The sequence below is a fragment of the Weissella paramesenteroides genome (assembly GCF_036327715.1).
Classification (GTDB): domain Bacteria; phylum Bacillota; class Bacilli; order Lactobacillales; family Lactobacillaceae; genus Weissella; species Weissella paramesenteroides.
Window position 1 is genome coordinate 978,321 of sequence record NZ_CP130559.1, and the last position, 115,343, is coordinate 1,093,663.

The 115,343-nt window shown below is 36.7% G+C and carries 109 protein-coding genes, 1 other RNA gene and 1 riboswitch (2 of these 111 cut by a window edge); of the genes, 21 read left to right on the top strand and 89 right to left on the bottom strand.

Features of this window, described 5'->3' with window-relative positions; genetic code table 11:
• On the top strand, positions 1–1,164 hold the 3' portion of the coding sequence (locus QRX23_RS04775; protein ID WP_330156104.1) for a glycoside hydrolase family 13 protein. The gene continues 522 nt to the left of window position 1, outside the view; 1,164 of the gene's 1,686 nt are visible here — the last part of the coding sequence; its start codon lies off the left edge, out of view; it ends in the stop codon at positions 1,162–1,164.
• Positions 1,165–1,215: 51 nt separating this feature from the next.
• Here QRX23_RS04775 and QRX23_RS04780 read toward each other — a convergent pair whose 3' ends face one another.
• From QRX23_RS04780 to QRX23_RS04820, 9 genes are all read right to left on the bottom strand, one after another.
• Positions 1,216–2,010 carry a TraX family protein gene (locus QRX23_RS04780; RefSeq protein ID WP_330156105.1) on the bottom strand — a complete coding sequence of 265 codons (795 nt, stop codon included), beginning with the start codon at positions 2,008–2,010 and terminating at the stop codon, positions 1,216–1,218.
• A 132-nt stretch (positions 2,011–2,142) separates the two neighbouring features.
• Positions 2,143–3,414, bottom strand: coding sequence for an OFA family MFS transporter (locus QRX23_RS04785; protein WP_330156106.1), 1,272 nt, complete (start codon positions 3,412–3,414; stop codon positions 2,143–2,145).
• A gap of 211 nt (positions 3,415–3,625) precedes the next feature.
• Entirely contained in the window at positions 3,626–3,925 is a 300-nt protein-coding gene (locus QRX23_RS04790; RefSeq protein WP_002827191.1) for an MTH1187 family thiamine-binding protein, read from the bottom strand.
• Positions 3,926–3,982: 57 nt separating this feature from the next.
• Positions 3,983–4,603, bottom strand: a complete 621-nt coding sequence (locus QRX23_RS04795) for a TenA family protein (RefSeq protein ID WP_330156107.1) — start codon at positions 4,601–4,603, stop codon at positions 3,983–3,985.
• Positions 4,600–5,424: a bifunctional hydroxymethylpyrimidine kinase/phosphomethylpyrimidine kinase gene (gene thiD / locus QRX23_RS04800; protein WP_330156108.1), complete on the bottom strand. Its 825-nt coding sequence runs from the start codon at positions 5,422–5,424 to the stop codon at positions 4,600–4,602. Before thiD ends, QRX23_RS04795 begins: the two co-directional genes overlap by 4 nt.
• A 69-nt stretch (positions 5,425–5,493) precedes the next feature.
• A riboswitch (TPP riboswitch) is annotated at positions 5,494–5,593 on the bottom strand.
• A gap of 46 nt (positions 5,594–5,639) precedes the next feature.
• On the bottom strand, positions 5,640–7,058 hold the full coding sequence (locus QRX23_RS04805) for a Sapep family Mn(2+)-dependent dipeptidase (protein ID WP_330156109.1): 1,419 nt from the start codon (positions 7,056–7,058) through the stop codon (positions 5,640–5,642).
• A gap of 148 nt (positions 7,059–7,206) precedes the next feature.
• Entirely contained in the window at positions 7,207–7,356 is a 150-nt protein-coding gene (locus tag QRX23_RS04810; RefSeq protein WP_002827186.1) for a hypothetical protein, read from the bottom strand.
• Positions 7,357–7,474: 118 nt separating this feature from the next.
• A complete protein-coding gene (locus QRX23_RS04815) occupies positions 7,475–8,425 on the bottom strand; it encodes an AEC family transporter (protein WP_002827185.1) in 951 nt (316 codons plus the stop codon).
• A gap of 73 nt (positions 8,426–8,498) precedes the next feature.
• Positions 8,499–9,404 (bottom strand): ADP-ribosylglycohydrolase family protein, encoded by a 906-nt coding sequence (locus tag QRX23_RS04820; RefSeq protein WP_330154874.1) that lies wholly within the window; start codon positions 9,402–9,404, stop codon positions 8,499–8,501.
• Positions 9,405–9,511: 107 nt separating this feature from the next.
• Here QRX23_RS04820 and QRX23_RS04825 point away from each other — a divergent pair, with 107 nt between their 5' ends.
• A complete protein-coding gene (locus QRX23_RS04825; RefSeq protein ID WP_002827181.1) occupies positions 9,512–9,937 on the top strand; it encodes a DUF2507 domain-containing protein in 426 nt (141 codons plus the stop codon).
• Between the two features lie 137 nt (positions 9,938–10,074).
• Here QRX23_RS04825 and trmB read toward each other — a convergent pair whose 3' ends face one another.
• The 3 genes from trmB to QRX23_RS04840 are packed head-to-tail and all read right to left on the bottom strand — an operon-like array spanning position 10,075 to position 12,534.
• Complete coding sequence (trmB, locus tag QRX23_RS04830) at positions 10,075–10,737, bottom strand: tRNA (guanosine(46)-N7)-methyltransferase TrmB (RefSeq protein WP_150222465.1); 663 nt, start codon at positions 10,735–10,737, stop codon at positions 10,075–10,077.
• Positions 10,721–11,830 (bottom strand): ABC transporter permease, encoded by a 1,110-nt coding sequence (locus QRX23_RS04835; RefSeq protein ID WP_330154875.1) that lies wholly within the window; start codon positions 11,828–11,830, stop codon positions 10,721–10,723. Before QRX23_RS04835 ends, trmB begins: the two co-directional genes overlap by 17 nt.
• A gap of 5 nt (positions 11,831–11,835) precedes the next feature.
• The gene (locus QRX23_RS04840) at positions 11,836–12,534 is read right to left on the bottom strand and encodes an ABC transporter ATP-binding protein (protein WP_164222940.1); all 699 of its coding nucleotides are present in this window, start codon (positions 12,532–12,534) and stop codon (positions 11,836–11,838) included.
• Between the two features lie 120 nt (positions 12,535–12,654).
• On the opposite strand from QRX23_RS04840, the gene QRX23_RS04845 reads away from it, so the two are divergent.
• The 3 genes from QRX23_RS04845 (at position 12,655) to QRX23_RS04855 (ending at position 15,028) form a co-directional block, all read left to right on the top strand.
• Positions 12,655–13,080, top strand: a complete 426-nt coding sequence (locus QRX23_RS04845) for an HIT family protein (protein ID WP_002827175.1) — start codon at positions 12,655–12,657, stop codon at positions 13,078–13,080.
• A gap of 3 nt (positions 13,081–13,083) precedes the next feature.
• The gene (locus QRX23_RS04850; protein WP_002827174.1) at positions 13,084–13,338 is read left to right on the top strand and encodes a hypothetical protein; all 255 of its coding nucleotides are present in this window, start codon (positions 13,084–13,086) and stop codon (positions 13,336–13,338) included.
• Between the two features lie 223 nt (positions 13,339–13,561).
• The gene (locus QRX23_RS04855) at positions 13,562–15,028 is read left to right on the top strand and encodes a peptide MFS transporter (protein ID WP_330154878.1); all 1,467 of its coding nucleotides are present in this window, start codon (positions 13,562–13,564) and stop codon (positions 15,026–15,028) included.
• A gap of 59 nt (positions 15,029–15,087) precedes the next feature.
• Here QRX23_RS04855 and uvrB read toward each other — a convergent pair whose 3' ends face one another.
• The 9 genes from uvrB to QRX23_RS04900 form a co-directional block, all read right to left on the bottom strand.
• Positions 15,088–17,103, bottom strand: a complete 2,016-nt coding sequence (uvrB, locus tag QRX23_RS04860) for an excinuclease ABC subunit UvrB (protein WP_330154879.1) — start codon at positions 17,101–17,103, stop codon at positions 15,088–15,090.
• A gap of 115 nt (positions 17,104–17,218) precedes the next feature.
• Positions 17,219–17,854, bottom strand: coding sequence for a YfbR-like 5'-deoxynucleotidase (locus QRX23_RS04865; RefSeq protein ID WP_040760127.1), 636 nt, complete (start codon positions 17,852–17,854; stop codon positions 17,219–17,221).
• Positions 17,855–17,956: 102 nt separating this feature from the next.
• Positions 17,957–19,150 (bottom strand): CamS family sex pheromone protein, encoded by a 1,194-nt coding sequence (locus QRX23_RS04870; protein ID WP_330154880.1) that lies wholly within the window; start codon positions 19,148–19,150, stop codon positions 17,957–17,959.
• A 40-nt stretch (positions 19,151–19,190) separates the two neighbouring features.
• Complete coding sequence (gene ligA, locus QRX23_RS04875) at positions 19,191–21,218, bottom strand: NAD-dependent DNA ligase LigA (protein ID WP_330154881.1); 2,028 nt, start codon at positions 21,216–21,218, stop codon at positions 19,191–19,193.
• Between the two features lie 14 nt (positions 21,219–21,232).
• Positions 21,233–23,512 carry a DNA helicase PcrA gene (gene pcrA / locus QRX23_RS04880; RefSeq protein WP_330154882.1) on the bottom strand — a complete coding sequence of 760 codons (2,280 nt, stop codon included), beginning with the start codon at positions 23,510–23,512 and terminating at the stop codon, positions 21,233–21,235.
• A 35-nt stretch (positions 23,513–23,547) separates the two neighbouring features.
• On the bottom strand, positions 23,548–24,681 hold the full coding sequence (locus QRX23_RS04885) for a THUMP domain-containing class I SAM-dependent RNA methyltransferase (RefSeq protein ID WP_150176458.1): 1,134 nt from the start codon (positions 24,679–24,681) through the stop codon (positions 23,548–23,550).
• Positions 24,682–24,784: 103 nt separating this feature from the next.
• Positions 24,785–25,158, bottom strand: an RNA gene (rnpB, locus tag QRX23_RS04890) — RNase P RNA component class B.
• 24 nt (positions 25,159–25,182) lie between these two features.
• Positions 25,183–25,599 (bottom strand): cell division regulator GpsB, encoded by a 417-nt coding sequence (gene gpsB, locus QRX23_RS04895; protein ID WP_330154883.1) that lies wholly within the window; start codon positions 25,597–25,599, stop codon positions 25,183–25,185.
• Between the two features lie 87 nt (positions 25,600–25,686).
• Positions 25,687–26,256, bottom strand: coding sequence for a DUF1273 domain-containing protein (locus tag QRX23_RS04900; protein ID WP_150222453.1), 570 nt, complete (start codon positions 26,254–26,256; stop codon positions 25,687–25,689).
• Positions 26,257–26,371: 115 nt separating this feature from the next.
• Between QRX23_RS04900 and recU the strand changes: the two genes are divergently transcribed.
• Together recU and QRX23_RS04910 are read left to right on the top strand one after the other, a co-directional pair.
• On the top strand, positions 26,372–26,998 hold the full coding sequence (gene recU, locus QRX23_RS04905) for a Holliday junction resolvase RecU (RefSeq protein WP_131473576.1): 627 nt from the start codon (positions 26,372–26,374) through the stop codon (positions 26,996–26,998).
• Positions 26,995–29,304 (top strand): PBP1A family penicillin-binding protein, encoded by a 2,310-nt coding sequence (locus QRX23_RS04910; RefSeq protein WP_150222451.1) that lies wholly within the window; start codon positions 26,995–26,997, stop codon positions 29,302–29,304. The genes recU and QRX23_RS04910 overlap by 4 nt, the downstream gene beginning before the upstream one ends.
• Before the next feature lie 171 nt (positions 29,305–29,475).
• Here QRX23_RS04910 and QRX23_RS04915 read toward each other — a convergent pair whose 3' ends face one another.
• The gene (locus QRX23_RS04915) at positions 29,476–30,216 is read right to left on the bottom strand and encodes a DnaD domain-containing protein (RefSeq protein ID WP_150222449.1); all 741 of its coding nucleotides are present in this window, start codon (positions 30,214–30,216) and stop codon (positions 29,476–29,478) included.
• Between the two features lie 763 nt (positions 30,217–30,979).
• On the opposite strand from QRX23_RS04915, the gene QRX23_RS04920 reads away from it, so the two are divergent.
• Entirely contained in the window at positions 30,980–31,726 is a 747-nt protein-coding gene (locus QRX23_RS04920) for a hypothetical protein (protein ID WP_150222446.1), read from the top strand.
• Between the two features lie 14 nt (positions 31,727–31,740).
• Positions 31,741–32,064, top strand: a complete 324-nt coding sequence (locus tag QRX23_RS04925) for a DUF4236 domain-containing protein (protein WP_150222444.1) — start codon at positions 31,741–31,743, stop codon at positions 32,062–32,064.
• A gap of 182 nt (positions 32,065–32,246) precedes the next feature.
• Here QRX23_RS04925 and asnS read toward each other — a convergent pair whose 3' ends face one another.
• From asnS to QRX23_RS04940, 3 genes are all read right to left on the bottom strand, one after another.
• A complete protein-coding gene (gene asnS, locus QRX23_RS04930; protein ID WP_150222442.1) occupies positions 32,247–33,542 on the bottom strand; it encodes an asparagine--tRNA ligase in 1,296 nt (431 codons plus the stop codon).
• A gap of 30 nt (positions 33,543–33,572) precedes the next feature.
• A complete protein-coding gene (locus QRX23_RS04935) occupies positions 33,573–34,085 on the bottom strand; it encodes a cell wall elongation regulator TseB-like domain-containing protein (protein ID WP_238698480.1) in 513 nt (170 codons plus the stop codon).
• A gap of 83 nt (positions 34,086–34,168) precedes the next feature.
• Complete coding sequence (locus QRX23_RS04940; RefSeq protein ID WP_330154884.1) at positions 34,169–37,000, bottom strand: helicase C-terminal domain-containing protein; 2,832 nt, start codon at positions 36,998–37,000, stop codon at positions 34,169–34,171.
• Between the two features lie 260 nt (positions 37,001–37,260).
• On the opposite strand from QRX23_RS04940, the gene mvk reads away from it, so the two are divergent.
• The 5 genes from mvk to QRX23_RS04965 all read left to right on the top strand — a co-directional run bounded on the left by mvk (position 37,261) and on the right by QRX23_RS04965 (position 41,967).
• Positions 37,261–38,199 carry a mevalonate kinase gene (mvk, locus tag QRX23_RS04945; RefSeq protein WP_002827145.1) on the top strand — a complete coding sequence of 313 codons (939 nt, stop codon included), beginning with the start codon at positions 37,261–37,263 and terminating at the stop codon, positions 38,197–38,199.
• Positions 38,200–38,216: 17 nt separating this feature from the next.
• Positions 38,217–39,197, top strand: a complete 981-nt coding sequence (gene mvaD / locus QRX23_RS04950) for a diphosphomevalonate decarboxylase (protein ID WP_330154885.1) — start codon at positions 38,217–38,219, stop codon at positions 39,195–39,197.
• Entirely contained in the window at positions 39,194–40,261 is a 1,068-nt protein-coding gene (locus QRX23_RS04955; protein ID WP_150222434.1) for a phosphomevalonate kinase, read from the top strand. The genes mvaD and QRX23_RS04955 overlap by 4 nt, the downstream gene beginning before the upstream one ends.
• A 5-nt stretch (positions 40,262–40,266) precedes the next feature.
• Positions 40,267–41,307 carry a type 2 isopentenyl-diphosphate Delta-isomerase gene (gene fni, locus QRX23_RS04960; protein ID WP_330154886.1) on the top strand — a complete coding sequence of 347 codons (1,041 nt, stop codon included), beginning with the start codon at positions 40,267–40,269 and terminating at the stop codon, positions 41,305–41,307.
• Positions 41,308–41,415: 108 nt separating this feature from the next.
• Positions 41,416–41,967, top strand: coding sequence for a TetR/AcrR family transcriptional regulator (locus QRX23_RS04965; protein ID WP_002827141.1), 552 nt, complete (start codon positions 41,416–41,418; stop codon positions 41,965–41,967).
• 54 nt (positions 41,968–42,021) lie between these two features.
• Here the strand turns inward: QRX23_RS04965 and yidC are convergent, their stop codons facing one another.
• From yidC to QRX23_RS05040, 15 genes are all read right to left on the bottom strand, one after another.
• Entirely contained in the window at positions 42,022–42,972 is a 951-nt protein-coding gene (yidC, locus tag QRX23_RS04970; protein ID WP_330154887.1) for a membrane protein insertase YidC, read from the bottom strand.
• Positions 42,973–43,064: 92 nt separating this feature from the next.
• The gene (locus tag QRX23_RS04975) at positions 43,065–44,066 is read right to left on the bottom strand and encodes a nucleoid-associated protein (RefSeq protein WP_330154888.1); all 1,002 of its coding nucleotides are present in this window, start codon (positions 44,064–44,066) and stop codon (positions 43,065–43,067) included.
• A gap of 82 nt (positions 44,067–44,148) precedes the next feature.
• Positions 44,149–45,627: a HAMP domain-containing sensor histidine kinase gene (locus tag QRX23_RS04980; RefSeq protein WP_330154889.1), complete on the bottom strand. Its 1,479-nt coding sequence runs from the start codon at positions 45,625–45,627 to the stop codon at positions 44,149–44,151.
• Between the two features lie 15 nt (positions 45,628–45,642).
• On the bottom strand, positions 45,643–46,332 hold the full coding sequence (locus tag QRX23_RS04985) for a response regulator transcription factor (RefSeq protein ID WP_002827135.1): 690 nt from the start codon (positions 46,330–46,332) through the stop codon (positions 45,643–45,645).
• A gap of 92 nt (positions 46,333–46,424) precedes the next feature.
• Complete coding sequence (locus tag QRX23_RS04990) at positions 46,425–47,231, bottom strand: YibE/F family protein (protein WP_238698533.1); 807 nt, start codon at positions 47,229–47,231, stop codon at positions 46,425–46,427.
• Positions 47,198–48,313 (bottom strand): YibE/F family protein, encoded by a 1,116-nt coding sequence (locus QRX23_RS04995; RefSeq protein WP_330154890.1) that lies wholly within the window; start codon positions 48,311–48,313, stop codon positions 47,198–47,200. The genes QRX23_RS04990 and QRX23_RS04995 overlap by 34 nt, the downstream gene beginning before the upstream one ends.
• Positions 48,313–49,293 (bottom strand): primosomal protein DnaI, encoded by a 981-nt coding sequence (gene dnaI, locus QRX23_RS05000; RefSeq protein ID WP_150222423.1) that lies wholly within the window; start codon positions 49,291–49,293, stop codon positions 48,313–48,315. Before dnaI ends, QRX23_RS04995 begins: the two co-directional genes overlap by 1 nt.
• Before the next feature lie 2 nt (positions 49,294–49,295).
• A complete protein-coding gene (locus QRX23_RS05005) occupies positions 49,296–50,633 on the bottom strand; it encodes a replication initiation and membrane attachment family protein (protein WP_330154891.1) in 1,338 nt (445 codons plus the stop codon).
• A gap of 18 nt (positions 50,634–50,651) precedes the next feature.
• A complete protein-coding gene (gene coaE / locus QRX23_RS05010; protein ID WP_150222419.1) occupies positions 50,652–51,251 on the bottom strand; it encodes a dephospho-CoA kinase in 600 nt (199 codons plus the stop codon).
• Positions 51,251–52,087 (bottom strand): bifunctional DNA-formamidopyrimidine glycosylase/DNA-(apurinic or apyrimidinic site) lyase, encoded by an 837-nt coding sequence (mutM, locus tag QRX23_RS05015; RefSeq protein ID WP_002827125.1) that lies wholly within the window; start codon positions 52,085–52,087, stop codon positions 51,251–51,253. The genes coaE and mutM overlap by 1 nt, the downstream gene beginning before the upstream one ends.
• Before the next feature lie 299 nt (positions 52,088–52,386).
• Positions 52,387–52,743: a DUF1304 domain-containing protein gene (locus QRX23_RS05020; protein ID WP_330154892.1), complete on the bottom strand. Its 357-nt coding sequence runs from the start codon at positions 52,741–52,743 to the stop codon at positions 52,387–52,389.
• Positions 52,744–52,776: 33 nt separating this feature from the next.
• Complete coding sequence (locus QRX23_RS05025) at positions 52,777–53,712, bottom strand: NADP-dependent oxidoreductase (protein WP_330154893.1); 936 nt, start codon at positions 53,710–53,712, stop codon at positions 52,777–52,779.
• Between the two features lie 10 nt (positions 53,713–53,722).
• Positions 53,723–55,066, bottom strand: coding sequence for a dihydrolipoyl dehydrogenase family protein (locus QRX23_RS05030; RefSeq protein ID WP_330154894.1), 1,344 nt, complete (start codon positions 55,064–55,066; stop codon positions 53,723–53,725).
• Positions 55,059–55,529, bottom strand: a complete 471-nt coding sequence (locus tag QRX23_RS05035) for a transcriptional regulator, SarA/Rot family (protein ID WP_140836836.1) — start codon at positions 55,527–55,529, stop codon at positions 55,059–55,061. Before QRX23_RS05035 ends, QRX23_RS05030 begins: the two co-directional genes overlap by 8 nt.
• A 187-nt stretch (positions 55,530–55,716) precedes the next feature.
• The gene (locus QRX23_RS05040; RefSeq protein ID WP_330154895.1) at positions 55,717–56,232 is read right to left on the bottom strand and encodes a lytic exoenzyme target recognition domain-containing protein; all 516 of its coding nucleotides are present in this window, start codon (positions 56,230–56,232) and stop codon (positions 55,717–55,719) included.
• A 474-nt stretch (positions 56,233–56,706) separates the two neighbouring features.
• Here QRX23_RS05040 and QRX23_RS05045 point away from each other — a divergent pair, with 474 nt between their 5' ends.
• From QRX23_RS05045 to QRX23_RS05065, 5 genes are all read left to right on the top strand, one after another.
• Complete coding sequence (locus QRX23_RS05045; RefSeq protein ID WP_330154896.1) at positions 56,707–56,865, top strand: hypothetical protein; 159 nt, start codon at positions 56,707–56,709, stop codon at positions 56,863–56,865.
• A gap of 5 nt (positions 56,866–56,870) precedes the next feature.
• A complete protein-coding gene (locus tag QRX23_RS05050; RefSeq protein ID WP_330154897.1) occupies positions 56,871–57,098 on the top strand; it encodes an MmcQ/YjbR family DNA-binding protein in 228 nt (75 codons plus the stop codon).
• A gap of 86 nt (positions 57,099–57,184) precedes the next feature.
• Complete coding sequence (locus QRX23_RS05055) at positions 57,185–57,355, top strand: PH domain-containing protein (RefSeq protein ID WP_408068643.1); 171 nt, start codon at positions 57,185–57,187, stop codon at positions 57,353–57,355.
• A 56-nt stretch (positions 57,356–57,411) separates the two neighbouring features.
• Positions 57,412–57,738 carry a YjgN family protein gene (locus QRX23_RS05060; RefSeq protein ID WP_330154898.1) on the top strand — a complete coding sequence of 109 codons (327 nt, stop codon included), beginning with the start codon at positions 57,412–57,414 and terminating at the stop codon, positions 57,736–57,738.
• A 54-nt stretch (positions 57,739–57,792) separates the two neighbouring features.
• Positions 57,793–58,155, top strand: coding sequence for a TIGR02328 family protein (locus QRX23_RS05065; protein ID WP_330154899.1), 363 nt, complete (start codon positions 57,793–57,795; stop codon positions 58,153–58,155).
• 282 nt (positions 58,156–58,437) lie between these two features.
• Here QRX23_RS05065 and QRX23_RS05070 read toward each other — a convergent pair whose 3' ends face one another.
• Complete coding sequence (locus QRX23_RS05070) at positions 58,438–58,683, bottom strand: GlsB/YeaQ/YmgE family stress response membrane protein (RefSeq protein WP_330154900.1); 246 nt, start codon at positions 58,681–58,683, stop codon at positions 58,438–58,440.
• A gap of 52 nt (positions 58,684–58,735) precedes the next feature.
• A complete protein-coding gene (locus QRX23_RS05075; protein WP_002827100.1) occupies positions 58,736–58,870 on the bottom strand; it encodes a hypothetical protein in 135 nt (44 codons plus the stop codon).
• Between the two features lie 509 nt (positions 58,871–59,379).
• Here QRX23_RS05075 and QRX23_RS05080 point away from each other — a divergent pair.
• On the top strand, positions 59,380–59,724 hold the full coding sequence (locus QRX23_RS05080) for a hypothetical protein (protein WP_002827097.1): 345 nt from the start codon (positions 59,380–59,382) through the stop codon (positions 59,722–59,724).
• Positions 59,725–60,275: 551 nt separating this feature from the next.
• Here QRX23_RS05080 and pnuC read toward each other — a convergent pair.
• The 22 genes from pnuC to QRX23_RS05190 form a co-directional block, all read right to left on the bottom strand.
• Positions 60,276–60,929, bottom strand: a complete 654-nt coding sequence (gene pnuC / locus QRX23_RS05085; RefSeq protein WP_081443719.1) for a nicotinamide riboside transporter PnuC — start codon at positions 60,927–60,929, stop codon at positions 60,276–60,278.
• Between the two features lie 256 nt (positions 60,930–61,185).
• A complete protein-coding gene (locus QRX23_RS05090) occupies positions 61,186–62,151 on the bottom strand; it encodes a beta-galactosidase small subunit (protein ID WP_330154902.1) in 966 nt (321 codons plus the stop codon).
• On the bottom strand, positions 62,132–64,021 hold the full coding sequence (locus QRX23_RS05095) for a glycoside hydrolase family 2 TIM barrel-domain containing protein (protein WP_330154903.1): 1,890 nt from the start codon (positions 64,019–64,021) through the stop codon (positions 62,132–62,134). Before QRX23_RS05095 ends, QRX23_RS05090 begins: the two co-directional genes overlap by 20 nt.
• A gap of 168 nt (positions 64,022–64,189) precedes the next feature.
• The gene (gene polA / locus QRX23_RS05100) at positions 64,190–66,889 is read right to left on the bottom strand and encodes a DNA polymerase I (RefSeq protein ID WP_330154904.1); all 2,700 of its coding nucleotides are present in this window, start codon (positions 66,887–66,889) and stop codon (positions 64,190–64,192) included.
• A 131-nt stretch (positions 66,890–67,020) separates the two neighbouring features.
• Positions 67,021–67,740 (bottom strand): Bax inhibitor-1/YccA family protein, encoded by a 720-nt coding sequence (locus tag QRX23_RS05105; protein WP_330154905.1) that lies wholly within the window; start codon positions 67,738–67,740, stop codon positions 67,021–67,023.
• A gap of 111 nt (positions 67,741–67,851) precedes the next feature.
• The gene (murC, locus tag QRX23_RS05110) at positions 67,852–69,192 is read right to left on the bottom strand and encodes a UDP-N-acetylmuramate--L-alanine ligase (protein ID WP_330154906.1); all 1,341 of its coding nucleotides are present in this window, start codon (positions 69,190–69,192) and stop codon (positions 67,852–67,854) included.
• Positions 69,193–69,298: 106 nt separating this feature from the next.
• Positions 69,299–69,655: a hypothetical protein gene (locus tag QRX23_RS05115; protein ID WP_140837735.1), complete on the bottom strand. Its 357-nt coding sequence runs from the start codon at positions 69,653–69,655 to the stop codon at positions 69,299–69,301.
• A gap of 15 nt (positions 69,656–69,670) precedes the next feature.
• Positions 69,671–70,309 (bottom strand): YtpR family tRNA-binding protein, encoded by a 639-nt coding sequence (gene ytpR, locus QRX23_RS05120; protein ID WP_330154907.1) that lies wholly within the window; start codon positions 70,307–70,309, stop codon positions 69,671–69,673.
• Positions 70,310–70,351: 42 nt separating this feature from the next.
• Positions 70,352–71,425, bottom strand: coding sequence for a glutamyl aminopeptidase (pepA, locus tag QRX23_RS05125; protein ID WP_330154908.1), 1,074 nt, complete (start codon positions 71,423–71,425; stop codon positions 70,352–70,354).
• Between the two features lie 29 nt (positions 71,426–71,454).
• Complete coding sequence (udk, locus tag QRX23_RS05130; protein WP_330154909.1) at positions 71,455–72,090, bottom strand: uridine kinase; 636 nt, start codon at positions 72,088–72,090, stop codon at positions 71,455–71,457.
• Between the two features lie 33 nt (positions 72,091–72,123).
• Positions 72,124–73,500: a sensor histidine kinase gene (locus QRX23_RS05135; protein ID WP_330154910.1), complete on the bottom strand. Its 1,377-nt coding sequence runs from the start codon at positions 73,498–73,500 to the stop codon at positions 72,124–72,126.
• Positions 73,501–73,508: 8 nt separating this feature from the next.
• Complete coding sequence (locus tag QRX23_RS05140) at positions 73,509–74,228, bottom strand: response regulator transcription factor (RefSeq protein ID WP_150190967.1); 720 nt, start codon at positions 74,226–74,228, stop codon at positions 73,509–73,511.
• A 115-nt stretch (positions 74,229–74,343) separates the two neighbouring features.
• Positions 74,344–75,573 (bottom strand): MFS transporter, encoded by a 1,230-nt coding sequence (locus QRX23_RS05145; protein WP_330154911.1) that lies wholly within the window; start codon positions 75,571–75,573, stop codon positions 74,344–74,346.
• Positions 75,574–75,591: 18 nt separating this feature from the next.
• Positions 75,592–76,533 carry a DMT family transporter gene (locus QRX23_RS05150; protein ID WP_330154912.1) on the bottom strand — a complete coding sequence of 314 codons (942 nt, stop codon included), beginning with the start codon at positions 76,531–76,533 and terminating at the stop codon, positions 75,592–75,594.
• A gap of 101 nt (positions 76,534–76,634) precedes the next feature.
• Positions 76,635–77,771, bottom strand: coding sequence for an RNA polymerase sigma factor RpoD (gene rpoD / locus QRX23_RS05155; protein WP_002827077.1), 1,137 nt, complete (start codon positions 77,769–77,771; stop codon positions 76,635–76,637).
• 10 nt (positions 77,772–77,781) lie between these two features.
• On the bottom strand, positions 77,782–79,647 hold the full coding sequence (gene dnaG / locus QRX23_RS05160; RefSeq protein WP_330154914.1) for a DNA primase: 1,866 nt from the start codon (positions 79,645–79,647) through the stop codon (positions 77,782–77,784).
• Positions 79,648–79,861: 214 nt separating this feature from the next.
• Positions 79,862–80,260 carry a VOC family protein gene (locus tag QRX23_RS05165; RefSeq protein ID WP_330154915.1) on the bottom strand — a complete coding sequence of 133 codons (399 nt, stop codon included), beginning with the start codon at positions 80,258–80,260 and terminating at the stop codon, positions 79,862–79,864.
• Between the two features lie 364 nt (positions 80,261–80,624).
• Positions 80,625–81,608, bottom strand: a complete 984-nt coding sequence (locus QRX23_RS05170) for a S66 family peptidase (RefSeq protein ID WP_330154916.1) — start codon at positions 81,606–81,608, stop codon at positions 80,625–80,627.
• 141 nt (positions 81,609–81,749) lie between these two features.
• Complete coding sequence (locus QRX23_RS05175; protein WP_330154917.1) at positions 81,750–83,480, bottom strand: ABC transporter permease/substrate binding protein; 1,731 nt, start codon at positions 83,478–83,480, stop codon at positions 81,750–81,752.
• Positions 83,481–83,852: 372 nt separating this feature from the next.
• Entirely contained in the window at positions 83,853–84,236 is a 384-nt protein-coding gene (locus QRX23_RS05180; protein WP_330154918.1) for a VOC family protein, read from the bottom strand.
• A gap of 21 nt (positions 84,237–84,257) precedes the next feature.
• On the bottom strand, positions 84,258–84,992 hold the full coding sequence (locus QRX23_RS05185) for a fructose permease (protein ID WP_330154919.1): 735 nt from the start codon (positions 84,990–84,992) through the stop codon (positions 84,258–84,260).
• A 2-nt stretch (positions 84,993–84,994) separates the two neighbouring features.
• Positions 84,995–86,011 (bottom strand): zinc-dependent alcohol dehydrogenase family protein, encoded by a 1,017-nt coding sequence (locus QRX23_RS05190; RefSeq protein ID WP_330156124.1) that lies wholly within the window; start codon positions 86,009–86,011, stop codon positions 84,995–84,997.
• 370 nt (positions 86,012–86,381) lie between these two features.
• On the opposite strand from QRX23_RS05190, the gene QRX23_RS05195 reads away from it, so the two are divergent.
• A complete protein-coding gene (locus QRX23_RS05195; protein ID WP_330154920.1) occupies positions 86,382–87,140 on the top strand; it encodes an SDR family oxidoreductase in 759 nt (252 codons plus the stop codon).
• A gap of 136 nt (positions 87,141–87,276) precedes the next feature.
• On the opposite strand, the gene QRX23_RS05200 is transcribed toward QRX23_RS05195, so the two are convergent.
• From QRX23_RS05200 to rsmD, 25 genes are all read right to left on the bottom strand, one after another.
• Positions 87,277–88,683 carry a flavocytochrome c gene (locus QRX23_RS05200; protein ID WP_330154921.1) on the bottom strand — a complete coding sequence of 469 codons (1,407 nt, stop codon included), beginning with the start codon at positions 88,681–88,683 and terminating at the stop codon, positions 87,277–87,279.
• 176 nt (positions 88,684–88,859) lie between these two features.
• The gene (locus QRX23_RS05205; protein ID WP_002827061.1) at positions 88,860–89,288 is read right to left on the bottom strand and encodes a universal stress protein; all 429 of its coding nucleotides are present in this window, start codon (positions 89,286–89,288) and stop codon (positions 88,860–88,862) included.
• An 18-nt stretch (positions 89,289–89,306) separates the two neighbouring features.
• On the bottom strand, positions 89,307–90,719 hold the full coding sequence (locus tag QRX23_RS05210; RefSeq protein ID WP_330154922.1) for an amino acid permease: 1,413 nt from the start codon (positions 90,717–90,719) through the stop codon (positions 89,307–89,309).
• Between the two features lie 575 nt (positions 90,720–91,294).
• On the bottom strand, positions 91,295–91,972 hold the full coding sequence (gene pgmB / locus QRX23_RS05215; protein ID WP_330154923.1) for a beta-phosphoglucomutase: 678 nt from the start codon (positions 91,970–91,972) through the stop codon (positions 91,295–91,297).
• Between the two features lie 6 nt (positions 91,973–91,978).
• Positions 91,979–94,285, bottom strand: coding sequence for a glycoside hydrolase family 65 protein (locus QRX23_RS05220; protein ID WP_330154924.1), 2,307 nt, complete (start codon positions 94,283–94,285; stop codon positions 91,979–91,981).
• Positions 94,286–94,306: 21 nt separating this feature from the next.
• Positions 94,307–95,818 (bottom strand): PTS transporter subunit EIIC, encoded by a 1,512-nt coding sequence (locus QRX23_RS05225; protein ID WP_330154925.1) that lies wholly within the window; start codon positions 95,816–95,818, stop codon positions 94,307–94,309.
• Positions 95,819–95,834: 16 nt separating this feature from the next.
• The gene (locus tag QRX23_RS05230; RefSeq protein WP_330154926.1) at positions 95,835–96,323 is read right to left on the bottom strand and encodes a PTS sugar transporter subunit IIA; all 489 of its coding nucleotides are present in this window, start codon (positions 96,321–96,323) and stop codon (positions 95,835–95,837) included.
• 15 nt (positions 96,324–96,338) lie between these two features.
• Positions 96,339–97,043 (bottom strand): trehalose operon repressor, encoded by a 705-nt coding sequence (gene treR / locus QRX23_RS05235; RefSeq protein WP_330154927.1) that lies wholly within the window; start codon positions 97,041–97,043, stop codon positions 96,339–96,341.
• A 335-nt stretch (positions 97,044–97,378) separates the two neighbouring features.
• A complete protein-coding gene (gene larC, locus QRX23_RS05240) occupies positions 97,379–98,686 on the bottom strand; it encodes a nickel pincer cofactor biosynthesis protein LarC (protein WP_330154928.1) in 1,308 nt (435 codons plus the stop codon).
• Positions 98,679–99,368 (bottom strand): nickel pincer cofactor biosynthesis protein LarB, encoded by a 690-nt coding sequence (gene larB / locus QRX23_RS05245; protein WP_330154929.1) that lies wholly within the window; start codon positions 99,366–99,368, stop codon positions 98,679–98,681. The genes larC and larB overlap by 8 nt, the downstream gene beginning before the upstream one ends.
• Positions 99,369–99,490: 122 nt before the next feature.
• Positions 99,491–100,336 (bottom strand): ATP-dependent sacrificial sulfur transferase LarE, encoded by an 846-nt coding sequence (larE, locus tag QRX23_RS05250; RefSeq protein WP_408068644.1) that lies wholly within the window; start codon positions 100,334–100,336, stop codon positions 99,491–99,493.
• Between the two features lie 49 nt (positions 100,337–100,385).
• Positions 100,386–101,669 (bottom strand): nickel-dependent lactate racemase, encoded by a 1,284-nt coding sequence (gene larA, locus QRX23_RS05255; protein WP_330154930.1) that lies wholly within the window; start codon positions 101,667–101,669, stop codon positions 100,386–100,388.
• A 32-nt stretch (positions 101,670–101,701) separates the two neighbouring features.
• Positions 101,702–102,715, bottom strand: coding sequence for a HoxN/HupN/NixA family nickel/cobalt transporter (locus tag QRX23_RS05260; RefSeq protein ID WP_330154931.1), 1,014 nt, complete (start codon positions 102,713–102,715; stop codon positions 101,702–101,704).
• 279 nt (positions 102,716–102,994) lie between these two features.
• Positions 102,995–103,798: a type I methionyl aminopeptidase gene (gene map / locus QRX23_RS05265; protein ID WP_330154932.1), complete on the bottom strand. Its 804-nt coding sequence runs from the start codon at positions 103,796–103,798 to the stop codon at positions 102,995–102,997.
• A gap of 19 nt (positions 103,799–103,817) precedes the next feature.
• On the bottom strand, positions 103,818–104,453 hold the full coding sequence (locus QRX23_RS05270) for an NAD-dependent epimerase/dehydratase family protein (protein WP_330154933.1): 636 nt from the start codon (positions 104,451–104,453) through the stop codon (positions 103,818–103,820).
• Positions 104,454–104,566: 113 nt separating this feature from the next.
• Positions 104,567–106,198, bottom strand: coding sequence for a peptide ABC transporter substrate-binding protein (locus QRX23_RS05275; protein ID WP_330154934.1), 1,632 nt, complete (start codon positions 106,196–106,198; stop codon positions 104,567–104,569).
• A 187-nt stretch (positions 106,199–106,385) separates the two neighbouring features.
• Positions 106,386–107,183, bottom strand: coding sequence for an alpha/beta fold hydrolase (locus QRX23_RS05280; protein WP_330154935.1), 798 nt, complete (start codon positions 107,181–107,183; stop codon positions 106,386–106,388).
• Between the two features lie 34 nt (positions 107,184–107,217).
• Positions 107,218–108,624 (bottom strand): dihydrolipoyl dehydrogenase, encoded by a 1,407-nt coding sequence (gene lpdA, locus QRX23_RS05285; RefSeq protein ID WP_330154936.1) that lies wholly within the window; start codon positions 108,622–108,624, stop codon positions 107,218–107,220.
• 3 nt (positions 108,625–108,627) lie between these two features.
• Entirely contained in the window at positions 108,628–109,926 is a 1,299-nt protein-coding gene (locus QRX23_RS05290) for a 2-oxo acid dehydrogenase subunit E2 (RefSeq protein WP_330154937.1), read from the bottom strand.
• Positions 109,919–110,899 carry an alpha-ketoacid dehydrogenase subunit beta gene (locus QRX23_RS05295; protein ID WP_002827039.1) on the bottom strand — a complete coding sequence of 327 codons (981 nt, stop codon included), beginning with the start codon at positions 110,897–110,899 and terminating at the stop codon, positions 109,919–109,921. The genes QRX23_RS05290 and QRX23_RS05295 overlap by 8 nt, the downstream gene beginning before the upstream one ends.
• Positions 110,900–110,901: 2 nt before the next feature.
• Positions 110,902–112,038 (bottom strand): thiamine pyrophosphate-dependent enzyme, encoded by a 1,137-nt coding sequence (locus QRX23_RS05300; RefSeq protein ID WP_040760057.1) that lies wholly within the window; start codon positions 112,036–112,038, stop codon positions 110,902–110,904.
• Positions 112,039–112,054: 16 nt separating this feature from the next.
• Complete coding sequence (locus QRX23_RS05305; RefSeq protein ID WP_002827036.1) at positions 112,055–113,053, bottom strand: lipoate--protein ligase; 999 nt, start codon at positions 113,051–113,053, stop codon at positions 112,055–112,057.
• Between the two features lie 268 nt (positions 113,054–113,321).
• Positions 113,322–114,380: a SepM family pheromone-processing serine protease gene (locus QRX23_RS05310; protein WP_330154938.1), complete on the bottom strand. Its 1,059-nt coding sequence runs from the start codon at positions 114,378–114,380 to the stop codon at positions 113,322–113,324.
• A 1-nt stretch (position 114,381) separates the two neighbouring features.
• Positions 114,382–114,858: a pantetheine-phosphate adenylyltransferase gene (gene coaD, locus QRX23_RS05315; protein WP_330154939.1), complete on the bottom strand. Its 477-nt coding sequence runs from the start codon at positions 114,856–114,858 to the stop codon at positions 114,382–114,384.
• A gap of 3 nt (positions 114,859–114,861) precedes the next feature.
• Positions 114,862–115,343, bottom strand: partial view of a 16S rRNA (guanine(966)-N(2))-methyltransferase RsmD gene (gene rsmD, locus QRX23_RS05320; protein WP_330154940.1) — the 3' portion only. 73 nt of this gene lie beyond the right edge of the window; only the last 482 of its 555 coding nucleotides appear in the window; the start codon falls outside the window, past its right edge — the gene reads right to left on this strand; its stop codon occupies positions 114,862–114,864.

Consider the following 115,343-nt stretch of genomic DNA (forward strand, 5'->3'; position numbering starts at 1 on the left):
TGGGCAAATCCAAAGATGCGTGAGACTATTTGGAATATGATGAACTGGTGGGTTGATAAAGGAATTGATGGTTTCCGTATGGATGTTATTTCATTGATTTCTAAGCCAGATGGATTACCTGATGGCAAGGTGCCTGAAGGAGATATCTACGGTAATTCAAATCGTGCTGTTGCCAATGGTCCTCATGTTCATGAGTATCTACAAGAAATGCGTAATAAGGTATTAAATAATGCTGACATAATGACGGTTGGTGAAGCCTCAGGTGTTGATATTGAAAATGCTAAGGAATATGCATCAAACGATGGCAAAGAATTGAACATGGTATTTCAATTTGAACATGTTGAATTAGATGGTAATCCTGACCCTGCTTTAGGAAAGTGGTATGACCAACGTGTTTCTCTACCTAAATTGAAAGAAAACCTAAGTAAGTGGCAATATGAACTAGATGGTAAAGCGTGGAATTCACTATATTGGAATAACCATGATCAACCACGTGCAGTTAGTCGCTATGGTAGTGACAAACCCGAGTTCCGTGTTGTATCTGCTAAAATGGTTGGTACCCTCCTACACTTCATGCAAGGAACACCTTATATTTATCAAGGTGAAGAAATCGGTATGACGAATGCTTATAACTTAGGCTGGGATGATTTCAATGATATTGAAATCTTGAATGCGCGTGAGTATTTGGTTAATAAAGATCACTTAATCGATGATGATACATTGTTGCGCTATGTCCACTACAAGGGACGTGATAATGCACGTACCCCTATGCAATGGACTGCTGGTAAGAATGCTGGCTTTACAGATGGTACCCCTTGGTTAAAGATGAATGACAATTTTGGTGAAATTAATGTTGAGGAAGCATTAGCTGATAAAGATTCCGTATTTTATTACTATCAAAAGTTGATTCAATTACGCCATGAATTACCTATTATCACAACTGGTCATTACCAACTCTTGGATCCAGAGGATGAGGAAGTATACACATACAAGCGTATTGGTGATGATGAAGAGTTATTAGTTATTAATAACTTTACTGAATCAGAACAATCTCGTGACTATGGTGTTCCTGCTAATGCAGAGATCCTAATTAGTAATTATCCAGATGATCAAGGCACAACATTGCGTCCATTTGAAGCAAAAGTCTATCGTTACAAAAATTAATAGCACAAAAAAGCATATCATTAAAATGATGTGCTTTTTTTGTGTTTAATTTTAATATAGCCAAGCGGCAAGTGCATATAAGAAAATGAGATGCGCTGGATAGAAGATATAAAAGAAGTACTTCATACCCCGTCCCTTTGTTCCGTTATATAAAGCAATTGGAATGATGGCGAAAATCATCATCCATTGTGTAGAACCAAAGAAACCGTAGATAGCGGCGACAACAACGATACTTAATAATTGTGCCCATCGAACGTTTCGGAATATATACATGATTGGAATAAGCAAAACCATGGCACCATTTTCTGCAAGCATAATTGCTGGATTAATGGCTAATAAAGCTTGCATGATCAATTTTTGAGCTAACGAAATTGAACCATTTGATGCAAGTAAGGGCATCATGATTATTGATAACAAGAATGGCAACAAAAATAAGAGCACACCCAACGAGATATGTTTACCAGCATGACCACCCTTTACTTTCTCAAATTGATCGATGGCAGCCATAAAAATGGTTCCAATAAACAAATCACGAAATATGTTATTGATCAATTGAACTTGTTCAAAACCAATAATTTGTTGTGTTAAGTTCATTAATATTGCCATTACCACCATACTAATATACAAACGAAGCATATAAGTTTTCTTACTATGTGTATGGGCAAAGCCGACAACGGCTGTAAAGAAAAATAAAGTTGCTACTGGACGACCAAACCAATCTAGCCATGCTGGTGCGCCAAATGGTGCAAAGTTTTGGTGAAAATGGTCAATGACCATTAAAACTAATCCAATAACCTTAATATCAAAGGTTGTCAGTTGTAGAAAATGTCCTTGCTTTGTTTTCATAGAAATACCTCTCCGTAAATATGTATTTGATTTATACAAATTATCATAAATGATATTATACAGAAAATAGTATTAAAAAAGCTACCGATTTCATCAAAATCGATAGCTAGAAATTTTATATTTGTAAAAAAATTAGTTTTTGTAAACTGGCTTCTTAATAAATACCCAAATCAATAATGAAACGATCAACATTACCATATAGATATTAAAGACAACGGATAAGTTACCACCAGCAAGTGACAAAATAATGGCACCTGCTAAACTTCCGAAACCAAATCCTTGGTAAATTAGAGAGTAGTTTTGACTATGATTCTTCAAACCGAAGTAGTCACCAACCATGGTTGGATAAACTGTAATCGTACCACCAAAGAAGAAACCAACAGCAATCATTGCGGCATAAAATACCGGAACACTTAGATGACTGCTAAATGCCAAAGTAGCTACGGCAATAAAGGTTACAACGTATGAAAGAATAAACATTGGCTTACGACCAAACTTATCTGAAAGTGATCCAATCAAGAAACGACCAATAGTATTAGCAATTGCAACTACGGCAACGATATTTGTAGCTTGTGCAATATCTAATCCGGCCAAATTTGTACCCAAGTTAGATGAAATTCCAGTCAAGTAAACAGACAAAGAAATTGTTAGCAAGGCAATGAATAGCAAGTATGCTTGTGGCTTACGTAGCATTTCACGAGTCGTGAACTCATGGTGAGTTGGATCGTCGACAACATCCTCACCCTTTGCTTCTGGTGCATCATGAATGAATAATGCACCACCTACGATTAGAAGCATTGATAAGAATCCCCAAGCCATTAAAGCATGTGGCAAGTTGTGAACGATATTCGTTCCTAGAAAAGCTGAGTCAATATATTTGAAAACAAATGATCCTAATCCATAGAAGGCAACTGAAATACCAGAAATTAGACCTGTTTTCTCAGGGAACCATTTGATGGCATTTGATAGCGTTGACATGTAAGCAATACCATCGGCAGCACCTAACATAACACCTGCTGACAAATAGTATAGCCACAATTGATCTGCAGAACTAACGCGTGATGCGATAAAGACTGAAATACCAAATAAGATACCGGCTGAGATCGTGACTTTACGAACACCAAATTTCTTGACTAATGAGCCAACAAAAATCGTTGATAATGATAAGGCTAATGCACCAATTGAAAAAATCAATGAAATAGATCCTAAATGTGGCTGGACAGCCGCAGGTTTACCTGTAGCTGGATCTAATACCAATTGATGAAACATCTTTAAAATTGGTGTGTTAAAAATACTCCATGCGTAAAAGGTTCCCACACCCAATTGCACAAGAGCAGTACCAAAAATTACCAACCAACGATTGACAACTTTTGGTTGACTCTCTGACGATAATGCAGTTTGCATAATAATATCTCCTTAAAAAACCTAAATTAAACATACACGTTGTGAAAACGCTTACGGTATTTAAATATAGTCCCATTTAAAGGATTTGTCTACACAAATCATTATAAAAATCGGGAATTTATTTATTTCAGATTCTTTTTGAAAGAAAAAAGGATAAGTACACCTTATTTAGTGCCCTATCCTTTGTAAATTGATATTAATACAAAAACGATTATCCCTCTAATTTATGGCTAAGTTTCTGTAGTTTTGTTTCAATTGTGTTTGTGTGACCAGGTCGAATATCGGCATTTAGAGAAACATATGCACGGATACCTTTATCTGTTAACGTTTGAATGGCCTTTTGCACAGTATTCATAACATCTGACCACTCCCCCTCAATTTCAGTACCCATGGCGGTTGTTTTGTAAGTAAGTCCAGATTCTTCGATTACCCCAATAATATCGTTTACATAGCTACTTAGTTCATCACCAACACCAAAAGGTGCTATCGCAACTGAAATTAACGTATTCATTTTAAATCCCTCTCTTCAATACATAGTCTATATTTATTATAACATTTAATACAGTACTTAGTGTCGTGCTGCTTGCTCCCAAAAAGTAAGTTCATATTGGTAAGATGTTAAATATGTTGATAAATAAGCCTGCTGTGTTTCAAAAGATAGTTTCTGCCAGTCAGGTACCTGTTGATCAACTACTTGCCAGCTCCATTGTGTGAATGCTTTATAATCGGGACTAGTGTAATAAGCTAGCCAAGGTTCATAAGTATTATTAGGGAACTTATTAATAAAATGGGTGCCTATTAAATGGTACGACTCCGTACATGGTAATAAAGCCAACATTGCATTTGTGGCATCACCTTGCATAATCGCCTTTTCCATGTGCTCTAGATAGGCTAAATTATGTTGGTCAGGTGGTATATTTAGCATTGCCTGACTTGCTAGCAAGGCATTGTGAGCAGTTTGTTCGTCTGTAGACACAGGCTTTGAAGCTTGCTGCAATGGTGTTAATTTTTCTGTCGTTAAGTCAAATAGTTTACCGAAATAGTCGGTATAATAGGTATCTTGTGCAACATAATAGTCTCGCTGTGTTTGCGACAAATTATCTGAGCCTATGCCTTGTACAAAAGATGAGTGATAGATATCATTCCGTATTGATGCAGATTGTTGTAATAGAAATTCATGGAAGGTCATTTGTTATCCTCCGTCCCCATTGTGATAGCCACCCAATGGTTTAATGGACCATGACCATGACCAACATTGATTGTTTGCCGAATGGCTTCGTAAGTGAATTTTTTAGCAACAGGCATAATATCCTTCAAATCATACCCTTTTGCTAGATTTGCAGTTATAAATGATGATAAGGTATCACCAGTTCCGTGCGTACGCTTGGTTTTGATACCAGGCATTGTGAGCCATTCTGATGAACCGTCAGCATATAGAATGTAGTCGGCAAACTCATTTTTTGAATCAGCACGATGGCCACCTTTTATTAAGACGTTTTTAACGCCCATATTTTGGATTGTCCTAGCTGCATGAATAATGTCTTGATCAGTTTTCAATGAACGACCAACGAGTACCTCAGCTTCCGGTAGATTTGGTGTTATCAAGAATGCGAGTGGTATAAGTTCTGCTTTTAAAGTATCGATCGCTGCGTCACTTAATAAGTGCGCGCCACCCTTTGCTACCATTACTGGGTCGATAATTAGTTTTCCCAGGTTATGTGATTGCCATCCTTGTGCAACCGCATGAACACGAATCTCATCCAGTAATGCACCAGTTTTGGCCGCTTTGATATCTAAATCATCAACGATACTTTTAAATTCCTCTAAAATAAACTTTGCAGGAATCGGATATTGGTCCTGCACACCATAAGTATTTTGAGCGGTTAGCCCGACTACAATCGTCGCAGCATAAACTCCTTGATTATGAAATGTTTTTAAATCCGCGTTGATACCAGCCCCACCACTGGCATCAGTTGAAGCAATTGTTATAACTTGTGGTATATCTATCATGATTCCTCCCGCATTCATGGCAATTTAAAAAGCACAGAAAACCAGGAAATTGGTTTTCTGTGCTATAAATCGCATTGACCATTACTTTCCTTCGTTAGTACTAACTAAACAGGTTCAAAGGGTCCGTTAATTAACGTCTCAGCCATAAAAGGCTCCCCTAGTAAATATTAAATTACATGCTAATTATCACATTTATTTTTTTATAGGTCAACACATTATAGATTATCTGATAGGGCTAGTATTTCTGCTACGATAAGATCGATACCAGTTTGGTAGTTCGCCAAATTAAAGGATTCGTTTGCCCCATGAGCTGTTGATGGTTCATCTGTTGGAATGATACCAAATCCAACGCCACTTGACATTAGACGTCCGAAGGAAGCCCCACCATTAACGCCTTGATCGGGTAATTTACCAGTAACAGATTGAAAGGCATCTGCTAATAATTTAACAAGTTTGTTATCTTTACCTACATAGTGCGGCACAAGCCCTGCCGGATCACGAACGATGTTAGTTAGCCAAGGCTCATCAGTCAATATTTGATCAACGGTTTCGGCTTCATCAAAAGCTAGTGAATGACGGAAGTTTAGGTTAATATGACCAGTTGTATTGTTAATGAAGTCAGTAATGCCAACATTTTGACTGGTTTTTCCGAGCTTTGGTTCTGACTTGCCATACCCAGAGTGCTCACCATAGGGATCCTTATGCAATTTCTGTCCAACAAATTGTAGGAAGTTAGCTGCGTTACCTTTAAAGTCATACTGTGTCAAAAAATTAGCAAGATAGGTTGCGGCATTTTTACCAGTTTCTGGGCGAGCAGCATGAGTTGCAACTCCCTGTACTGTCAGAACGGTTTGTTCACCGTTCTGGCTTAAAGTTCCCGAAATATTCTCTTCTTGACAGTATTGGTCAAAGTTATTTTGTAGATCATTGACAGGAATGCCAGAAAAAGTAGCTGTAGCAAATCCAGGTAAAACATTAGTTGCTGAACCACTTTTAAAGTTGATTAACTTAATTGGGGCATCTTCAGGATTTGTGGCATCAAAATATAAATCTAGCTGACTAATACCCTTTTCACCGTATGATAGATTTGCTGCACCATCGGGTGAAAAGCCATATTGCAGGTCCCCTTCCTCTGCAAAATACTGGTGCATATCTGCCCATTCACTTTCTTCATCAGTACCAATGATAAATCTAATTTGGTGTTTCAATGGCAATTGGGCATCTTTAATTGCTTTAATTGCGTAGTAAGTTAACATAACGGCTGCCTTCATATCATCTGCCCCACGTGCATAAATATGATTATCATCTTTAATGACTGGAGTGAATGGTTCAGTTTGCCATTGGTCAATATCGTTTACAGGCACAACATCGACATGTACAATGACACCAATTGGCTGTTCATCATCTTCAGGTCCAATATAGATGTATCCTGCTCGATTACCAACCGTTCCTACTTTCCGAAAGCCATCACGCTTGGCAATTGCCATCATAAAATCAAGAGCTGCTTTTGGACCAGGACCATAAGGAGCGTCTGTTGTGGCTTGTGCGTCATTTCTTACAGAAGGAATTTTAAGTAATTCTGTCAAATCGCTTAACCAAGCATCATGATATGTTGTTGTATTAATTATATTCATTAATTAAATCTCCCAAATAATTCATCATATTATCATAATCTTAGCAATTATTGAAATAATATGCAATAAAAATAATTAAAAACGAATAAATAAACAAAAAAAGGAACACAGTGAGCACTGTGTTCCTTTTTGTATCAAATTGTGCAAGCTAAATCAAATGACGTCGAAAAATTTCTTGATATAGCGCTGTTATTGTCGTGTTTGCAAGTCGTTTTGGCCGCTTTGCTACTAAAATTTGACTGACACCAGCCTCCTTCAATGTTTGCTTAGCCCAGGCTTTTGTACCAAATAATGCCATTGTTATGCCTCCCTTTGTCAACTTAAACCATGAAATGAATGGTTATATAAAATATAACCATTACAAGGTAACCGTAGTACGAACAAGGCAGGTAACGCAAGGAAAAACTCTTACGATGTTATTGAATAACAAACATCAGTACTGGAATGACTAGTAACATTAATAAGGTTGTTTGTGTAATACTAATAGACGCAAATTTATAATCTGCTTTATATTCGAGTGCCATGACTGCCGCGTTGGTCATGGCGGGCATGGCGGACTGAATAATAAATACTTGTTTTAGTAATGTAGGCAAATCAAATGGCATCATAATGAGAGCCATCGTGAGTGGTGCTAAAACAAAACGACTTAATGATAAGGTCACAGTTTCTTTATTTGGTAGCAAGTCTTTACGAGAAGTCTTCGCAATGGCAAAACCAATAAATACTAGTGCCAAAGGAACATTGGTATCTCCTAATTCTGTTAAATCAGTGACCAAAAATGCTGGTAGTTTTACATTAATAAAAACTAGTATTAATGAGATGAGTAGCGCAATCATTGGTGGATTAAAGACACCAGCTAGCGTTTTTTTCAGATTAAAATGGTTATTGTCGTGATTACCATCAATTGAAATCATATAAACACCTATTGTCCAAAATACGGTCGTGTTAGCCATATAGTAGATCAAAACATATGGTAAACTATTCATACCAAATAATGCCATATTGACTGGTAGGCCAACGGTTATTGTATTTGAATTAAAAAGTAGCGACTGAAAAAGGCCTTTGTGTTTTGGGTCAACGTGAATAATGCGCGCAATAAAAAATGATAAAACTAACAGTAGCATCATACTGCTTAAAGGAAATAAAATATTTGTTCCCATTGCCAGTAATGTTTTAGGTGTAAAGTCTTGAGGTATATGAACAATTAAATAAGCTGGTAATGCAACTTTTGAAATAAAGCCAGATAAAAATCGACTTATTTTACCATCAGAATCATCAAAAATGTTTCCCCTAATTAAAATAAATCCGATTGCTACTAACCCTAAAATCATTAAAACGCCAGTTATACTATGGGTTAATGCTGCCATTTAATTATAAATTCCTTCTTTCTGAAAAAAATAAAAAAAAGATGGCTGGTTAGCCATCTTTTATGCAACAGTATTAATTAAAATTATGGCTTTTATTTGCTATGTGAAGTACATCCATCACTATTGCTAATTCTTTATCATTAGTACTATATCTTTCAAGAAATTCTTGATGATATAAAATGCCAGCTAGTGAACCAACAAGAGGCATAATACGTTCTGATTCGCCTGGTAAAGTTTGAGTAAGTGATATTGCATTTTCAAAACTTGTACTATTTAGTATGACCCAAATCGTTGTTGCCAATGTATCAACCACATATCCTGATGTATGCAATGATTCTATGGATTCACTTTTTAAATCAGGTTTATTTAGTGCTTGAAATGCTGGTAAAAATTGTGCAAAAATTTGATGCTGTGAATAGTATTCATAAGAACCACTCACTGCTTGATCAACCGCTTCAATAAGCGGCATATTTTGTAATATGTTATTTACTAACATTGCATATAAACCACTAGCGATTAATGACTGGGGATGATTATGAGTCAAACCAGTAATTTGATGTAACATTAGCATTGCCGGCTCATGAGAGACAAAATCTTCACCATATTGTGATCGTAAATACAGTATGACTGGCATAATATGCATTAGAGCGCCATTTCCATTGTCGGATAGTTCACGACCACCTGAATTAAATGGATCACTTGTTCGCTCGTACTTATCCAATGCGAAGGTTGTTGTGCTACCAACCGTCAGGGGCTTTTTAGAATGTTTGGTGTATTCACCAGCTTGATACCAACTTAGGTATCGATCCATCATGTCAGTTAAATTATAACCGTATGACAGACTACTTATTGTTGCTAAAGTTAAAGCGGAGTCTCCACTCCATGATGTTCGCTGACTGTCAACTTGCCGTTGTGCGATTAAATCACCAGTAACTAAACCTAGCGTACTGTTATTTAGGGGACTATACGGTAAAACCATGTAAAACTCCATCCTTTCAAGAATATTATTGTAACACTCATGTAAACTGTTGGCAAATTAAGCATGAATACACTATAATTATTTTTGAACATTCAAAGGAGCAAACAATGACAGAATCAACAGTAAACCAGAACTTTGATATTTTTTCACTCGTATTATTACGTGATCATTTATTGCCTGAATTATTACAAGATGATCAATCAGAGATTACATACTGGGCTGGTAAGTCAATCGCAAATGAGTTCCAATTAACTGGGGCTAATGAAATTCAGAATTTCTTTATGTCGGCTGGGTTTGGTTACCTTTCAAACACTTCCCAAAAATCATTTGAGCAAAAATGGTTACTAAACGGTCCTGTTGTTGACGAAAGATTGCTTAAACATCCAGATGCAAGTTTTGCATTTGAAGCTGGATTTTTGGCACAAGAAATCCAACAATTAACAAATTGTGGTGCAGAAGCACAGTGGGAAGCTGGCAAAAATTCAGTAACTATTACTGTTATCACTGAAGAATCTATTGAAATGCCAGATTAATAAGTAAGTCAAAAAAGGAAAGCGAGACAAAAGTCGTTTATGCTATCAAACTTTCATGCTGATAATTAATACATTTTTAGCAAAAAGAAGTTGGAACAAATTTTTTGTTCCAACTTCTTCTTTTTATATAGTAGCAATTAGTTAAATGAACCTACAAACTTGTAAATTGGATAACCTTGTGAGGCAAACTTGTGTTCATATTCTGTTTCAACATTGTCGATCATCTTATCTTCATCTTCATGAAGGTTTAAAGATATACCGGCTGGATTGAAGCGAATACCAAAGTTAGCAAAAGAATAAAGTGAATATTCAAATAAACCACGATTATCAGTCTTGAACTCAAGCTCACCACCCGCAGGTAGAACGGCCTGATAACTTTTAAGGAATGACTTATAAGTTAAGCGACGAGATTCATGACGGGTTTTTGGCCAAGGATCAGAGAAATTTAGAAATAGTTTACTAACTTCACCTTTAGCAAAGTATGTGTCTACACCAGCACCATCACCATAGATAAATTTTAGATTTGGTAGTTCATCTTCATCTTCATCTGCCTTGCGACCGGCAACAGCGACTGCTGCTTCTTGAATTTCCATACCAATGAAATTGATATCAGGATATTTCTTAGCCATGCCAATAATAAATTGACCTTTACCAGTTCCAATTTCAATTTGCAAAGGTTGTTCTTTTGTAAAAATGCTTTGCCAATTGCCCTTTAATGAAACAGCACGGTCTTGGTTGATAACGAGATCCGCATGATTTTCTAACCATGGTTGTGCCCATTTTTTATTTCGTAAACGCACGAGTGTTTCTCCTTTGTGTGCTTTTATTGATTTTTTGTTCCGTATACCAGAATACCAAAATGCCCCCTATTACGACAAGACAAATTAGATTTTGTAACAACAAATTAATGCTAGGATCAGCGATAAAGCCAATAATCACCCATATTAATTGGGTCGTTATTAACCATGGTAGCATCGCTAACTGAAATGCTCGTAAACGTTGTTGATTTGAGATTGGATACAAGAAATTAAAGACGATATGTTGATGTACATTGCTTAGTGGTATTAACTGCAACACTAGCAGGTAAAACAATATAACTAGTAGTATTGTTTGTAGCCAACCAGTGGTAAACCATGCAGCTAATCCGCCAAAAATAGTTAGTCGAAACCATAACTTAATGTATTGTGTACGACGTATAAACGCTGTTACATATAGCTTGATAATTGGATTGTTATTATGCCTATCCCAAAAACTAATAAGCGTATCAGCCCAGGATTGTCGCTTTATCCGCGGTGTAATTCCGGGTACGTCAATGAATAAGTTGAAAAATGATAGTACAATAAATTGATGATTTTCTTCGGTTGTAACTAATTGTCGCCAATTAATTAATTTTGAATTGGCGGCATCTACAAATAACCGCTGCTTTTGTGCAATATGTTTAGTTAGTAACATTTTTAAGGCAACTAACACAATCGTAGTAGCTAAAACTAACGGGATAGAATTTGTTAATAATCGAAAAATCATGGGCCATAATGCCAACAACACAATGCCCTCAACAATGCCATTAATAATCATGCTATATGTCGTTGCTTGCTTTATTAATTTTCGTAATGATGTTTCATCACTTAATAGTGCTGTTGGATCAGCTGGTTTGATAAAATTAGTTGGATTTTTGAAAAAGATAAATGTCATTATGATGATAATGGTGATTAGTAATCTTGTCCAAATGTTGATAGGCGCAGTTTGCCATAATGATTGATACGCCAGTCCCCCAGCTCCTGCTAAAATAAATAATGCTAAGACAGCATGATCATTAAATACATATCTGAGATACTTGAGGTATTGATGCCATCGATTAGCAACACGATCTTTGAATAGATGATTTAATTTCATTGACCTTAATCCTCATTTACATTTAATTCAGGTACGAGCTTTGAAAAATCAGTTGCAGGTCCTTCTGCAGCGATTTGTCCATCCTTTAAGTAAACAAATTGATCTGCATGACTTGCAATGGTATTTAGAACATGAGTTGTTAAAAGAAAACTAGTACCTTCTTTTTTTCTACTATCAATCAGGGTTAGTAAGTCATTAACAGCAATAACATCTAAACCTAAGAATGGTTCGTCAATGATAAACAACTTTGCCTCTGTAATGAAGGCCATGACGATCATTACTTTTTGACGCATACCCTTTGAAAAATGCGTAGGAAACCATGTTAATTTATCTTCTAATCGGAAAATTTTCAACAACTGTTCAGCTCGTTGCCAAGCAACTTTTTCATCTAGCTGATAAGCAGCGATAGTTAATGCTAAATGCTCTTTTAGAGTTAATTCTTCATAAACGATTGGTTGTTCAGGAATATAAGCAAGTTGCGCTTTATACGCAACAGGATTTTCTCCTAATGTTAAATTATTTAATGTAATACTACCTTGCTTGGGATTTAATAGACCAATAATATGATTGATCGTTGTTGATTTTCCAGAGCCGTTCAAACCGACTAACGCAGTTAATGTACCATCAGGGATAGTAAATGAAATATCCTTTAAAACAGTTAGTTTGCCATATCCTCCAGATAAGTTCTTAATTTCTAAGCTCATGTTATACACCTGTATTTCTATTATTTATTCTATTTTACCAAAAAACTTTCCATTATTTATACCAGACAGGAATTATAATTAACTGTATAATGAAGTTAATGTTAGAGGAGGAATATTAAGATGTCAGATGTATTTGATAAGATAATTGATGGTGAGATTCCTTCATATAAAGTATATGAAGATGACGATGTACTTGCATTTTTAGATTTAACGCAAGCAACACCTGGGCATACACTGGTTGTCCCTAAGAAACATGTTGCTAATATTTATGAATATGATGACGAACTAGCTGCACGTGTATTGGGTATTTTGCCTAAAATTGCTCGTGCTATCAAAGCAAGTGATGATAAAATTATCGGATTGAACATCATCAATAATAATGGTGAAGCAGCTGGGCAATCTGTTTTTCACTCACACTTCCATTTAGTGCCCCGCTATATTGATGATGAGTTCGATATTCCTGTTGTTGACAATAGTGAAAAAATGACTGACACAATTTATCAAGAACGCGCAAAAAAAATTGCAGCACAATTTGAAAAGGATTAATTTATGTTTGAAAAAGCAAAAATACGATTCCACGATTTGAAAGATGCTATTAAATACGAAAAAGATTCGGTTAATGATATAAAAAAATCAGTTTCAGATATTCAAGAGTCTTTAAATGGCATTAATTCTTTGGTCAATGACTTGCAAGGTCAACTTAAAAAATTGGATTTTAAAAATAAACCTCATCTTGAACGTATTAATGAAGCACAAACACGCATCACGGAATCTTTAGCTAACTTTCCCAAAAAGCAAAAATGAATAGACATACCGAAGAGAGCGAAACAGTTAATTTCAGTCTCTTGGAAAGTATTTAAGATGATCAATCTCCCGACTTCAAGTCAGTGGTGTGATCATCTTTTTTATTGCCAAATATGATAGACAATCATGTATTTGATTTTCATTTTGAATAAGCGTAAAATTACAAACGTTCGTTTTTTAGAATAAATATGCACATTTTTTGATGTGAAGTGAGGTTTTTTTGATGAATCAGAAAGATAGTGCCTCATTTTTTGGTCAACCACGAGGTTTAATGACTTTGTTCTTTACTGAAATGTGGGAGCGCTTTTCATACTATGGTATGCGAGCCATACTATTATTTTATATGATATACGCCGCTGATAAAGGTGGTTTGGGATTTAATGCCGTCACTGGTGCGGCAATTATGTCTATTTACGGCTCGATGGTTTATCTATCAGGTATCATTGGTGGGTATCTAGCAGATCGTATTTTAGGATCTTGGCGAACGGTATTTTATGGTGGTGTTCTCATTATGTTTGGTCACATTGCCCTATCAATGCCTTTGGGAACAACTGGTCTTTTTTGTTCGATTTTCTTAATTACCTTAGGTACTGGTCTATTGAAACCAAATGTTGCGACAATGGTGGGAAATCTATACGATGCCGATGATGAGCGCCGAGATGCTGGTTTCTCGATTTATGTTTTTGGAATTAATTTAGGTTCCTTTGTCTCTCCTATTTTAGTAGGGTGGTTTCAAGTACATGTCAACTTCCATGTTGCCTTTTCATTAGCTGCTATAGGAATGTTTATTGGTCTGATTCAATATACAATTGATGGACGGAAACATTTAAATAATGTTTCAAAAAAAGCACCATCACCTTTGCAGCCCGAAGAAATCAAATCATTAATTTGGAAAGTTGGACTGGGAATTATTGTCATTCTGTTAATCTTAGCTATTTTACACATGACAGGCACGTTGAATATTAATTCAATTATTAACCTATTAACGGCTGTTGCTATCCTTGTACCAATTGCTTATTTTGTTGTCATGTTAACATCAAGTAAGACAACTAAGTTTGAGCGACGTAAAGTTGTTGCGTATATTCCATTATTTATTGCGGCAATGTTGTTCTGGGTCATTGAAGAACAGGGATCAGTTGTTTTGGCGCTATTTGCCTCAAACCAAACAGCGCTTCATGGCATTCCGGCTTCTTGGTTCCAATCATTGAACCCACTATTTATTATGCTATTTACGCCTTTCTTCGTTTGGCTATGGTCAAAGAAGTTACGTGATAAACAACCCGCAACGGGCGTAAAATTTGCCTTGGGACTTGTATTTGCAGGTTTGTCATATGTTTGGATGGCTTTCCCAGGGATGTTATTTGGTGTAAATAATCATTTTAATCCGCTTTGGTTAGTGGCTTCTTGGGCATTAGTTGAAATTGGTGAAATGTTAATTTCTCCAGTTGGTTTATCAGCATCAGCCAAGATGGCGCCTGTCGCATTCCAAGCACAAATGTTAACCGTTTGGAACCTATCTGATGCAACTGCACAAGCAGCCAATGCACAATTAGTCAAGCTATATGCACCTAATACTGAAATTGCTTACTTTTTGATTATTGGACTTATTACTTTGTTAGCCGGGTTATTGCTTTGGATTGCAACCAAAAAAATAAAAATTTTGAATGATAGTTTAAGTGAAGCTAATTAAGCAAAGTGCTCCATAATTGTTAGATATAAAACTCTAACGATTATGGAGCACTTTATTGTTTACTTACCAATTTGTAATTTTAATTCCATGACTGCATCACGGAGATTAGCGGCATCTTCAAAATCAAGACGTTTGGCTGCAGAACGCATTTGATCTTCAAGATTTGCAATCATTGCATTCTGATCATCACGTGCCATATCTTTAAAGGCAACATCGGTAAAGCTACCCTTCTCGGTAGATTGATTATCAACCTCATGGCTTGCCGAAATCAAATCACGAATGGCCTTCTTAATCGTGTGCGGTGTAATATTATGATCTTCATTGTATTGCATTTGTATATGACGGCGCCGAGAAGTTTCATCCATTGCTGCTTGCATTGAAGCAGTGACTGAGTCCGCATACATAATGACGTGACCATTTTCATTACGGGCAGCACGCCCAATCGTTTGAATTAAGGAACGTGTGTTACGCAAGAATCCTTCCTTGTCAGCATCGAGAATTGCAATTAATGAAACTTCAGGTACATCAATTCCCTCACGTAATAGATTAATACCGACTAATACATCGAATTTACCAAGACGTAAATCACGGATAATTTCGGTACGTTCTAATGTTTTAATATCGGAGTGTAGATATTTAACCTTAATACCAACATCTTCAAGGTAGTCAGTTAGGTCTTCAGCCATTTTTTTGGTCAAAGTTGTAACAAAAACACGTTCTTCATTGTCAACACGTTTGTTGATTTCCCCGATTAAATCATCGATTTGTCCCATTACTGGACGTACTTCAATTTCCGGATCTAATAGACCAGTTGGTCGAATGATTTGTTGTGCAACATCTGTTTCAGGCACACGATCATTTTCATAGTCACCTGGTGTCGCTGACATATAAATAATTTGGTTAACATGTTTTTCAAATTCTTCAATACGTAATGGTCGATTATCCAATGCTGAAGGCAAGCGGAACCCATAGTTAATCAAGGTCTCTTTTCTCGCACGATCCCCTTTATACATTCCTCGAACTTGTGGCATGGTAACATGTGATTCATCCACGATAATAATAAAATCATCAGGGAAAAAGTCTAATAGTGTAAAAGGTGGTTCGCCTGGCTGTCGACCATCCATATGACGGGAATAATTTTCAATTCCTGTCGTGAAGCCCATCTCTCTAATCATTTCAATATCATATTCAGTTCGCTGCTTCAACCGTTGTGCTTCAAGTAATTTGCCATCTTTGTCAAGCTTTTGTAATTGATCATCTAACTCTGCTTGAATTGTTTTTAAAGCACGATCACGTATCGCATCATTGGTCATAAAGTGGGTTGCTGGGAATATTGTTGCGAGGTCCAACTCAGCAGTTATTTCTCCAGTAAGCGAGTCAATTTCGCGAATACGGTCGACTTCATCACCAAAAAATTCAATTCTTAGTGCTTTGGCATCGGATGATGCTGGAAATACTTCTAAAACATCTCCTCTAACGCGAAAACGGCCACGTTGAAAATCGATATCATTCCGTTGAAATTGAATGTCGATTAGTCGATGCATTAAGTCATTTCTTTCTAGAATATCTCCTACTCGAACATTAATGACATGATCATGATATTGTTCTGGATTACCTAAACCAAAGATTGATGACACTGAGGCGACGACAATTGTGTCATTTCGAGCTAATAGCGAAGCAGTGGCCGAGTTACGTAACTTATCGATTTCATCATTAATTGATGAATCTTTTTCAATATAGGTATCTGATGATGGTACATAAGCTTCAGGCTGGTAGTAATCATAATATGAAACAAAGTATTCCACAGCATTATTAGGGAAAAACTCTTTAAATTCACCATATAATTGTCCTGCTAAAGTTTTATTGTGTGATAGTACTAAAACTGGTTTGTTCGTTTGCGCAATAACATTCGAAATGGTAAAGGTTTTTCCAGTCCCGGTTGCGCCCAGTAATATTTGTTCTTTAATACCATTTTTTAAACCATTAACTAACTTTCTTATAGCTTCAGGCTGATCGCCGGTTGGTTGATATTTTGAAACTAATTCGTATTCATTATCAGTATGACGATTAATCATTATAGATATCCTGCTTTCTAGCTAAAAATAAAAGAGCAGCTGAGACAGTTTATTTTCTGCAGCTGCCCTTGTTAATGCTACTTTGTAAACTACTTTCTAACGCCATTATAACAGACTAGTCAGCATTAAAAATACCAATGTAAATACGTTGTAGTTTTTCTGAACCAGGGAAATGTTCATTTAGTAATTCAGGTAATACTTCTTTAATGAAATAGGCCACACTTGGCATATCACGGAAAGCAAAGATAGTTTCGAGACTTTCTTTATAAATTTCCGTAAAGACAGGTTCGGGATTGCCTTTTTGAAGTTCACCAAATGCCTCATATAATAGGTCGACCTTATCGGCAACAGAGAGGATTCGGCCCTCTAATGTATCATCCTTACCCTCATGAAGACGACGAGTGTAAACTTCTTGTAATTCTTCAGGTATTTCAGTCCGAATAAAGTTATCAGACAGTGTATCTTCTACATCTGCCAGCATATGTCTTAATGTAGATGATGCATATTTTACAGGAGTTCGAATATCACCAATAAAACGTTCCGTGATATCATGATTCAACGCCTTCTCGTATAACATACGCCAATCAACTTCTTTGCCATGTGCCTCTTCAATATCTCCAAGGAATTGAGCCGCCTCAGCCACTTTCCAAGAATGAGCAGCAACTGAATGTGGTTGATATTTAAAATATCCAGGTGCCCGAGTAATCATCTCTAGCTCATTCAAACCTGACAAATATTGGTGCATTCCCATTAGTATATGCCTCCTCATAAAATATATATTTTTACCATACTACTGTTAAATGTATAGAAATGCAAGAAAAAAAGCCACATTTCTGTGACTCTTTTATTGCGATTAGTATGAACCTAAGATAGTAACTTTATATTTACTATCGTTTGCTCCTTGAATTAAGTATGCTTGCATACCCGTTGATGCTTCTATTTTAATTTTTACTGGTACGCCCTTAGGTAGATAATTTGGTGCACTCTGAGCAATATAATTAGCAAAACTTTCTATTTCAGTTGCTGAGTAGAATTGCGTTGAGACATCAACAATCAAGCCCTTTAGATTATTTCCTTCATAAGATGCCTGTCCAGTTACAGAAGACAAATTAGGGAAAAAGCTTTGAATATTATCTGAGAAGTTAGTGAAACTTGTATTCAATTTTGTCGCAACTGATTTTTCATCACCAGTTCCGGTCTGCATTGGTAATACAACAGTCTGATCATTTATGTCGGTCCAATTACCAAGTGTATTACCTGACTTTGAGACGTTCCAACTGTAGAAGTTACCACCTGCTAGTGAGTCATCCTTTGATTGGGCATACATAGCAACGTAGATTGGAATATCATTACTAATACCACTCATCTTACGATATCTTTGGACAATTTCACTGGCCATTTCTTTACCTTTTTGAATACGATCGGCACTATTTATATCTTGTGTATAGCTAGCACCATATTGTTCCTTTTGGTAAACATCCTGTGTATTCATAGCTAAACCAAGTACAATACCATTCAACTTTAGATTGCTGCCCTCTTTAGTCATAAAGTCTTGTTCTTCGATAGTCTGTAAGTAAATTGGATTACGACTGCTATCTGTTTTACCATTATCTACTGGATTTAAGCCAGTTGGATTACTATCTGATTTACGATCTAGCCAATTATTAGCAGTATCAGTTGTTAAGTATTGTCCCTCTTGGAAAATATATTTTGATGTACTAAAGTGTTCCTTTGCGAAATCCTGTAAACCATTTTCAAAACTAACTTGGTCATATGTGTTATTTTGTTGAGTTGCAGAAACACCTCTAGCCTTACTCGTCAAATATCGACCATTCTTTATCACCGTCTGATAAGAAGAGTTGTTATTTTTTTCGGTTATTTGAATTCCCTTTTTGGAACTTGATTTTGTTGCCGTGGTTGTTGTTTTGCCACTATTTGAATTTGAAACTGAAGAAGAGTTTTTAGAAAAAAAGTTTCCAAAGAAAACTAGTGCTGCAATTAACACCGCAACAACACCAATGGCAGAAAGCCATTTTACTGCACGCATACGTGTTCTCCTTTTAATCTAAACCATTTAGTTTAGAAATTTATTCATTATTATCCATAGTATCACGCAATTGTTTTTCTGACCAAATTTCAATATTTAAATCTTGGGCTTTTGTGAGTTTAGAACCAGCATTCTCTCCAGCAATTAGTAAGTCAGTTTTTTTCGAAACTGAGCTGGCCACAATAGCTCCCTGAGACTCTAACCATGCAGATGCATCACGTCTTGAAAATAGTGATAGCGAACCCGTTAATACGATTTTTTTGCCTGAAAACATTGGATTATCGATTACAGCTGTTTGAGAAGTAAATTCTGTATTGACCTTAAGTTCTATAAAGTCGTTTAATAGCTGCTGTGCTTGCTCTGTAGCAAAGTATTGTGCAACACTATCGCCAATCGTTAACCCCATACCTGGTAATTTAGCAATATCATCAGCTGTTGCTTCAGCTATTGCCTTAAGGTTACCAAACTTTGTGGCAATTGTTTTAGCAGCTTTTGCCCCAACGTTTCGTATACCTAAGCCAAATAGTAAACGTTCTACAGAATTATTCTTTGATAAGTTAATAGCATTTAATAGATTGTTTGCAGCTGTATCACCAAACTTATCTAAGTTAATTAAATCATCATATTGTAATCGATATAAATCAGTAACTTTAGTAATTAATCCATGTGCTAGTAATTGTGAAATAATTTTAGGACCTAGTCCGTCAATGTTCATCGCATTTCGAGAAGCAAAATGGGTTAATGATTCTTGTACTTGTGCAGGACAAGCTGGATTAATGCATCTTAATGCAACCTCTCCATCAACGTGCACAAGTGATTGATGACAGGCAGGACATTCTTTTGGTAATTCGTAAAGTACACTATCTTCTGGCCGTCGTTCAATAATGACTTTCCCAACCTCAGGAATAATGTCACCAGCTTTATGCAGGGTTACCGTATCACCAATTCGAATGTCTTTTGCTTGTAAATAATCAGCATTATGGAGTGAAGCACGAGACACGGTTGTTCCTGCAAGTTGAACAGGGTTCATCACTGCAGTAGGTGTAACAGCCCCAGTGCGTCCGACAGTCCATTCAATACCTTGAATGATTGTCTCTGCTTCTTCTGGTGGAAATTTGTATGCAATTGCCCACTTTGGCACTTTTACTGTATTCCCTAGTTCTTCATGAAAACTTAAATTATTTACTTTAATTACAATACCATCAATACCATATGAAAGTGAATCACGATGATTTGTCTGTGAAACAATATAATTTTCAACATCTGTCATACTCGTAACAACAGCATTTGTATTGTTTGCAGGTAGACCTAATTGACTTAATCGGATTAACAATTCAGATTGCGTCTTAATGTTTAAAGACCGTGGTGCATCCACTACCTGATACATAAATGCGGATAGTTTACGCTTTTTTGTAATAAGCGGGTCTAATTGTCTAAGTGATCCTGCTGCTGCATTTCGTGGATTTGCAAATGTTGGCAAACCATCTCGTTCACGGCTTTCATTTAATGAGACAAATGCCTCTTTGGGCATATAAATCTCACCACGGACTTCAATAGATAGCGGTTCACTTAATTTTTGGGGGATGTCATCAACATACTTAATATTACTAGTTACATCCTCACCAACATTACCATCACCACGTGTGGAAGCTTGGACTAACAATCCTTCTTGGTAGACCAAACTAATTGCTAGACCATCTATTTTTAACTCCGCATTATAGCTTAGTTCTTCTGTAAATGATTTTTGTGTGTTTACCATCCAGTTGGTTAATTCATCCATTGAAAAAACATCTCCCAAAGATAACATGGGAACGTCATGTTCAACCTTAGGTAATTCGGCTTTTGTTTTATGACCACCAACTTGTTGTGTAATAGAGTCTGGATTGACTAATTCTGGAAAGGCTGCTTCAAGTTCTTGTAAACGTTTATAAACTTTATCATATTCAGCATCCTCAACAGTTGGAGAATCATTTTCATAATATTCCTTAGCCCATTGTTGTAGCTGCAATTGTAACTTTTCCATTTGTTGAGCAGCTTCAGTAGGGTCTGTTAGAGCAACCTCAGTCATGAATAATCTCCTGTCTATTTTTCGACTTTACTAATGGGAGCAAAGGCAGCTAATAGTCGTTTAATGCCTTGATCTGGAAAAGCGATGTCTAATTCTTTATCTTCGCCATCTCCCGTAATCTTGATGACATGGCCAATTCCCCATTTCTTATGTTGAACGGCATCACCAATTACCCAATCCTTCTTTTCAGCACCAGTATTTGTGACGTTTGGTCTTGATTGACTAGTGAGCTGAACAAGTTGTTGCCGCTTACGGCCACTAAATGTTACTCCTTGTGCCGGAACGGAACGTTTACTGAATGGTAGATCTCTTTCACGATTCAAAGATTGGAAACCAGAACCATCATACTTTTCATCGATTAACTTTGCGTCAATTTCATCAATGAATCTTGACGCAGGATTATTGGTTGTCCGTCCATATAATAATCTTGAATAAGCATTTGTTAGAAATAGTTTTTCTTTTGCGCGCGTAATACCCACATAGGCTAGACGACGTTCTTCTTCAAGCTGATCATCATCTGCGGCTGCCCTTGATAATGGAAAAATATTCTCCTCCATACCAACTAGAAATACCACAGGGAATTCCAATCCTTTCGCAGCATGAAGTGTCATTAGTGTAATCTGGTTGTTGCTATTTTCGTCAACATTATCCAAATCAGAAACTAATGCTAGCTCCCCCAAAAAGTCAACGTACTTTGAGATACTTTCATCACTTGGTTCATAGTTTTTATCAAATTCTTCTGTGACTGATAAAAATTCGGACAAATTTTCAAGGCGTCCTTCGTTTTCTGGTGTAGGGGACTTTTTGAGTTGGGCTTCATAGCCAGATTTTTCTAAAATAGATTTTGTTAAATCAGTTAAGCTTAAATCAAATGACATTTGTTTGATAAAGTCTGAAATCATTTTAGCAAAATCAGTTAGTTTATTAGCTGCTCTTGCAGAAAGTCCAGGAATTAAAGTCGCATTAGCCGCACTATCCAAAAGTGTCCAATTGTTTTCTAGCGCAAATCGGCGTAATTTCTCTAGTGAAGTTTGACCAATACCACGTTTTGGTTCATTAACAATGCGTAAGAAGTTTTCATTATCAGCTGGATTTGTTACTAATGACAAATACGCCAAAACATCACGTATTTCCTTACGATCATAGAATTTTGAACCGCCAACGACAGTATATGGCATGTTGGCCTTTACCAACGCCTCTTCAACCCCACGCGATTGTGCATTTGTTCGATATAAAATAGCAAAATCTTTATAATCATGTTGTTGTGTATCAACAGCATCACGAATTTCTTTAATAACAAAGAGGGCTTCTGAACGATCAGATTGACCACGATAGTATGTGATTTTTTCACCTTCACCATTATTAGTCCAAAGTTTTTTAGCAATTCGTTCATTGTTATTACGGATCACTGCATTGGCAGCGTCAAGAATTGTTTGTGTTGATCGGTAATTTTGCTCAAGCATGACTGTTTTGGCATCAGGATATTCTTTACTGAAATTCAGAATAATCTGCATGTTTGCACCACGCCAGCCATAAATTGATTGGTCTGAATCCCCAACAACCGCTAAATTACGATGTTTTGCTGAAAGTAACGTTACTAACTCATATTGTGCATCATTCGTGTCTTGATACTCATCAACATGCACATAAAGAAACTTTTCTTGATAATAACTAAGAACTTCTTGATCTTTGTGTAATAGCTCTATTGTAAGCATAATCAGATCGTCAAAGTCTAGTGACTGGGCTAAGGCTAAACGGTGTTGATATTCCTTATAAGCTTTACCGACAATTTCTTCAAATGGCCCTGTTGCTTTTTTGACGTATTCTTCAGGCCCTTCCATCGCATTCTTTGCATTAGAAATGGCACCTAATACTGAACGAGGAGCATATTTTTCAATATCAACATTGAAGTCTTTTAAAATTCGTTTTATTAAAGTACGCTGGGCACTTGCATCAATAATAGAAAAGTCCTTTTGATAACCTAGCTTATCAATGTCACGACGTAAAATACGAACTGCCAGTGCGTGAAAAGTTGATACCCAAACAGCTTCGGCATCTGATTCGTCCACAAGCTGACTAATACGTTCTTTCATCTCACGCGCAGCTTTATTGGTAAAAGTGATTGCCAAAATACGCCAAGGTAAAACATCCAAATCCTGTATTAGATGAGCGACGCGATGCGTTAACACACGTGTTTTTCCAGAACCCGCACCAGCCATTATTAATAGTGGCCCTTCTGTTGTCATAACAGCTTCAGCTTGCTTATCATTCATACCCGCAAGTAACGGATTCATAGTATGTCTCCTCTCGAATTTCAAATATTGTCTAACTAATTGCGAATTTTTTTACCCCAATATTGATATAAATCAACTTTTAATGCACCATTATACAATTTGCGCTTTTTTGTTGCTTTTTTACCAAATGCGGTTTCAAATTCTTCATCTGATGTCAAAATATATTTAGACCAAGTTGGCATATTGTTGTAGATATGTCCCATTTGACTGTACAGTTTACGAGCAGCCTCTTCATCTCCTAGACGCTCACCATAAGGCGGGTTAGCAACCAGGACACCATTAATTTTGTCAGTTGACCAATCTGCTGCAGCTAACTGTTTAAAGGTAATATCCTCACCTACTCCAGCAGCTTCGGCATTAGCTTTAGCAATCTCAATCATATTTTCATCAATATCATAACCAGTTATGTCTAATGGTTCATCAAAATTAATCATACTACGTGCTTGTGCTTTTAAGGTTTGACCAATATTTTTATCAAACCAGTCCCAATCAGTAATATCAAACTCACGATTTAAACCAGGTGCAATATTACGTCCGATTAATGCCGCTTCAATAGCAATTGTACCTGATCCAGTTGTCGGATCGACAAATGGGTTATCCGTGAACCAATGTGCTAATTTTACTAGTGCTGCAGCCATAGTTTCCTTTAAGGGAGCCCCACCTTTTTCTGTACGGTAACCACGTTTAAATAATGAATCACCCGTTGTATCTAGTGTAATCATAACGTGGTTTTTGTCGATGGCCGTCTCTAAAACATACCGTTGTCCAGTTTCTGGAAGATAACTATGAGTATGGTAAGCTTCGGATAGACGCTTGACAATTGCTTTTTTAGTAATTGCCTGTACAGTTGGAACGGAATGTAATATTGAATTTTTTGATCGTCCATTTACTGGAAAATTAGCATCATATGGAAGTAAATCTTCCCAAGGAAATGATTTTGTTTTTTCAAATAATTGATCAAAAGTTTTTGCATCAAACTCTTGAACAACTATTTTAATTCGATCAGCAACGCGCAACCATAGGTTTGTTCGATAAATATCTTCAACAGTACCATCAAAAAAAACTCGTCCGTTTTCTGTTTCTGTTGCGTACCCCATTTCTTTTAGTTCACGGGCTACTAGTGATTCCATACCAGCACCCATTGTTGCCATAAGTTTAAAGTTTTTCATGTTCCGTTCTCTTTTCAAGTTGATACTTTTCATTATAAATGAGATTAAAAATTTGGGCAAAAAGAAAACCGACGCCACAAGGACGTCGGCTGCCTGATGTATTAGCTGTAAGCCATGTTTTGTTCCAAATAAAAGTTGGCAATTTTTATTTGGTGGTAATCATCTATCTCAAACATTTCTGTTTCCCCGACCATCACTTCTTTTTGTTAGGTCAAGCGCCCCTACCAAAGTTTGGGTTGCCCGCTCGTGGGGTTTACCGCGTTCCACCCATCGCATTTCTTTGATGGTTCGTCACTGTGGCACCTTAACAGTTACTAGATCATAGACAAAGTCCTTAGATCTTTCACTGGCCGTCATTCAATTTAATTGAATGCCTAGCCTTATTTTTTCAGCTAGCGCGAACACTACTAACATCACAGTTAGTGCGAGCATGGACTTTCCTCATGCAGCATAAGCCACACGCAATTACCCACCAACACATCACGAATAACCATTATACACTTATTCAACGGATTGTGAACTACTTTCTTTCACAATAACATCTTCTACTTCTTCAGGTTTGTCATCAATTTTTTCTTGATTTCTCTTAAATTGATCCGATGAAGCACCAAATACACGGCGTTCCAAATTTGACAAGCGCTTAAGAATATCCATATTTGTATTAACAGCAGGAGCAGGCGATGCTTTCGGCGTTGACGTTGGTGCTGCTGAAATTTGTTTTGTTAACTCAGCAACTTGATCTTTTAGTTTTTGGTTTTGATTATTTAATTCATTGATATTAGTCTGAAAGGCTTGGTAGTCAGAAATAATCTCATCTAAATAAGCATCGACATCTGTTATATCGTATCCGGTACCAATACGAGTTTTTTTAAAATCCTTGTTTAGAATTTCTTCACGAGTATGTTGCACGTTTTCCATCACTTGCACTCCTTAGTTTTCTTCTTATCCTAGTTTACCAGCTTTCTTTAGAGATGACAAAATTAGTTATGTAAAAAATAATATTTATTATTCTAAATAGTCAGATTTTTCAAGTTGGTATTCATCAGCATAGTCTTGTAGGCGATCTAAATCAATTAACATGACCGGATAATTGTGGTTTGATGCATAATTTTTCATCGCTTGGTAATCAAATCGAGCACGTGAAGATTCTGCCTCCTGGTCATAAAAAATAATCGCTCTATCTGTATGGTTTAACATAAATTCTTGATAAGCTTGTAATTGTTTTGGACTTTCATAATTTGAAGCAAATACTGAACTACTAAAGTTGACAGCTTGCTTTAAAGAAGTCAATTTATCCCGTTTGCCCTCCTGCCAGTTTTTTCCAAAATCTAAAAATGGTGTCATCAAAGCAATTTGGAAGTCTGGAAAATTTGTTTGCTTTAAGCGCAATGCTTCTTCTATTGCCCACTGTTCAATGCCAAGTTGCCCACCAGTGATGAGCCAATTGCAATTATCATAAATAGCGTTAGTCAAAAGTTTATTTAGGGCAAAATTAATAATGGCTAATTTTGGATCTTTATTATTAAAAATACCTAAATCATAACTTCGAAATCCGGTTATCCAAATCCGATTCATTAAGTTTTATACACCTTTCTATAATTGACATTTTTTGACAAATCTATGGAACCTGTCACTATTGCGCTACTTTTGGTATAATAACAAAGATAAAGTTTAACTATAGGAGTTCGTCATGGCTTTTAATTATCCGAACGGACAGTCCTTTGATAACAGATCTTTCAAACAACCAAGAGTCAGTCAAGGTGGTTCGCAAAGTAATCGAGGAATGTCTTTAGAGGCTGATATCAACGCAGCGAATAACTATTACTTAGCAACTGGACAGGCAGTTATCCATAAGAAACCAACACCAATTCAAATTGTTAATGTTAGTTATCCGGCTCGTTCTGCAGCCAAAATTACAGAGGCATATTTTCGTCAAGCCTCTACAACAGATTACAATGGTATCTACAAAGGATATTATATTGACTTTGATGCAAAAGAAACAACCCATAAACGTTCGTTTCCATTAAATAATATTCATGACCATCAAGTCGAACATTTAAAATCTATTGTTACACAACACGGCTTAGCGTTTATGATAATTAGATTTTCGGTTTTAAAAGAAACTTATGTCGTGTGGGCAGATCTTATTTTTCAATATTGGGATAATAAGGAAACTGGTAGAAAGTCCATTCCATATGAAGTAGTTGTTAAATCAGGTGAGTTGATTGCACAAGGAATCAACCCTACTACTCCTTATTTAACGGCAGTGGATAAATTACTAGCACGACGTGAACAAAAAGGAGATAACTTAGTATGACAGAAGAAATGTCACGTGTTGAACGAGGACGTAACAGCACGAAAAATAACAAACGGCCAACGCAGCCGAAACCTAAAAAATCCGGCTCTAAAGTAAAGCGTGTTTTGAAATACACTTTCTGGACGCTTGTTATTTTATTTGTGGTTGGTGGATTTGCTGGTGCAGGTTTATTTGCTTATTACGCATCTTCCGCTCCTAAGGTCACGAATGCCGCACTAGTTGGAACTTCACAAACTAAATTCTTAGATAAAGATGGCAATGTATTTTATACAACTGGTTCAAAACGAGAAACGGCAAGACAGAGTGAAATTCCAAAGGAAATGCGTATGGCCGTTGTTTCAATTGAAGACCGACGTTTTTATAAGCATCATGGTGTAGATCCTCGTCGTATCTTAGGCGCAGCTTTTGCTAACGTAACCGGTTCATCTTTAGGATTACAAGGTGGTTCAACGCTAACACAACAGCTAATTAAATTAACTGTCTTTTCAACAAATGCCAGTGACCAAACGATTAAGCGTAAAGCACAAGAAGCTTGGTTGGCAATGAAATTAGAGAAGCAATATTCAAAAAACCAGATCTTAACTCTTTATATGAATAAAGTTTACATGGGTAATGGTGTGTATGGTATGAAAACTGCCGCACAATATTACTTTAACAAGGATCTGTCTCAATTGACGGTACCACAGATGGCATTACTTGCTGGTCTACCTCAATCACCTTCTGGCTACGACCCATATACTAATCCTAAAGGTGCCACTCTTCGTCGAAATAATGTATTAAAGGCAATGGCGAATAACCATGTCATTTCTCAAGCTGATGCTACAAAATATAGTAAGACATCAATCAAAGATGGTTTAACTGCTGAACACGCAGCAGTTGATTCAGAAGATAAAAATGCTAAGGTTGATGATGCCTATATTACATCTGTACGTAATAAATTGACTAGCTTAGGTTATGACTTGAACAAAGATGGTTTGGTCGTACAGACAAATCTAGATCCTGACGTTCAACAACGAGCCTACGATATTACTAATACGAATGATTATGTCTCATGGACAGATGACTTGATGCAAGTAGGTTTGACAGTTACTAATCCAAATAATGGTGAAGTTATGGCCCAAATTGGTGGTCGTAAGCAAAGTGACTTACAAGGAACAAATCGCGCAACGAACACAAACCGTTCATCAGGATCAACTGCTAAGCCACTGGTTGACTATGGACCAGCGGTTGAAAATCTAAGTTGGTCAACTAATCATACTGTTGATGATTCAGCTTATGTTTATCCTGGTACAAATACTTCTGTTTATGATGCTGACCGTGCTTATCTCGGAAAAATAACCATGCGTAAGGCTCTTGCCCTTTCACGAAACATTCCGGCTATTAAGACATTGCAGGAAGTCGGCTATGATAATTCATCTGCCTTCTTAAATAAATTGGGGATTCCAATTAAGAGTAACAAGTTAGTTGCATCAAGTGCGATTGGTATTGATGTATCAAGTGAACAAGAAGCGGCAGCATTTGCCGCCTTCGATAATGGTGGTACTTATTATAAGCCACAGTATATTTCAAAAATCACTGATCAAAGTGGTGCTGTAAAAGAATTTAAAAATTCAGGAACCACTGCAATGAAATCATCAACAGCATTTATGTTAACTAATATGATGAAGTCAGTTATTACTGATTCATATGCTAAGATTATTAACACATCAGATTATGCCCAAGCTGGTAAGACTGGTGTTACAGCTTATGATGATTCATTGAATATGCCAGATGCCTCTGCCTCAGATGCCTGGTTTACTGGTTTCACAAAAGCAGCTTCAATTTCCGTTTGGACTGGTTACGATCAACCAAACGAAACTGGACATTCGTTAGCAGCTGGTGAACAGCAGTTTACCCCTCTTCGTGTATACAAGGCGTTGATGGATTATATTATGTCAGGTAGTGGTGCTGATGGTTCAGATTGGACCATGCCAAGTACTGTAAAGAGTACAACAGTTAACGGTGTGAAAGAGTATTCAGTTGTTGGTGCCGATACTTCTTCTGAAGATACAATCAGTCAAGTTGTTAAGAGCTCTTCATCTAAATCTTCTTCATCACGTAGTTCATCTAGTTCGTCATCAAGTACTAGTTCGGAGCCATCTTCAAGTTCAAGTGTATCATCAAGTAGTAGTTCCTCATCATCAGCGTCAACATCGTCCTCTGATGAGTCAACTTCTTCTTCAGAACCACAGAACAGTAGTACTTCTGAGGAATCAAGTACGCCAAGTCAACCATCGTCAAATAATGGTAATGGCAACTCACAGTAAGATAGATTTAAAAAAATTGCATAAAGTTTAAATGACTGACTGGTCGGAAAAATTGTGGTGTTAAACCAGATTTTCCGACCAGTTTTTTGTACCCTAATGCATACGTTAAATTATAAATTTAAAACAAAAAAAAGAGCTAAGATTATTCTTAACTCAGTCGGTGATTATTTTCTATTTAAGATTATCCCAATCAGTATTTAAAATATCAACATCAGTTGGGATATCGACAATTTCATCAGCTTGCAATTGTTTATATTGACGATATTTTTGTCTTTCATTTTTGATGTCATTCAGTGAATGGTAATTCTTTTTCTGCCAAGATACAAGAATGGTTTCTATATACCGCAAATTGAGTGCTGAGTTTAACACCGCCTCTTGAACAGCAGCTTTAATAAACTTTGGATCGAAATGATCAATATCAAACCATTGCTTAATAGTTTCAATTTCTATCTGACTTAAAGGACGCCCAAACTCTTGTTCAATTAAATTGTAAATATCTGCCTGTTGCGTTTGTTGTTTATCTATATTAGGAATACCTTGATTATTAACACGTTCATCTGCGTGTCCTTCTGTTGATTTTATATTTAATAATGCTAAATATAGTGGATTAAAGTCTAATTCTGTTGTCACCTTGCCATCACTAGCATGACGACTTTTAAAGTTTACTAACCCCTTTTTACGCATGGCATCTAAATATGAAAAAACTTTTTTAGCTGACCAGCCCATTGTCTGGCTAATTAATTCAGTACTAGGTTCGAAATTTCCTTTATCGATTCCCATTTTTGTTTGAATATATACTAGTAATTCTTCATTATTCATACCAATTTCTCGGTAATGTAATAGCAAAAAATTATCTAATGTTGTATGACCATTATTTAAAAATGTTAGTAATTTATCCTGATCAATTTTCATTTTTCGGTCACCTCTTAATAAATATCAATTATAAGCATACCATAGTCGAATGTGACAATGAATACTTAACTTCAAGTACAAATTAAAGCTTTTAGAAATACAAAAACCGCCACAAACGTTGATTTATCAACGTTTGTGGCGTCTTAATAGTATTTAAAATTTTGTTCAAAGATGATGGAACTAAATATTAATTAACTTCTCCTTTAGTACAAGATCTTGAGTATGTAGTACAAGATCTTGAGTATGCCATTTAATTTGTGCAATAAACAGAATGTTTTTCAGTACTCAGAGAAACTTAGTTACCAAAATGTTTTGTATCCAGTTATTAAGATTTTTTGTTTTACGAATAATTAAGATTCACCAGCCTTGATAACCATAGATATTAACTTCGTCAAAAATAACTCATGATAATTATATTATTTAAATATATCTTTCATCTGTTTCTTGTTATAAAATAGTTTTATAATTATAGTTTATAAAAAATGTGCTATTTATATAAATAGTCGGAAAATTAACATTTTGTCTTAGACTAAAAATATTTCCAATAATTAAGAAAAAAACGACGAGTATATAGATTTAAAATTACGGGAGAATGAATTTTAATGATGATGTAACTATTACTCTAAGATTAGATTTTATAGCTAATTCGTATCAAGAATATTAGATTGATGAATATTTCAAATTAACTGATGCATTTTGATGAGCCATTAGCAATATACGTGCAATAATGATCCACGTTAAAAGCTGTTAAGGAAGTAGCATTATGGTATTTATTGGTTGGGTAATCCTTGTTTTGGGCGCATGGATATTCTGGAGAGGTATTTCTGAACGTAAATCTAAGTCTAAGTTAAAAACGACTGGTGTCATATTTGCTAGTCTGTTCATATTATTTATGGGTATAGGTTTTACGAATTACGATGCCTCTGATAACACACAAGCTGTTGAAACGGCTAAAGCACAAACTGCTAAGCAACATAAGGCTGATGCGGCTAAAGAATCATCTAAAAAAGCTGCTAAATTAGCAGCTTCTCGTTCTGAATCAAAACGGTTAGCATCTAAAAAAGCAAAGTCTGAAAAAGCAAAAGCTAAATCTGAAAAGTCTGAAAAAGCTGCTGCATCATCTAGAGCTAAATCAGAAAGTATCGCTGCATCTTCAAAGGCAGAATCTGAAAGCATAATCGCATCATCTAAATCAGAATCTGAAAGAATAGCACAAAGTACTGCCAGTTCTATAGCTGCTGCTTCTGAACAACGAGCTGCATCTGTTTCTGCAAGTATCGCACAAAGTCAGAGTGTGGCTGAATCTAACAGGCAAGCTCAAGCTACTGCACAAGTTGCAACACAAAATGATACCACTACTACAGGTACAAATAATGGAGGTGGAGTTCAAACAGGTAGTCATTGGGAAATTCAAAATGGTTACACCTGGGAAACACGCAAAGGACATAGCCATATAAAAGGACCTGGCCTACCTCTTGATCCAGGTTATCATTGGGAAGTAGCACATTAATAAGGGGCATACAAATGGGTTTTAGATATCGTAAAAGTAAAAATTTTGGACCGTTTAGAATAAATGTAAGTAAGTCTGGTGTTGGTTGGAGTGTTGGCGGAAAAGGATTCCGTTACACAAAAAAGGCAAACGGTGGAACAAGGGCTACCACATCAATCCCTGGTTCAGGAATGTCATGGGTGAAAGATAGTTCAAAACATGAAACCATACAGAGCAGATCTAAATTGCACTCTATTGAGAAAAATAATGTTTCAATAGCAACTCAGAAAAGAATTCCAACATATTTGATAATTATAATTGCGTTTATCATTATGTTTATCGGGATTTTATATTTGTAAAATGAAAAACATCCCGTTTTTTAACGAAATCTAGTGTTAATTCACTGGATTTTTTTTGTGGGAATTTGTGGGAATATTACAGTATTTCACAGTACATTAAAGAACTTTGCAGAACAAATAAAAACCGCCACAAGCGTTGATTTAACAACATTCATAGCGGTTTAATAGTATTTATATTTAGTTTATGGCCAAAGACGGTTCATAGTACGTGGGAACGGTATCGCCTCACGGATATGTTCTTCTCCAGTAATCCAAGTGACTGCACGTTCAAGTCCCAGACCAAATCCTGAGTGTGGTACAGAACCATATTTACGCAAATCTAGGTACCAAGAGTATTCATCGATATCCAACCCTTGCTCCTTGATTCGCTTTTCTAGGTAATCAAAGTCAGTATCACGTTCTGATCCACCAATGATTTCACCGTAGCCTTCAGGAGCCAATAGATCGGCAGAAATGACAACATCATCACGATCTGGGTGTCGCTTCATATAGAATGCTTTAATTTCCTTAGGGAAGTTTGTGATAAATACAGGTTTTGCAAAATGGTTTGCTAAGAATGTTTCTTCAGGAGAACCAAAATCAACGCCCCACTTCACATCAAAGTTATTTTCTTGCAATAGTTTAATTGCATCATCATAAGATACACGTGGATATGGAAGTTGTGTGTATGACTTTAATAGTTCTTTATCACGACCAAGTAGGTCTAATTCATACTCATTACGATCCAATACGGATTGAATTAGGTAGGCAATATAACGTTCTTGAATTTTTAGAGAATCTTCTTGTGTCATCCATGCCATTTCCGGTTCAATCATCCAGAATTCAGTTAGGTGACGTCGTGTTTTAGACTTTTCAGCTCTAAAAGTTGGTCCAAAGGTGAAAACACGACCAAATGCCATTGCACCTGCTTCTGCATACAATTGACCTGTCTGTGAAAGATAAGCGTCATCCTCAAAATACTCTGTATGGAACAGCTCAGTAGTTCCTTCGGGAGCAGATCCAGTTAGAAGTGGTGAATCAATCTTAATAAATCCTTCTTTATTGAAAAATTCATAGGTTGCTGCTATCAATGTATTTCGAATTCGAAGGACAGCAAATGGTTGGATGTGACGTAAATATAGATGGCGATGATCCATCAAAAAATCTGTACCATGTTCTTTAGGAGTGATTGGATAATTTTCTGAAGAACCAACAACTGTCAAATCCTTAACTTGCATCTCATATCCAAATGGTGAACGTTCATCGGCAACAATTGTTCCAATTAAGTACATGCTTGTTTCCTGTGAAAGTGCTTTTGCCTTAGCAAAAATCTCTTCACCAACCACAGACTTTACAACAACTCCTTGAAAAAAAGCAGTTCCGTCACGTAATTGCAAAAATTGCATTTTACCTGATCCACGTTTGTTCCTTAACCAAGCACCTAAACGTACTTCTTGGCCAACATAATTTTTCGCGTCTTCAATGCGAATTGTCTCCATTGTCCTGAGCTCCCTTGTTATTTGTTACTTTTATAAATGACGAATCGTTTGAACTTGTTTACCATCTGAAAATTGATAGGTAATAAAATTTAAGTTATTGTCCTTATCAACAAAAGTTAGTTGCCAAACAGGTACTTGTTTATAAAGTGCTAAACCAATACTCGTTACCTTTTTCGGATGAAATTGCTTGTTTGCTAACTTTCTAACCTGTTTTTCGGATAAACCATCCGTCATATTAATAGTTGTTAGTTTATCTGATTTTCCTTGAACAATAACGCCGACTTTCTGATGTTTTTTATTTTCGCCAACAGCACTATAATAAACTTTCTGTCTAGAAATACGATAAAATTTTGATACAGAGGTCAACTTATTTGATTGCTTTGCAATTTTTGTGACACGTTCTTTAGCAGTATCGACAGGTTTTTGTGCTTCTCCCAATATTGATACGCCAATCAAAATAATGAATAAAAACATCAGAATGCCAAGTAACCAGTGTCGAAGCCGCTTACCACGGCGTCCGTGTACCGTTGATCGCATCTCCATATTACTAAGCTCCTTTGTTGTGTATAGTTTTTGCCCACTGTAAAAATAAACCACTTATTACTTTACCAAAGTTTGGCGGCATATTAAAGATATTTATGATGTTCATCAAAGAAATTCTTCAACTCTAGAGATACCTCATAATCATTCATTTCTTTTTGCGGTAAGTTAGATGGCATCATTTTACGTAAGGTTTTGCCATAAGATTTAGTCAAAATCCTAGCATCATAAATAATGACTGCACCATAATCTGTAGGTGTCCGAATAAGTCTACCAATACCTTGTCTTAATCGCAAAACTGCTTTGGGTAAAGTACTTTGATAGAATGGTTGTTTACCTTCTGAACTGATGACAGCCTCTTCAGCCTTTTGTAGTACTGTATTTGGTCGATCAAATGGCAAACGAGCTATGATAAGCAGTCTGAGCTGATCACCAGGTAAATCAATGCCTTCCCAAAAACTAGCAGCGCCAAGTACCACAAGTCCATTTTCAGATTGCATGCGCTTCTTTATCTTCCCTCGTGTACCAGTGACCCCCTGAGCTAATAAAGTTAATGAGCTTTGTTGAAATTTTTTGTTTGATTGTATGTGGTTATAGACTTGCTGAATAGTATCTAATGAATTAAATAATACTAATGTGTTTTGGTTAACAGATGTTGTCACATCAACCAATTGTTTTGCTAAGTAATTTGAAAAATCTTTTTCTGTTGGTAAAGGTGCATTTTTCACCATAATCAAATCAGCTTGATTTTTGAAGTCAAAGATATCAGGGTAATGTCTGACTGTTGCAGTCTCTTTATCCAAATTTAAACGATCATATAAGTATCCTGATTTGGTTGATGTAAATAAAGTTGCCCCAATAACTGTGGGTGCCATGAAGTGTGGATACACTTTCTCTTTAAAGTAATTTAAAGTATGCAGTAGACCACCACTTAACTGTAAATTACTACTATCATGACTTTGGGTCTCTGTTAGCCAAAAGATACTGGCCTCTGGAAAATCAACTAAATCTTGTTGAAAAGTAGTTAATTGTTTTTCATACTGGCTAATATTATCTATCAATCGACGAAAGTCAGCTAACTGTTGCCGTTCACCTAATGAAAATGCTCCCTTTGTATCACTAAATTGTGTCAGCAATTCTTGCAAAGCATCTTCTAAGTCGGAAACTCCCTTATGGATACTTTGAACGTGGTTACTCTGATCAATCCAAAATTGTGCAAAGTCATTATTGGCTAAAGCAATTTCATAAGTTCCTTGTGTTGCAGGTGCCTTCTGATTTAATAGAAAGCGACGATACAACGAAACTTGCAATTGTGGAATTTCAACTGACAGCATTTCTAGTGCACGAAGTAATTTGTTCTTTAATTGATTTCCACCAAATATGTTTCTTAAAATATCACCAACAGCTGGTTTTGCATCTTGCAGGATAAGATTAATTGCAGTTTGCACTCGTGCTAGCCAAGTTTGTATTGGTAACTGATGACGGCTTTGGTTTAGAACAGCATCCGGTAAATTCTGAGCCTCATCAATAACTAAATACGGTTTATTCTCAGAAGTCCCTAATTCATTGGCGTATTCTGCTAAGTAACTGTGGTTGACAATTAAGAATTGGGCATTTTGTGCAAGGACATATTGCCTATCAAAAAATTCATAGCCATAAAATGGAGATCCTGCAGGATTATTTGCATTTTGAGATAACTTGGCAATGAATTTTTGTTGCGCATTCATGAGATGCAATTCATCAAAATCACCACGCATTGTTTCCGTCAGCCAAACTAAAATTTGCGCTTTAATAAATTGCAAGGATGTTGTACCTTCATCAATTTGTAAAGAACGTTTAAAGCTTTGTAAATTCAAGTACTGACGACGCCCCTTCAGACTAACTGCACGTACCTCAAATGGTAGAATGTCATGCAATACTGTATTGACGGTTTCTGTTACTTGGGTTTGCAAAGTGATCGTTGGTTCAGTAACAATCACCTTTTTTTGATTTTGATTGGCCAGGTATGCATAAGGTAGCAAAAATCCTAATGTTTTACCCATTCCTGTTGGTGCCTCAGCTACAAATGCAGATTCTCCAGGCTTTTCTGATAACGAACTACCTGAATAATGATTATTAATAGCGTTCATTAGTTTTGCTTGTTGCTCTCGATAAACTAGCTGGTTACCATACAGTTGCTGCTTAGCTGCTCGTTTTGCAGGATAAGTCATACTCTTCTTGGCAACTAATGATTCAGGATCACTAAAACGACGAATTGCCAAACCATCGATTACCTGTAACTGTTTAGGTAACGGATGTCGCTTGATTTTTGCTTTGGTAAGAACCTGTTCAAACAACGTTTTTGTGTTTTGAGGTAGAACCAATGGCAAGTCAACCAAGGATTGTAAAGTTACCATTGGTAAACTTTCAAGACGATTAAAAATTTGAATCAATAGTTCTGCAGTAGCTAGTGCATCACTATCTGCTTGATGTGGCCGCCCATGTACCAATGCCAAATATGAAGTTAAATCAACTAATCTAAACCCTGGTGCGGTTGGCCAAACGATTTGGCTCAATGTTACTGTATCAATTGCTACTAAATTAAGAGTGTTCATGCCAATCCGTTGAAATTCTGCGTTTAAAAATGGTAAATCAAAGTTGACATTGTGAGCTACAAAAATAGTCCCAGTTAGCATGGTATGAATTGATTCAGCAACCTCTTCAAATGAAGGGGCTCCTGCCACCATTTCGGCATTAATGCCTGTAAGTTGTACGACATTACGTGGAATTGATTCATGAGGATTGATGAGTGTTGAAAATTGATTAATTATTTTTTTGTTTTGTACGAACGCAATCGCAATTTGAATAATACGACCTGATTCGCTCGTTGTACGGGTTGTTTCTAGGTCGACAACCGCATAGATGTCCTTATTTAGCATCGAAACGTACCACGACTTTCTCTTAGTAATCTTATGTTGATTATAGCATATTTGCAGTGTAATATTTATCGACACTTGTATCGAATTATTTCCTGAACATATGAAATATATCTAAAAATTACTTATTCAGAATATTTTAAAATTAAAGATTAAAAAAACTTTTAAGTTTGAAATCCTAATATCTAGGATGTAATTAGTCATTGAATTTGGTATGATTAAGAAAGCTAAAATAAAAAATAGAATGGATTGGTAATTTCAAAGTGAAAAAACCAGGAATTGGCGTCAGCCATGCCAAAGTTATTTTACTTGGCGAACATGCGGTCGTTTACGGCCAGCCAGCTATTGCACTTCCTTTAACGGATTTAGCAATGACTGTAAAAATCGAATCACGTGAAGCAGGTCAGGTTGTGCTATCACAATCCTATCAAGGCCCATTGGTAGCAATGGCGGAAGTCTATGAGGGAATTCGACAACTTATCAACCGTTTATTGCAACATTTCAAATCAGATGAAATGCCCTTTACAATGACAATCACATCCAATATTCCTCAAGAACGAGGTATGGGTTCATCAGCAGCAACTGCCATCGCTATTGTTCGAGCCTTTTTTGATTTTTTCGATGAGTCATTATCTAAACAAGAACTGCAACGTTGGGCAAGTATCGAAGAAGCTATTACACATGGATCCCCTTCTGGATTAGATACTGCAACGGCAGCACATGATGAAGCTGTTTGGTTTATTAAAGGGCAACAACCTGAAAAAATTGATATGTCTTTAGATGGCACGTTAATTTTGGCCGACACAGGTATTCAAGGCCAAACGGGATTAGCCATTTCAGTTGTCCGTGAACATTTAACAAACGACCCTGAAGTTGGACAACAACATATCGATAAAATTGGGGAAATCGTCAAAGCAACCAGAGAAGCAATTGCTGAAAATAATTTAGCGAAAATAGGCCATTTTATGAATGAAGCTCAAAAGCATCTTTCTGCATTAGGCATTTCTCATCCAAAATTAGATGAATTAATTATGGCGGCACGTCATGCTGGTGCTTTGGGAGCTAAATTAACTGGTGGTGGTGTCGGTGGTACGATGATTGCAATCACAAAAGATGATGAACAAACAGCTCGAGTGATCAAGGCACTAGAAGATGCTGGCGCTCAAGAAGTTTGGACACAAAATTATACCAATGACAAATAGTTTTAGGAGTATTTAACATGCATTATACCGCTCGGGCGCATACAAATATTGCATTACTAAAGTATTGGGGAAAAGTAGATGAAGCACTCATTACACCTACGACAACCTCAATTTCATTGACACTAGACGAATTTTATACTGATACAACTGTTTGGTTTGATAAGTCGCTGCAAAGTGATCAATTAATTCTTGATGGTGAAACAATTTCTGGTAGTGCAGCTCAGAAGGTCAGTCGATTTTTAGATGTAGTCCGAGAAATGGCTGATATCAATGACAAAGCCTACGTTGTTTCTAATAACCACGTTCCAACAGCAGCTGGGTTAGCTTCTTCAGCATCAGCTTTCGCGGCTTTAGCTGGTGCTGCTAGCAAAGCTGCAGGATTAAATTTAAGTGTTACGGAATTATCTAGATTAGCACGTCACGGCTCAGGATCAGCGACAAGATCAATATTTGGTGGTTTTGCCAAATGGGTTCCTGGTGATGATCGTACGTCATTTGCTACACCCATATTTGAAAAAGTTGATTGGCCGATTCAATTATTGACGGTGGTTATTAATGATCAGCCTAAAAAAATTGGATCACGTTTAGGTATGCAACATGCTAAAAATACTGCCCCTTTTTATGATATGTGGGTAAGATTAGCTAATAGTCAAGTTAATGACATGATTTTGGCAATTCAACAACATGATATTGTGAAATTGGGTGAACTTGCTGAAGCAAATGCTTTGCAGATGCATGCAATGAACACAACATCAGTCCCTCCTTTTAACTATTTGACGGATAAAAGTTGGCAAGTTATAATGATTGCTCAGGAATTGCGGGAACAAGGAATTCCTGTGTATGCAACAATGGATGCTGGCCCTAACGTGAAATTAATTTCTCGACCAGAGGACACATTCATTATTAAAAAAGAACTTGCCCATATAGTGACAAGTTCGCAAATTATTATCGCTAGTCCGGGTCACGGAATAAAAGTTACTTCAGGAGATAAAATATGATAGCAACTGCTAAAGCGCCAGGTAAATTGTACCTTGCCGGTGAATACTCAATTACTCTACCAAATCAGAGTGCGATTATTGTCGCCATTGACAAGTACATTACAGCAACAATTGATAAGATCGATGTTCAAGAAATTCAATTGAATAGCGACCAATTAGGAGATCTTACTATTCCAGTGGAGCAACTGGATCAGATATCCTACCCAGATGACTGGCAATTGGTTATACGCACGATCCAAGTGTTGAATAAATATCATTTTGATGATACTTCCGCTTTTCCAGGTATTAAAGTAACCCTCAAAAGTGATCTCACTTTTGAGGGTAAAAAGTTAGGGTTAGGTTCTTCTGCTGCAGTTGTCATGTCTATTATAAAGGCATTCCACAAACTGCTTGATCTTAAGTTAACTGAACAACAGCAGTTTAAATTAGGTGCACTTGTAATGCTGACCCTACCCCATTTTGATAAAGGGTCGATGGGTGATTTAGCAGCTGCAACATATGGTGGCGTCATTTCATATCGTAAGTTTGATGATCAATTTGTAAAACAGTTGATACAACAAAATTCAGATTATGAAACAATCATAAGTACACCTTGGCCATATTTAGACGTTCAACAATTAAATTGGCCATCAGAATGGCAACTTTTAGTCGGTTGGACTGGCAAAATTGCAGATACACAAAAATTGCTCGAAACAGTATCTTCAGCAGAACAAGTAAAAGCAAAAGAAATGTTAGCGTTACAAACACGAGATATTATTACAAATATCAGCATGGGAATCAATAATGCAGACTATTCATTGATTGGCATAAACATTTTTTATAATTTGACCTTCTTAATGACATATACTCATCAAGTTGGTATTAACTATTTAACTGAAGATTTATCAAATGCCATTTCCGAAGCCGTAGATTTAGATGTTCCTGCAAAAGTTTCTGGAGCTGGTGGTGGTGATAACGCTATTGCTATCGCCAATAATGATGAGGTGGCTGAAAAACTTCGTCAAGCTTGGCAAAATGAGGGAATTATTCCATTGCCATTAAATATTGCATTATTAGGAGAATAATCGTTATGGAATCAGCGCACGCACATCGAAAAGATGAACATTTAGCATTGGCTGAAGCCGAATATCGGAGGCATCAACCAGTATCATCATTAGAACAAGTTCGGCTGATTCACCAAAGTTTACCGGAATTAAAAATTAGCGATGTTTCGACAGCAATTAGGGATGAAAATTTTAACTTTACTACCCCTTTTTATATTGAAGCAATGACTGGTGGTAGTATTCGTACATGTCGTATTAACCAACAATTGGCTGAAGCCGCCAAAGAAACCGGCTTAGCAATGGCCGTTGGTTCTCAAAGTGTTGCTTTGAAAGATAAAGATGCTGTTGAGAGTTTTACTATTGCCCGTGAGACAAATCCAGACGGTTTTATTATGGCCAATATCGGTGCTGGACATTCAGCACAATCAGCACAGCAAGTTGTTGATATGATTGGTGCAAATGCGCTTGAAGTACACGTTAATGTCGCACAAGAAGTCGTTATGCCTGAAGGAGACGAAAATTTCTTATGGCTTGATAATATTATCGAAATTATTCAAACCGTATCTGTTCCTGTCCTAATTAAAGAAGTTGGTTTTGGTATGGATGCGGCAACGATTAAGAAATTATACGAAAATGGTGCAGAATACGTTAATGTTGGTGGCCGTTCCGGTACAAATTTTGCTGTTATTGAAAATCGCCGCTATCGTGATAAGGAATTCAATTATGATTTTTTATATGATTGGGGACAAACGACAGCAGAAAGTCTGTTAGAAGCACAGTCATTACAGCAAAAACCAATTATTTTTGCAACAGGCGGTATTCAAAATCCGTTAGATGTTTTAAAAGCACAAGTCTTAGGGGCTAAAGCCGTGGGAGTTGCTGGACATTTTCTTCATACGACTCTTCAGGATGGCACAACTGGTTTAATTAATGAGATCACAAGTTGGCAGCAACAATTAAGAAAATTATATGCACTTGTTGGTGCTCGTTCTGCAAATGATTTAACCAAAGTCCCCTATGTACTCTCAACAGAGCTACAAAATTATAAAAATCAACGACAATTATAATTTTAAGGTTTCGGTTGTAATTACAAAGGTTTTCTTAAACATTTAAAATGAATCTTCAATTTACTTAATTTCTCACCTACTTTAAATGCAAAGGCGTAAAATTAAGATATGAAAAACATGTTAACAGAAAGTATTCGTCAAAAAACTGACGATCAAATTATTGACGCAACGCTGACATTGTTGCAAAGTCAATCCTACGACCAACTTGCGGTTACAGAAATCACCCGTAAGGCAGGCGTGTCACGGATGGCTTTCTATCGCCATTTTGGTACAAAAGAGGCAGTCATTAAAGCTATTGTTGTCCAATTAACACAAGATTTTGAAAAAGAAGCTGCGGAATTACCTTTAAATTCTAGTGATATTTCACGAGCATTTTTTGGCTTTGTAAAAGCAAATGGTATTGCAATTGCTGTCTTACTTAATGCTGGGTTACGAGAACAATTCTATCCGCCACTAAGAGATATACTGCATGGTTTATACGCAGAATTACTACAAAGTAAGGTTTCTTTTAATCGGTCAATTGACTACGTTTCTGACTTTACTGCATCAGGTATGCTCGCTTTAGCTATCCGTTGGATTGCAACTGGCGCACATGAATCAATAGATCAGATGGTAGAAATTGCTAATGAAATGACCACTGCTCAACATGCAAACATTTGATTATATAAAGTAAAAGGACTTGATAAATTGTTTATCAAGTCCTTTTATTATGTGTTATTTACGTTGTTGCTTTCCAGCGTTACGACCACCATTTGAATTGCTTGTACGTTCTTGAGTTGATTTTGTGATATCTTTACGTCCAGCTTGCTGTTGCTGCTGTTGTTGTTCTTGAGCAGCTTGCATTGCTTCAGCAAATCGTCCAGTTGGCTTTGACTTAATTTTACCAGCCAAAGCGTCATCAACAACATCTTTCACTTCAAAAGTTTCAGCAACATGAGCTTTCAACCTTGGACGCCAAACAATAATAATTAGAGTTTGGAGAATCATCACTAATGCACCAGCAAAGAAGTATAACGCAATACCGGCATTAGTAACCCAAGTCATAAACAACATCATTACTGGCATGACGTACATCATCATTTGCATCTGCTTCTTTTGCTCTGCAGGAACCCCAATTATTGATAAGTATGCTTGAATACCATAAGCAACAGCTGTTGCAATTGCTAAAATTGGTGCGTGAGAAGAAAGATTAATGCCAAAAAATGATGCATGAGCTATTTCATTAGAATATCTAATTGCTGAATAAAGTCCCATAAAGATTGGCCATTGGATAATCAATGTTGTAAAGTTCATCCCGCCTAATAATGAAACATTATTCTCACGATAGATTGTCATCATTGCTTGTGAAGCTAATAGTTGTTCTTCTTGTGTTTGCGCATTTTTTTGTGCATCCTGTACTTTTTTTAATTGTGGTTGCAACAAACGCATTTTTTCTTGTTGAATTGTTGCGTTACGTTGTTGATGAACCATCATTGGTAGCAAAATTAGTCGTACAGCCAAAGTCAAAATAATGATTGACCAGCCAACTGCATTTACTCCCCCTATTGTTGATTCTGACCAGTTCATAAAGTCAGTTAATGGACTTTTCAGAAAATCTGCATGTCCAGTAACGAACAAAACGACTAGCACAATTAATAATATGGGTGTTAAACCTTTAATTTTCATGGAGTATGTCATCCTACCTATTTCATTTTTTCAAGTAATAATTATATCACGAAACGTGATGTATGTTCTAATTCTTTGGCTACCCTAAAAAATTAAGGGCTAAATTTATTAATAATAGATGCAATGTCTTTGATAACGAGTGACATTGTACCATCTGGTTTGTTAATAAATTCAACTTTACTTTTATCTTGGTAGATATCCATCGGAATAGAAATTTCAATTCCTGAATCAAGTTTAAAACGTTGTAAACGATATTTTTTTTCAATCTTTTCAATATTTGGTACGACAATATCTTCGTTTAAATGCTTATCATTTATAATCTCGTGATATGCTTCTTGTGCTGAAGTATTGCCATTAAAAACTGATTCAGCAATTGCAGCAGTACTAATTTCACCATCATCTTGAACACTATCAAAAATTGTATTCTGTGTATTTGCTAACACTTCATGCTCAGGAAGATCAAATTTACTAGCGACAGATTTAACAGCTTGTTTGATCACTTTAATATTGTCTTTAGTTGAATTCTCTGGTGAAAGCTGCAAGAACTTCTCCGAAAAATAGTTAATGCGATGGCCATCGATTAGATAACTCTTTTCTAATAGCTTATAGGTACCAGACATTAAATTAATTAACACACCTTCATCAACAGTTTGTGTTGCGGCGGGTAATACTGCTTGGTTTAAGACCAAGTTGTTAATTAATTTGTCATCTTGATATTCAACGGCATGTGTATATCTCGGCGTGAAATTCAATTTCAATAGGCCAAAGAAATCATCCGCACCCTCTGAGAATTCGACAACCAATAAATCTCCTGCTGGAATAGATTCACTGGGGGCAATAATTTCGAATAATTGTTCAGCCAAATCTGTTGCTTTCTCTGTAAAAGAACGCGTGTCATTATCTGATACAACCATGCCAATTGTATCGTTGTCAGTTAATTGACCTATCTTGTAGTCGCTATTTTCAAATTTTTCAATCAACTTCTCAATGTATTCATGTAAATTAGGCTGAGCTAAGTCTAATTCATTTTGAGATGCAATTAAATTGCCACTATTTTTGTCTAAAACATGCAAAATCACGTGCTTAATAATCATATTTATATCCTTCATAACAAAAAAGTAAGGTCAAATAGCAATAAGAAATTTTTCTCGTAACTATCCTGCCCTACTTTCTTTATTAATTTTTATCCATGTTTTTAATTGGTAATGTGATTCTAAAAATTGATCCTTGTCCAATAGCAGATTCCAGTTGAATATGTCCACCATAACCTTCTACCAGCTTTTGAGCAATACTTAGCCCCAAACCGTTACCACCTTGCTTTCGAGACCTTGCCTTGTCAACACGATAGAATCTATCGAAGACACGACTGGCATCTTCAGGACTAATTCCTTCACCAAAGTCTTGAACAGCTAACTCGACAACATTGCCTGAACGTGAAGCAGCAAAATGAATTTCTTTTCGCTCCTGGCTATATTTAACAGCATTATCAGACAAAATAATCAATATTTGCTCTAGATGGTCACGATTCATATTAACAATAGTTGGACCTTTCAAATCATCATCTATCATAAAAGTAAATTCAGGGTGAATCATCTTGAAGTTCGTATAAATGCCATTTATCAACTCTTTTGCATCAGTATCGCCATCACGAAATGTTAATTCTACCTGGTCAGCGCGAGTCAAGTCTAACATTTCCGACACTAATCCTTCCATTCTACTTATCTCTTGTAGTGATGCAGCGATGGATTCATTTAGTACTTTCGGATCATCTTTTCCCCAACGGTTTAGTAATTCCATGTGACCTTTAACAATTGCAACAGGTGTGCGCAATTCATGAGAAACATCTTCTACGAATTGATGTTGTTGTAGAATAAAGCGTTGCATGCGGTCTAGCATATCATTTAGCAGGTTAGATAAGTCAGTTAATTCATCAGGTTTGCGTTCTTCATTAACAACACGAACCTGAGCCTGTGGATCACGATTAATATCATCAACAGTTTTCTTGATATTATCAATTGGACGCAAGAAAAATCCTGACAACCAATAGCCCCATAATGCAATCAAAAATGAGCCAAGAATAATAAGAATTGCAATGATAGAGTAGACACGATTGAACGTTTTATGATAACTCGTCAAATGATTTTCAACAACGATATGACCAATAATTGTATTGTTATTGTTGCGTAATTCTTGATGGCCAACCAGCATTTTTACGCCTTGAATACGTTCTGTTCTAATAACGCGCTTCTTAGTTTCATGAAATGGAATCCTGGCTCCTCCGACAGGATATATTTGAGCGCCATTTTCGTTGTATACCCGAATCGTATAATCTTTTCGAGTAATTTGTTGCAACACTGGATCATTAACGACTTGATCAAGATCCGTGCTATCTGGGCGTAGTAATTTATCAATTTCAGAGGGTAACATCTGAGATTCATTGATATGCTGCAGTCGATTGGTTACGGCATTTAGCGAACTAGATACCTGCTGCTTTTCAGTGTCCATCATTTGAGTTGCAAATGCCTGCATCACAAACCATGTAAAGATAATAAATATTAAAAAAACACCAGCAACAGATCCAAGTGCCCATTTCCACTTTAAGGAGAGGCCTGTACGTTGTGGTGTTTCTTTAATAATGGACGTTTGCCTACCCATTAAAATTCCTCCAAATTACTGGCGCATTACGTATCCAGTACCACGAACCGTTTGGATATATGATGCTCTTGAATCAGGTTGATCAATTTTATTACGAAGGTAACGGATGTACACATCGACAACATTAGTCTCAATTTCTGAATCGTATCCCCAAACCTTCTTAAGTAACTCTTCACGTGATTGAACAACATTAATGTTTTCCATTAAAATTAATAATAATTCATATTCACGTTTTGTTAAATTAATGATTTCATTACCGCGACGAGCAATTCGATTCTCTTTTTCAACTGTCAGATCACGATATCGAACGACACTTTGATGCGTACTGTGCTCTTCTGTTTCAATATCAATACGACGTAGAAGTGCACGAACTCGAGCCAATAGTTCTTCGATAGCAAATGGCTTAACAACGTAATCATCTGCACCGTAGTCCAATCCTGATACACGGTCGATAACAGAATCACGTGCAGTCATCATAATAATTGGTGTATTCTTTTCTTCACGTAAGCGGCGAGCAACTTCTAAACCACTTAACTCGGGTAACATTAAATCAAGCAAAATTAAGTCAAAATCATTTGCTAAGGCGGCATCTAACCCACTACGCCCATTATCCTCAACGTGGGTTTCATACCCCTCATGTTGTAATTCTAACTCAACAAAACGAGCCAAATTTTCTTCATCTTCAATCACAAGCACACTGCTCATACGCTATACCTCTGGTTACTTTCTTACAAGATATAATGCCACTCCACTACTCTGGCATATTTATTCTAATCATACCATGATTTTCTAATAAATCATAGTTTTCCCCTATTGGCGTCGACTTTTTGGTGTTTTTGATAAAGCAAAAAAATTATAATTGTAATCGGTAAGGTAATTATGACACCTAGTAACGCATATAATAGCGACAGCATTGAAGAAGTAAATAATTTTGCATTTAAAATTTCGCTAAATGTATATTTTAATTTACTAAATAATACTGCTAGACTCAGAAAGTCTGCTAGAAAACCAAAGAGTACGGTATTAACAGCAGTACCTATAATTTGCTTCCCAAGTAATTGTCCAACGCCTATCAATTCGTTATCTTGAAGTGATGGTTTGCTGTTTAATAATTCGCCAATACCTGTTGCAATGGCAACCGATGCTTCAGCAATCGCTCCCAAAGTTGCTAATAGGGCCGCCACGATTCCTAATGTACCAAAGTTTATATTAATGGCTAGTGATAATCCCTCCAACTCCTCAGAATTTTCTTCTGCAAAGCCTTGCGCAATGGCAATATGTTCGGTAGGTAATATAACTGCTAATAAAATTAACATAACAATGAGACTTGCAATTAAAGCAATGATCGTCGTTCTTTCATCAGCACTAGCACTTAGAACGGTTACAGTTAATAGACTCGCACCACCAATAAGTAGCACCCAGAAGGCATTAAATTGAAAACTAATTAGTATAGTCATCACAACCATAATGGCAAAACTGATCCATAAACTAACAAAAGCTCCAATTCCTTTAACACCACCAATTGCTAGCATTAAAGCAAATAAGATAACTGATAACATCATTAAAACACTCATGATTGTATACCTGCTTTCTTTTGTTGCCATTTATGAAGGATCCAAACCCAAAATATACCAGCTGGAACTGTTAAAACAATACCGATAGCACTGATTAGTGTTTGAATCATCCCCAGTGATAAGTTCATTGTGTAAGTGAATCCCCAATTGTTCCCATTTCTTAAATATAGAATGGCCATTGGTATTTGTTCAGCCATAAAAATTAAGAACAATGTATTACTTAATGCTCCAAAAATTTCTTGACCAACATGTCTTCCAGTAATTAATAGATCCTTTAGACCAATATCTGGATGTTCACGTTCAACACTAAAAAGTGTCGCAATCATATCTGTTGCCTCATCCATGACAGCTCCAAGCACACCAACTAACGTCATTGATAAAAACATTGGTTGTGGCAATTGGGTTATAAACGACATTAATTCAAAATGAAGCCCCTTACCCTTTGTTAAGCTGAATACCAGCAAACCAATTGACATGGCTAATATTGTCGAAGTAATCACAGTTAAAAGAACAGTCCAAGTGAGCCTGTTCTTAATTCCCATAACAAACATTAATGTTATCGCTGAGGCAACCAGACTAAACAAAATAAACAGCCAGAAAATATTGGCATCCTTTGTGATTAAATTCAAATATATTGTAAAAATAAACAGTACTACATTAAGGAAAAGTGATGTGGTCATCATCACACCTGCTTTACCAGTCGTAATGATTAATACACCAATAACTAGAATTAAAATTGGTATCCAGAAAGCATCTCTTTTAAAGTCCTTTAAACCCCATGATTTTTCTGACTTTGATAAGAAAATTTGATCATGCTGGTGTAAAGGTTGTGTAATAGCCATTGCATCATCATAAGTGTTTTTAAATGAAATAATTTCATTTTTCTTCTCGGTATTTAATATTTTAACCTTAACCCGCTCATCATGTTGTTTGATATTATTACCGTATTGGTCCTGTAGAGATTGAGATGATAAGTTTTTCACGCTCATCACTTCCCCTACAGGTTGTTGATACCAACTTGCATTATGTCGTAATACAAAAAAGCTTGTAATCATCAAAATAAACACAACGAGGAATTTTAAAACAATGATTCTTGTGCTTCTTTTTTGCATTAATTAAACTCCCGACGATTTGCTCCTGCCATTTGGACTTCTTTAGAAAGAAACTTAATTCGCTGCATTAATCGTTCTGCTTTGACCGGTTCTGCGCCATCCTTGGTAACAGTAAAGTGTTCTTTTTCTAATTGCTGCATAGAAAAATTAGAAGTAAAGAAGGTCGTCAGTTCATTTTGCATGCGATATTCTAAAATAACGCCCAAAATATCATCTCTGACCCATGAAGTTAATGACTCTGCGCCAATATCATCAAGGACTAGAATAGGTACTTGTTTAATCGTATTAATCATTTCTTGTGGCTTTTGGTCTGTTCCAATCGAGCCACGAATTTCCACAACAAAACTTGGTAAATGGACTAAGGTAACAGGAATACCTTCTAAAGCTAATTCATTTGCCATTGCCCCCATCAAGTGGGTTTTACCAACACCATATGAACCATGTATATAAAGTCCACGATGATACTCATCAGGGTCTTGTATATAGTCATTAATAAAATTTAGAACGCCGGTCAAGGCCGCAAGTCGCTCAGCATCATTTTCAGAAAAATCGTCTAAACGCGCCTTTTTAATTAACTTTGGCATACCAATAGATTTTACTAAATGTGCCTGCATACTCATGCGTTGTGCTAAGAGTGTTTCTTCATCCGGTTCATAGATAATAACAATCCGTCCTTCGGTAACGGTTAACGCTGGTGTATATCCCTTGTGGACTACTGGTTTGCCATTTTTTGCATTATTCCGCTGTGAATAATATTCATAAAGAACTGCGAAATCACGTTCAATTATTTTACGAGAAAGTTTCGTCTTGTTCTCGTTGAAAAAACGACGAATATCAGCATCTTTAAAAACTTCATTTTGTAACGCTTGGTATCGAGTATTTAATTGCTTTCGATCCATAAAGTCCCGTAATGCATCCCCAACATTCATTGGAGATGAGTCTGATGTTTTTATTTCTTTTTCAAATTCTTGTTCACTCACAGTTAGTTCTCCTCTGAATTATTCTGTCTGCGTCGAGCTCGCATGGCTGCCAAAGCCTCCCTAGCTGAATCGGCATCTGCTTTAGAAATTGGCGTACCATGTTGATTTTCCCAATCAGGACGTGTTTCTTGCTTATTTTGTCGTGACCATTTTTTAGATGATTGTGACGTTTGTCGGGACTGCTGTTTCTTAGATCGACGTTGTAGATATTGTAACGCACTGACTGCATCAGTAACATCACTTTGTGCCCAATCATTCACAAGTGTCTGTAAAATTGTTTTATTTAAGGTTGTTCTGTTCTCAATAACAGTTAATTCATACAGCACAATGTTTAGCACTTCAGGTTCGACAATATTCATTTCTGCAATATCCGACATAGCCTTCACTTCGTTATCAGCCACAAAACCATTATTTTTTTGCCGTAAATTCTTTAAGAATTGTAACGGAGCTACGGATTTTGCGGTCTGTACTAATCGAATTGCGGGGTTAGATTCATCATTTGATGACTGTTTGGGTTCGTTCGTTTGTACTTTTGTTTCAATACCTTTTGTGCGAACTTGTATTTTTTTGAAATTACCTTCAAGTGATTTCTTAATTGCGGGCAAATCAATTTGTTTATTTGGAGAAGTTGTCGCTTGAATGACTCTGACTAACTCAATATCCGATAAACCATACAGTGTTTTTTGAATCATCAAATCAGCTTCGTTAGCCTGTAGCGTTCTCAATTTAATACCATAGGACTTTAACATATCCGCCATCAGACCTAAATTCAATGATTTAGTGGCCTTACGAACTTCTTGAGCTAAACCTTGCTCGTGATCACTTGTTGAAAATGGTGCATGATTTCGATGAACGAAACTTTCCTGACCAGCTAAGTCAAAAAAAGTCTTTGATACGTTCTCACCAGCAATTTTTTTGGAATCAGGTAGTTCATCCTTAACTAGTTCATCAAATAATTCATCGCCAAGATAATGTGCTAGTAGACTAGAAAGTAATGCATCTGACAGAAATGCGCGCACTGCCATTGGCGGAAAAATTTGATACGTCCATTGTGAGCCAAAATTAGTGGTTTGTTTATATGATTTTACTAATCCCATACCCTCCAATTTACTCCGAGCAGTTAGGAAAGCCTGTTGATTCATTGCTAATTGATCTAAAAGATCAACATGTCTATCTTTTGCTTCTGATGTTTCTCCAAGAGTTGCCCAAGCCAAATAAAGGGTATACGCATCACGGCCAATGATTGGTAAGTATACCTTAGTTAATGATCGTACTGCGGTCATATCAATTAATTCATCATATATAAGCCGATAGCGTTGTTGTATAGAAAAGTCCGCCATGATTCATATTCTCCTTTACTAAACTGATTCAGTAATTTTTTGAATAACTTTATCCACTTGGGTTAACGTGTTTGCAATCGTACCTGAATTATCAACGATAAAATCTGCTAGTTTTTCTTTCTCAGAAAGAGGCATCTGCGCATCAATCCTGCCCTGTGCGTCTTCCTTAGTTAAATTGTTCCGTTGCATTAATCGGTTTAATTGTATTGATTCTGGTACTGTTACAACCATAATTGCGTCTGCACCAGCAATATTATGATTCTCCAATAACAGTGGAATATCTAAAATAACTAATGGTGTTTTGTCCTTAGCTAATTTTTGTAATTCATCAGTCATCATTTGTTGAATTCGGGGATGCGTAATGTCATTTAATGTTTGACGCGCTGTCATATCATTAAATATGATTTGTCCTAAAAGTTTTCGATTTAATGAGCCATCTGATTGCAACACTTGCTTACCAAAAGTATTCACGATATCAGTTAGACCTGGTGTACCTGGCTCGACAACCTTTCTGGCATATTCATCAGCATCTAATACCGGAATTCCCTTAGTTTTTAAATAGTTCGAAATGGTCGTTTTGCCTGTCGCAATACCACCTGTAAGTCCTAATTTGAACATTATTTTGTCCTTTCAATCTGACAAACTGGGCAATAGGTCGTCCCTCGTTGAGCAACTTTAATCTTGACCAATGGTTCTCCACAACGTAAACAAGGTTCCCCCACTCGTCCATAAACTTGCAATTCATTTTGGAATTCTCCAGCATTACCAAATACATTTGTAAAACTGTGAACTGTCGTCCCATGATGCTCAGTTGCTCGTGCTAGTTCAGCAATGATATTTTTACGTAAAATAGCTAGTTCGTCTGTTGTTAATTGATTTGCTGCTGTGAGGGGATGAATCTTTGATTGCCAAAGTGTCTCATCCACATAGATATTCCCTAATCCAGCAATATGATTCTGATTTAACAAAAATGGCTTCACGTGCATTTTTGATTTACCAAATTCAGAAATCATATAATCCAATGTCAATGTATCTTCTGTTGGTTCAGGTCCAATCGTTGCTAATCCGGCCACTGTCATGACCTGATCATTGGGTACGATATTCATACGACCGAACTTACGTGTATCTCGATAGAACAGATCCACCCCATGATCTAGATGGAAAGTTACTAAATCATGTTTACCTGGCTTTGTCCCAGCTGGTACGGTATAGTATGATCCCTCCATGCGAAGATGTGACACCATGGTGATGCCACCTGTAAATCTAAATAATAAATATTTTCCGCGACGATCGATCTTTAGAATTGTTTGATTTCGTAAAGCTTGATCAAATTCTTCTGCTGTAAAACCGCCGACTGTTTTTTCCCATCTAACTTCTGTGCTTTCAACCGTGCGACCTGCCACTAAATTTGTCAGTCCGCGGCGAACAGTTTCTACTTCTGGTAGCTCTGGCATATCTCTTTTAAACCCCGTTGTATCAATGTTTTAAATTTTATTCTTAACAAAAATCTTAACTGATGATTTTTTGTTTAACCTTTATTAAGTTTAACCTTATCTGTTTTAGTCCTACACAATATTATACTATCTTATCCGAAACATGAAAAAAAGCCCACTAAGTTATGCAATTTAGCATAGCTCAGTGGGTTTGATTTTATTTAACTTCAGTTAGTAACTGTTACACTTTGCCACGTTTCATAACTAGTGCTGAATTTCATGATACTTGTTGCACTAGCTTTAATTTTATCTAATTCAGATTAGAAGATTAAAACCATAAAAGCTAAAAAAGCAGGTAATCCTTGTATGATGAGTATTTTTTTAGCAGCTGTTAGACTACCATAAATTGCTACTAGAACCACAAACAACATTTCTAATTCCAACATTGTTGTTTGCTGTGGCCCTTTCAAAAATACGAGTGTACCAATAATCAATGCACCAAAAAGGCCATTATATATTCCTTGATTGGCTAATAAAGTTTTAACTTCAGGCCTTTTAACAAAAGATTCATCTAATTCAAATGCATTTGCTTGTTGTTTAGGCGATCCAAACATTTCTAAAATCATAATACCTATTGCCTCAATGCTCACAATAGCTATCAAAATAGTTTCAATCATAAATTTTTTCTCCTGTGACAGAAATTATGTGCATCATTTTATCTTAACAATAACTTTTCCACGAGCGTGATGTGTTTCACTACGCTTTTGGGCAGATTGTATTCCCTCAGTTGTAAGCGGATATGTGCTATCAATCACAATCTTCAAATTATTATTTCTAATTTGTTTGCCTAAGAAACTCAGATCTTCACCATTTGGCTGTAACCAGCCAGTCATTATATGCTTATCTGACATATCTTTTTGTTCTTCAGTCAACGCACCGGAAATCGTTACAAAACTTCCACCAGTTTTAAGAATACTAATACCACCCTCTATATCATTAACCGTGTCTAAAACAGCATCATAATCAGATAGTACTTCAGTGATTGTATTTTCATGATAGTCTATTACTAAATCCGCACCTAACGACTTCACAAATTCAGTGTTATTTTCACTAGCAGTAGTAGCAACAAAAGCGCCAAATATTTTTGCTAATTGGATTGCAAAGATACCTACGCCACCTGCACCACCCTGGATAAGTATTTTTTGACCAGCTTCTAAATTGAGTTGTCTTAACATTTGTAAAGCTGTTAAGCCTGCCAGAGGAACTGCAGCTGCTTCTTCGAAACTAATATTTTCAGGCTTCAACGCTAGTTTATCCTCTTTTACAGCCGTATATTCTGCATAAGATCCGTTCGTACCAAGAGGATCTATATCTGGCCGAGCAAATACCTCATCTCCAATTTTAAAGCCTTGTACTTTATCTCCCAAAGCAACAATTTTTCCAGCTAAGTCCCAACCTAATACTACTGGAAATTGCCATTTAAACATTGATTGAAGTAACCCTTGACGAGCTTTATAATCAATCGGATTTATACTACTAGCAAAATTTTTTACTAACACCTCATCCTCTTTTAGAATAGGCTTATCTACATCAGTAACCTCAAGTTGAGTTACATCACCATATTCTTTAATAATAGCTGCTTTCATCATTTTTCTCCTAAGCTAAATACTGGGCAATCATAGGCAACAAGATACCAGAATGTGTCGGAAATGCAAAAATTTGATTTTGAATATCTTCAGAAGTGTATTGATGATTTATTACCTGAACAAGATCATTAATGATCTCTGGCGCGAAATCGCCAATTATCGAAGCACCTACTAATCTTTTGTCTTTATTGAGAATAATTTTTATCTTGGCATTTTCATCATTCAAAGTCTGAAAACGCATAAGTTTACCATATGGTATTTCGTATATCTTTAATTGTTTGTCATTTTTTGCCATACCAACTGTGACACCAACTTGAGCTAATCGCGGCAGGGTAAACGCAACCGATGGCACAACAGGATATTTTATAGGATTAGAATCACCTAATAAAATTCTAGCAATGTAGTTTGATTCAAACGTTGCAGTTGGTGTAAGGCGTGGTATTAATTTATCTATAACGTCTCCACTAGCATAAATATTTACATTAGACGTTTGTAGATAGTCGTTCACAACGACACCATGATTATTATATTCAACGTTAGCAGCATCTAATCCAAGATTTTCAATATTAGGTGTACGTCCAGTTGTATCCATCACGTATTCAGTCGTGTACTTTTTTCCTTGAGCTGTTTCAAGAATATACTGATTATTTTCTGTCGAAATTACTTGAGAAACACGTTGATTAAAGTCAAATTTAATACCCCTATTAATCATATCTCTCACAACTTCTTGCGAATATTCACTATCAAAACCAGAAAGTGCATGATCACTATATTCAACTATAGTCACCTCACTACCGGCAGCACGAGCAATTGATGCAAATTCCATTGCGATATACCCTGCACCGATAAACACAATTGAATGTGGCATTTCTGATAATTCCAAAAAATCAGTACTATCATGTAATAATTCATTACCTGGAATAGGTAATTTTGCAGGTTTTTGTCCTGTAGCAATAACAAATTTATCTGATTGGTATGTTATATCATTTACCATCAATGTTTTTACATCCATAAATTTGGCATGTCCTGAAATAATATCAATACCATCTACTGAAAGCATATGTGCAAGGCCTTCGGACAACGGATCGATTACCTTATGTTTGTATGCCATTAATTCTGGCCAAATAATATTTGGTGTTTCATCAATTCCTATTCCATGATAGTGATGCAAATGATGGATTAATTCTGCTGGACCATCTAGCAAGATTTTAGCGTTACATCCAAAATTGGTACAAGTACCAGCAACTTTATTTTCTTCTACCAAGGCAACTTTTTTACCAGCTCTTGATAAGGTTTGTGCTCCGTGCCATGCTGCATGACCACTCCCAATAAATATTACATCATAGTTATCCATTTAATTGATTCTCCCGTTTACGAGCTAAAATCATTTTCTGTAATGTCTCGTTTAAAACTTTATTTTCAGAAATAATTGTAGATACTGGTTTGGTACTAGTTGCAATCAATTCATCTCGTATAATTGCAATATTCAATAATATTTGTTCAAAAACTAAACGCTTTGATTCTGATATTTTTAAATATTTTACACGTCGATCCACTTCACTAGGTACCTTGATAAGCCATTTTTTACTAACTAATCTATCAATTACTGGTGTCAGTGTATTACTTGATAGATCTAATGCCTTACCGACATCCATTAACTTAGCAGATTTATTTTTATAGACGATAAGCAATGACATATACTGCAAGTAAGACAAGTCATAATCTCCTAGCACCTCTCCATATAAATGATGAAAATAACGATTTGTAGTATATACAGACAAACACAATTCATCATACAGTGTATCTTTATTAGACATATATGATCTCCTTTTTGACAATTATATCGTACACGACATAATTGTCAATATCAACTTTGTAACAAACCGTTCTTATAATTATTTAAAATGCTTATCTGATTTCTTCTAAAAATACTGATATTTAATATCTTCTTATAGAAAAAATCCCACTAAGTCATTCTGTCAGAATAACCTAGTGGGCTTGATTTTATTTAACTTCAGTTAGTGTTCCTGCATCTACCCAAACATTACCAAAACGAGTTGATAGTGCAATTCCATTACCGTCAACATCTTCTACCTTGATACGATCAGAGTGTAGACGGAAGTAATCCCCAAGAGCCAACGTTTGGTTAATAGTTTTCTTTCCATTCTTATTAACCTCATCAACAGAATCGACACCGAATCCATTTGCGGTCCAGTTAATGTCCTTTCCACCGGCCAGTTCAAAGTTTACAACTTGCCAGATACCATTAACTTTTTTCATTGAATCAACACGATAAGCAGGACGTGCCTTAAAGTATTCACCAACATGTAAGATTTGGTCCTCATTTGCAGGCTTTGGAGTTGCTGGTGCTTCAGTTACCTTACCACCAACGAACGTCCAATATTGACCCATGTGCTTAATACGTCCATTTGCCTTGTTCTTGAACTGCTTATCAGTGTACCAAAGCCCATTATGAACCCATACAGTTTCACCATTTCCATTGTTTGCTGCATTTTGCACAGCACTCTTTCCTTCTGACCAATGCAACAAACAAAGAAGATGAAATCATCGATGAAATCTTAGACACTGGATTTAACTAAAGCTAATTCTTATGTGTAGTTTCTATGTGTACTTTCGACTTAAATTGGCTAAATCACCCTAATTTTATTAAATTATTTCTGATAGCTCTAGAATATCTCTTTTAACCCCCGTTGTATCAATATTTATATTTTAATCAATCACTATTGTTTTATTAGTGATATTGGTATTAAGTTATGCAATTTAGCATAGCTTAGATGCAATAATGATTAATCACAACGCATCATTCCTAAACACAATAATTTTAATATATTTTACCTTAATATTGACGTATAATAGCTGGTGAATTAAGTGTTCTACTTTTTATAATTGGTTGGCTGCCGAAACCTATTTTCTAATTGTAAATATTTTGGGAATTTAAAAATGTCCAATAATAAATAAAACATACAAATATTAATGAGAAATAAATACTGGGAACTAATCAGTACGGTACCAAAGGAGTATGACATGAATCGTCAAAAATTAATTAATTTGGTCAAAACAAATACAAATTCTTTTGAAGACTATCCTTTTAATAAAAAAATAGTCACGAAAAAATCATTTGGACAGCTATAGAACAGGTGTCAAATAGAAAGATAATTGCTTTGATTTTTGAAAAAGATGAAAAATTGATGATCAATCTTAAATTAAAGCCTCAACATGGTGAACTTATGCGTTCCCGCAATGGTGTATACCCCGGCTATCATATGAATAAAACTCATTGGAATACCATAACTGTTAATAAAACCGATGTTTCAAAAAATGAATTAATAAATATGATTAGAGAATCAGACAAGTTAACCCAATAATACTTGCAGAATAGCAACAAAATTGGCATATATTACGTACAACAATGATCCACGCTAAAAGCTTATCGGGACTATTAGGTGGGATAATGGGCAACGCTACTAAGGTTGCGTACAAGTCAATCATTTATCGTTCAATTTCTAAGTTTGCTACTGAAACCGTTGGGCGTTTTGATCTGGATAGAGTATTAAAAATTGGGATTTCTGGTCAAGTTGCACCTTCAGAAGTTTTACAATTTAAAAAGGTGAAGATTTATTAGATGTTCAACGCTTGCTTGCAGAAAAAGTTTTGTAATTTTAAATATGGAGTATTGATATGGGACCAGAAAGAAAATTTGGTAGGTCATCATTCTTTGATGGCGGTTTATTAGCATTAATTGGATGGACAATTTTAGGTTTCTTAGTCACTGTATTATCTTTCGGAATCTTATATCCTTGGTCATTAGTTATGGTCTATGGATGGAAAATTAACCACACTGTCATTGATGGTCATCGTATGCGATTTACTGGATCCGCCTTTGGACTATTTGGAAATTGGATTAAGTGGTTATTCCTAATTATAATTACGGTTGGAATTTATAGTTTCTGGGTCGGTATAAAGTTAGAAGATTGGAAAGCTAAACAGACTACTTTCATCAATTAATAGTAAAAAACCACCCTGCTGGTGGCATACGTATATCCCTCGAAAGGTAAGCTAATGAGACTTTGGCACGAAACATTGATACCTAAATTACCTAGACAACAGTTACTTGGTCAACATAGGGAGTGCTGTGCGCTTCGTGGTGGTGGCTGGGGCAAGAAACACCAAACAGTTAACTATGTGTTCACACACTCGCCTTACAAGCTCTTTCAGTACCATGAAAAAGTTATGCATGAAATGCAACGCCGAGGATACAAACCTAATGAACTTTGGTTTGATCCATTATATCGAGGCACTAAAGTATCACCATATGATTCATTACATGCTGTATGTCTAACCGCGCCTATTTTTCCTGAACACAATAATGTCTATCTTCTTGAGTGCGTTGAGAATCTATCAAACAAAGGGATCGAGGTTTAAAAAAGGCACTTATTGGTGCCTATTACGTGCAGAATAACACCACGTTATATAAAATCCTTTCATCATATAAATAGGTTATCTGATTAAAGCCATAAAATATAAAGGTTTGTTCCTTAACTGCAATTCAGTTGTTAATTTGAATTAAAAATGGGAGTAATAAAATAAAACCGTCTCAATTTTAATGAAGACGGTTTTATTTTGTGATTTCTTTTTACTATTTTAGCCTAACTTTTTCAGCATCAATTAACTTAGTCAAAATTACAAAATATTAATGGGGCGCTTTTACTTACTCCCTCTAACCCCAAAAATCGCTGAAACAATCAAAACTAAGATAATCGCACCGATAATTGATGGAATGATAGCCATTCCGGCCAGACTTGGTCCCCAGCTTCCCAAAATACCTTGTCCAATAGCCGATCCAATTAAACCTGCAAATATGTTAGCAATCCACCCCATTGACTCGCCACGGTTCGTGATTGCACCTGCAATTGCACCAATAATGGCACCTACGATTATTGACCAAATCATAATGATTTCCTCCTCATAATTTAAAATGACTTTAAATATGACTCATACTAAGTTAGTCGTTATAAATCTTATCTTGTAAGTAATCACCAGCATGATCGATTTGCTTTGAAAGAAAAATAGTCGTAAAAACAGCCAGACCACTGATTATTAAAAAGGTTGATAATAGAACTTTTAGAATTGTGCTCATTACATTCTCCTTTAAACTATTTATGTTGTTTGCGTTGTGAGTGTCTTTTTAATTTACCATACAGACTAGAAATAAATTGAAATATAGTAATAACTAACATGATTTTTTCTAAAAGACTCTGTTTATTTTTACTTTTACTTTTTTTCATAGATTTACCCCCGCTATATTATTTCATAAACCTCATATAAGTTTATAGTTGAATTGTAACATAACGGGAAATCAAACACCTAATCAAAGGTGTTTTTTGTATATAGTTTTACCATTAAACTATTCCGCCGTTTGTTCTTATTGCAAATTACATGATAAATAAGGAATAGCATACTTGTAGCTATCCCTTATGACATATAATATTCAGTACTAAATAATTGCGATATTCTGCTCTTTTATATACAATGAAAGCGAATTCAAATAATTACAAATCATCTTGTAGCAAATTGTATTTACGAAAATAAAAAGATTACATACGTGCAGGAAGGATTCACGTTAAAAGCTTTAATGGGAGCAGTTTTATGGATGAGAATGGCAAGAACGTCCCACAAGAAGTTAAGGGATGGAATTGGGGCGCATTTATGTTTAACGTTATGTGGGGGATTGGAAATAAAACATATCTTCCCCTGCTCTGCTTAATACCACTATTCAATATAGTATGGATATTTGTCGTCGGTTTCAAAGGTAATGAATGGGCGTGGCAAAAAAATGACTATAAAGATATTGAAACATTTAAAGCAGTTCAAGCTACTTGGAATAGAGCTGGGTTAGTTAATTTCATTATTAGCATTTTATTTGTACTAATTTATATTTTCTTCCTCAGTGCAATCATTTCAGGTATTATCTCTTCCATGGATAATTACTAGTGGAACAAAAGATGGGTTGAGACTGACCGTAACAGTCTTTAAAACACATTTCAGGCTCCCAATCTACCGACTTCAAACATAGGCAGATTGGGTGGCCTTTTTAGTTTGTAGTACTCACTAATGAACTATCCCCATATATAATATTATGCTTTATTTTCTGCAAAATTTTGAATAACCAAGACTTTGTCTTTTAGTATTGAAAACTAACACTTCTGGTGTTACTATTAGTTGTGTAATAGAGTCCCAATTCTAATTACATCAGCGTCTACTCATAGCCAAGGAGTAGACGCTTTTTTACTTTTACACAAAAATACACCTATCTTTAATCCTAAGGAAAAGAATAGGTGCACTTGTAGTAAAAATATAGGCAGTGTCCCACTACCTACGGTTAGAGATTATAGTATTTAAAAATTAAAGTTGCCTAAAAGAGATATCATACAAAAAAGTGCCTACCAAACCGATAGACACTCAATGTAGTAAAAATACCGGCAACAATCTAGTTACCTGTACCTATATTGTACCAGTCAATTTTATTTTCAACAAATATCAGACTAGTCTTTAACTTCAATTAACTTTTTACCACTCCAAATTGACCAAAAACGTCCATATAATGCCGTCGCTAGGTAGAAAGCCATTGTCAGCAACATAGGTAGTGAACTTGCTGAATAACCTGCAAAGAGAGCAGATATCCATAAAATAATGTTTACTGCATCAGACATTAGCCAAAGAGTATACGAATCTCCGTAACCAAAGAAAACGTATAATGAGGCGGTTGCACCAATAATTAAGACAATGGCATCCCAAATTGGATTAGTATCTCCTAATTGTGTGTAAATCCAAATAACTGGCCACCACAATAACAACATCAAAATTATCGTGATGAGCCATCCCCGCAAACGCAAAAATTTTACACCACCAACGATGCGATGTCCCCATGTTTTCCAAGTGACAATTAAAGGAAGATCAATTAATAAAATAAACACAAATTGATCAAGGACAGATGCATAATGGCCTGCTTGCCAATTAATATAAATATAGCCAAGTGCACTAATCAATCCTAATAAACCATTAATGGGCTTACCAATCATCATGTACACCGTGCATGATGAACCAATTAAAGTCGCTAATAAAGTAATCACAGATAGTAAGGTGATTGGATTACTCAAAAATAATGCTAATTGCACACCGAAAATAAAGGCAAGCATAATACTACCTGCTGTATTAATCGATGTAATTTCTCTATAAAGCCATTTAAAATATGCCAATCGTTTATACCTCTTTCCTTAATGAACACAAGTTAATATTTTATCAGAATTCAGGTATAATTGTTAGAACTTTTAAAAAATTAAATACGAAAATCACCATTAAAACATGAAAAGGTCATTAATCTACCAAATGGTTAGATCAATGACCTTTGCGTATATCTAAAAGAATTAAATTTTACGTTTAACTATCTTTTTGCTATTTTGTTGGTTGAATTGTAAAGTCAAACGTGTGATCAGTTTCAGCAGAAATATGATATGGTGGCTGCACATCTGTTCCCCAACTATCAATCCCACCAACACCGCGTACCTCACCATAAATTGTTACCACAGTCCTTCTAGGAGCTGGTAATTCTTCAATATGAGTGGCATTTTCTATTTCAATAGCAGTATATGGTAATGCTGAAAAGGCAAATGAGTCAGTTAATTGCTTAAACGTTAATAGTCCAGCTTCTGTTGAAGCATCAGCGTTGTTTAAACTTGTTGAACGACTAACTGTCAGACTTGAGGTCTGCATGTGCATGCCCATTTCTTGAGGTACGATGTAGGGCGTTAATGGCAAACCATCAATTTCATACGTGCCAATTTGGCCACCAGCCATCCGATCAGGATAGGTCTCTCCTGATAATCCTGCGTAACTATAACCATCTGCGACAGTTGGCATAACAAATCGCAAGCCTAATGTTGGTAACTCAGGCAAGCCTGCTAAGCCAGTATAGTCAACTTGCATATTTATTTGTCCATTTGCGACAACCGTATAAATAACCTTCACAGTTGTTTGTGGCGTTGTAGCTGTTAAAAATGTATAAGTTAACGACACCGAGCTCGCATATTCATTAGCTGAAAAACGATTATTCTCAGGAGCAATCGGTAATCCAAGTTCTTCACCATCAACATTCACGGTCACTGAAGTAGCCTCAGTAAACATATCTGCACCAAACCAAGTTGCTGCCTTTGTCGAAAAATGACTACCACGATCATTATCTGTTGTTGCTCGCCAGAAAGTTAATTTTGGTACTCGATATAACCATTCTTTACCATTAACATTTAATGATTCAAGACCACCCTTTTCATAACTGAAAAGGTAATGGAAATTTTTGCCTCGTACACCTAATGATCCATCACCATACACGATTTGCAACTGATTAGTTATCGTAGCGTCCATAATAATAGCTTACCTCCTGTATTGCTGGCTTAGGTTGACGATTTGCAAAGACAATCCCATCACCGGAAAATTCATAATCTGAATGTCGCTCATCAAAATCGCCACCATAGCGAAGTACTTGTTTACCTGTTACTTCATCCGTAACATATAAAGCCTGGTCGATGTAATCCCAAATAAAGCCACCCAAGTAGGTGTCAAATTCATCATACAAATGAACATACTCATCAAAACCACCGACTGAATTTCCCATACTGTGCATATACTCGCAATTTAGATATGGCTTTTTAGGGTTATTTGATAGATATTCTTGGATATCAGCGGGTGATGCATACATACGGCTCTCAACATCTGACATACGATCTTCATCCACTCGATTTTGGAATATACCTTCATAGTGGGTTAGTCTTGAATCATCTACAGATTTAAAGTATTCATCCATTGCAACAAGGTTATCACCAGTATATGATTCATTACCTAATGACCAGAATAGAATAGATGGATGATTCTTAAATTGCTCAAAATTTGACTTCGCGCGATCTAAAACAACATCTAACCACTGTGGAATCGAACCTGGCACATTATATGATGGCTCAACTGCGCCCATTTTCTGCCAGGTACCATGTGATTCCAAATTAGTCTCAGCCATCATGTAAATACCCGCTTCATCACACATGCCATACCATGGAATTTGATTTGGGTAGTGTGATGTTCTAACAGCATTGATATTATTTTCTTTGAATATTTCAATATCTGTTTTCATTTCATCAAGGGTAACACTGCGACCACCTACTGCACTCCATTCATGACGGTTAACACCATTTAAATGCAACGGTATACCATTGATTGTCACATGATTATCCACATCCTTAACTAAGTGACGGAATCCAAAGGCATATGGCACAACAGCGATGACTTGTTTATCTGAATCAAAAATTGTAACAGTTAGTTCATATAAATCGGGTTGTTTATGAGACCAAAGCGCAATATTTTCAATTGATTCATTGATCTGAATAGTCTGTTCAACCGTCATCGTTCGTTCAAGGACTGCCTCTCCTCTTGGATTATTAACAATAATCTGTGCAGTTGTATCAGATAATTCCCCTGCTAAAGTTAACGCAATTGTCAAATTTCCTGAACGCAAATCATCTGAAACAACTGGCTTGAGGTGAACATCAACCACATTAACTTGTGGAATTGCGACTAAATTAACACTTCGGAAAATACCTGAAAAACGGAACATATCCTGATCTTCAATGAAAGCAGCCGTACTATACTTGAACACTTCAACAGCCAGCTTGTTTTCACCATTTACCAAATATGGGGTTAAATCAAACTCAGCCCGCGAAAAACTATCCTCAGAGTATCCGACAAATTGACCATTTAACCAGACATACATGGCTTCTTCGACACCATCAAATTGAATATGAACATCATGCCCATTAAAATTATCAGGCAGCGTAAAAGTTTTAACATACTGGCCAACCGTGTTATCACTTGCCTCACTAAAAATACCTGGATATGTTTTATCTGCACCCAGTGCATAAGGTGGTCGCCGATAAGTTTTACCTTCCCAAGGGTATAAGGTATTAATATACTGTATCTGACCAAAATTTTGTAATTCTATATGCCCCGGAACTTGAATATCATCAAAATTTTCAGTATTAAAATTTAATTCTTCAAAATTAATTAATCGTTCTGCTGGTGTCTTTGCAAAATGAAATCGCCAAGTACCATCTAAGCTACTAATTAAACTTGATTCACCTTGCACAACTTCAGCTGCTGATCGGTAGACTTTATGGTCACTATGTGCAGGTAATTTACCTACTCTAAACACAGTTGGATCATCTAGCCATTCTAACTTTGCTGTCATAATATCCCCCTAAAATAAATACAACGTTTCTGGAAACGTTTTCAATTATCTATTGTAACTTAAATAAATTGTTGTGTCTGTAGAATTGCCTAGATTGTACCACACACGACACTATTAAAAAAAGATGTTAATCATCTGGAAAAATGAGTAACATCTTCTAAATTAATATTATTTTGCATCATACCATGACGCACCAACGTGAGAAGAAACTAACAAAGGTACATCTAGTTTAACCGCACTATCCATTACTTTGGTCACAAGCTTCTCTAGGTCAGCCATTTCACTTGTGGGTGCTTCAAAAATCAATTCGTCATGCACCTGTAACAACATATGTGCTTGCATACCGGCCTGCTCAATAGCAGCCTGAACTTTAATCATCGCAATCTTAATAATATCAGCCGCTGAACCTTGAATAGGCGAATTCATGGCCGTACGCTCCGCAAATGATCGTGCATTAAATCTTTTTGCTTTAATATCTGGCAGATAGCGACGACGATGGGCAATCGTTTCAACATAACCTGTTTCTCGGGCGTAAGCAATAATATCATCAGACCATTTTTTAACATCTGGATATTGATCAAAATAGGTTTCAATAATTGCTTTCGCTTCCTTGCGTGATACGCCAATATTTTTTGAAAGCCCAAAATCTGAGATACCGTACACAATGCCAAAATTAACTGCCTTCGCTTGACGACGCACATTACCTTCAACAGGTTCATCATCCTTAATGCCAAAGATACGACGTGCCGTTGCTGCGTGGATATCTTCACCATTTATGAACGCAGCTTGTAGATTTTTGTCACCAGTAATATGGGCTAAAACACGTAGTTCAATTTGCGAATAATCCGCACTCAGAATTTGCCAGTCAGGCTGACTTGGCACAAACGCCTTACGAATTTGCCGTCCTTCTTCAATTCGGACAGGGATATTCTGCAAATTAGGATCAACTGAAGATAAGCGGCCAGTTTGTGTCAACGTTTGTAAATACCTTGTATGCACCTTTGAATCAGAGCCATGAATAACTCGTAAAAGACCCTCAACGTATGTTGATTGAATCTTAGCAACTTGTCGATAAGCTAAGATTGATTCTACGATTGGTACATCGCCCATTTTTTCTAGCACTTCAACACTGGTTGAATAACCCGTCTTGGTCTTCTTGATTGGTGTATACTTCATTTCTTCAAACAAAACGACACCCAATTGCTTAGGAGATTGAATATTAAACTCATGCCCAGCTTGTTGATAAATTTTTTGTTCAAGCTCACTCAAACGTTCCGTTAATTTACTACGCATTTGTAGCAGTTGTTCCGAGTCAACAGTAATGCCAGTTGATTCCATATCCGCTAAAATTTTGGTTAGTGGCAATTCAATATCTTCATATAGTTTCGTCTGCTCATGGCTTGACAGTCTGTCTAATAGAGGCTCACGCAACAGATTAATGGCCATAGCCTTGCGACCAAGATGTTCAAAAAAGTCTGCGTCGGCTGCGGGGATGGCAAACTTAGCCCCTTTACCATAGACTTCTTCATCAGTCATCACAGCATAGTAGTCATTATCGTGTGCTAATGCACCTAGGTCATTATTGTTATCATTAGTATCTAGCAGATAAGATACTAACAATAAATCAAAAGAAACCCCCTTCAGTGCAATACCTAGTCGCTTTAAACTAACGTATAGTTCTTTTGCGTTAAAAACATTTTTAAGAATTGTTGAGTCTTCAAGAATCCGCTTAAATGGTGAATTTTGCGTTAATAACTCAATGTCCCGACTAGCAAAATAGCCATCTGCTTGGTTTCCAATTACAAAACCAATCGGATTTGCTATATGATAATTTTCATTATCTAACTCAAGATAAAAACTTACCGTGTCTTTTAATTGAGAAACATGAGCTAAACTTGCTGGCGTAATAGCTGATACATCTAAAGTTGTATTATTAATGTCAAACTCTGCATCTTTTGTATGACCACTCGTTGGCACAGTATAACCCTGATTAGCAAGTTTTACTAATTGCGCTTTAAAATCTAAATGCTGGTAAAAAGGAATGATGTTTTCATAATCTGGACCATGGTAGTTCAAATCTGATAATGAAATTGTCACTGGTGCATCGGTTAAAATTTTAGCTAAGTCGCGCGATAACATTGCATCTTGCTTCCCATTAATTAGCTTTTCCTTTTGCTTTGACGCCTTCATTTCATCAATTTGTTCATACATCTCAGGAATTGAATGATACTGTTTTATGAGTTTCAATGCCGTTTTTGGACCAATTCCAGCAACGCCAGGATAATTATCACTGGTATCACCTTGCAAACCTTTGATGTCAACAATTTGTTTTGGCTCCAAACCATCATAAAGTTCTGCAATCATAGCTGGTGTATAGTGATCAATTTCTGAAATTCCCTTTTTCGTTACCCAAACAGTTATATCGTCTGATACTAATTGGGTCATATCACGATCACCAGTCACAATGGTAACAGAATAACCATTCTCTTCACCCAAACGGGCCATTGTACCGATAATATCATCTGCTTCAAAACCAGGAAGCTCATAAGATTTAATACCGTGTAGTTCCACCATTTTACGCAACGGTTCAAATTGCTCTACTAACTCTTGTGGGGTATTGTCACGGTTTCCTTTATAATTATCAAATTTTCCTGTACGAAAAGTTGTTTTACCCGCATCCCATGCAACTAGTGCTAAGTCCGGATTAAAAGGATCAATAATACCATCTAGCAGGTTATTAAATCCAACTAACGCATTCGTATGTAGACCTTCATGGTTAACAAAACGATCGACTTGGTTTATCAATGCATAAAATGCTCGAAAAGCCAAAGAATTACCATCAATTAAAAGTAAAGTTGGTTTTGCCATAATTATCTCGTTTCTGGGTAAAATACCCTTTTTCTCTACTAACAGTTTATCAGAGTTCAAATAGTGATGACACCCTTTACACACAAAAAGCGCCACCTTGTTATCACAAGGTAACGCTTTTGAGTTATTGATTAGTCACGTGAACCGAATGCTGTAAACAATTGCAAAATGTAAATGAACATATTAATGAAATCCATATACAAGTTTAAAGCACCTGAAACAGCGATTCCCTGCGTCAATTGCGCATCATTTTCGCCATATTCAAAGTACATTGCTTTCAAGCGATTCATATCATATGCAGTCATGACAGCAAATACAAGCACCCCAAGAATTGAGATGAAGAAGTAAACCATACTATTAAAGAAAAATAGATTGATAATACCCCCGATAATCAAAGCAATCAATGATCCAAATAGGATTGAAGACAAAGATGCTAATGATTTCTTAGTAAAATAACCATATGCAGCCATTCCTGCAAATAGAAATGCCGTTGTTAGGAATGCTACGGCGATCATCCCAATATTTACAGTTAACCCAATAACCGTGAACGTGAATCCATTAAGAACTGCAAATCCCATTAGCATACCAAATGCCTGTGCGGGATTTTTATATACACGGCTTGAAAATAGCCAAACAAATCCCATCATGATACCAAAAATAATCAATGACGAAATTGGACTACTAAAGATTCGCACAATTGGGCCAGCAAAGAATGTTGTTCCTAAGTATGCTGTCACCGCTGTTACAAGCAATGCTAATGCCATATATGAATAAACTTTTTTAAAAAAGTTATTCACACCACTTGCATCCGGATTTACGAGCCTTGGTTCTTGTTTTTGAAAATTATCCATATCTACCTCCTACGTTGTCAAATCGTGACAATGGTTTGGTGAACCTTCCCACTAATTATAGTATAACAGAAAGCTTATCTTAAAATTAATATTTAGCATAAAAATTAACTTTTATTGTAAATTAGTTTGGGTATTGGCCAACAATGTTTCAAAAGCAAATTCAGTCATTTGTAAATCTCCAGCTCCCATAAAGACAAATACACCTTCTTCGTCTGCTAATAATGGGGCTACCTCAGTTGGTGAAACAATGCCTTCGAACTTAGAAATTTTCTTCCCTAAATCAGCCGAGCTAATCTCTCCTGCAGTTTCACGAGCCGAAGCAAATATTTCTGTTAGGAATACATTGTCAGCTAAATCAAGTGCCTTCGCAAAATCATCTTGATATGCAATCGTTCGTGAGAAGGTATGTGGCTGGAAGACCGCTGTTAATTTACGATCAGGATATTTTTGACGGGCCGCATCAATCGTTGCCGTAATTTCTGATGGATGATGTGCATAGTCATCAATGATTGTCACTGGCCCGATATGTTTTTCCGTGAAACGTCTTTTAACTCCCTGAAATGTTAATAATTCCTCTTGAATCAATTGTGTTTCAATTTCTTCAAAATATGAAACAGCAACGACTGCCAATGTATTCAAAACTCCGTGTTGACCAAACAAAGGCACTTTGAAATTTCCTAAGAATTCGTCATGGTAGTAGGCATCAAAACTTGATCCCTTCGTTGAGCGCTTAATGTTAGTTGCATAAAAGTCATCAGTTTCTGGATTTGTACCATAATAATAGACCGGAACAGATACATTAATTTTACGAAGTTGTTCGTCATCACCCCAAGCGAAGATTCCTTTTTTAACATTGTTACCAAAGTCCTCAAACGCACTGCGTACATCATCAATGCCCGTATAATAATCCGGATGGTCAAAATCAATATTTGTCATGATTGCATAATCAGGCGTGTAATCCTTAAAATGACGACGATATTCATCAGCTTCAAAAATGAAGAATCGTGCGTTTGGCACACCTTTACCGGTACCATCACCAATTAAATATGAAGTTGGTGCAATTCCTGATAGCACGTGTGAAAGCAAACCTGTTGTAGAAGTCTTGCCATGCGCACCAGCAACCCCAATTGACGTATATTGCGTAATCAATTGTTCAACCATATCAGGGTAAGTTAAAATTGTTAATTCATCCGCCATGGCTAATGCCGCAGCAACTTCAACTTGATCATCCTCAAATGAATTTCCTCGAATGACGGTCATTCCTGGTTTAATATTAGCTGCATCGAATGAATAAATTTGAATTTCAGCTTCCTCAAGGGGCTTCTGAGTAAATGTATATTCATCAATATCTGATCCAGAGACTTGATACCCTTGATCGTGCAAAATTAACGCCAACGCACTCATTCCTGAGCCCTTAATACCAATAAAATAATAATTTGGATTTTTGTCCATTTTTCTCATCCATTCTAACGTAAATATCGTTCGTTAAATTCTATTAAATCTATCTTATCAGAAAAAAACATCTGCTGATATAATTTCAGCAAATGTTTTTTAAAGGTTAGTGACCCATAAAGTAGCCATTGTGATCTTTAGCGGCTGAACTATCCTCTTCTAAAAGAATATCATCTAGGCTAAGTCCCAATCCAGTTTTAATAGATTTAGGCTTATTAACCTTTGATACTTTGTTTACAACCTTTTTAGTTTTTGAGGCTATCTGTTTTTTTGAAGTTGATAACTTGTGCGGTTTTAAAATTTCTACTATCACCGGTTGTCTATCCGGTATCTTTTCCAAATAATCGTCATCATCAGTTGCCAAAGAAATATATTCTGTCTTGGCAGCCAACAATTCTGCAACCTGTTGGTCATAGGTATGCATTAAATTTGTGTATAAAACAATTGGTCGCTGCAAAGCCATTAAATCACCACCCTTTTATTTAAACAGTGATTGAGCTGCCGTAGAGTTCACGTCAAATGGTGTACCAACTGGTGCAAAATCACCTGGCAAAATTAAAGCACCTGGAACCTGTGGCGCATTTGGCAATCGTAGTTCCCGGCCAGAAACGATCATACCATCTGATGAAACTCCTCGTAATTCACCTGGCCAAATGATCAACCCTGAAGGCATCATTGCCCCAACCTTTGCGACTACAACCTTAATACCTTGTTGCATGTTCGGTGACCCTGAAACAATTTGAACACGTTCATCATTATCAACAACGGTTGTTGTTACTTGCAGGTGATCAGAATCCGGGTGTGGCTCTGCTTTTTCAACATAACCAACAACAAATTTAGGTTCATCATCTATAACCAATTCTTGAGTAAATCCTGCTTTTTTAATCAATGTATTTAGTTTTTCAACTTGTTCACTAGAAAGAAAGACCTGCCCAGAAACATTTGATAAGTCTAATGACTGGCTAATATTAATAAAATTATAGCCAATCAATTCGTCATTATCACCGATAAACTGAACAACATCGCCTGCATGATTAACATTAAAGTTAGTTGATTGATTAGTTAATACAATTAGGTTGTCACCCATGCCTGATGGATTATAGCTGGCAATTAGCATACTGTCAGTACTCCTTTTAATTAATTTAATTTTTTAAAATGATTAGTCGCCATAAATAATGTCATTAACGGTTGTTGCGTCTAGTTTTTGCGCCAGTGTTTCCACCAATGCTTGCGCAGACTCAAAATCTGCCACCGACCAAACCGTTTGATGTGTATGGATATAGCGAGATGCCACACCTAACGCAACAGACGGAATACCTTGATTCTGTGACTGTGCGCCATGTGCATCAGTACCACCCTTGGCAACAAAATATTGTAATGAGATTCCAGCATCATGTGCGGTGTCTAAAACAAATTCCTTCAATCGTAGTGGCATAACCACACCAGGATCAAAGACGCGTAACAATGCACCGTGATCCATTTGACCCTGTCCCTCAGAAGATAGGGTATCATCTGCTGCTGATGAATCTAATGCAAAGAAGATATCAGGTTTTAACTGGTTGACGGCTGGTCCAACACCTCTTAGTCCAACTTCTTCCTGCGTATTAGCTCCCATAATCAGAGTATTTGGTAATTTTTTGTTTTTTAAATTCTCTAGTGCATTTAAAATTGTCACTAAACCGAAACGATTGTCCCAGCTTTTTGATACAACACGCTTACCATTTGCTAACATTTTTGTTGTGACATCGGGAACAATGAAATCACCTGGATGAATACCATATTCTGCCACTTCATCTGCTGAAGTGAAACCACCATCAAACAAGATATCTTGAATTTGTGGTGTACCATTAACATTTCCCTGACGTAAAAGATGTGGTGAAACTGAAGAAGAAACGACTGGATAAGCGTTATCACGAGTGAAAAGTGTAAAACGCTCAGCAGAGACTGTATATGGATTCCAACCACCAACTGGTGCGACAACTAACATCCCACGTTGGGTAATTTGTGTGACAATAAAGCCAACTTCATCCATATGTGCACCAAACATAATTCGTGGTGCATTAGCATCTTCGTTATGTCGGATACCATAAAGACCACCCAAACCATTTTGAACGACCTCATCAACCAATGGTGAAAGATCCTCTCTAAATGCCTGTCTAACGAGATGTTCCTGACCAGACGTCCCCTGTAGTTCCGTATACTTTACAACACGATTCCAAATTCGTTCTTCCAATATTCTCACGCTTTCTTTAGGAAATTTATTTATGCCTTGTTTTGACTTAAAATTGCTCGAATTTGAGCTTCCAACATTCCGATACCAACCGTATTTGCGCCACCTTCTGGGAGGATAATATCAGCGTAACGCTTTGTGGGTTCCACAAACTGGTGATACATCGGCTTCACAGTCTCCATATATTGGTTGACTACTGAATCGACTGTTCGTCCACGCTCAACAATGTCGCGTTGCATCCGACGAATAAAACGCAAATCATCATCAGTATCAACGTATACCTTAATATCTAGCAAATCACGTAATCTTGGCTCTGTAAATAATAACACCCCTTCTAAAATAATTACATCTGCTGGAGCTACTGTAATTGTCTTATCTGATCGTGTGTGATTTGTATAGTCATAAGTTGGCTGTTCGATAGATTCACGATTTAATAGCTGCTTTAATTGGGAAATCAATAATTCATTATCTAGTGAATCCGGATGATCATAGTTGGTCATTCGCCGTTCAGCCATACTTTTTTCACTTTGATCACGGTAATACGCATCTTGCGGAACCATAACGACCGACTCACCTTTAAGGCGTTTAATAATGTCCTGGCTGACGGTTGTTTTTCCAGATCCAGATCCTCCCGTGACACCGATAACCATTGGGCGTGATATAGACATGTTAAACCTCTTTCTTTGTAGTTAAAATAATCTTTATTGTAGTGGTAGAGTGACTGTGATTGTTGTACCAACGCCCACTTGACTGGTTAATTCAATTTTTCCTTGTGCTTGCTCAACTAAATCATTCACGATTGCTAGTCCTAAGCCAGTACCTGGAATTGATTTTGTACGGGACTTATCAACACGATAAAAACGTTCAAAAATTCGGTTTTGTTCATCACTTGGAATTCCTAGTCCAGTGTCCTTGACTGCAAATACTAATTCATTTGCTGTGACCATCGCTGAGACCTTAACCGAACCATCTTGCCGATTATATTTCATTGCATTACCAATTAAATTCGTCAAAATTTGTTCAAAATTACTCTTATTTTGGTTCACAACAAGTGTATCGTTAACTTCATTTTTAAGTGTTAAATTCAAATTGTCTTTAATTTCTGCTTTCGCATTAAAAATCTTCTCAACCATTTCAGACATATTAAACTGTTGCAGCGTGTTTACTCGCTCCGGTACTTTCGCCAATGTCAAAATATCATCAGTCAAGTCTAGCAAGCGTTTTGTCTCAGATTGAATAATTTCTAAAAATTGTTGTCTATCTGTTGGATCTTCTTGCGCCCCGTTTAATAATGTTTCTGTAAATCCTGAAATTGATGTCAAAGGTGTCCGTAATTCATGCGAAGCATTGGCAACAAACGCAGTTTGCATGTCCTTCATTTGAATAACTTCTGTCATATCATAGAGCAGAACTAATAGTTCAAAATGACGCTCACGTGTTTCATAGTAAACAACTGAAACATCAACTGTCTTATCATCAATTTTAACTAGTTCACGAAATTTCTTTTTTTGTTTAAGCGCTTGTTCAAAAAGTTCCATTAAACGATGATATTTAATAACATTATCATAGTGTTGATTGATCAAACTATGTTGCACACCGAGTAATTGACTTGCCTGATCATTTGCTTGAATAATCTTACGTTCAGGAGTAATTTGTAATACACCCAATGGCATATTCTCCATCAAAGTCTCCATCGTACTACTCTGCTCTTGCATGATTTTAATGCGCTTACTATTTAAATGCTGAACGCTATTAATTGCTGCTGCAAGCGGTGCTAAAGAATCATCTGGGTGCATTAGAACATGCGCAGTATGCGTATGGGTTGTTTCCAAATCCTGTAATTTTTCAATAAATAGTGTTAAATGTGCATCTCGTCTTTGTCTTTGAATTTCTAAAGCTAAAGTTGTTGCACCAGCCAAAATCATTGAAAGTAATACCAAAACATGCCATTTCAGAATCACATTTTGATCACCCGTCAGTGAAGTCAACCATAGTATGAGCCAAATAATTGCTGCGTAAATAAACCAGAAAAGGACAAAACGTTTTGCTGATTGGATTAATTCATCAATATTCATCATTCAACCCCTTACTCTTGTTCATCATGTGAGCGGTCAAAACGATAACCAAAGCCACGAACTGTCTTTAAATAAACCGGATGTTTTGGATCCAGCTCAATCTTATCTCGTAGGTGTGATAGGTGCATGTCAACCATGCGAGTATCTGGACCAGAAAATTCATAACCCCAAACACCATCTAAAATGGTTTCACGACTTAGAACGCGTCCTTCACGCTCAGCCATATATGCTAATAATTCGTATTCTTTTGGGGTCAGTTTAACAATTTCACCGTCAAACTGCACAACCATCTTATCAAAATCAATCGTCAACCGGCCATATGACTGGCTATGTTTCACGCTCTGTTCTTTTTCCGTTTGAGTTTTCTGACTAAAACGTCGTAAAACTGCATGTACACGTGCAATAACTTCTCTTGGACTGAATGGTTTCGTCACGTAATCATCTGCACCAATCTCTAGACCAACAACTTTATCAATTTCGTCATCTAAAGCCGTCAACATAATAATTGGAATTTGATTTTTCTCAGCTCGTAATTCACGAGTGACGTCCACACCACTTTCTTCAGGTAACATAATGTCTAATAAGACAATATCAATTTTTTGTTCATGAATAATGTCTAATGCTTGTTTACCATCTACGGCCGAGACTACATCAAAACCAGATTTCTTTAAGTTATACGTTAGTAGAGTTTGTAATGATGGTTCGTCATCAACGACCAAAACTTTTGTCATAACTAAAAACTCCTATTTTTATCTATTAACTACAAGTTTACCACGAAAAATGGGTAAATTGCTGACATACATTAAGGTTAATTATTGCTTTTTAAATAACTGAATGTTCATTAAATTAAAAGTCGTTTTCCCTTACTAACTTTTGTGCATGGTAATTACTTAGAACTTTAATGACTAACATACCAATAATTAATAGCGCACCGAGTAAGAAGATAGTCCACTCACCCATTATGGATACACCGTATCCCAACGCTACCGTAATAATTGGTGAGAATAAATCAGTCGCAAAGAAAGAGATACCAAAAACACGACCCAAGTATTCTGGTGCACTAGCTTGCTGTCGCACAGTATTGATTTTAATAACAAAAGCTGAACGGGCAAAACCATACAAAATGACTAATACAATAAATACCCAAAGATACTTAAAGAATGTTGCTATTAAAAATGCAACACCTAACCAATAGAAATCTCGGTACATAGAACTCATTGTGTTATATTGTGGTAATTTTGCTAATATCACACTAACAAAAACGCCCGCAATTGCTGCTAAAGTTAATGCTGTTGAATAACTTGTAGCCGTACCATGATAATTATGTTGAATAAGATATGGCATTGCTAGAATAAATCCCTCAAAGAAAAAGTTTGTCCATATAGTAAGTAGCATTGATTCAAAGAGTTTAGGTGATTGTTGCACATATTTAAATCCTGCCGTTAAACTTTGTAAGAAAGGCTCAATAATATGTGGCTCTTCCTTTGGTGCTGGTCGATACTTAATTGCCAAATTAAACAGTACTGTTACCAATAGCATAATTCCAAGGATTTGCAGGAAAGTTCTTAGATTGATCCACTCAAAGTGTAATAATAAACCACCTACTAATGGTCCCATTGCTTGTCCTGTTGAAAATGCTGCACTGGCCCATGCGTTAAATCCTGCTAACGACTTTTCTTTGATAACATCAGGTAGGATTGCTCTCGTTGCAGGATACGAATATGAAACATCAACATTTAGAATAAAGGTCAACATGAATAAAATCCATACTTGTGGTTTAGCTGGATCAATAAAGAATGATAGACCTAATGCACCGATTGCGCCTAACAAATCCGCTATTAGCAGGACTTTTTTTCGATTAAATCGGTCTAAAATTGAGCCAACAAAAATATCATTAAGGACATAGACAATGAACCCAAAACCAGTCAATATCCCAAGAATTTCAGCATTACCATAACTTGCTACCAAGAACCAATTCAACCCAAATCGATAAACGCCATCGCCGAAGACTGACGCAAAGTTCGATGCGAGTAATGGAAAACTAAAATTTGTTAATTTAGATTGATGTTCTTCCATACATCATACCCCCTTTTACTATAGAAACTTAATAATTGCTACACCTACCGCCATAATAATGACACCAATAATTTGAATTAGACTGACTGAAGACTTAGCAGATCGCCACCAACCAAATTGCTGAACCAGCATTGACCCAGTGATAGAACCAATTAATCCCATTGTAATTGTTAATCCTGCACCAATTTTTGGAACAGTTAGTACTGTGGCGAGGACAAAAGAACCACCCAGTATACCACCAAACCAATTCCAAAGCTTTGTCGTTTTCAATTCAGATAATTTAGGTAGTCGACGTTCAAGAATTAGCGAAAAAATCGCAATTAATATAAAACCTGTAAAAAATGATATAAATGCAGCTTGTTCAGAATTATGTAAAAGGGTACCCAAATGGCCGTTAATAGCTTGTTGTGTTGCCGAAATGGCCCCTGCAATAATTGCCCAAATTTGCCAGAATAATTTACCTGTCTCTTTTTCCAAATTATTCAACATCAGTTCATCTTTTTTTAACTTGCTAGGTAAGACAACCGAACAGACAACTCCCAATATTAGAACCACCAGACCGACTAGTCGCAACATGGTTAACGGAATAATCGCTGCCTGGAACCAACCAAAAGTGTCTATGATTGTCCCCATTAAAATTTGACCAAGAATTGGTAGAATCACTGTTTGCATCGCGCCAAGCTTTGGAAATAAGACAACATTAGACGTTAAGTAAATGCCCCCTAATAAACCACCCAGCCAGATCCAGATTGGTTGGTTACTAATAAATTCTCTAGTAGGCCATAGATTACCCGACATTCCCCAACTCAGTAATCCTAAAAATACCGTACCCACTAAAAAAGAAATTGATGCTGCTAAAAATGGTGACCTGACAATTCTACTCAAGTCAGAATTAATTGGATTTTGATTAGCTAATAAAAATCCAGCTAAAAGAGCACATCCTAAAGAAATAAAAACCATCTGCCTACTCCTCACACATTAACAAGATTTTTTATGTAAAAAGAGTGGCTTTAACTACGAATTAATAGTTAAACCACTCTATAATTGTTGTCTTATGTTACTTAATCCAAGAAATCACGCAATTGTTTTGAGCGTGATGGGTGACGTAACTTTCGCAACGCTTTTGCTTCAATTTGACGGATTCGTTCACGGGTAACCCCAAATACTTTACCGACTTCTTCTAAAGTACGTGTACGACCATCCTCAAGACCAAAACGTAGTCGCAACACATTTTCTTCACGATCAGTTAGCGTATCAAGTACTGATTCTAGTTGTTCTTTCAACATTTGATAAGCTGCTGAGTCAGCTGGTGAAACAGCTTCATTATCTTCAATGAAATCACCTAGATGAGAATCATCCTCTTCACCAATAGGTGTTTCCAAAGAAACTGGTTCTTGTGCAATCTTCAAAATATCCCGAACCTTCTCAGTTGCAACATCCATTTCAGCACCGATTTCTTCAGGTGTTGGTTCACGTCCCAAATCCTGTAACAAATTACGTTGAATTCGAATTAATTTGTTAATTGTTTCAACCATGTGTACAGGAATTCGAATGGTACGGGCTTGATCAGCAATTGCACGGGTGATTGCTTGACGAATCCACCAAGTGGCATAAGTTGAGAACTTGAATCCCTTACGATAATCAAACTTCTCGACCGCCTTCATCAGTCCCATATTTCCTTCTTGAATTAAATCAAGGAATTGCATACCACGACCAACATAACGCTTGGCAATTGAAACCACTAATCGTAAGTTTGCTTCAGCTAATTCTTGTTTTGCCGTTTCATCACCGGCTTCAATTCTTTCGGCTAGAGAAACTTCTTCATCCCCAGTCAACAAAGAAACTCGACCAATTTCCTTCAGATACATACGAACCGGATCATTAATTTTCATACCAGTTGGTGCATCTGCAGCTTGTTTCAATTCCTTTGCAGACAGCTTTGTCTTTTTATTTTCTAGCGCACGCGCAGTGGGTTCACCATTTTCATCAACAACAGAAATTCCTGCAGATTCAATTTGATCGTATAAATCATCAATTTGATCAGCATTCAAAGACATTGGCTTAACAACTGCCTTTTGCAAATCAGTTTCCTTGATTTGCTTATCTTTCTTGAATTCTTTGATGATACTCTTAACCGCTTTATCAAAATCAGTTTTACTGAATTGAGCAGCACTTTCCTCTGTTTTCTTTGCAGTCATAGTAAACTCCTTAATTATCTAAATTTTTTGTTTGCTTTTGTTTTAAAACTGTCATATATTCGACGCTCAGTTGTGCAATACGTGCATGATCATGCAATTGATTTGCTTCTTTTATATCACGTGATAATTGACGAATTTTTTCCTCTAACGGCGCTTCATCACTAATCACACGAATATACTCTGAGACTTGCTCTCGATCCATAAATAACTCTGAATCAATTTCTTCCAATGATGCTAATATTCTAGTTAATTCGGGTTTTTGCACATAATCCATAAATGCCGCCATGTCTGTTGCTGGTTGTTGCTGATACTCTTCACGATACGCCATCGCAATCATATACAATGTTTCATATGGTACATCCTGAAAAGAGAAATCAGCATGATTAGTAACTTGCAACCAAACATCATTATCACGGAGCATCCATGCTAGCAATATTTGCTCAGCTTTTTCTATACGTGTGACACTCTTTTTAATGATTTGATTATCAGGAAAGGACTGATGGCGAGCTTTTTGTCTATTACCCGATTCAGCGTTAGTAGCCCCCGATGATCGTTGCGCTTGTTTTTGTAATAAAATTGGACGAATTTGATCCTGTAATGCTTCATAGCTTAAATCAAATTCATTAGCAAGCTGACGTAAAAATTGTTCACGTATAACAGGCTCTTTTACTGTTGCAATGACCACCAATGCATCACTAATGTATGAAAACAATTCAGTTTGATTGTGTAAGTTACGATCAATCTGTAAATATCTTAAATTAAAAGTAACCGGGTCTTCAACACTGTGTACTAAAACTTGATTAAATGCCGTTGCATCATTTGAACGCAAATATTCATCAGGATCTTGATTATCTGGAATATGAATAATTTGTGCAGACAAACGTCCTTGCTGTGTAATTAAATCAAGTGCTCGCTTTGTCGCCTTTTGTCCTGCCATATCAGCGTCATAACTAATACTAATCTTATCAGTCATTCTAGATAAACGTTGTATTTGCTCAGACGTCAGTGATGTTCCCATTGAAGCAACACCATTTTGCACACCAGCTTGAAACGCTGCAATGACATCCATGAATCCTTCAAAAAGAATGACATGCTTCTTTTTCTTAATGGTATCTTTTGCTAAATCCAAATTGAATAATTCTGCTGATTTATTAAATAGTAGACTTTCAGGTGAATTAATATATTTTGGCTCATCATCATTTTGAGTTAGCTTTCGACCAGAAAATGCGATTGGGTGTCCAGCACTGTCTCTAATCGTAAATAATACGCGGTTAGCAAATCGATCATGCAGACTGCCATCCGACCATTCGACAAATAATTCTGATTTGCGCAATAACTGATAATCAACCTTTTGTGTTTGGAAGTAATCATATAGAATATTGCCTTCAGGTGCATAACCTAACATGAATGCATCGATTGTTTTCTCATCTAATCCTCGTGAAGTTAGATACGACAGTGCTTCTTCACCTGAAGCAGTATTAACTAACAAGTGATGGTATAGCTTTGTTGCCTCTTGATATAACTCACGCAATGCTTTAATCTCTGGATCAACTTGTACATTCTGATCATTATCAAGATAGGCTTCATCCAAATCGACACCAGCCTGTGGCGCAACTTTTGCAACAGCCTGTGGAAATGATAAATTCTCAATCTCCATTAGAAAACTAAAGACATTTCCACCTCGACCACATGAAAAACAGTGGAAAATTTGTTTCTCTTCATTAACAGAAAATGAAGGTGTTCGCTCTTCGTGAAACGGACATTTTCCAAACAAATTACGCCCCTGTTTCTTTAACTGTACGTATGGTGAAACAACATCAACAATATTAACGCGTTCACGAATCTCTTCAACAAGATTCTGTGGAATTCGTGCCATAATATTTCACCTCCGTTCCAATGAAAATGAACTTTTCCAGCTCCTATAATTATACGCTTGAATATTTAATATGCAAGTATCTTGTCAAGCCCTATGAAAACACATAAATCTTGTTATGACAACATTCTTATTTTAGGTGTTTGGTATTATGTAAACTAAAAAGCAAGAAGAATTGAGAATTTAATTGTGCAAGTCTAAATTTTAAATTGGCTGACTATTCTTTGCTAACTACTTCAACTTTTATACGATCAGGATCCTCAAAATAAAAAGCATAACTTTCAGTTCCTCCTGCATGAGGATATCGTTCAGCGCACAACTCTTTATACTGAAAACTAAGCAGTTGTGAACGTATTTTATCGACCATTTTATTAGTTGGTACGGTGAACGCCAAGTGATTCAGTCCTACTCTGGTGCGATTATATTCAGGCACAGTTTTTTTAGCTTGAACAAAAACAATATAGGTTTCATTAAGGATAAAACTAATACCATTTTTCCATTGTTGGTAAATTTTATAGCCTAAGTTTTGAATAAGTAGCGTTTCCCAAAATAACCGTGTTTTTTCTAAATTACTAACATAAATCTCGATATGATTTATGATTCCTGTTTCTTTCATTAACGTTCCCTCTTCATTTATCTCAATATTTAGCACTAAAATAAGGGATAATTTTTTATTATGTCAAACAAAAAAATTCTATCTAATAACTTCATTTCATCTATAAAAATATAGGTCGTGCCACATGACACGACCTACACTAATTATTCTTTTTTGAATGCTAATACTGCACTAAAACAAATTAACGACTCATTTGCCGGTTGTTTAACCCACAACTGGGAGATATAAGATCACCGCCTTTCAGTAGAAAATATAAAGCATGCTAACTTTAATCAACTACCTCACCCCCCTTCAGTGATCTGCTCTTATTTCGCTTTAAAAATACCGCAATCTTGCATAAAAGTAAAGTGTCAGCAATCAGAAATTACTTTTCTACGACTTTTAAAAATAATGGTTCCGTAGAGAGTTCAATTTGGCCACCTAAAGGAAAAGTAAAAATAGGTTGTGTGTGTCCAAAATCAACATCATAAATAACTGGTATTTTTTTAAGCCTAAGATATTTATCCAATATATATAGTAGTTTTTCTTGCGACATATCACATTCGTTTGGAAATCTACCAATAACTAATCCCTCTAAATCTTGATGGACTTGCAAGAACTGCGCCAATAATCTGTCAAAATCAGTATAGTCACCTTCTTCTGCTTCTTCCAGAAAGGCAATCGGATGTTGTACCTTATGAAAAAACTCCGTTCCCAATTGTAGTGTATATGTCTGAATGTTGCCACCGATTATTGTTCCGTATGCACGTCCATCATTATATATTTTCCACTCGTTTTTCAAAAAATTTCTAGGTATAGTTGGATCATACCAAGGATCACTGGTATAAACGTTGTTAGATAATAATTTGTATTCGTGTGCATTATCTTTGTCACTAACAGCTCGAAGCCACTGCTCCGTTTGATAATCTTGTAATTCATCCATTTTAAATGATGAATATGCTGGTGAGTAATAGGTAACCAGTCCTGTTTTAGTGAAAATAGCTGAATGTAGGCTAGTTATGTCTGAATACCCAAAGAAAAGTTTAGGGTTCTGCGATACAATTCGCCAGTCTATATACGGTAACAATTCGTTTGAGTTAAAGCCACCAATTGTTGTCATTACTGCCTTAACATTTTTATCCTGAAATGCGTGATGAAAATCGGATACTCTTGATTGTATCGATGCTGAAGATAATTGATCATTTTCATCAATATGTTTTCCAAAGGTTACTTTAAATCCTAATTTCTCTAATCGCTTCTTTGCAACTATATTTGCATCCATTCCGCCAATCCTTGCCATGCTAGAGCTTGGTGAAATAACACGAATTTCATCGCCTAATTTCAATTTTGATGGATATATTTTTTTCATAACTCCCCCTTGTTTATAAAAATGAGCAAATCCACATAATTTTGTAAATTATATAAAAATAAACATCTAAATACAATGTAGCATACAAAAAAATTGCATCAACCATTCCTGAATGACACAACCTTCTGTCAACAAATTTACTTACTTAAACCATGAATCGACTTGTGATTGATGATGCTTAATCCAGATATTTGCTGCTTCCTTTGGTGACTTACCGTTAGACATATCTAGCATCACACTTGACATATCATCTTTACTCCAATGGAATTTATCTAGAGCTTTATAAGCATCCGGCTTATCTTTCTTCAAACCTTTACGAGACATTGTATAAATATTTTCTTTACTACCCATTGACTTCTTTGGGTCCTTTAAGTACTTCAAATCATACTTTTGGAACATCCAATGTGGTTGCCAACCAGTAACAATAATTGGTTTCTTTTCTTTGATTGCCTTCCCTAATGCAACCGTCATCGCCCCTGTCGATGATTCTGAAAGTTTCCAACCTTTTTTATCCAGTCCATAGGCTTTAATGGTATTCTTAGCTAGCTTCGTAATTCCAGCACCAGGCTCAATTCCGGTAATCTTCTTACCTGCCTGATCTTGCAAGTCACTAATACTGTTAACATCAGTCATATAAGTAGGCACAGTTAATCCGTTTGTTGCACCCTTTAGATTAGGTCCCATCATATCAAGTTGACTCTTATACTTTTTATACTGTGCTTTGTGGGTCATTGGTAACCAAGCAGATACAGAAACATCGGCTTGGCCATTCGCAATTGATTGCCACATAATTGAGTTATCCAATGACGTCAATTCAACTTTATAACCATGTTGTCTCAATGCTTGTGCAAGTACATTACTTGAAGCTTTCTCTGAATCCCATGGTGTCGTCGCAATCCTAATCGTTTCCTTTTGCGAATTTGCTGTTGTAAATGCTGTGACAGCACCACTTCCAATCATAGCAAGCGCAACGACAAGTGCGGTCCACCCTTTCCAATGATATTTAGAAGGAACTGTTTTTTGATTTGGCATTTGATTGATTTTTTGCGTTAATCGATCAATAACAATTGCCAAAACAACCAACGAAATACCATTAACAAACCCTTTACCAATATCAGCATCTTGAACAGCGGCTAACACGCCACGTCCTAGACCAGGAGCACCAATCATTGATGCAACCACAACCATTGACAATGCAAGCATTAGGGTTTGATTAATTCCTGAAAAAATCGTCTTCTTGGCTAATGGTAATTCAATTTTAAATAATTTTTGTGTCCCTGTTGATCCAAAGGAATCTGAAGCTTCAACCAAATCATTTGGCACCTGACGTATTCCTAAGTTCGCCATACGAACTGTGGGTGGTAGTGCAAAAATAACTGAAGCAAATACACCTGGGACAACACCAATGCCGAAGAATGCCACAGCGGGAATCAAATAAACAAACGCTGGCATGGTCTGCATAAAGTCCAAAATTGGTTGGACAATTTTATTGACCACTTCATTCTTTGCCATCCAAATACCTAATGGCACACCAATAATAACTGAAATCAAACTAGAAATAATAACCAAGGTAAAAGTATTCATCATACTTGTCCATAAACCTTGGTTTTCAACAATAATCAATCCAATAAAAGTAAAAAGTGGAAATCCCCATTTTTTACCGAACATTAAGGCGGCAAATATAGTTACTCCGACAATAAATAACCAGATTGGAATACCTGTTAAGGCACTATTCATCGTGTCCATCACGGCATTCCCACCATTTTGAATTGCCCCAAAGAAACCGCTTAAATGCTTTGTTAACCAATTAACACCGTCATCAACCCAAGGGCCAAATGGTATTTTTGGTAAAACACTTGCTAAAACAAACATATTATACCTTCTCCTCCTGCTTGTTTAGTAAAAATCAAGCTTTTTAAAAAGTGACAACTTAATTATAAACATAAAGTTGTCACTTTAGTCAAATGTACAAATCGCTCAGACAGGATTAATAGCAGTTTTATTATTTTTTAAATAAGAAAAGAAGTTGGACAAAATAATTTGTTCCAACTTCTTTTTCTAAAAATGTATTAATTATCAGCATGAAAGTTTGATAGCATAAACGCGTTCCAAAAGTCTGAAGCCTCAATGTAACGCAATTTACGCCCTTCCTGTCCTGCGCTTTGCTACGGCCAAAAATGACGCAAATCACGTTACACACCGGCTTCAAAACAACTTTTGTCTCGCTCTCTCGTTTTATCAAAATTATTTAACTATTTCACAAAATTCGACAATAACGCCATCTGGCCCCTGAATATTGAAGAATTTAATGCCTTTATTCCAAAATGGTAAGTGTTGTACTTCAGAATTCATGAGTGATAATCCCTCAGCCTTAGCAGCAGTAAATGCAGCATCAGCGTCTGATGTATCCATCGAAATATGATTAATTGCACCTGGTTTACCAACAATTTCATCACCAGTCCAAGTTTCAATGACAAGATTCTCACGTTGCATGAAAATCACATGACCAACTGGAAAATCACCAATTTTTTTAAATCCTAATTTTTCCCAAAAGCGTTCTGATTCTTGTAATGATGAGGATGGAATCCCCACGTGTTGCAATCCTGAATAATAATCCGTAAATGCCATTTTTGTCTCCTCAATACTTTCCTATTTACCAACATCAATTGCTTGATGATGCAGATTACGAAATACATACTGATCAGCAACTCCCGTTATACTCCCCTGGAAAAGGAACGCAAACAATGTTCCAATCCCAAAATTATAAAGTGACGGGAAAGTAATAATAAACGCAATTATCGCAAAAATAGTTGGCGGAATATAAGATGCCCACATTGCTTTAAAAGCTGATCCTTTAAAATATTTAAATCTGAGAATTTGCATCAAATCATCTGCAGGATGCAAAACCAAGTTTACTCTTTGATAGATAGAAATCGCTGTCGCAATAAGCGCAACACCGATAAAATTAATAATCGTGTACAAAATAACCATTGGTAATGTCGTTGCATCTGGCATGATTTGATTAAAGATATTCGAGAACCATTGGATAAAAATAGAGAATGGTAACATGAAAATAAAGTTACCGAAGATCCGCTTCCAATCCAATTTTCTCATTAACAGTGCGTTCAAAAATGATATCAACATACCAAGAACTAGAAACGCCCAAAACAGCGCTAATGAGTTATTTCCTAAAATTGCATTACCTAAATTAGCTTCACCTGCGGTCCAATATGCTGACCCTAGAAACGATGGATGTACATGTGCTGATGTAACCAAAGTCAATACATTTCCTAAAGAATTAAGAATCAAGGAAATTATGAAATACATGATTGAAGCGCTCATTGATAGACTTCGCTGTGCTTGCTTCTCCCCCACACTATCCATTTTTACGCCTCTTCACCACCGACTTTAACAACCGCCTTTGATACAACCCCCAACTTACCATTAACAAAATCATCTACCGTTTTGTAATCTAGTTCATGTGACATCAACGCCTCAACATTTAATTTACCTGATGATAGCAGAGCTAGTGAATCCTCAAAACTATTTGGATTAATAAATGAGCCTTGGATTGTTAATTGCTTTTGGAAGATTTCATAAGTATTCATTTCAAATGTCGCATCAGGACCACCAACACCAAACATAAGTACTTGCGCACCACGCGCAGCTGCTGCAATTGCTTCTTCTTGGGTTTGTGGCATACCAACAGCTTCAATTACAACATCATATTCTTCGGCAGGAATTTGATCGCCATTCTTTGTATTAAATGTATTTTGAACACCAAATTGTGCCTTATTCATTGCCAATTTTTCATCAACAATACCAGCTAAATCTACCTGGTGAATACCGTAGGCTTGAAGAATTTGAACAAATAACTCACCCATGAACCCATCACCAATAACTAGTGCTTTCTGGTATGGTGATAGTTTTAGCAATTTGATCCCGTGTACAGCACATGAAATTGGTTCTACAACAGAAGCTGATTTCAATGAGACGTTATCAGGAATTTGATACACTACAGATGCAGGTGCCGTAAAGTATTCTTCAAACCCACCATCACGTGTAACACCAACTGCTGATAAGTTTTCACATAATTCTGGACGGCCCGTTCGGCAATACTTACACTGACCACAATAAATGTTTGGATCAACGGTGACACGATCGCCAACTTTAACATTTGTCACTGCATCTCCAACTTCCGCAACAACGCCTGAATTCTCATGTCCCAACACAATTGGCGGAACAGCCTCTGCAGAACCTGGTAATCCTGCATACAATGCATGATCAGTCCCGCAGATACCAGCAAATGCCGTATGAATCAATACCTCATTTGGTAAAACTTTTGGCCGATCAATGTCTTTTACAGTCAATTCCTTAATACCAGTTAAAACAAGTGCTTCCATCATAAAATCTCCTTCTATATAAAAACTAACCTTCGCCTATATAGTAAACGCTTACGCAAATATTATCAAGTGGTTTTTGTAAATACATATTAATGATTTTTGGTAAGTAATTTCATTTTATATCCCAATTAATCGCATATAAGTATTTACATAAACGATTACCCGCTTTGATTATATACGCTATTAACAAAAAACGAAATAGTGAATTTTATAACAATAAAAATAAGGTTGTTATTTATAAATTTTTAGTTATAATTCGCTATTTAAATACTATTTTAAAAAAAATCATTATTTTTATTTTACAAACCCCCTTCACCATGTGATATAATTCACATATAAAGAAAATATAGAATTTTTGGAGGGCTTAAAAATGGGTGAACGGTTAAAGGGAAAAGTCGCAATTGTTACTGGTGGTTCTTTGGGGATTGGCTGGGCAATTGCAAATAGATTCGTTCAAGAAGGTGCTAAAGTTGTCATTACAGGTCGCCGGGCACAAATCGGTGAAGAAGCTGCTCAAAAAATTGGTACCCCAGATGTTATTCGTTTCATCCAGCATGATTCCTCTGATGAAGCTGGTTGGGTTGACCTTTTTAATCAAACTGAACAAATATTCGGGCCTGTTTCAACACTAGTAAATAATGCTGGTATTGCCGTTGGTAATAGTATTGAAAATACGACAACTGAAGAGTGGCGTCAGATTATGGCAGTTAATTTAGATGGTGTATTCTTTGGTACTCGTTTAGGGATTCAACGAATGAAAAACAAGCATCTCGGTGCATCAATCATTAATATGTCATCAATTGAAGGCTTTGTTGGTGATTCTAATTTAGGTGCTTATAATGCTTCAAAGGGTGCTGTCCGCATCATGTCTAAATCTGCAGCTGTTGACTGCGCACTAAAAGATTATGATATTCGCATCAATTCAGTTCATCCAGGTTATATCAGAACACCAATGGTTGAAAGTACACCTGGCATGGTTGAAGCAATGTCACAACGTTCTAAAACTCCAATGGGACACTTAGGTGAACCAGATGATATAGCTTACATGTGTGTGTTCCTAGCTTCAGACGAATCAAAATTTGCAACCGGTTCAGAATTTGTGGTTGATGGTGGCTATACGGCACAATAATATATAAAATAGATGTCCATCCGAGACCGTACAACTGGCGTTTACAAGTTGTATGGTCTTTATTTTTTTATAAAAAAGACTAATTGCCGCAAATGCAACAATTAGTCATACAAAATTTATTAATATCAATAACATGCTAATTTTTCAATTCATTACTAAAAATGTATTTTGCTACTTGAATGCCGGCTTGGCGCCCAAAAATAACCGTTTCTGCAATGGAGTTTCCCCCAATGCGATTATTGCCGTGTAATCCACCAGTCACTTCACCAGCCGCATATAAACCATTAATTTTGTTGCCGGTCTCTGTCAGCACTTCCGTTAATTTATTTATTTTAATGCCACCCATCGTATAATGAATCGCCGGCTTGATGTGAATTGCATAATAAGGTGCCAAATTTAGGCCACGATCCATTGCAGTTTTCCGACCAAACTCAGCATCGACACCAGATGATTGACTATCATTCCACCTAGCAATCGTGTCCAATAAATTTTCACCATCTAAATGAGCTTTTTGCGCTAATTTTGATATACTATCGGCTGTCATTACGAGACCAACTGCCTGATAAAAATCAATGGCGGGAAATGCTTGCCGCACACCCTGATCAAAGATGAGAGTTGCACCATTTTCATGTAAATCGTCAATTGCAGTTGTTACTTTATCACGAGTGGTCATTTCATTAACAAATCGTTGCCCCGCTTGATTGACTAAAATAGCGCCCTCTCCTCGAACACCTTCACCAATTAAATAAACATGGTCGGTATCTTGTTGTGTTGTTGGATGGACTTGAATTTTGTTCATGTCAACCACTGCCCCACCAGCTGCAACAGCTAATTCTATGCCATCGCCTGTAGCACCTGGATGATTAGTTGTTCTTAATGACAATACCTCAGGTGCGTAATTTTTTAACATTGTTTTATTTTGTGCAAAACCGCCTGATGCAATCAAAACAGCCTTCGTCTTAATCGTTTTTTCACCAATTTTATTATTATAAATTTTGAGACCAGCTACCATGTCTCCATTTTTTACAATCTGCATTGCCTTTGTTTGTGGAAATAATGGAATATGTTTATCAAGTAATTGCTTTTGTAATCCTTTGACTAAATAACTACCTACTGCCGATTTATTATTTGGACGATGGGCACGTTTTTGTGACATACCACCGGTAGACGTTAGGTCTGTTAGGGCAATATCATGTTTTTCAAGCCAATTAATAGCTGATTCAGAATGTGTAACGAAATATTTCAATAACTCTTTATTGTTTGTCTTCCCACCACCTTGCCAAATATCTTCATAAAAAGATGCTTGATCATCAATCACTTGATGAGATAACTGGGTCATTGTCTCTGTAGCATTCATACCTGTAGAAGCACGAGTTGAATTACCTCCTAGTGAAGCTAACTTTTCAATAATAGCTACTTTAAGTCCTAATTCTTGAGCCTGTATAGCTGCTGTCATACCTGCAGCACCAGAGCCAATCACAATTAAATCATAGTTTTCTTTTAAATCATTGATACTCGATACAGGAAAAACAAATTTTGCCATCTTTTACACCTCTTTGAGATTTAATGATATGTTTCACAAATAATACCACATTTATCTTTCGCTATTAACCCACTAATTTGGGTTAACCGTTTTAAAAACAACAAAAAAAATACGCTAAATTTGTTCAATTTTGCGTATTCCTTTTGTTATTTTACCAAGATGTTAATTCACTCAGATTATTTAACAACCAAAACATCACTACTTGAATGGCTAATGACATAGCCACTATGTGATCCTTGTAACATTTTTTCGACAGCATTAGCACCGGTACTACCGATGACAATTAAATCAATATCATGTTCTTCCGGCAAATCTTTAGACAATACGGTTTTAATATTTCCAATTACAGTATGCCCAAATACTTTGACACCTTCTGCCTCTGCTTTAGCGACATATGGCTGAACTTTTTTCTGAACTTTTTTTGCCAAATCTTGGTAAAAGTCTTCACTAACACCAAATGATGAGGCCATGCCACGATCACGATTTACTACCCATGCGATATGCAATTCAGCCGATAAAATTTTCGCTAAAGATAGCCCGGTTGCAAAAGCCCGATCTGCTTGATCAGAACCATCTAAACCAACCAAAATATTCTTATAGGTCATCAAATTTCTCCTTATCTTTTAAAACTTTGCATCAGCGTGACGCCGACCATAGCTAAAGTATAGAATCATACCAAAGGCCAACCAAACTAAGAAACGTAACCAAGTCTCCCAATTCAAACCAGCAATCAAAACGATACAGAAGACGATGGCAATAATTGGTGTAACTGGAACCCAAGGTGCCTTAAATCCACGATGTAAATCAGGTTGCGTACGACGCATAATCATAACACCAGCAGATACTAGAATGAATGCTGTTAATGTTCCAATATTAACCAATTCTGACAAGATATTTAAATTAATAAATCCACCAGCTAAGGCAGTGATAATACCAAAGAACCAAGTTCCTTTGAAAGGTGTCTGGTGTTTCTCATCAACGTGTCCAAAGAATTCTGGGAAAAGACCATCTCGTGACATTGAATAGCTGATACGTGATTGACCATAGAGTTGCACTAAGATAACAGTTGTCATTCCTAGAATAGCACCTAAACTAACAATAATCGACAACCATGTTTGACCCGTCTTTGCTAAGACTGCTAGAATTGGGGCATTTAGGTATTTTTCAAATACTGTATACTTTACAACTCCAGTCATGATCAAAGTCATGATAATGTAGAGAACGGTAGAGATTACAAGAGAATATAGAATTCCTCTGGGAAGCGTTTTACTTGGATTGATAGTTTCTTCAGCACTTGATGAAACTGAATCAAATCCAATAAATGAGAAGAAAACAATTGATGCTGCTGGAATGATTCCAGTCGCAACACCGTTAGTATGTGAATACAAACCAAATGGACTAAATGGATGCCAGTTTCCAGGCTTAATAAACCAAACCGTGCAGACAATGAATAAAATAATTACAGCCAACTTGATGATAACCATCGTATCATTAACTCGCTTTGTTTGTGTAATCCCGACTGAGATAATCCAAGTGATAATCAAAACGATCACAAACGCTGGTAAGTTAAAATACGTACTGACACCTGGCGTTGTACCTGCTGCAGCTGTTAGCGCAGTTGGTATATGAATTCCCATGTTGTCTAATAAATTAACAAAATAACCTGACCAACCAACTGAAACTGTTGCTGCTCCTAAGGCGTATTCAAGAATTAAATCCCACCCCATGATAAAGGCAATAATTTCTCCAAATGCAATATATGAGTAAGTGTAGGCAGAACCAGCCACAGGAGCCATTGAAGCAAATTCAGCGTAACATAGACCAGCAAAACCACAACAGATTGCAGCGATTAAAAATGATACTGATAATGCAGGACCAGCAGTCAAAGCTCCCTTACCAGTTAAAACAAAAATTCCTGTACCAATAATCGCTCCAATTCCTAAGAAGGTTAAATCCCAAGTACGTAAAGTTCGTTTTAACGGTGAAGCATTTTCCGTCAGCGTATTAATATCTTTCTTTCGAAATAATGATGACATAATCTTTTCCCTTTCTCATTTGATTTTAATGATTCTATCACTGGAAAAATAATTTGTAAATAAAAAACACTGGTAATCATGTTTCAAAAAGAGTTTATTAGATTCAAATAATACTATTTTGTTGTTTTATATTGAAAACGCTTACTGATTTTTAAAGAAGAAATACAATTTAAATTAATTTTAATTGTATTGTTTATGAATTTATTTTTAATCTATAAATAAAATTTATTTATTAAAAATAATTATTGGAAATGATTCAAATTAAAACTGAAAATTTTTAAGCAAAATACAAAAATATAATCATCTGACAATCGAATCATCAATAATTAAAATGAGTTTTTGATTAGAACGATATATTAAAATTTAATAATGTGTGTTAGGTAACCTCACGAATTCAATACACTATTCTCTAAAATTTACTATAATGATGAGGTTATGGAAATTTTCTTACCTACTTTAAAAAAGTAGTAAACCGGCTTTTAACTTACGTAAATCATAGACCTAAAAAGAGTACCAATCTACTAATTTGTTTGGTAGATTGGTACTCTTTAATTTATCTTTTAGTGTTAATTAACTTATTTTTTATCTAAGGCATTCTTAATTGCATTTAACGTGACATCCGCAGTTTGATCAAAATTTACATCTGCTTCAGCTAAAACAGTTGCATCACCAATACCAACACTAATTTCTCCTGCACCATTAATACTCTTGATACCAGCAGCCGAGTCCTCTAAACCTATTACTTGTTCAGGTTTTAGATTTAATACCTCTGCTGCTGCCGAGAAAATAGCTGGATCGGGTTTACCTGCAGAAACTGACGCCGGATCCACAACAGCTTTAAAATAATCATCCAGTCCAAGACGTTCAATGATAAATGGTGCATTCTTTGAGGCCGAAGCAACACTTAATCGATAATCTTCTGCTTTAAGTTCATCTAGGAAGTTCTGCATCCCAGGTAAAATATCTGCGGGTGTTAATTTTGATATTAACTCACGGTAATTCGTATTCTTTTTTTCAGCTAATGCCTCACGTGCAGTCTGATCATATTCATTTTCATGACCACCAGCGGCTATGATTAACGCTAAACTACCCATACGATCAATGCCTTTGAGTCCTTCTTCTAACTCTTTTGTCCAGGCAGTTCCCACTTCATCTGCAATCTTACGCCACGCAATCGTGTGAAAACGTGCTGTATCAGCTAAAACACCGTCCATGTCAAAAGCAAATCCCTTAATTACATCAAAATCACTCATTTATGTTTAATCCTCCGTAATATGTTGCTCTTCATTTGCACGCAAATTAATTTCCTTATGGTAGACAGTTACACTAATATCTTGATTGGCTTTTATTCTTACTTCATTAGGATAAATATCTAATGAAATTAAAATACCACGGAATTTTTGTTTGAATGATAACTTTGTCCAGTCATCAGGTAAACTTGGATTAACAACAAAATGTCCATCTCGCAATGCCACACCACCAAATTCATTTTGGATGACAGCCAAAGTTTCACCCATCACACCAATATGAATTCCTTCAGCAGTGGTACCACCTTGAATATCGTAATAATCAGACCCGATAGCTGTTTTTAGAAAATCTAATGCCTCTGCTTTATTTCCTAATGAAATATCAATTCCAGAAAAGACTGGTCGTGATGTTGTTGACCCATGAACTGTTCTCGCCAAGTAATACTCTGTATTTTTTTTCAACCAATCAACTGGTAAGTTGTAGCCAAGTTGATTGACTATTTTTAGCACATGATTAGATCCTAAATTATAAAGCGTCATCAGGGTATCTGTTTGCTTTGCAACTTGATAGTCATCAGGTGATAACCCTTCTGCCTTCATCAAACGATCTATACGGTGAATATCACCATATTTCTGACTATATGCTTTAAAGTCAACTTCTTTCAAATCAAAATATCCAGCATACTGAGCAATAATACCATTATCAATTTCTAGTGATAAGTGTGTTGAAACGTCTTGAGCTTTCTCTAGTAATTTTGTATTGATTGCAGGTAAATGCTCATTTGCTCCCAGTGCTTGCAACCAATTTAATGCCCAAGTTAACATGATGTTTGTATAGGCATTATCGGTGATACCACCAGTGGTTGCATCGGGATAAGCTTCGTGGAATTCGTCGGGACCCATCACTCCCGATAAATGATAGCGACCATCATCACCCATCATCACTTTATTTAACCAAAATCTTGAAGTTTCAACGACAACGTCAAGACCACCTTCAAGAAGAATACTTTCATCTCCCGTTATCTGTACATAAATCCACAAGTTATAGACGACAGCTAATGACACATGACGTTGCAATCTAGAATTATCTGGATCCCACTCATTATTCACCGTATTTAAATGAATAATTTGTGCCTGTTCATCACCCGTCATACCAGATTGCCAAGGGTACATCGCACCACTTTCACCTTCAGTTTGCGCATTGAGTTTCGCACCATCTAGACGCTTAATCCGATATCTTAAAATGTCCTTTGCAGTTTCCGGATCATTTGCTGCTAAGTAAGGAACCACAAAAATTTCATCCCAGAAAATATGGCCACGGTAACCTTCACCAGTTAAACCGCGTGAACCAACAGACGCATCTAAGTACTGGTTAGCATTGTGTTGTGCCGATTGTCGCAAATGAAAAACGTTCATACGAATCATTCGTTGTAAATCAGGGTCATTACTTTCCAGGGCAATATCTGCTTCATCCCAAACTTCTTGCCAATATTTAAATGAATCAGCTGCAATTTCTTCAAAAGTAACGTTTTTTAATTGTTCATCCACAATCTTTTCTGGATTTTTTTCTTCATAACTTGTTGCAATGCCGACAATTCGTTCAATATTTATCTTTTTATCTGGTGATAAAGTAAACTCACCTGTGGCAATTACTTGGTCATCCCCAGTTGTTACCGAAAAATCTGTTACATCACTAGTTGTTTTTGCACCAACGACAAGCTTGATGTTTGATTGCTTCGTCTCAGCAATTAATTTATTAGCTGTCAAAGAAGTCACGTCAAACTCTTTAGATTCAAAGTCACGATATCGCTTGACATTTTTATTTTCCACACGACCGTCAATAATGGCCTGCACAGTAATATCTGCTGTAAAATCTCCACTAAGTTCAATCGCAAAACCAATTTGATGCATCTTAAAAGGATTAACAGCTTTTTTTGTTTTTAAAGTAATCTTTCCCTTCGCAGTTGGTATCGTAAAGCTTTCTGATAAAATACCTGTATCAAAATGTAACGTTGATTGTCGTTCAGTCAGGGCAAATTCTACCACTTCACCATCTACATAAAGCTTAATTAATTGTGGATTAGGTAAATTTACCATATCTTCATTAATCACATCGCGACCAGCAACAGGTGTTGAAGTTTGATTAAAAACACCCGCAACATAAAGGCCCGGATAATGATCATCGCTGTAAGATGTCATGATTGGTGCTCCACGCCAGCCTAGATAACCATTTCCTAAGGTAAGTAATGATTCTTCACCATACGCACGAACTCCTGTTGATACCTTATCGTAGGCTAATTGCCAATTACTTGAATTCATCAAAAGCTCCTTTCATCTCAATTAGTTATTAACTGCATCCTTAAATACATTTTTCTTTTCAGCAGCTTTAGCATTCTTAACATCATCATCTTTGAATCCCCAGAAATAAACCGCCACGAATGAAACAACTGTTGTTACTACACCAGCAATAACGAAATACCAAATGTTATTTGGATTTGTTTTTGAGAAGAATGAAGGGAATCCGATCCATGAACCAGTAAATCCAAACATATCTACTTTTAATAGTCCTGCGATAAAGCCACCAACAGCTCCACCGATATTAGCCATCCAAAATACTCGACCATACTTCAAGTTAATTCCATACATTGCGGGTTCAGTAACACCAGCAAAACCTGACAAGGCACCAGCAAATGCCAAACTCTTAATATTTGTAATCTTTGATTTTGCCCAAACGGCTAGTGCTCCGGCACCTTGTGCAATCATCGTAAAGTTAATCAATCCATTTAAAACAGAATGGCCAGTTTGTGCAATATCGTTTGAAATTAGCGGAATAATCATCCAATGCAAACCAAAGATGACTAGAACTTGATATAGGCCACCAATAATTAATCCTGCAACGGCTTGATTTAATGTTACCAACCAGTTAATAAATGTTGCTAGTCCTGATGAAATCAAAGTAATTACTGGCCCAACAACAACTAATACCACGATTGAAACGATAAATAATGTAAATAATGGTTGGAAAATTGAACGCAAACTCAATGGCAATACTTTTTTAAACCAATTTCCTACCGGACGTGCTAACCATGCTGCGAAGATAATTGGAAAAATCGAATACGTGTATGATGGGATATGAATTGGCAACCCAAAGAAGTTAGCATTCATTGTTACCCCAAGGAATTCAGCAAAATTCTTTGACGTTTTTGCTCCCAAGTCCACCATAGTCGGGTGCACTAATACACCAGCAATAGCAGCCACAATGATTGGATCTGATTTTAATTGTTTTGCAGCAGTATAACCAACAAGAATTGGTAAGAAATAAAATGTAGAATCACCAATTGTATTGATAATTTGATAAGTGGCTGATGATTCATCAATCCATCCCAAGTTAAACGTAAATAAAGTTAAAATACCTTTTAAAATTCCGGATGCAGCTAACAAACCAATGATTGGCATCATTGAACCAGTAATCGTACCAATCAATAATTGAAAACCATATTTAATCAGTCCGAAAAATCCATCTGGCTTATTGGATTTCTTACCACCTGTAGCCTCAACAGCTGCATCAGTTGCTTCTTTATCAACAACGTCATCGCCCAATTGCTCGATAACTTTATCGTAAACATCTTCAACAGCCTGTCCAATAACAACTTGATATTGACCTAATTGTGCATTATAAACAGCACCAGCAACGCCATCTAAATCTTGAATTGCATCTGTATCTGCCTTTTTCTCATCATTCAAATAAAATCGTAATCTTGTGATACAGTGAATAACCTTATCAACATTATCCTTACCACCAACATTCGTAATGATGTTCTTTGCTAACTCATCATAATTTTGTTTTGCCATTTTAATCACCTCTCACTTAATCTATGGCAATTGCTTGACCAATTTGGGATCCAGCAGTTGAATCACCAACTTCTACAGAAAAATTATCTAATTTGTCTGCTGAATTTGTAATTAGAACCATTGTCGTTTTCGGCAATTTGGCATCATCTACTTGTTGCCAATCCACTTCAGCTAGCGGATCACCACCATCAACAACATCCCCAACTTTTACCCGTGGTGTGAATGGGCCACCATTTAAAGAAACCGTATCAATACCAATATGGACCAGAATTTCTAATCCATCTGCTCGCTCTAATCCAACAGCGTGGCCTTGTTGAATGGTTACTTTTCCAGCAACCGGAGACACAATCGTATCACCCGTAGGCTCGACAGCAAAACCATCTCCCATCATTTTGCCAGCAAAAACAGGATCAGAAACATTTTCTAATTTAATAACCTCACCTGTCACTGGTGTATACAAATGATTATCATTGGCAACCGTTTTTTTCTTTCCAAACCCAAACATAAATAAAACCCCCTCCTATTTGTGACGTCTTGCAAATTCAACACTTGTAAAGCGATCTGCCCGATGTCGTGACTCAGTAAATGATAAGATTCGATTATCTGCTAAACGAGTTTCGCTTCGAATGACGACCATTGACATACTTTCATCAATATGAAGTAATTGTCGATCTTCAAAAGTCCCCTTCTCAACAGTCATTCGTTTCACCGCATAATCAATCTGTAAACCTAACTGATTTTCAAAGTAATCAAACAATGAATTCTTTGCCGCCTCATAAGGAATATGGTCAATAACATCTTGATTAATGTAATCGTAGTCTAAGACCATTTCCTCACCATCCACCCAGCGGCGGCGGACTACCAAGGTACATAATATTGATGAGTTATCGCCAGTTAAATTTTCTGGAACAGGTACATGCCGCTTAATAGTAATAACATCATTACTAGCATCTAAATGTGCTTGTGCAACCATTTCACGATAACTTTCAAGTGTTGAAACAGGAAATACAAAATGTTTACGGTCCAAAACAACCGACCCACGACCAGGTAACCTTTGTACATAGCCATCATTAGCCAATGCTTTTACAGCCTTACGAACCGTTTCACGAGAGACTTGATAACGTATGACAAGTTGTCCATCACTTGGTAAATAATCACCAGGTTGATAGACCTTTTCTTGTAATGCCTTCAAAAGATCAGAATAAATTTTTTGATACTTTTCCATCCCAATATTCCCCCTTTCAACAGGTTCAGTGTACATGACTATGAAACCGTTTTCAATTCTTTTGTACTGGGCATTTTGCAACTAGACTAGTCAGGTTAAGAGAGAAGGTATACAGGCAAGGATTTCTAGACTAGTCAGGTTTTTTAGAATTTATATGGTTCCTTCTTTTTTATTTATCTGCCAGTAACTCAATATATCAGAGGATTTCTTAGGTTATAATGTTAGCAATAAATTGGCTGACTAATTTTTACACAAAAAAACAGTTTTTGAACAGAATAATTCTAGTTCAAAAGCTGTTTTTAGATTTCACGATATTTGATATTAATAACTGATGATTAAAAATCAAAATTTTCTTGAATAGCAGTAATTGCTTGATAATACATTTGATTATATGACACGCCATTTATATCAGCTAATTCTCGTACTGATTCAAATTCTGGTGTCACTTTAACTAAGTGACCTTCAAGATAGCCCTGTTTAATTTTTACAGACCCATTTGCCAAAGGCAGAGTAGAAAATTGACGGTTTAAAATCGCCCGTCCTTTTAATACCGTTCGAACGCCAAAGGTTGTAGTTTCAAGTAACAATCGTTGTTTAAAATGATCTGCATCGGCGACTTTGCAAAGTAGTGTGATTTGATGCGCTGGTCGATTCTTTTTCATCATAATTGGTGTATAGTACATATCCAATGCACCATCGTTCATAACACTTTCTAATAATTGTCCTAGACCTTCACCAGTCATATCATCTATCTCACAGTTCAATTCACATACTTGGTTTACCGTATTGTCCTTAGTTGCTCCATCTGCAGTCTCTAGAAGCACTGCACGCAATACATTAGGATGCTCAAACTGCTTCGTCCCCGCACCATAACTACTCTTAATAACCTTTCCCTTCATGCTATTAGCAAATGAAGTAGCAAAAGTTTTAATGATGGCTGCTCCAGTAGGGGTTGTTAATTCACTGGCAATATCAAAGTCTTGTACAGGCACACCTTGTAAAATTTCTAGAGTAGCTGGTGCTGGTACTGGATATAAGCCATGTGCGACTTTCACTTTACCATAACCAGTTGCCACAGGAGTCGCAACAATATTATCTACCTCTAGTCGGTCAAGAGCCACACAACCACCAATAATATCAACCAATGAATCTACCGCACCAACCTCATGGAAAGCAATATCTGACACAGGTATCCCGTGAATTTTACTCTCAGCCTGCGCAACATTATCAAACATACGTAAACTCAATGCTTTCACAGATTCACTTAGCGCACTATTTTCAATATTTTCCTTTATGGCTGCATAGTGAGTATGCTGATGGCTATGACCATGTTCATGATGGTGGTGGTCATGACTATGCTCATGATGGTGTTGCACCACTTCGTCATGATGATGTGTATGTTCATGATAATGTTCACCGATATCAAAATGATTCAAAGATTCATCTTTAAATTTCAATACTAAATGATTTGCCGTAATGCCATGCTGATCAATTCGTTCAATTGACAAGTCAAAATCATCGGCAATAACTTTATTTAATTCATCATGTACATCATCGATATCCACACCCAGACCACTAAGGGCTGATAAAAACATATCACCCGAAATACCGTACCCACAGTCTAAGAATAACGTTTTAGCCATTGTAATCTCCTAATCTTTTATTCATACGTCGCAATATCAAACTGGCTTGATAGGCTGCACCAAATCCATTATCAATATTAGTAACAGTTATACCGGAACTACATGACGTTAGCATCGATAGCATCGTTGTCATACCTTGCAGATTCGCACCATAACCAATTGATGTTGGTACAGCTATTACAGGTGCATCGACTAAACCAGCCAGAACAGTTGGCATAGACCCCTCCATACCAGCAACTGCAATGATAACATCAGCCTTTCTTAATTCATCAGTGTAGTACAACAAGCGATTCAAGCCAGCAACCCCAACGTCCCATAGATATTTGACATTAGCTCCCATCCACTCGGCAACTCGTACTGCTTCTTTTGCAATGGGCAAATCAGAAGTTCCCGCACAAACAACATAAATCAAGCCTATTTTTAATTTGGGATTTGGTTTGCCAACCGTTAATACTTGACTCTCACCATCGTATGCTAAATCTGGTATGTGAGCATCTAGATAGGCATATTTCTCCTCATTAACTCGTGTTACTAAAGCGTTACCATTCTTGTCTAATAACACATTGACAATTTTTTCTATTTGTTCTGCTGTTTTACTACTGCCGTAAACTATTTCAGAAAAACCTTTTCTTTGTGCGCGATCAACATCTATTTTTGCTGAACCAATATCTACAAACTTCAAGCCATTATCCTCTTTTCAAATGTTTCTTTATAAAACAAAAAAGTCGTTCAACTCATCGTAGCATTACTGTCTTGCCTAAAAAATGCAATACCATAACTTTGAGAAGAACAACTTCTATTATTTTATCCGTTATTGGCTGCTAATTCTTCTTCTGATAAAGTAGAATTCATACGTCCGCTTTGGAATCCAGCTAAATCAACAGCAACGAAATTAAAGCCAAATGATTTCAATTTATCATCAATGGCATCTTGATTATCAATAATCAATTGAATATCATCCTTTGGCACTTCAATCCGAGCAACATCCCCGTGGAAACGAACACGAGCATTTGTGAAACCTAAACCACGTAGATATTTTTCTGAATTCATAACTTGCTCAATACTTTGTGTACTGATCTTCGTATTATATGGGAACCGAGATGATACTGAACAGCTTGGTACCTTGTTCCAGTTACTTAGGCCAAGTTTTTTGGCTAACGAACGGACATCTGTTTTATACAAGTTAGCAGTCTGCAATGGGCTGACCACTCCAGCTTCCTTCTTTGCAACCAACCCTGGTCGATAATCATCATTATCATCCATGATCGTACCATCTAAGACAATATCGAAGCCTTTCTCTTGACGAATTTCTTCTAAACGAGTGAAAAACATTTGCTTTTGATAGAACCATGTTTGGGCAGTATTATTAGCAATTTCTTCATTCGTTAAATAATTTAATTGCGTACCTATTACATTTGCGTCCAATTCATTAGCTAAATTAATAGCCTTATCAAATTCATCGTCAGTAAATAACTCTGAATTTGCTACAACAGCTAACACGTTCTCCTTACCTAACACATTCAAGGCTTCTTTAAGTACTAAAGTACTATCAATACCACCAGAGAATGCAATAATCACACGATCGTATGCTGCTAAAGTGTCTTGTAAGACAACTTCTTTTTCATCTGTTACCATTTTTGAGCTAATCATTACTTAACCTCCTAGTTAATACCCTTTATAATCTATAAAACAACCCAATCTACGCCTTGATGATGGTTGATACACCATCTGGCAATACCGCAATCGATGCATCAGCACCAACTAATTTATCAGCAATTGCTAAAGCAGATGGAATTGAATTGGCATACGTCATCTTCATATCTTCAACAATTTGTTTATTAGCAGGTTCTGTAACAACAATAACATGATGCTTCATCATGACACGTGCCAATATTTGCGCTTGCCATTGATCTTGTGGGGTCTCTTTAGCTGGTGTCTTTACAGCATTATCATAAATATCTGAAACTTTATCAGTATCTTTAAATTGATGATACAATTCATCACCACCGGTACCATCAGCTAAACCACTAGCAATAATAATGACACCATTTTCATTGTTTGTTGCTTCAGCACCAGTCATTCCTTTTACCATTTGGTAAATATTTTGATCAAGTGGGTACCCACCATTACTGGTAATCGTGATATCAGTAAAAATGGGTTTTGCTTCCATAATACTGTCAACAAATTTAGTTCCCTCAAGGTGCGCAGTGACTGAATCACCAGCAAAGGATCCAACAATACGCTTATCATGATCTATGACCACATTCACGATAAATTGTAGTTTAGATAACCGTGCAGCCTCAACCATATCTTTATGGATGGGATTATGCATCAACATACCAGTTCTTGAGTGCTTTGAATCAATGAATTGACCATTATGATTACCAACCACTGATTTTCTTGAAGCAATTCCTGGAAAGACAGCCTTACGTCCACCTGAATATCCAGCAAAAAAATGCGGCTCAATAAATCCTTCCGCAATTAATAGGTCAGCTTCTACAGCAACTCGATTAATTTCACAATCAGCTCCTGAAGGTAGCGTACCAACATTAATCATATTTTCTTTGTCATCACTATCGTGGACAACAATATTGATGTTTTTAACAATTTCTGCACCATATTTATCAACCAATTCATCATGAGTTGTTAGACGATGCGTTCCTGTTGCTACTAGAATTGTAATTTCTGCCTCTGGATTGCCTTTTTTAATTTCCGCAATGATTTTAGGCATGATTTTCTTAGATGGAACTGGTCGTGTATGGTCTGAACTAATAACGACCACATGATCTTTACCAACCACTAATTCAGATAAACGTGGTGAATCAATCGGATGCAGTAATGAATTTTCAACAATTTCCGCTTCTGAAAATTGATAACTTTTTGCTAAAACTGCTTCTGCATCCGCCTGAATAATGCCTTTTGCACGATTAGATGGTATCTCTCCAACTAGTTTTCCTTTCCCGTATGGTAGAGAAAATTCCATATTACATTGCCTCCTTTAAATACTAAACAATATTAAATATTAGCGTTATTTTCTTTTTTAAGGATAATTTTTGATTCGATATATGTCATCAACCAAATAACCAAAAAGACAACGATTAATCCATAACCAACCCAATTAAAGTCTAATCCTTGTACCCAACCTATAAATCCAGTCTTCATTACAAGGCCACTAGTTGAGACCTGTAATAATTCAACAATACCAATAATAAATGCCGCAATAATCGAAATTGTTGTGACTGTTAGGTTGTAATAAATCTTACGAATTGGTGCATCAAAAGCCCACCGATAAGCACCTGACATCATCACTGAATCAGTTGTGTCCATAACGTTCATACCGGCGGCGAATAAAATTGGTAAAGCAAATATACCCCAAATTGAAGCTCCTTGGCTGGCCGTTCCTGCTGATAAAGCAATTAATGTAATTTCCGAAGCTGTATCAAAACCAAGTCCAAATAGAAAACCAATTGGATACATCTGCCAAGACTGCTTAATAAACTTAAAAATAGGGCCTAAAAACTTTGCTAAAAATCCTCGTGACATTAATAATTCATCAAACTTCTTTTGGTCAAAGTTACCAGATTTTACGTGCCTTAGTTGAGACAGTAAATTGAATAATACAAAACAATTAGCAATAGCAATCACGATTAAAAAAACACCCGAGACAGTAGCCCCAATTTTCCCGCCCATTTCTTGTAAAAATGGTAATTTTGCTTTTGCAAATTGCACTGATAATCCAACAACCAACGCCATAAGAAAGACAACAGTCGAATGACCCAAAGAAAAGAAAAAACCAACCCCCGCTGAACTCTTCTTTTCTTGAACCAGTTTACGGACAGTATTGTCAATTGCTGTAATATGATCTGCATCAAATGCATGACGCAGACCTAGTGTATAAGCCAATAAGCCAATTCCCCAAAAAGATGCATCTTGCACTGCAGCGATAACTAACAGGGCGAAACCAAGAACATGAATTAAAGAACTAGTCACGTAAAATGGCAAAGCCTCATAAAAAATTTTTTCCCTCACAAACTACCTCCATACCTATTAATTCCACTTTCAACTGTCTTTACCTACTCTTTGAAAGCGCTACACAATTTATAGTATACACTTTTCGCTGAGAGTGAATCACAATTTTTGTTATTTTTGTGAAATTTGTTTGAAAATTTCATATACAAAGTAGGTAGTTAATACGGTTTTATGCATCATATATAAATAAACCTGTACAATGAATGCAATAAAAAAAGCAACTCAACTCATAAATAAGATGGTTACTTACTGTCTTAATTGTTCAAAATGAATTATTTACTAATCTTGCCACAGATATTTGGCGTCACCAATTGGATCTTGTGATGTTAAAATTTTAGGACCATCATTCGTAATAGCAATTGTGTGCTCATATTGGGCTGATAAACTACCATCTGCTGATACATAGTATTCCCAACCAGTTTCTGGAACAATTTCAGTCTCTATTTCCCAATCACCACCAGCGTTGACCATTGGTTCAATAGTAATAACCATTCCTGCTTTTAGGCGTAATCCCTTATGTGCCACCCCGTAATGAAATACATCCGGCTTTTCATGCATCGTTGGTCCAATCCCATGACCAATTAGATCACGGACATCACCCATATGATTTTTATTTTCTACATAGTCTTGAATGGCAAAACCAATATCACCTAAACGATTACCAACTTGTGCTTGGTCAATTGCCAAATATAAAGCAGTGTGCGTCACATCCATTAAATGATCAATTTCTGGTGTGCTTTCACCAACAACATATGTCCAAGCGGAATCACTCTCATAACCATGCCAGTTAACACAAAAATCCACTGTCACAATATCGTGGTTCTTTAATTTCAGTCCCTTTCGTGGTGTTGCATGTGCGACTTCGTTGTTAATGCTGATACAAGTTGCATATTTGTACCCTTCAAATCCCTTTTCTGAAGGCGTTGCATCGTGATCCAGAATATATTGGTTAACAATTTCCTCGATTTCCCAAGTATCCATCCCCACATATATTTGATCGCGTAATGCTAAATGTGCACCAGCTAAAATTTTACCTGAGTGGGCCATTCCTGATATTTCTCTATCTGATTTTAAAGTGATCAACTTTTCTCTCCTATGATAATTATGATATTTTGTTTGTCAAATCACTGGGCTGATTATTAATAATTCGAAGAATTTCCTGATTGAACGTCTGACGCTTAATTGGTCGGTATTTTTTCAAAAAATTCAAATGTAACCCATTAATGGCAACATGTAATATTATACCTGGAATGAAATTAAAAAGACGCTGACGGTCATACACCATACCAGGATAAACCGCTACAAATCGATTATCCAACTTTTTGACACCGTAAGCAATAACCTCTTCTTTGGCTTTCATATAATCATTTAGGATCCACGGTGCACTATTTGCCGCAATAAAGATAAATTTCGTTTGTTTTGTTTTTACCGCCAGTTCATCAATCACCGTTTTTGCAGGCGCAATGCTGTTTTTTTCATAGCTAGTATTTTTCTTTTTACTGGGTAAAAAAATACCTACACAATCGATAACTAAGTCTGAACTATCAATGACCGTTTGCCAATCACCCGGTGCATTTAAATCAACCGCCAAATAAGTCACAGGTTCAACCAAATTTGAGTGATTTTTTGCACCAGAGCGAGACAAACTAATCAGTTCGTACTGATTTTTATTCTGTACAAGGACAGATAAGATTCCCTGACCAATATACCCTGTACCACCCATTATAGTTATTTTCAATTTTTTCTCCCTTAATAGTTGGCAATTTCTACACATACCATTAATCTACATTTTAACATTAATTAAAAAAATCACTGAATTTCAAATTCAGTGATTTGTGCAATTATAAGTTATTAGTGTTTAACAGCATACTTGAAATTGAATGGCGCACCGGTAGGATTTGCAATAACTCCCTTAACCTTAGGATTCAACAATGAAGCAGTTGAACGGTAGTACAAAGGTGCAACTCCCGCTTCCTTCTCAAGAATTTGTTCAGCCTTCTTGAAGTCTGCGTACTGAGCCTTAGTATTATTAGCATTCTTTCCTTCGGCACTCTCTAATGCAGCATTGTAATCTGCATTATTCCACTTACCATAGTTATAAGAAGCGTCGCTCTTGTATAGATCCAAGAATGATGATGCGTCAGGGTAATCAGCTAACCAACCGAAGTTTAGCATTTGGAAATCACCATCAGTACTCAACTTCAATCGTTGCTTCTTTGGTACTGTCTTAATCGAAACATCCATACCCTTTAAGTTTTGTTCTAATTGCTCTTGCAAGAATTGTGCCACGCGCTTTGATGTATCATCATCATCAGTCAATAATTGAACAGACAACTTTGACTTACCAACTTCCTTAAGTCCTGCCTTAAACAACTTAGCCGCTTTCTTCTTATTGTAGCTAACTGCACCCTTTACTTCAGCATCCGTAGCAAAATCTTTATGATTATTTGGATTCTTAACTAGGCCTTTAGGCGTATACGTTGTTGCAGGAATTGCAGACCCAGTCACAATTTTACTTGATAATGTATCACGATTAATTGCATAAGAAATTGCCTGACGAATCTTAGTGTTCTTAAATTCAGGTACTTTTTCTTCATTCATCTGTAGTGCTTGGGTAGCACCAGTCTTGATAACTTTGTACCCCTTCTTATTCTTTGAAGCCTTCACCTGATCTGGAGATAATGGCGTGAAATCAAGTTTCTTACCTTGATACAAATTATAACCAGTGTTCTGATCCTTAATCGTTTGGACAGCAATCTTCTTGGTTTTCACCTTATCAGCATCAAAATACTTATCATTCTTCACAAATGAGTACTTATTATTTGAACCCGTCCATCCTTTGAATTTATAAGGACCAGCAGACAAATACGTGGCTGCTGAAGTTCCATATTTACTTCCCTGCTTCTCCACAAATTTTTGGTTTTCTGGGAAGAACACAGGCATCGTAATTTCTTGTAAGAAATATGTAGCTGGTGATTCCAACGTTACCTGTAATGTATGGTCATCAATTGCTTTAATACCTAGTTCAGATGGTTGCTTCTGACCATCCTCAATGGCCTTCGCATTTTTAACACTATCCATCAAGTAAGCATATTCCGATGCAGTTTTTGGATCAATTGAACGTTGCCAACCGTATACGAAGTCTTTCGCTGTCAGAGCATCCCCATTTTCCCACTTCAAACCTGAACGTAAGTGGAATGTATATGTTAATCCATCATCAGACTTTTCGTAACTCTTCGCTGCCTCATTTTCAAGTTTATTACCCTTACCAAATTGTAATAATGGTAAACTTGTTGCCCCTAGCGCATCTGCAGACACAGTGTCTGTAGACTTTGCTGGATCCATTGTTGGTAATGCCGCAACTTCTGACCAATTAATTGTTTTGCCCGTTGATGCAGCAGATGCTGAGACTGCCGGTAATGCAACACTACCCACCATCGCTACCGATGCAGCGGCGGCTGCTATTTTGCCAAATTTTTTCATGCCAAACTCCCTTTTGTGAACGATTTAATTTTAATAGTGTTATTATAATATCACGCAATTTCTCATTTGTCTAATTGTTTTTTAATTTATCAAATGAAACATAAAAAAAGATGTTTAGGAGTTTTATTCCCAAACATCTAAATTTTAACTATGCACATTATGAATAGTTTTATTGCTAAAGGCATGCTTAACTAAACTTTTTTAAAAATCCTAACACAATTTGGTTAAATTCATCCGGAAATTCCAAATGTGGGATATGACCTGCACCGTCAAAAACATGCATTGCTGAGCCGGTAACCTTTTGTAGATCAAGCGCATTTTTCGCGTGATCTACTGGATACATCGGTGAAGCACTACCAGCCAAAAACAAATGAGGGATGCTTTCATGACGGATAACATCACGCCAATCTTGCACAATACCATCAATCATCAATGGCCGATTCTTTTTGAAATCAAACGGCACATAACCATCTGATACTTGACGCTTCAGTTCTTTTGGAATGGTTTGTCTAACCAACTTTGTCGTCGGAAAACTATCCGATATCTGACTAATACGAGCAAAGGAGGAATCTTTAACGCCGTATTGCCAGCCATCTTCATTCAGCATTTTGGGTGTTTGATCTTCTGTTACAATCACGTCTACACGACGATCACTAAATAGTGAAATATATTGACTTGCAACCATTGCACCCATTGAATGTCCAATCAAAGTAAAATGATCGACATGCAAATAGTCCACTAAATTTGCTAAATCCATTGCTAACCTAGAAATACGCAAGCTTTTGTCCGTCTGTTCACTTTGGCCATGATTTCGATACTCAAACCTTAGTACTCGAAAGCCTGCATTTTTAAATGCTTCAACTTGAGCCACCCATGTCGTTATCATACTTGTATAGCCACCGAGAAAAACGACGACTGGTTGATCACTACTACCATCAAACTGGTAATGTAATCGGACACCGTCATTTGATTTAAAGAAAGACATTGCCTACCCACCTCAATATAGTTATTTTAATCTATTATACATGAATACCTAAACCATCTGCTACTTCGGCAGCATCCATAATAGCCTCGCCCAAAGTTGGGTGTGGATGGATAGTTAACGAAATATCTTCAGAGGTCAATCCATTTTCAATTGCCAATGAAAGCTCAGAAATCAAATCAGATGCTGATGGTCCAACAATTTGTGCACCTAACATCGCATTGCTATCTTTATCAGTAATCAAACGAATAAAGCCAACACCTGCGTCCATGGCAAGGGCACGACCATTTCCAGCAAATGGGAACTTACTGATCTTAGCATTCAAGCCCTTTTCCTTAACTGAATCTGGGGTTTCACCAGTTGTTGCTAATTCATATTGTGTATAAGCAACTGCTGGTAATGAATAATGAAGATCATGAGCATTACTTGCACCGCTGATAGCAGCTGCAGCAACTTTGCCTTCAAAACTAGCCTTATGTGCTAAAGCAGGTCCGGCAACAATATCACCAATGGCATAAATATGTGACACACTTGTCTTCATTTGGTTATCAACTTCGATTAGACCGTGATCACCAACTTTGACATCCGTGTTATTTAAGCCTAGCGTATCAGAATTAGCACGACGACCAACTGAAACTAGCAAGTAATCACCAGTGACCGTTTGCTCCTTACCGTCAACTTCATAAGTCAAAGTAACATCTTTATCAGTTTGTGTTGCACCCTTAGCCATAGCTGATGTAATAATCTCACCACCGTGCTTCTTAAAGTCATTCAAAACAGGCTTTGTCATCTCTTTATCAAAGCCGTTCAGTGTATGATCCAAGCCTTCAACGATAGTTACTTTCGCACCTAAGTTAGAATATGCACCACCAAGTTCGGAACCAATTACACCACCACCAACAATGATTAGATGTTCTGGTACTTCAGGTAAGCTCAACACACCAGTTGAATCAACAATCCGACCACCAAACTTTAAGCTTGGAATTTCCACCGGTCGTGATCCAGCTGCGATGATAGCATTTTCAAAGCGCAACAATTGATGACCATCTTCTTGTACAACATTCAAAGTTTCATTATCGTTAAATGTCGCCTCACCTTTGACAATCTGCACATGGTGCTTCTTCAACAACATGGCAACACCACCAGTTAATTGATCAACAACTTTATGTTGCTTCCAATCTTGTGCTTTTGCCCAATCTAATTGACCAGTCATTGATAATCCAAATGGGTTTTCTTCTTGACTATCACGATAATGGTGACCAACATTGATCAATGCCTTTGATGGAATACATCCAATGTTTAAACAAACTCCACCAATATTGTCACGTTCAATCAAGGTAACATCTTGACCTAGTTCAGCAGCACGAATTGCTGCCACATATCCACCAGGTCCTGAACCAATGATAACTGTACCAACATCAGTTGCTTCTGCTCCAACAACCATTTTCTATACCTCCATCAACATATAGCTAGGATCTGCCAATAATTGCTTCAAGTAATTCATTGACTGTTGTCCTAACATACCATCGATCAAACGGTGGTCATAACTTAGTGATAGCTTCATGTTTTGTCCAACAGCTAATTCACCATTTTCATCAACAATTGGTTCCTTCAAAATTGAACCCAAACCTAAGATAGCTGATTCCTTACCATTGATAATTGGTGTGAACCACGTACCACGTGCTGAGCCCAAATTAGAAATGGTAATTGTTGCTCCTTGCATCTGAGCAGGCTTAATTGTACCTTCACGAACTGCACTTGCCAAATCAGCAATTTCAGTAGCAATCGTCATAATTGACTTACTCTCGGCATGGGCAATAACTGGCACATATAATCCTGAAGGTGCATTAACGGCAACACCAACATTAACTGTATCATGATAGATGACTTCATTAGTGTCCATATCGATTGATGCATTAATTTCAGGGAACTTCTTACCAACTGCGGCCAAAGCCTTCACTGCATATGCCAAGTAAGTTAACTTAACACCTTGTTCTTTAGCAGACTCCTTGAAGCTTGAACGGTGTGCAACAAGCTTTGAAACTTCAACACTGTCAAAATTCGTAACCGTTGGAATTGTCGAATTCTGAACAGACATTGCCTTAGCAATTGCCTTACGAACACCAGACATTGGTTGACGTCCTGATTTAGTATCAGCTACTTCAATCTTCTTCTCTGGTGCTGGTGCGCTTGCTTCAGGTGCAACTGGTGCTGCTTGAGGCTCAGGTGTAGGTGCTGCCGGTGCAGCTGGTGCACCAGTAAATCCAGTGACATCAGCCATCGTTATATGACCATGACGTCCTGATGCTGGTACTTGTGACAAGTCAATATTCTTTTCAAATGCATAATGACGAACTGACGGCATTGCTAAGATTTGCCCATTTGTCGCAACCACATTTCCTGCGGGTGCAGCTGGAGCTTCAGGAGCTGCGGGTGCAGCTGGTTCTTCAGCGGGCTTTTCTTCTTCCTTTGGTGCGGGTGCAGCTTCACCAGCTGCTGAGCCACTACCATCACCGTCAAACTCAATTAATGGATCACCAACAGCGACTGTTGTGTCAGGCTCGACAAACAACTTTGTAACAGTTCCCGCATAAGGTGAAAGAATTTCTTGAACTAACTTATCATTTTGTACTTCAGCAACGGAATCATCAACTTTAACTGTATCACCAACCTTAACTAACCAGTTTGTGATATCACCTTCGGCCATTCCTTCACCGATATCAGGCATCTTAAAAATTTCAGTCATAGTTTACAACCTCCTTGGCCTTAGCAACAACGTCATCAGCCTTCATCATCCAGTCATTTTCTGCTTGAGCGAATGGGTAAACTGTATCAGGTGCAGCTACACGACCAATTGGTGCTTTCAAACTCAAGATAAAGCGCTCTGAAATTTCAGCCATCACTGTAGCTGCAACTCCAGCCATACGTTGTGCTTCTTGTACAACAACAACACGACCTGTCTTCTTAACTGACTCACCAATAGTTTCAATATCGATTGGTGAAACGGTACGAAGATCAACAACTTCTGCCTCAATACCTTCTTTAGCCAACTCATCAGCAGCCTTTAATGATACAGGAACAGCACCACCATATGAAACGATGGTTAAATCAGAACCTTCACGAGCAATCGCTGCTTTATCCAATGGCGTTGTATAATAACCATCAGCAACTTCACCCTTCATTGAACGATACAAGTGCAAATTCTCTAAGAAAACAACGGGATCATCAGACTCGATTGAGCTTAATAGCAATCCCTTAGCATCAGCTGGGTTGGCTGGCATGACAACACGAAGTCCAGGTACCTGAGCAACAATACCTTCCAAGTTATCAGCGTGCATTTCTGGTGTCTTGGTACCACCACCATATGGTGAGCGAACCACAATTGGCATATTACGTGTGCCATTGAAACGGAAACGAGCACGTGACATTTGACCAGCGATTGAGTCCATGACCTCAAATAGGAATCCAAAGAATTGAATTTCCATAATTGGACGATAACCAGTTGTTGCTAACCCAATAGCTAAACCACCAATTCCAGACTCTGCCAATGGTGTATTGAATACACGTTCATCACTATACTTTGCTTGCAAACCATCAGTTGCACGGAACACACCACCGTTTTCTCCAACATCTTCACCAAAAATTAGGGTGTTTTCGTCTTTCTCCAAAGCTAAATCTAAAGCATCCTGAATTGCTGCAATATATGTTTTCTTAGCCATAATTACTTACCCTCGCTCTCGAAGTGCTCAATTTGTTCCTTCATCGCTTGTCCTGGAACTTCCAACGTGTTCTTTAAGAAATCAGAAATCTTTTGCTTTTCAATGTTATCAGCAATCTTGATTTGATCGTCAATATAACTATCTACTTCAGCAATGTAATCGTCTTCTTTCTTGTCGTCCCAGATACCCTTTTCACTCATAAACTTACGCATACGAATCAATGGCTCTTTCTTCCACCATTCGGCGATATCTTCCTTTGTACGATAACGAAGTGGATCATCACCAGCTGTTGAGTGCGGCTCCAAACGATTAGTCAACGTTTCAATCAATACAGGACCATTACCAGCAGCAGCCCATGCACGAGCTTCTTTAGCTGCTAAGTACATTGCCAATGGATCCATTCCATCAACAACTAGACTAGGAATACCTGATCCCCATCCCTTAGCTGCCAAATGAGGTGCGGCTGTTTGCAAAGCACGTGGTGTTGAAATAGCATAGCCATTGTTTTGTACGAAGAAGACAGCGTTTGCCTTGTAGGCTGAAGCAAAGTTAACACCTTCATAGAAGTCTCCTTGCGAAGTTCCACCATCACCTGTATAAGCATAGGCAACAGCATCTTGCTTGCGCTTCTTCAAACCTAGAGCAACACCAGCTGCCTCGACATATTGAGCACCAATGATAATTTGTGGCATCCATGAGTTAACTGGCTCACCATCTTCTGTAGTGAACTCATTACCTTTTGCGTGACCACGTGACCAAAGAATAGCTTTCCAAACTGGCCAACCCTTATCAACAATTTCAGGAATATCACGATATCCTGGGAATAGCCAGTCTTCCTTACCAAAGGCGTATGCTGAAGCCATTTGTGAAGCTTCTTGTCCAGCAGTTGGTGCGAAGAAACCAAAACGTCCTTGCTTAGCCAACTTTGTTGAACGGATGTCAAGCTGACGGCTAAACAACATCTTCTTCATAATTGCAACTAAATCTTCATCTGTTAATTCAGAACGCTTGTAAGCTGCTTTATCCAACAATTTTCCATCATTGTCCAACAACTTCAATGTTGGGAAAAAATCATCTTGCGCTTGCAATTGTCCATCAAAATCTAAAACCTTCTTGTTTGCATCTGCGATACTTGCCATTGCATGTAGCCCCTTTCTACTTATCACTGTCTCCAGTAAACAATACCGCTAACTCATCATTGGTAATACCACCAAAATATTGGCCATCTGAATTAGATTCCAAAACTTTAAGGATTGCCTCAGGCGAGAATACCTGACCAATGAACTTATCTTTAATCTCACGCCAGTCACGAACACCTAAGAAATCCCCTGTAAAATCAATATCTTGAATTTTACCTTCCTTGACATTCGCCTTAACGTCAATACTACCGCCATCATATTTGGCATGATTCATGAAATCAAACTCAGGACTCTTACCATAATTCCATTCCCAAGTTGAGAACCGTTCATCACGCCAACGTTTAATGTCGGCAATTTGATCATCAGTCAGTACCAACTCACTATCTTTTCCCTCATTGGTTAGATAGTAACGTAAAGCTTCCATAAAGCCTTCTAAAGTTTGGCCTTCAGGTGCATAGTTCTTAATATTACCCACTCGCGCACGAACGGATTTTGCTGCTTTTGAAATAAACTTTTCATCAGCAACATTTAAAGAACGAACCATTGCCTCAACATCGGTGTCCCACATCAACGTACCGTGATGCATTAGGTAGCCACCGACGTAACGTTGTGCATTACCTGAGACCTTCTTTCCATCAACTTCTAAGTCATTTCGACCAGTAATTTTGGCATCAATGCCAATTGCGTGTAGTGCGTCATACATTGGTTCAACAAATTGCTTAAAATTGACCTGACTACTACTCTCAACTGGCACGAAGAAAGTAAAACAAATATTCCCCAAATCGTGGTAAACTGCGCCACCACCAGACATTCGGCGAACAACCTGTACACCTTCTTTATCAACATACTCTTGATTGATTTCTCCAAAAGTATTTTGATTTTGTCCTACAATGACAGCTTTCTTATTCTGCCATAAAGTAAATACTGGTTCTTTTGGCTTAAGGTTGTATAACAACCAGCTATCCATAGCAATATTCTGGTAGGCATCTGTGCCTAAATAATTAATGTACCTCACTACATATATTCCCCCTCCAAGAAAGCGCTTACATCTTTCTACAAGTTTTATTATAGCACTATTTATGTATCATACAAAACAAGAATTTTAAATTTGAAAAAGCGCTATATTTTATATATATAGCATTTTTATTTATGTTATAAACAAACAATAAATATTTTTTTGAAATAAAAAAGCCACTATTAACACATACAGATGTGTTAGAGTAGCGACATTTTTTTACCTATTTTTGTATTTAATGTGTACCATATATGCAACTACTTTTATTTTAGGAATTGCGTAAGTATGTTACAGCATCTGAAAAAGTTTTAACAGGAACTATTTTCATGTTTGGTGCATATTTTTTAGCAGTTTTGACCGCCTCTTGGTAGTTCGTTTTACCGTCTGATTCGTATTTCAAATTTTGCTTAGTTGGTTTAATATATGGTGCGAAAAATATTTTTGCACCAGCTTCATGAGCAACAATGACTTTCTTGTCGATACCACCAATTTCGCCCACGCGTCCATCTTTATCAATAGTACCAGTACCAGCTATTTTACGACCATTAGCCAAGTTTTCTGAAGACAAACTATCATACATTTCCAATGCAAACATCAACCCACCAGATGGACCACTAATGCCCCCCATATTAGCCGTAATTTTACGAGGTGAAGTCACATCAACAGAATCTGTCAAAGCAATACCAATTCCTGGAAGTTTCTTCGTACCAGCTAAAGCAACTGATTTTCCAATAGCAGTTTTTGATTTGTTATTCTGTTTATAAGTAATTGTCATTGATGTGCCGACTTTATGTGATCGAATATATTTTTGAAAACCTTTTGCAGAACTAAACTGCTTGTTATCAACAGCAGTCACTGTATCTCCAACATGCAGTTTCTTTTTGAAGGTCGAGTTTTCCTGAATAGACATCACATAAATACCATTGAAAGTTCGCTGATATGGAACCTTTGCCGCCTTGTATGCAACAGCCTTTGCCTCATTTACGGCAGAATCCATGTATATTTTGTTGATAGCTTGGCTATCTGATTCACTTGATCCACCATTGGCCTCACGACTTGTCATCAAGGTTGTCGTTGGGTTCAACGCTGCAATAATTGCACCCAGTCCATTCACTCTAGACAAATAAACAGCAGTAATCATGTATTGCCCATCAACTTTTGGCTTTTTGCCATCTACCTTGATATATGATTTCAGATTATCGGCCTCTCCAGGCGTTTCTGCATAGAGTGGTAAAGGACTAATTAGTCCGATTAAAACTAACACAAGACCAACTAGTCCAATTATTTTTAAACGCTTATGTTTTTTATTTACTTTTTTTATTTCCATATCATTTACCTAACTTTTCATATAAAGCTTTTTCTATAATGTTAGGTACATATTTTGAAATATCTGTACCGGTACTAGCTACCTCTTTTAGTAACGAGCTTGATAGGAATTGATGATCAGGTTTAGCTAAAAGGAATACCGTCTCAACATCACCTAACTCATGATTCATCTGTGCGATATCACGCTCGTATAGATAGTCTTTTTCATTTCTTAAGCCACGGACTAACAAATCAGCGTTGATTTGTTTCATAAATTCAACGGTTAATCCTGACATTTCAAGAACTGTGACATTTGATAGTTGTTCGGTCACTTTTTCAATCATGGCAATTTTTTCGGTAGATTGGAAAAGATACTGTTTGCTCAAATTAGTACCAACACCAATAACAATCTCATCAAAAAGATTTGCAGCACGCTGTACAACATCTAAATGCCCATTTGTAAATGGATCAAAACTACCTGGAAACAATGCTTTTACCATATTTTACCTCCCGGTGTAACGATATAAAGTAATGACAGTAATACCGTAATCCTTTTGCTTAATTAACTCAAATCCAGGTACAGTTTCTGGTAAATCAGCAAACTGATCAGTTTCAGCTACTACTAAAGCCTGAGGTGCAACAAGATTTGCAACAACCAGTGCTTCCAGATCCTTAATAATTGTTTGTTTAGCGTATGGTGGATCAAAATACAAGATATCAAATGGCAAACTGCCTTGTAAGCGATGAATAGCAGCTTCAGCCGTACTTTTTATAACATGAAATCTTTCTGGCTGTTTCGTAACTGCAATGTTTTCTTTAATGGTTTTGATTGCAGCGTATTGTCGATCTACTAAGACTGCTTCGTCAATACCTCTCGAAACACCTTCAATACTCAATCCACCCGAACCAGCATATAAATCCAATGACCTGCCGCCTTCAAAATAAGGGCCAATCATGCTGAATAATGCCTCTTTTACTTTATCGG

Bases quoted from the DNA above. Each gene is read 5' to 3' on its own strand.
- QRX23_RS04780 (WP_330156105.1), bottom strand. From the start codon at position 2,010: ATGAAAACAAAGCAAGGACATTTTCTACAACTGACAACCTTTGATATT.
- QRX23_RS04785 (WP_330156106.1), bottom strand. From the start codon at position 3,414: ATGCAAACTGCATTATCGTCAGAGAGTCAACCAAAAGTTGTCAATCGT.
- QRX23_RS04790 (WP_002827191.1), bottom strand. From the start codon at position 3,925: ATGAATACGTTAATTTCAGTTGCGATAGCACCTTTTGGTGTTGGTGAT.
- QRX23_RS04795 (WP_330156107.1), bottom strand. From the start codon at position 4,603: ATGACCTTCCATGAATTTCTATTACAACAATCTGCATCAATACGGAAT.
- thiD (WP_330156108.1), bottom strand. From the start codon at position 5,424: ATGATAGATATACCACAAGTTATAACAATTGCTTCAACTGATGCCAGT.
- QRX23_RS04805 (WP_330156109.1), bottom strand. From the start codon at position 7,058: ATGAATATAATTAATACAACAACATATCATGATGCTTGGTTAAGCGAT.
- QRX23_RS04810 (WP_002827186.1), bottom strand. From the start codon at position 7,356: ATGGCATTATTTGGTACAAAAGCCTGGGCTAAGCAAACATTGAAGGAG.
- QRX23_RS04815 (WP_002827185.1), bottom strand. From the start codon at position 8,425: ATGGCAGCATTAACCCATAGTATAACTGGCGTTTTAATGATTTTAGGG.
- QRX23_RS04820 (WP_330154874.1), bottom strand. From the start codon at position 9,404: ATGGTTTTACCGTATAGTCCCCTAAATAACAGTACGCTAGGTTTAGTT.
- QRX23_RS04825 (WP_002827181.1), top strand. From the start codon at position 9,512: ATGACAGAATCAACAGTAAACCAGAACTTTGATATTTTTTCACTCGTA.
- QRX23_RS04835 (WP_330154875.1), bottom strand. From the start codon at position 11,830: ATGAAATTAAATCATCTATTCAAAGATCGTGTTGCTAATCGATGGCAT.
- QRX23_RS04840 (WP_164222940.1), bottom strand. From the start codon at position 12,534: ATGAGCTTAGAAATTAAGAACTTATCTGGAGGATATGGCAAACTAACT.
- QRX23_RS04845 (WP_002827175.1), top strand. From the start codon at position 12,655: ATGTCAGATGTATTTGATAAGATAATTGATGGTGAGATTCCTTCATAT.
- QRX23_RS04850 (WP_002827174.1), top strand. From the start codon at position 13,084: ATGTTTGAAAAAGCAAAAATACGATTCCACGATTTGAAAGATGCTATT.
- QRX23_RS04855 (WP_330154878.1), top strand. From the start codon at position 13,562: ATGAATCAGAAAGATAGTGCCTCATTTTTTGGTCAACCACGAGGTTTA.
- uvrB (WP_330154879.1), bottom strand. From the start codon at position 17,103: ATGATTAATCGTCATACTGATAATGAATACGAATTAGTTTCAAAATAT.
- QRX23_RS04865 (WP_040760127.1), bottom strand. From the start codon at position 17,854: ATGGGAATGCACCAATATTTGTCAGGTTTGAATGAGCTAGAGATGATT.
- QRX23_RS04870 (WP_330154880.1), bottom strand. From the start codon at position 19,150: ATGCGTGCAGTAAAATGGCTTTCTGCCATTGGTGTTGTTGCGGTGTTA.
- ligA (WP_330154881.1), bottom strand. From the start codon at position 21,218: ATGACTGAGGTTGCTCTAACAGACCCTACTGAAGCTGCTCAACAAATG.
- pcrA (WP_330154882.1), bottom strand. From the start codon at position 23,512: ATGAATCCGTTACTTGCGGGTATGAATGATAAGCAAGCTGAAGCTGTT.
- QRX23_RS04885 (WP_150176458.1), bottom strand. From the start codon at position 24,681: ATGAAAAACTTTAAACTTATGGCAACAATGGGTGCTGGTATGGAATCA.
- gpsB (WP_330154883.1), bottom strand. From the start codon at position 25,599: ATGGAAAACGTGCAACATACTCGTGAAGAAATTCTAAACAAGGATTTT.
- QRX23_RS04900 (WP_150222453.1), bottom strand. From the start codon at position 26,256: ATGAATCGGATTTGGATAACCGGATTTCGAAGTTATGATTTAGGTATT.
- recU (WP_131473576.1), top strand. From the start codon at position 26,372: ATGGCTTTTAATTATCCGAACGGACAGTCCTTTGATAACAGATCTTTC.
- QRX23_RS04910 (WP_150222451.1), top strand. From the start codon at position 26,995: ATGACAGAAGAAATGTCACGTGTTGAACGAGGACGTAACAGCACGAAA.
- QRX23_RS04915 (WP_150222449.1), bottom strand. From the start codon at position 30,216: ATGAAAATTGATCAGGATAAATTACTAACATTTTTAAATAATGGTCAT.
- QRX23_RS04920 (WP_150222446.1), top strand. From the start codon at position 30,980: ATGGTATTTATTGGTTGGGTAATCCTTGTTTTGGGCGCATGGATATTC.
- QRX23_RS04925 (WP_150222444.1), top strand. From the start codon at position 31,741: ATGGGTTTTAGATATCGTAAAAGTAAAAATTTTGGACCGTTTAGAATA.
- asnS (WP_150222442.1), bottom strand. From the start codon at position 33,542: ATGGAGACAATTCGCATTGAAGACGCGAAAAATTATGTTGGCCAAGAA.
- QRX23_RS04935 (WP_238698480.1), bottom strand. From the start codon at position 34,085: ATGGAGATGCGATCAACGGTACACGGACGCCGTGGTAAGCGGCTTCGA.
- QRX23_RS04940 (WP_330154884.1), bottom strand. From the start codon at position 37,000: ATGCTAAATAAGGACATCTATGCGGTTGTCGACCTAGAAACAACCCGT.
- mvaD (WP_330154885.1), top strand. From the start codon at position 38,217: ATGCATTATACCGCTCGGGCGCATACAAATATTGCATTACTAAAGTAT.
- QRX23_RS04955 (WP_150222434.1), top strand. From the start codon at position 39,194: ATGATAGCAACTGCTAAAGCGCCAGGTAAATTGTACCTTGCCGGTGAA.
- fni (WP_330154886.1), top strand. From the start codon at position 40,267: ATGGAATCAGCGCACGCACATCGAAAAGATGAACATTTAGCATTGGCT.
- QRX23_RS04965 (WP_002827141.1), top strand. From the start codon at position 41,416: ATGAAAAACATGTTAACAGAAAGTATTCGTCAAAAAACTGACGATCAA.
- yidC (WP_330154887.1), bottom strand. From the start codon at position 42,972: ATGAAAATTAAAGGTTTAACACCCATATTATTAATTGTGCTAGTCGTT.
- QRX23_RS04975 (WP_330154888.1), bottom strand. From the start codon at position 44,066: ATGATTATTAAGCACGTGATTTTGCATGTTTTAGACAAAAATAGTGGC.
- QRX23_RS04980 (WP_330154889.1), bottom strand. From the start codon at position 45,627: ATGGGTAGGCAAACGTCCATTATTAAAGAAACACCACAACGTACAGGC.
- QRX23_RS04985 (WP_002827135.1), bottom strand. From the start codon at position 46,332: ATGAGCAGTGTGCTTGTGATTGAAGATGAAGAAAATTTGGCTCGTTTT.
- QRX23_RS04990 (WP_238698533.1), bottom strand. From the start codon at position 47,231: ATGGCAACAAAAGAAAGCAGGTATACAATCATGAGTGTTTTAATGATG.
- QRX23_RS04995 (WP_330154890.1), bottom strand. From the start codon at position 48,313: ATGCAAAAAAGAAGCACAAGAATCATTGTTTTAAAATTCCTCGTTGTG.
- QRX23_RS05005 (WP_330154891.1), bottom strand. From the start codon at position 50,633: ATGGCGGACTTTTCTATACAACAACGCTATCGGCTTATATATGATGAA.
- coaE (WP_150222419.1), bottom strand. From the start codon at position 51,251: ATGTTCAAATTAGGACTTACAGGTGGTATTGCGACAGGCAAAACGACC.
- mutM (WP_002827125.1), bottom strand. From the start codon at position 52,087: ATGCCAGAGCTACCAGAAGTAGAAACTGTTCGCCGCGGACTGACAAAT.
- QRX23_RS05020 (WP_330154892.1), bottom strand. From the start codon at position 52,743: ATGATTGAAACTATTTTGATAGCTATTGTGAGCATTGAGGCAATAGGT.
- QRX23_RS05025 (WP_330154893.1), bottom strand. From the start codon at position 53,712: ATGAAAGCAGCTATTATTAAAGAATATGGTGATGTAACTCAACTTGAG.
- QRX23_RS05030 (WP_330154894.1), bottom strand. From the start codon at position 55,066: ATGGATAACTATGATGTAATATTTATTGGGAGTGGTCATGCAGCATGG.
- QRX23_RS05035 (WP_140836836.1), bottom strand. From the start codon at position 55,529: ATGTCTAATAAAGATACACTGTATGATGAATTGTGTTTGTCTGTATAT.
- QRX23_RS05045 (WP_330154896.1), top strand. From the start codon at position 56,707: ATGAGAAATAAATACTGGGAACTAATCAGTACGGTACCAAAGGAGTAT.
- QRX23_RS05055 (WP_408068643.1), top strand. From the start codon at position 57,185: ATGGGCAACGCTACTAAGGTTGCGTACAAGTCAATCATTTATCGTTCA.
- QRX23_RS05060 (WP_330154898.1), top strand. From the start codon at position 57,412: ATGGGACCAGAAAGAAAATTTGGTAGGTCATCATTCTTTGATGGCGGT.
- QRX23_RS05065 (WP_330154899.1), top strand. From the start codon at position 57,793: ATGAGACTTTGGCACGAAACATTGATACCTAAATTACCTAGACAACAG.
- QRX23_RS05070 (WP_330154900.1), bottom strand. From the start codon at position 58,683: ATGATTTGGTCAATAATCGTAGGTGCCATTATTGGTGCAATTGCAGGT.
- QRX23_RS05075 (WP_002827100.1), bottom strand. From the start codon at position 58,870: ATGAGCACAATTCTAAAAGTTCTATTATCAACCTTTTTAATAATCAGT.
- QRX23_RS05080 (WP_002827097.1), top strand. From the start codon at position 59,380: ATGGATGAGAATGGCAAGAACGTCCCACAAGAAGTTAAGGGATGGAAT.
- pnuC (WP_081443719.1), bottom strand. From the start codon at position 60,929: ATGCTTGCCTTTATTTTCGGTGTGCAATTAGCATTATTTTTGAGTAAT.
- QRX23_RS05090 (WP_330154902.1), bottom strand. From the start codon at position 62,151: ATGGACGCTACGATAACTAATCAGTTGCAAATCGTGTATGGTGATGGA.
- QRX23_RS05095 (WP_330154903.1), bottom strand. From the start codon at position 64,021: ATGACAGCAAAGTTAGAATGGCTAGATGATCCAACTGTGTTTAGAGTA.
- polA (WP_330154904.1), bottom strand. From the start codon at position 66,889: ATGGCAAAACCAACTTTACTTTTAATTGATGGTAATTCTTTGGCTTTT.
- QRX23_RS05105 (WP_330154905.1), bottom strand. From the start codon at position 67,740: ATGGATAATTTTCAAAAACAAGAACCAAGGCTCGTAAATCCGGATGCA.
- murC (WP_330154906.1), bottom strand. From the start codon at position 69,192: ATGGACAAAAATCCAAATTATTATTTTATTGGTATTAAGGGCTCAGGA.
- QRX23_RS05115 (WP_140837735.1), bottom strand. From the start codon at position 69,655: ATGGCTTTGCAGCGACCAATTGTTTTATACACAAATTTAATGCATACC.
- ytpR (WP_330154907.1), bottom strand. From the start codon at position 70,309: ATGCTAATTGCCAGCTATAATCCATCAGGCATGGGTGACAACCTAATT.
- udk (WP_330154909.1), bottom strand. From the start codon at position 72,090: ATGTCTATATCACGCCCAATGGTTATCGGTGTCACGGGAGGATCTGGA.
- QRX23_RS05135 (WP_330154910.1), bottom strand. From the start codon at position 73,500: ATGATGAATATTGATGAATTAATCCAATCAGCAAAACGTTTTGTCCTT.
- QRX23_RS05140 (WP_150190967.1), bottom strand. From the start codon at position 74,228: ATGACAAAAGTTTTGGTCGTTGATGACGAACCATCATTACAAACTCTA.
- QRX23_RS05145 (WP_330154911.1), bottom strand. From the start codon at position 75,573: ATGGAAGAACATCAATCTAAATTAACAAATTTTAGTTTTCCATTACTC.
- QRX23_RS05150 (WP_330154912.1), bottom strand. From the start codon at position 76,533: ATGGTTTTTATTTCTTTAGGATGTGCTCTTTTAGCTGGATTTTTATTA.
- rpoD (WP_002827077.1), bottom strand. From the start codon at position 77,771: ATGACTGCAAAGAAAACAGAGGAAAGTGCTGCTCAATTCAGTAAAACT.
- dnaG (WP_330154914.1), bottom strand. From the start codon at position 79,647: ATGGCACGAATTCCACAGAATCTTGTTGAAGAGATTCGTGAACGCGTT.
- QRX23_RS05165 (WP_330154915.1), bottom strand. From the start codon at position 80,260: ATGAAAGAAACAGGAATCATAAATCATATCGAGATTTATGTTAGTAAT.
- QRX23_RS05170 (WP_330154916.1), bottom strand. From the start codon at position 81,608: ATGAAAAAAATATATCCATCAAAATTGAAATTAGGCGATGAAATTCGT.
- QRX23_RS05175 (WP_330154917.1), bottom strand. From the start codon at position 83,480: ATGTTTGTTTTAGCAAGTGTTTTACCAAAAATACCATTTGGCCCTTGG.
- QRX23_RS05180 (WP_330154918.1), bottom strand. From the start codon at position 84,236: ATGGCATTTACGGATTATTATTCAGGATTGCAACACGTGGGGATTCCA.
- QRX23_RS05185 (WP_330154919.1), bottom strand. From the start codon at position 84,992: ATGGATAGTGTGGGGGAGAAGCAAGCACAGCGAAGTCTATCAATGAGC.
- QRX23_RS05190 (WP_330156124.1), bottom strand. From the start codon at position 86,011: ATGGAAGCACTTGTTTTAACTGGTATTAAGGAATTGACTGTAAAAGAC.
- QRX23_RS05195 (WP_330154920.1), top strand. From the start codon at position 86,382: ATGGGTGAACGGTTAAAGGGAAAAGTCGCAATTGTTACTGGTGGTTCT.
- QRX23_RS05200 (WP_330154921.1), bottom strand. From the start codon at position 88,683: ATGGCAAAATTTGTTTTTCCTGTATCGAGTATCAATGATTTAAAAGAA.
- QRX23_RS05205 (WP_002827061.1), bottom strand. From the start codon at position 89,288: ATGACCTATAAGAATATTTTGGTTGGTTTAGATGGTTCTGATCAAGCA.
- QRX23_RS05210 (WP_330154922.1), bottom strand. From the start codon at position 90,719: ATGTCATCATTATTTCGAAAGAAAGATATTAATACGCTGACGGAAAAT.
- pgmB (WP_330154923.1), bottom strand. From the start codon at position 91,972: ATGAGTGATTTTGATGTAATTAAGGGATTTGCTTTTGACATGGACGGT.
- QRX23_RS05220 (WP_330154924.1), bottom strand. From the start codon at position 94,285: ATGAATTCAAGTAATTGGCAATTAGCCTACGATAAGGTATCAACAGGA.
- QRX23_RS05225 (WP_330154925.1), bottom strand. From the start codon at position 95,818: ATGGCAAAACAAAATTATGATGAGTTAGCAAAGAACATCATTACGAAT.
- QRX23_RS05230 (WP_330154926.1), bottom strand. From the start codon at position 96,323: ATGTTTGGGTTTGGAAAGAAAAAAACGGTTGCCAATGATAATCATTTG.
- treR (WP_330154927.1), bottom strand. From the start codon at position 97,043: ATGGAAAAGTATCAAAAAATTTATTCTGATCTTTTGAAGGCATTACAA.
- larC (WP_330154928.1), bottom strand. From the start codon at position 98,686: ATGGCTAAAACGTTATTCTTAGACTGTGGGTACGGTATTTCGGGTGAT.
- larE (WP_408068644.1), bottom strand. From the start codon at position 100,336: ATGATTAGCTCAAAAATGGTAACAGATGAAAAAGAAGTTGTCTTACAA.
- larA (WP_330154930.1), bottom strand. From the start codon at position 101,669: ATGGAATTTTCTCTACCATACGGGAAAGGAAAACTAGTTGGAGAGATA.
- QRX23_RS05275 (WP_330154934.1), bottom strand. From the start codon at position 106,198: ATGAAAAAATTTGGCAAAATAGCAGCCGCCGCTGCATCGGTAGCGATG.
- QRX23_RS05280 (WP_330154935.1), bottom strand. From the start codon at position 107,183: ATGTCTTTCTTTAAATCAAATGACGGTGTCCGATTACATTACCAGTTT.
- lpdA (WP_330154936.1), bottom strand. From the start codon at position 108,624: ATGGTTGTTGGAGCAGAAGCAACTGATGTTGGTACAGTTATCATTGGT.
- QRX23_RS05290 (WP_330154937.1), bottom strand. From the start codon at position 109,926: ATGACTGAAATTTTTAAGATGCCTGATATCGGTGAAGGAATGGCCGAA.
- QRX23_RS05295 (WP_002827039.1), bottom strand. From the start codon at position 110,899: ATGGCTAAGAAAACATATATTGCAGCAATTCAGGATGCTTTAGATTTA.
- QRX23_RS05300 (WP_040760057.1), bottom strand. From the start codon at position 112,038: ATGGCAAGTATCGCAGATGCAAACAAGAAGGTTTTAGATTTTGATGGA.
- QRX23_RS05310 (WP_330154938.1), bottom strand. From the start codon at position 114,380: ATGGAAATAAAAAAAGTAAATAAAAAACATAAGCGTTTAAAAATAATT.
- coaD (WP_330154939.1), bottom strand. From the start codon at position 114,858: ATGGTAAAAGCATTGTTTCCAGGTAGTTTTGATCCATTTACAAATGGG.